Below are 110533 nucleotides of genomic sequence, written 5' to 3'. Positions count from 1 at the left end.
TATCCAAATGCCGGCAGCGTGGCTCCCCGTTCCCACAGCGTCGCGAAATCGAGCGAAAACGCGGAAAAGGTAGTGAAACCGCCAAGAATGCCGGTGGCGACGAACAGCCTGACTTCGTTCGACCCGCCACGCCGCACCAGGATGGCGATGAACAGGCCCATGGCAAAGGAGCCTACGATGTTGATGGCCATCGTGCCCCAGGGATAATTGGGGCCGACAAGACGCAGCGCGCCCATACTGGTGAGATGGCGAATGCCGGCGCCGATGCCGCCGCCGACGACCACGAGAAGCAGATTGAACATTATGGTCTACTGCCCGTGTCGAGGCGGTGGCGTCAATCCCTTCACCGTCACCATTCAGGCGCTGCCCAGTCCGGATACTTCTTCCTGAATTCAGCGTAGAGGGCGTCGACCTCGGCTTTGCTGACCGGGCGCACCTGTTCGTAGAGATAGCCGGCGACGCCGCCTGACAATTGGTACTGCGCAATGCGCCCGTACGCGGCACCGATACCCTTGCCTTCAAGAATATACTGGTTCGGGAGCGTGACGCAGATCTGCGCGCCCGGTTGCAGATGAGTAACCGGCCGGTCGGTCACGACAACGTATCTGGATTTCAATGCGTCCGGTCGGAACCGGTCACGACTGTCCACCTGGCAAATCCATCCGACATGGGCAACAAGATCCCGTTTCATGCCGAACAACAGGGCGTCGCTCATCACAGGACCCGACGCAAATACCGAAAAGCGGTCCTTCGGTTCCATCCTGTCGACGAGGTCATCGATCAGGCGGCTGTATTCGGCGAGATTGTCGAGGTGAAGGGGAAGCGTGGCTTCCCTGGCGAAGACGAAGCCAACCGGGGACAACAACTGACGGCCGGCTGGAAAAAACGTGCCCAAAAAAGCAAATCCGGCAACAGCGACCATAGCGACGGTCGGCCATCGTGATTTCAGGCCCGGCACGGAGACGATCGAAACAATTGCCTGGGCATAGGCGGGAAAGAGCCAAAGAAACATCGGCAAGGAATGATGACGTTCCGGGTCCTGCGTCCGGATGAAAGCCAGGAAGGCAAGCACCGAGGCCATGGCACAGAACACCGCAAATCTGTTGCGGCGCACAACCGAGATGTGGAGGCCCACCACAATCAACGCCCAGTTCAGATAGCTGAGCCGGGATCCGACGTCACCGAGCTGAGTGACAAAGGTCGTCTTGTATCCGCTGTAAAGGTCAGCGTAGCTGGTTTGCAGAATCTTGGCAATCAACGGCAGCTGGAAGTTCAACGCCGTCGCGGCAATAAGGAAAATCGCGCACGCGCCGCCCAGGGCCGCGTTGCGGAGGGCCGGCAAATCCCGCTCCCTTGCAATCTGCAGCAAACCCAGGAATGCCGCTGACACGGTGATCCCTATGTCCGCATAGGCGTACCAGCGGCGCAGCATGAACGCCAACCACAGGCAGGCGCCGACGGATATTCCGCTCATCACCGGTTCGCGGGTCAGGAATTTGGATTTCCAGAGAAAATAGGTTGCCGCGGTCAAGGCGAGACAGCCGGCAATGTCAGGCATTCCCCGAAGCGTCGGCGCCCAGAATGGCGTGTACAGGAAGGCCGCGATCCATACGGCGATCCAACTACGGGAGGGCGTCTCGGAGACCGCCTCCTGATAGCTTATTCTGCCTATCAAAAGAACCGCCGGAACCAGGTAGACCGCGACTATTCCGGTAACGAAGGAAAGCCTTGAACCGCCAAAAACAAGGTGAAACGGCATCAGGGGCACCAGGATCGCCACGCCGTAATCTTCCGTGGCGATGGAGGTGCCCAATTGGCTCAGCCATTCGAAAGGGCTCTCGACAAGCAGAGCGCCCTGCTGGTTGAACATGTTGAAATAGGCCGCGAAGTCCCAGTAATAGACGGGCTCTTCGAGATTTATGTACGCGGCGCTCAGAGCGGCGCCAGGTAACACGGTGCAGATGTAAGCACCCCAGAATCCGAAGATTTTTTTCCCGATCACCTGAAGCCGCCAACAAAGGAAGAGACGGGTTTGTAGCAGTCTAATTTAAGCTATTTCTAATGCACTCGAAGTGCCGTTCCACCAATCGGGATTACCAAATTCGTATCACGAATTATTGATGACTTGATAAATATGTATACTTAAACGCATGGACATCACAAGCGTCGACGACGCACAGTAATACCGCCGAAGGGACCGCTTCTTCCAAACGGCCGTTCGATATATTATACATATGTGATATACAGAAGCCGTGCGCGCGGCAGAGATAAAATGCATCGCGCCCTGACGCTGCCAGCAGAGCCGGCAGCGTCGACGTTTTCAGGTCAGGTGGTTTCGGCGTTCTTCGGCTTGGTCGAGCCGATCATCTTCCAGTTCTTGTAGAACATCGAATTGATGCGCTCGACGCTGACCGAGACAACCGCGAGCATGCCGGCAATGAGTCTCGGGAACGGGGACGGCCTGATGATGTCCATGAACACGCAGTAGCGGCGGCCGTCATATTCGTTGACCGAACGGTGCAACAGCGTGTCGTCGAAAATGAACTGCGGATTGTCGTACCAGTAGTTCTTGACGTTGCCGCATTCGACGAAGATTTCCGCTTTCACGGGGATCAGGTTGTAGAGGATACGCAGGCTGAGCCGCAGCGGGCCGAAATGCCAGGAAGTCGATTCGCGCTTGCTGAAGACCGAAACGGCGATGGTCTTGATGTATTTGAAATCCTTGTTGAACTCGGCGACGTTGTCGATCCGGTGCTTGCCGTACCACTGGTAGACATACATGCCACGCCGGCCGGCGCCGAAATTGGCGTCGATGTCGGCGATGATCTCATCCTTGCGCGCCTTGAAGATGTCCAGGACCTCATTGACCTCGCGCTGATAATCCTCCGGAAACTGCTCCAGCTTCCACACGCCGGGATTCCGGTAGCAGAGCAGATCGACCAGCAGGTTGAACGGCGACAAGAGCCAGGTGAACAGGCCGTTGCCGAGGAAGTAGCCTGAGAACAGCGCCAGATCCTTCCTGTCGTTGCGCAGCACGTCGATCAGGCCGCAGACGATGAAGATCGTCGTCAGAATGGGGATAAAGTAGAAGCCAAGGGCGAGAAGCGGGATGGCGATGGCGAATTTGCGAAGGGATTTGCGAAGGGCTTTTGTCATTTTTCCACGCGCGGAGCGCGATCCTGTTGCGAATGAGTGTGCCAAATCTCGGCAACGACCACCGCCCGGTCGTGCGCCTTGATAAGGTTTTTTGGGTCGCCGCACAACGCCACGACATCGTGGCCCGGCAGTTGCCTGGTGGAATTTACCAGCCGTCGGTCAATGCACCGCTGGCAAGCTGAGCTCGTCCCATTTCTCCCTGGCCACGGGATCGCCGACCAGGAACTCAAAGCCGATGACGCTTTCGCCGTCCCGCGCGAGCTGGCATTTGAACTTCAGACCATACCAGTTTTTGCGACTGCGGAAAGCCGCGCCGTCCGCGGTGATCGCGGTGCCGCTGATCTTCTCCTCGGCCGTTGCATAAGGCACGACGCGTTCCGGCTCAAAGTCCGCGCGCCATCGCCGGATCTGGTCCATGGCCTCGAGATTGCACAATTGCACCATGCGTTCATCGGAAGCGAAGGTCGCGAGATCTGCGCGCGCCTGCCGGCTGCGCGGATCGGCGAGCGTCTTGGCCGACAGCATTTCGGTCGGCCGAATCATGGTCGGCGCGGTGGGTGGTGTAGATCGAGGAGCGCTCGGCGTTGGCGTTGGTGCGGGCGCTTGTGCCTCGGGTGCTGAAGGCGGTGCTGGCGCCGGCGGCGGCCTTGTCGAGGCCTCGAACTGCTGGGGTGTCAGAATGTCGACCGACACCCGTTCCTCGTCCAGCCGCTTCGGCCGCTTTGGCAGCGGCATGAGCGCCAGCATCGCAGCCAGCAGGGCGTGGAGAGCAACCGAGGTTGAGATGCCCCATGGCGAGGCCTCGCTTCGAAGCGTGACGACCGCCGGGCTGCGCAATCCTATTATTCCCGTTCCTTGCGCAGCTTCGCCCAATAGTCGAGCCGCTTCCTGATGTCGCGCTCGAAACCACGCTCAGGCGGATCGTAGAAGGTCTGGCGGCCAATCTTCTCCGGAAAATAGTCCTGGCCCGAAAAGGCGTCAGGCTCATCATGATCGTAGCGATAGCCGGCGCCGTAATCCTCTTCCTTCATCAGCTTGGTCGGCGCGTTGAGGATATGCTTCGGCGGCAGCAGCGAGCCATGCTGCTTGGCTGCCTGCGTGGCCGCCCTGAAGGCGGTGTAGACGGCATTGGATTTGGGCGCGGTGGCGAGATAGACGGTGGCCTCGGCAAAGGCGAGCTCGCCTTCCGGAGAGCCCAGATAGTCGTAGGCGTCCTTGGCGGCATTGGCGACGACCAGCGCCTGCGGATCGGCTAGGCCGATGTCTTCCATCGCCATGCGCACCAGCCGGCGGCCGAGATAGAGCGGATCCTCGCCGGCGTCGAACATGCGGGCGAGATAGTAGAGTGCCGCGTCGGGATCGGAACCGCGCACCGATTTGTGCAGCGCCGAGATCAGATTGTAGTGGCCGTCCTGGCCCTTGTCGTAGATCGGCGCACGGCGCTGGACGATGCGCCGCAGCCCCTCGGGATCGAATATCTCGCCGGGCTTGGCGGCGCGCCAGACTTCCTCGGCGAGGGTCAGCGATGCGCGGCCGTCGCCGTCGCTCATGCGGATCAGCATGGCGCGGGCCTCGTCGTCGAGCGGCAGCGCCCTGCCCTCCGTCTCCTCCGCCCGCACCATCAGCTTGGCTATGCTCTCCTCGCCGAGCGAATGGAAAACCATGACGCGCGCGCGCGATAACAGAGCCGCGTTGAGCTCGAAGGACGGGTTTTCGGTCGTGGCGCCGACCAGGACCACCGTCCCATCCTCCATGACAGGAAGAAAGGAGTCCTGCTGGGCGCGGTTGAAGCGATGGATCTCGTCGACGAAAAGCAGGGTCTGGCGGCCGTTGGCGCGGCGCAGCTTGGCCGTCTCGAACACTTTCTTCAGGTCGGCAACGCCGGAAAACACCGCCGAAATCTGCTCGAACGCAAGGCTGGTCTCGCCGGCGAGCAGCCTTGCCACCGTGGTCTTGCCGGTCCCCGGCGGCCCCCAGAAGATCATCGAGCCGAGTGAGCCCGAGCCGATCAGCCGGGTCAGTGCGCCGTCGGGGCCGGTCAGATGCTCCTGGCCGACGACCTCACCAAGATTTCTCGGCCGCAGCCTGTCGGCCAGCGGCCGCCCGGGCGCCGCCTTTTCCGGTTCATCGACACTGAACAGATCGGCCATGTACTTCTTTTGGTTTGGAGCGCGATCCCTTCAGATCGAACTCAGTAACGCAACACCTGGCGCAGTATCTGCCCGCCGCGTTCGACGGTAAAGCGCCACCAGCGCGTATCCTGCTGGGCTACCTGCGCCAGCGTCGCGGCGGTATCGATGGTGGTGCCGTTGACCTCGCGCACGATGTCGCCCGGCAGGAAGCCGAAATCGGCGGCCGGCGAATCGCGGTTGATATCGATCACCGTCACGCCCTTGAGATCGGTGCGCAGGCCAAGCTTCTGGGCAAGGCGCGGCGACAGTTCCGCAACCTTGGCGCCCGAGAACGGGCTGCGGCCATGCAACGTCACTTCCGAGGCTTTCGCACCTTCCGGCGCGCGCTCCAGAGCGATGTCCATGGCTGCCTGCTGGCCCTTGGTCAGGATCGCGAAATTCGCCTTGGTGCCGATCGACAGCGTCGCCATGCGGTAGTCCAGCGCCTCGATGCTCTCGACCGGCTTGCCGTTGATCTGCAGCACGACATCGCCCGCTTTCAGCCCGGCCTTTCCGGCAGGACCGGCCGCATCGACCGAAGACACCAACGCACCGGTTGGCTTTTCCATGCCGAGCGATTCGGCGATCTGCGGCGTTACCGCCTCGAACTCGGCGCCGATATAGGGGCGTTCGAAGAAATCGAGGCCGGCCTTGGCGGCATCGGCGAAAGCCCGAACCATGTTGGCGGGAATGGCAAAGCCGATGCCGATCGAGCCGCCGCTGCGGCTGTAGATGGCGGTGTTGATGCCGACCAGCTGGCCGCCCATGTTGATCAGCGCGCCGCCGGAATTGCCGGGATTGATCGCCGCGTCGGTCTGGATGAAATAGCCCGAATCCGAGACGCCGATATGGCTGCGGGCAAGCGCCGAGACGATGCCGCTGGTGGTGGTCTGGCCGACGCCGAAGGGGTTGCCGATGGCCAGCACAAGGTCGCCGACCTCGAGCGCGTCGGAATCACCAATGGCGATGACCGGGAACGGCTTGTCGGATTCGATCTTGAGCACGGCAAGATCGAGCGTCTCGTCCTTGAGCATCACCTTGCTGGTGAATTCGCGCCCGTCGGCGGTCGCCACCTTGACCTCGTCGGCATCCTTGATGACGTGGAAATTGGTGACGATGACACCGCTCGGATCGACAAGCACGCCCGAGCCGAGCGAGGACTGCGCGCGCGGCTGGGCACGGCCGAAAAACTCCTCGAAGAACGGATCGCCTTCAAAAGGCGATGTGACCTTGGCCGTCTGCGAGGCATAGACATTGACCACGGCCGGCGCCGTCTGCTTGACCAGGGGCGCGAACGAAAGCTGCACCTCCTCGCGGCCGAACGGCACGCGCTTGTCAGGCCCCGAAGTGGCGTTCTCGCCTTCGACGCCATGCAACAGATCGGTCAACACATCGGATAGACCGGGATCGGCGGGCTTTGCGGCGTCTTCTGCCAGCGCCTGCCGGACTGCCGGTGCGGCTGCGAACACCATGAAGGCGCAGAGCAGAACAAGGGACAGTCTTTTGGCGCGCATTCGCGAATCCTCCAAGGCAAGTTCGGGCGCATTGTCCCGACGATTGTGCAAAATGAAAGGCTAAGCCGCTGAAATCCGATTATTTTCGCTCCGGCAGATCGTTTAGGTCACGCCTCGGCGCGCGCAGAACATGAAAAAGGGGCCCGCAGGCCCCTTCAATTCATTCCGGAAAGACGTGGCGTTATGCGGCCGCGGCTTCCGTGTCGGTGCCTTCGGCTTCGAGGCGAGCGCGGTCGGCGGCGCCCTTGGCATCCGTGTCGCGATCGACGAACTCGATGACGGCCATCGCGGCGTTGTCGCCGTGACGGAAGCCTGCCTTCATGATGCGCAGATAGCCACCGTTGCGGTTGGCGTAGCGCGGGGCAATGGTGTCGAACAGGCGCTTGACGACGCCTTCATTGCCGATCTGCGCGATCACCTGGCGGCGGGCGTGCAGGTCGCCGCGCTTGCCGAGCGTCACCAGTTTCTCGACGATCGGACGCAGGTCCTTCGCCTTCGGCAGGGTGGTGACGATCTGCTCGTGCTCGAGCAGCGACACGGCGAGGTTGGCGAACATCGACTTGCGATGGCTAATGCTTCGGGCGAAGCGACGGCCTTTGAAACCGTGGCGCATGGCTCAATTCCTTCTTCAGTTGTTCAAGAGGCCACGGCCTCTGATGGTTTTCCGCATGACCGTCGGATCGAGCGGCCCACGCCGCCGATCCTTGGAATTCATGCTCAATATTGATCTTCGTAACGCTTGGCGAGGTCTTCGATGTTTTCCGGCGGCCAGTCCGGCACTTCCATGCCGAGGTGCAGGCCCATCGCCGCGAGCACTTCCTTGATCTCGTTCAGCGACTTGCGGCCGAAGTTCGGGGTGCGCAGCATCTCGGCTTCGGTCTTCTGGATGAGATCGCCGATGTAGACGATGTTGTCGTTCTTCAGGCAGTTGGCCGAACGCACCGAAAGCTCGAGTTCGTCGACCTTCTTGAGCAGCGCCGGGTTGAAGGCGAGCTCGGTGACGGCTTCGGCGGCGACTTCCTTCTGCGGCTCGTCGAAGTTGACGAACAGGCCAAGCTGGTCCTGCAGGATGCGAGCGGCGAAAGCCACCGCGTCCTCGCCCGAAATCGAACCGTCGGTCTCGATGGTCATGGTCAGCTTGTCATAGTCGAGAACCTGGCCCTCGCGGGTGTTCTCGACCTTGTAGGAGACCTTCTTGACCGGCGAATAGAGGCTGTCGACCGGGATCAGGCCGATCGGCGCGTCCTCTGCGCGGTTGCGCTCCGCCGGCACGTAGCCCTTGCCGGTGTCGACGGTGAATTCCATGCGGATTTCAGCGCCCTCGTCCAGCGTGCAGATGACGTGATCGGGGTTGAGGATCTCGACGTCGCCAACCGTCTGGATGTCGCCGGCGAGAACCGCACCCGGTCCCTGCTTGCGCACGACCATGCGCTTGGGGCCATCGCCTTCCATGCGGATGGCGATTTCCTTGATGTTCAAGACGATGTCCGTCACGTCCTCGCGCACGCCGGCGATGGACGAGAATTCATGCAGAACGCCGTCGATCTGCACGGCGGTCACGGCCGCACCGCGCAGCGAAGACAGAAGCACGCGGCGCAGCGCGTTGCCGAGGGTGAGGCCAAAGCCACGCTCGAGCGGCTCGGCGACCAGCGTGGTCAGCGTCTTCTTCTTCGACGAGAACTCGATCTTGTTCGGCTTGATCAGTTCCTGCCAATTTTTCTGGATCATGATGCTTTCCTTCCGTTGACCCGCCACCATCCAATCGTGGCGGGCGACCTGGAATACCGCGGAGGAACGCCCCTGTGAGCGTTCGCGCGGCGTTCGGTAATTTCTTAGACGCGGCGCTTCTTGCGCGGGCGGCAGCCATTGTGCGGGATCGGCGTCACATCACGGATCGAGGTGATGGTGAAGCCCGCCGCCTGCAGGGCGCGCAGCGCCGATTCACGACCGGAGCCTGGTCCGCAGACCTCGACTTCGAGCATGCGCATGCCATGTTCCTGGGCCTTCTTGGCGACGTCCTCGGCAGCCATCTGGGCGGCAAACGGGGTCGACTTGCGCGAACCCTTGAAGCCCTGGGCACCGGCCGACGACCAGGCAATCGAATTGCCCTGCGCGTCGGTGATGGTGATCATCGTGTTGTTGAAGGTCGAATTGACGTGGGCAACGCCCGACGAGATATTCTTGCGTTCGCGACGGCGAACACGAGCGGCTTCCTTGGCCATGGTATTCCTTTCAGTTGATCTCTACACCGCCGTAATGCCAGCGGCTCCACCTGGAAAGCGAGTAGTGAATTGGTGAGTAGTGACGAGGCGCAGGCGTTGACGCTGCTTCTCACTACTCACCACCGACTACTCACTTCAAATTACTTCTTCTTGCCGGCGATCGACTTGGCCGGACCCTTGCGGGTGCGTGCATTGGTGTGCGTACGCTGGCCGCGGACCGGCAGCGAGCGACGGTGACGCAGGCCGCGATAGCAGCCGAGGTCCATGAGACGCTTGATGTTCATCGACACTTCGCGGCGCAGGTCGCCTTCGACCTGATAGTCACGGTCGATGGTCTCGCGGATCTGCAAGACTTCCGCGTCGGTCAGCTGGTTGACGCGACGCTCGGCCGGGATGCCGACCTTGTCGACGATCTCCTGGGCGAACTTCTTGCCAATGCCGTGAATGTACTGAAGCGCGATGACGACGCGCTTGTTGGTCGGAATGTTGACGCCGGCTATACGAGCCATGTTCTTTCCTTCTCCATGTGGGCCGACCAACCTTTCAAACAAGGCAGGCCTGGCGCTGTCAAAGTTGCCCCGCGTCCGGTGGAGGCCGGCCCTTGCGGGAGTTTCCAGTTCAAAGCGACTGCCTTGCCCTTGCGGACAAGCAAAGTTCGCACCTGATAGGAAGACGGGCCGCCATACCGCAGCGGGCCGCCCCCGTCAAGCCTAATCTTTAAATTCCCTTACAGCGCCTCGGCGGCCGCCGTGAGCAGGGCCTCGATCTCGGCGGTCACCGCGTCGATGCTGGCCATGCCGTCGACCGTCTTGAGCTTGCCTTTGGCATAATAATAGCCGGTCAGCGGAGCGGTCTTCTTGTAGTACTCGCGCAGGCGTTCCTCGAACACCGCGGGATTGTCATCCTTGCGCACCGGTTGCCCGGCGGCCTTGGCGTCCTCGGCGCGCTTGACGATGCGGCCGACCAGGGCCCTGTCGTCGACGACCAGTTCGATGACCGTGTCGAGACCGATGCCACGCTGCGAAAGCATCGATTCAACCGCATCGGCCTGCACCAGTGTGCGCGGGTAGCCGTCGAGGATGAATCCCTTGGCGCAGTCGGCCTGGTCGATCCGCTCGGCGACGATGGCGTTGACGATGGCGTCGGACACCAGTTCACCGGCATCCATCACCGCCTTGGCACGCTTGCCGACTTCCGAACCGGCCTGGACGGCGGCACGCAGCATGTCTCCCGTCGAGAGCTGGGGTATGCCGTGTTTGTCTACCAGTCTTTGTGCTTGTGTCCCCTTGCCCGCCCCTGGCGGCCCAAGCAAAATCAACCTCATCTGGCTTTCTTCCCCCCGCGCAGCTTCGACTTCTTGATCAGGCCTTCATACTGATGCGCGATCAGGTGGCCCTGAATCTGCGCAACCGTATCGAGCGTGACACTGACCACGATCAGAAGCGATGTGCCACCAAGGTAGAATGGTACGCCAGTCGCCGAGATCAGGAACTCCGGCAGCAGGCACACCAGCACCAGATAGATGGCGCCGACGACGGTGATGCGGGTGAGAACGTAATCGATGTAGTCGGCGGTGCGCTCGCCCGGACGATAGCCCGGGATGAAGCCCGAATGCTTCTTGAGCTGATCGGCTGTGTCCTTCGGGTTGAAGACAATCGCTGTGTAGAAGAAGGCGAAGAACACGATCATCGCCGCGTAGAACGCCATGTAGAGCGGCTGGCCGTGGCCGAGCGAGGCCAGGATGGTGCTCGCCCAGGCAGGCATGTTTGTGGTCTGCGAGAAGCCGGCGACTGTGGCCGGCAGCAGGAGCAGCGACGAAGCGAAGATCGGCGGGATGACGCCCGACGTGTTGAGCTTCAGCGGCAGATGCGAGGTGTCGCCCTGGAACATGCGGTTGCCGACCTGGCGCTTCGGATACTGGATCAGCAGGCGGCGCTGCGCGCGCTCGAAGAACACGATGAGCGCAATGACGACGATGGCCAGGACGATGATCGCCAGGATGAGGCCGGTCGACAGGGCGCCGGTGCGGCCAAGCTCCAGCGTGCCGGAAATGGCGCGCGGCAGGCCGGCGACAATCCCGGAGAATATGATCAGCGAAATGCCGTTGCCGATGCCGCGGGCGGTGATCTGCTCACCGAGCCACATCAGGAACATGGTGCCACCGACGAGCGTGACCACGGTCGAGATGCGGAAGAACATGCCGGGATCATTGACGATGCCGTTCCCGTTCTCAAGCCCCACCGAAATGCCATAGGCCTGCACGAGTGCCAAAAGCACGGTGCCGTAGCGCGTGTACTGGTTGATGACCTTGCGGCCCTGTTCGCCTTCCTTCTTCAGCGCTTCCAGCGACGGGATGACCGAGGTCATCAGCTGCATGATGATGGAGGCGGAGATGTAAGGCATGATGCCAAGCGCGAAGATCGCCATGCGCTGCACGGCGCCGCCGGCGAACATGTTGAACATGCCAAGCACGCCCTTGCTCTGCGAGGAGAAGGCCTGGGCGAAGGCGTCGGGGTTGATTCCGGGAAGCGGAATGTAGGTGCCGAGGCGGTAGACGAGCAACGCGCCAATGGTGAACCAGATGCGTTTCTTCAGGTCCTCCGCCTTGGCGAAGGCCGAGAAATTCAGATTCGAGGCTAGTTGTTCAGCAGCCGAAGCCATGCCTGATTCTCCGCTTGGTAACGCTTGATGGCCCGTGAGGTCAGGCGGTGCGTTTCACCGAAGCTCACGAGATAAGCTCCGGGCTCTAAACATGCAAGCGGCCGCGTTGACGCGGCCGCTTAATTGAGCAGATCAAAGCGCAATCGTGAGCAAAAACGGGATCCCACTCTTGCCGATCGCGCTTCAAATTGCCGTTACTCGGCAGCTGCCTTTTCCGGCAACTTGACCGAGCCGCCGGCCTTTTCGATCTTCTCGATCGCCGCCTTGGAAGCACCGGCGACGTCGAAGGCAAGCTTGGCCTTCAGTTCACCATCGGACAGTACGCGCACGCCATCCTTGACGCGGCGGATGACGCCGGCGGCGACAAGCGCCTCGGCCGTCACGGTTGCCTTGGCGTCGAGCTTCTTGGCGTCGACGGCTTCCTGGATGCGGGCCAGCGACACGACGACGAAGCTCTTGGCGAAGATGTTGTTGAAGCCACGCTTCGGCAGGCGTCGGTAGAGCGGCATCTGGCCACCCTCGAAGCCGTTGACGGCGACGCCGGAGCGCGCCTTCTGACCCTTGACGCCGCGACCGGCGGTCTTGCCCGAGCCGGAACCGATGCCGCGGCCGAGACGCTTCTTGGAATGCGTCGCGCCGTCCTTGTCACGCAGATCGTTGAGTTTCATCTGAGTTCTCCTGCGCTTTGGCTCAGCCCTCGTCCACGACGCGGACGAGATGCTGAACGGCGGCGATCATGCCGCGCACGGAAGGCGTATCTTCCAGCGTGCGCTGCTTGTGCATCTTGTTGAGGCCGAGGCCGACCAGCGTCGCGCGCTGCTCCTTCGGACGGCGGATCGGCGAACCGATCTGCTCAACGGTGATGGTCTTGGTTGCTTTCTTGGCCATGGTCAAAATCCCTGGTCAGATCGACTATTCTTCAGCCGCAACGGCGGTGCCGCGGCGGGCCTGAAGGGTCGAATACTTGATGCCGCGAGCGGCAGCCACATCCTTGGGATGCATCTGGCTCTTCAGCGCGTCGAACGTGGCGCGAACCATGTTGTAGGGGTTCGACGAACCCATCGACTTGGCGACCACGTCATGCATGCCGAGCGTCTCGAAAACGGCGCGCATCGGGCCGCCGGCGATGATGCCGGTACCCTGCTTGGCGGCGCGCAGCAGAACGCGTCCGGCGCCCCAGCGTCCCTCGACGTCGTGATGCAGCGTACGGCCCGAGCGCAGCGGCACGAAGATCATGTCGCGCTTGGCCGATTCGGTTGCCTTGCGGATGGCTTCCGGCACTTCGCGTGCCTTGCCGTGACCAAAGCCGACGCGGCCTTTCTGGTCGCCGACAACGACGAGTGCGGCGAAGCCGAAGCGACGGCCACCCTTGACGACCTTGGCGACGCGATTGATGTGGACCAGCTTGTCCACCATGCCGTCGTCGCGCTCTTCGCGCTCGCGGCCGCGGCCGCCTTCCCTACGTTCCTGTGCCATATCCTGTTCCTTGTTCTTTTCCGGAAGCACGGGTTGCTGATTGCCGGCGCCGCTTTGGGTCGCCGACGGTGAAAGATTAGAAGCTCAGGCCGCCTTCGCGGGCAGCTTCAGCCAGCGCCTTGACGCGGCCGTGATAGATGTACGGGCCACGGTCGAAGACGACTTCCTTGACGCCGGCCTTGGTGGCGCGCTCGGCGATCAGCTTGCCGATCGCGGCGGCGGCTGCGGTGTCGGCGCCGGTCTTGAGCGAACCCTTGAGGTCCTTCTCGAGCGTCGAAGCGGCGGCGATGGTGTGGCCCTTGGCGTCATCGATCACCTGGACGTAGATGTTCTTCGAGGTGCGGTGAACCGACAGACGCGGACGCTCGCCGGCGACCTTCCTGATCTGTCGGCGAACGCGCTGCGCACGGCGCTGCGTGGATTCCTTGGTACCCATGATGGTCTTCCTTGCCTTCAAAAAACGGGGGCCGCCCTGTGCGGTAGGCGAAAGCGCCTCCCGCGGCCGCTCCCCGCGGCGTTACACTTCCTTGGCTTGGTCCTTTCCGAAAAGCCTGCGACTTTTCAGGACCAGGTCCACTACTTCTTCTTGCCTTCCTTGCGGACGATCTTCTCGCCAGCATAGCGAACGCCCTTGCCCTTGTAGGGCTCCGGACCGCGATATTCGCGGATCTCGGCGGCGACCTGGCCAACCTGCTGCTTGTCGATGCCGGTCACGGTGATTTCCGTCGGCTTCGGCACAGCGATGGTGACACCGGCCGGCGTCTCATAGACGACGTCATGGCTGAAGCCAAGAGCCAGCTGCAGGTTCTTGCCCTGCATGGCGGCGCGATAGCCGACGCCGGTGATCTCGAGCTTCTTCTCGAAGCCGTCCTTGACGCCATGCAGGATGTTGACGATCTGCGTGCGCGACATGCCCCACTTGGAGCGGGCGGTCTTGGTCTGGTCGCGCGGCTGGACAGCGATCTCGCTGCCTTCCATCTTGACCAGGACTTCGTCGTTCACCACGAACTTCAGCTCGCCCTTGGGGCCCTTCGCCGTCACGGTCTGGCCGTTGACGGTCGCGGTCACGCCCTGCGGCAGCGAAACGGGTTTCTTTCCAATACGAGACATTTTGTTGTCCTCGTCACTTCTCTTGTTTCAGGTCTCTGTCTTCGGAACGATCCGAAGACCGGATTCCAATTTGCGGTCGCTGCCAGATCAGAAGATCTGGCAGAGGATCTCGCCGCCGACGTTCTGTTCGCGGGCTTCGTGATCGGCCATCACGCCCTTCGGCGTCGAAAGGATGGCGATGCCGAGGCCGTTGGCGACGTGCGGGATCGACTTGGCCGATACGTAAACGCGGCGGCCCGGCTTCGAGACGCGGGCGATTTCGCGCACGACCGGCGCGCCGTCGAAATACTTCAGCTCGATTTCGATCTCGGACTTGCCGTTATCGAAGTCGGTCTGGCTGTAGTCGCGGATATAGCCTTCAGCCTTCAGCACGTCGAGGACGCGGGTGCGCAGACGCGAGGCCGGCGTCGAGACGCTCGACTTCTTGCGGCCGTAGGCGTTGCGGATGCGGGTCAGCATATCGCCGAGAGGATCGCTCAATGACATGTTATGTCCTCCTTACCAGCTCGACTTGACCAGGCCCGGGATCTGGCCGTTGTTGCCGAGATCACGAAGCGCGATGCGCGATACTTTGAGCTTGCGATAGTAGGCACGCGGACGGCCGGTGACTTCGCAGCGGTTGCGGATGCGGATCTTGGCCGAGTTGCGCGGCAGGGCAGCAAGCTTGAGCTGAGCGCGGAAGCGCTCCTCCATCGGCTTGGACTGATCCATGATGATCGCCTTCAGGGCGGCGCGCTTGGGACCGTACTGGTCGGCAAGCTTGCGGCGCCTGTTGTTCTTCTCGACTGAGCTGGTCTTTGCCATTTCAGATTTTTCCTTTTCTCGCTGCCGTTACTGGCGGAAGGGGAAGTTGAAAGCCTTGAGCAATGCCCTGGCTTCGTCGTCCGTCTTCGCAGTCGTACAAACGATGACGTCCATGCCCCAGATCTGATCAACCTTGTCGTAGTTGATCTCCGGGAACACGATGTGCTCCTTGATGCCCATGGCGTAGTTGCCACGGCCATCGAAGCTCTTGGGGTTCAGTCCGCGGAAGTCGCGGACGCGCGGCAGCGCGATGTTCACGAGGCGGTCGAGGAACTCGTACATGCGTTCCTTGCGTAGCGTGACCTTGGCGCCGATCGGCATGTTCTCGCGGACCTTGAAGCCGGCGATCGAATTGCGGGCGCGGGTGACGACGGCCTTCTGGCCGGCGATCAGCGCCAGGTCTTCGGCCGCGACCGAGGGCTTCTTCGAATCGGCGGTCGCTTCGCCGACACCCATGTTCAGGACGATCTTGTCGAGGCGCGGAACCTGCATGTCGTTGTCGTAGCCGAACTGCTCCTGCAGCGCCTTGCGGATGGTCTCGTTGTAGACCTGCTTCAGACGCGGCGTGTTGGTGGCAGTCGCCTGCTTGCTTTGAGCCTTAGCCATTGATGACTTCTCCCGAGCGCTTGGCGACGCGCACCTTCTTGCCGTCCTTCTGGAAGATGAAACCGACGCGGGTCGGCTTGCCATCCTTGGGGTCGGCCAGCGCGATGTTCGACAGCTGGATCGGCGCTTCCTTGGTGATGATCCCGCCCTCTTGGGACTGGGTCTGCTTCTGGTGACGACGGATCATGTTGACGCCGCGCACCAGCGCGGTGTCATCCTTCGGCTGAACCGAGAGGACTTCGCCCGAACGGCCCTTGTCCTTGCCGGCCAGCACGACGACCTTGTCGCCTTTTCTAATCTTTTGCATTGGTCCGGCTCCTTACAGCACTTCAGGCGCGAGCGAGATGATCTTCATGTGGTTCTTGGCGCGGAGTTCGCGCGGAACCGGTCCGAAGATACGCGTGCCGATCGGCTCTTTCTTGTTGTCGACGAGAACGGCCGCGTTCTTGTCGAAACGGATCACGCTGCCGTCCGGGCGGCGGATGTCCTTGGCCGTGCGTACCACGACCGCCTTCATCACATCGCCCTTCTTAACGCGGCCGCGCGGAATGGCTTCCTTGATGGACACCACGATGATGTCGCCCACGGAAGCGTATTTCCGCTTCGAGCCGCCCAGCACCTTGATGCACATGACACGACGCGCGCCGGAATTATCCGCCACGTCGAGGTTTGTTTGCATCTGAATCATGACTGGCCGCCTTCTTCTTTTCTAACGGGACGGGCTCGAAGCCCCTCCCCGGTCTGTCCAAAATTCGTTGTTTACGCCCAGAGGTCAGGCTTGGTCCGAAGACACGACGATCCAGCGCTTGTCCTTGGAAATCGGCTTCGATTCCTGGATGAACACCTGATCGCCAACCTTGTGGGCGTTGTTCTCGTCGTGCGCCTTGTACTTCTTGGTCATGCGCACGGTCTTCTTCATCACGGGATGCGTGAAGCGCCGTTCGACCTTGACGACAACCGTCTTCTCGTTCTTGTCGCTGACGACGGTGCCCTGCAGAATGCGCTTTGGCATGGTTTTCGTCCTTAAGCCTTCTTGGCCGCGGACTTTTCCGCAGCGATGGTCTTGATACGCGCAATGTCCTTACGAACCTGCCTCACGCGCGCGGTCTTCTCGAGCTGGCCGGTGGCCTTCTGGAAGCGCAGGTTGAACTGCTCCTTCTTCAGGCTGGCCAAGTCGTCGGTCAGCTGGTCCTGGGTCTTGGTCCGGATGTCTTCGGCTTTCATGATCAGCCCGTCCTTATTCTGCGATGCGCTGTACGAAGCGCGTCCTGACCGAGAGCTTGGCCGCGCCGAGACGCAGCGCCTCACGGGCGGTTTCTTCACTGACGCCGTCGATCTCGAACATGATGCGGCCCGGCTTGACGCGCGCCGCCCAGTAGTCGACGGCACCCTTGCCCTTGCCCATGCGGACTTCGGTCGGCTTCGACGTGACCGGCAGATCCGGGAAAATACGGATCCAGACACGGCCAGCACGCTTCATTTCACGAGTGATCGCGCGGCGGGCCGCCTCGATCTCACGCGCGGTGACGCGGTTCGGCTCAAGCGCCTTCAGCCCGAAACCACCGAAATCCAGGTTGGTGCCGCCCTTTGCGGTACCATGGATACGGCCCTTGAACTGCTTGCGGAACTTTGTGCGCTTTGGCTGCAGCATCGTTCTAACTCCAAATTCCTAAATGTCTCAGGCGTTTTCGCGACGACGACCGCGTTCGCGATCACCACCACCGCCATGCGCAGCATCACCCTCGGTCGCGCGACGTTCCGAAGCCATCGGGTCGTGCTCGAGGATCTCGCCCTTGAATACCCAGACCTTGACGCCGCAGATGCCGTACGCCGTATGCGCTTCGGCCGTGCCGTAGTCGACATCGGCGCGCAGCGTGTGCAGCGGCACGCGGCCTTCGCGGTACCACTCCATGCGGGCGATTTCGGCGCCGCCGAGACGGCCCGAGCAGTTGATGCGGATGCCTTCGGCACCGAGGCGCATCGCCGACTGCACGGCGCGCTTCATGGCGCGGCGGAACGCGATGCGGCGCTCGAGCTGCTGGGCGATCGACTGGGCGACCAGGGTCGCGTCGATTTCCGGCTTGCGCACTTCGACGATGTTGAGGTGCGTCTCGGACTTCGTCATCTCCATCAGCTTCTTGCGAAGCTTCTCGATGTCGGCGCCCTTCTTGCCGATGATCAGACCCGGGCGCGCGGCATGGATGGTGACGCGGCACTTCTTGTGCGGGCGCTCGATCACGACCTTGGAGATCGCGGCCTGCTTGAGTTCCTTCTCAAGATACTTGCGGATCTTGATGTCCTCATGCAGCAGCTTGCCGTACTCGCCGGTGTTCGCGAACCAGCGCGAATCCCAGGTTCGGTTGATGCCGAGGCGAAGACCGATCGGATTGACTTTCTGGCCCATTATGCGGCCTCCCCTTTTTCTTCGACTTCACGAACGACGATCGTGAGGTGCGAGAACGGCTTCTCGATGCGGCTGGCGCGACCACGGCCACGAGCGTGGAACCGCTTCATGACGATCGACTTGCCGACATAGGCTTCCGCCACGATCAGCGCATCGACGTCGAGGTCGTGGTTGTTTTCCGCGTTGGCAATCGCCGATTCCAGCGTCTTCTTGACCGTGCCGGAAATCCGCTTGGCCGAGAATTCGAGATCGGAAAGCGCTGTCGCGACCTTCTTGCCGCGGATCAGCGCGGCAACGAGGTTCAGCTTCTGCGGGCTGATACGGATCGTGCGCAACACGGCGCGCGCTTCGTTGTCAGCAAGCCTGCGCGGAGCTTTGGCCTTGCCCATGATTATTTCCTCTTCGCCTTCTTATCCGCGCCGTGACCGTAATAGGTCCGCGTCGGAGCGAATTCACCGAACTTATGACCGACCATGTCCTCGTTCACCGAGACGGGAACATGCTTCTGGCCGTTGTAGACACCGAAGGTGAAGCCGACGAACTGCGGCAGGATGGTGGAGCGACGGCTCCACATCTTGATCACCTCATTGCGACCACCTTCACGGACCTTGTCCACCTTCTTGAGAAGGTAGCCGTCGATGAAGGGGCCTTTCCAAATAGAACGAGTCACTTGGCGTTACCTCTTCTTAGCTCTTGCGCTGATGGCGCGAGCGCAGGATGAACTTGTCGGTCGCCTTGTTGGACCGCGTCTTCTTGCCCTTGGTCGGCTTGCCCCACGGGCTGACCGGATGACGGCCACCGGAGGTACGGCCTTCACCACCGCCGTGCGGATGGTCGACCGGGTTCATGGTCACGCCGCGATTGTGCGGACGCTTGCCGCGCCAAACCGTGCGGCCGGCCTTGCCGTCGTTGATGTTGCCGTGGTCGGGGTTCGACACGGCACCGACGGTGGCCATGCAGGAGCCGTGAACGACACGCTGCTCGCCCGAGTTGAGGCGCAGGATCGCCATACCCTGGTCGCGACCGACGAGCTGGGCGTAACCGCCGGCCGAACGGGCGACCTGGGCTCCCTTGCCCGGCTTCAGCTCGATGTTGTGGACGATCGTGCCGACCGGCATCGAGGCCAGCGGCATCGCATTGCCCGGCTTCACGTCGACCGCTTCGCCAGCCACGATCTTGTCGCCGGCGGCAAGGCGCTGCGGGGCGATGATGTAGGATAGCTCACCATCGTCGTACTTGATCAGCGCGATGAAGGCGGTGCGGTTCGGATCGTATTCAATGCGCTCAACCGTGCCGACGACGTCGAACTTGCGGCGCTTGAAGTCGATGATGCGGTACGAACGCTTGTGACCACCGCCGATGAAGCGGGCGGTGATGCGGCCGTAATTGTTGCGGCCGCCCGACTTGGTCAGGCCCTCGGTCAGACCCTTGACGGGCTTGCCCTTGTAGAGGCCCGAGCGGTCGACGATGACCAGCTGGCGGGTGCTCGGCGTTACCGGGTTGAATTTTTTCAGTGCCATTGTTCTGTCCTCGCGGCCTTGCTCAGAGACCCGTCGCGACGTCGATCGACTGGCCGTCGGCCAGCGTCACAATCGCCTTCTTGACGTCGCTCTGGCGGCCGATCGTGCCGCGGAAGCGCTTGATCTTGCCCTTGCGGACAAGCGTGTTCACGGCCATCACCTTGACGCCGAACAGCGCTTCGACGGCGGCCTTGATTTCCGGCTTCGACGCCTTCTTGGCGACGTTGAAGACGACCTGGTTCTGCTCGGAAGCCATGGTCGACTTTTCGGTGATCGCCGGGCTGACGATCACGTCGTAGTGACGAAGGTCGGTCATTTAAAGCGCTCCTCGAGAGCCTCGACGGCGGCCTTGGAAAGGACCAGCGTGCCGCGGCGCAGAATGTCGTAGACGTTGATGCCCTGGATGGGCAGCACGTCGATGTTGGGAATGTTGGTCGCGGCCAGCTTGAAGTTCTTGTCAAGCTCGGCGCCACCGATCACCAGGGCGTTGCTCAGGCCCAGCGTCGCGAAATTCGCGATCAGCGCCTTGGTCTTGGCCTCGGTCAACTTCAGCTCGTCGATGACGATGATCGACGCGCTCTTGGCCTTGGCCGAGAGAGCGTGCTTCAAGCCCAGGGCGCGCACCTTCTTCGGCAGATCGTGCTCGTGGCTGCGAACGACCGGGCCGTGGGCCTTGCCGCCGCCGCGGAACTGCGGAGCGCGTGCCGAATGGTGACGGGCGCGGCCCGTACCCTTCTGCTTGTACATCTTGGCGCCGGTGCGCGCGATTTCGGCGCGGCCCTTGGCCTTGTGCGTGCCCTGCTGCTTCTTGGCAAGCTGCCAGCGCACGACGCGCTGCAGGATGTCCTCGCGCGGATCAAGGCCGAAAATCTCCTCGGAGAGTTTCACCTTGCCGGCGTCCTTGCCGCCAAGCGTTGTGATCTTGAGATCCATTATTCCGCTCCCTCTGTGGCCGGAGCCTCGTTCTTAGCAGCACTTCCTGCTGCAACTGGGCGGATCGCGGCGGGCTTCGGCGCATTGGCCGGCAGTGCCACCTTGGCCGCATCGCGGACCAGGATCCAGGCGCCCTTCGATCCGGGAACCGCTCCGCGGATCAGGATCAGGCCGCGGTCGGCATCGGTCGAGACGATCTCGACATTCTGCGTCGTCACGCGGGTATCGCCCATGTGGCCGGCCATCTTCTTGCCCTTGAACACCTTGCCGGGGTCCTGGCGCTGGCCGGTCGAACCGTGCGTACGGTGCGAGACCGAGTTACCGTGCGTCGCGCGGCCACCACCCATGTGGTGACGCTTGATGACGCCCTGGAAACCCTTGCCGATCGTCGTGCCCGTCACATCGACCTTCTGGCCGGCGACGAAGTGCTCGACGGTGATCTCGGCGCCGACATCGATCATGTTTTCGGCCGAGACGCGGAACTCGGCAACCTTCGCCTTCGGCTCGACGGAAGCGGTCGCGAAATGGCCGCGCATCGCCTTCGACGTGTTCTTCACCTTGGCGAGGCCAACGCCGAGCTGAACGGCGGTGTAGCCATTCTTCTCCTGCGTGCGCTGTGCCACGACCTGGCAGTTCTCGATCTGGAGAACGGTGACGGGAACATGTTCCCCGGCATCGTTATAGATGCGGGTCATTCCCACCTTCTTTGCAATCACACCTGAACGCATCGGTTCAATTCCTTTAGAGTTCCGGGCCAGGGGCACCGCCCCTTACCGCGCTCTCATTCCCTTAGAGCTTGATCTCGACGTCGACGCCGGCGGCCAGATCGAGCTTCATCAAAGCATCGACGGTCTGCGGGGTCGGATCGACGATGTCGAGCAGACGCTTGTGCGTGCGCATCTCGAACTGCTCGCGGCTCTTCTTGTCGACGTGGGGCGACCGGTTCACCGTGAACTTTTCGATCCGCGTCGGCAGCGGAATGGGGCCGCGGACGTTTGCGCCGGTGCGCTTGGCCGTCGACACGATTTCCTTCGTCGAGGCGTCGAGCACGCGGTGATCAAACGCCTTCAGGCGGATGCGGATATTCTGTCCGTTCATGCGTCACTTCCTTGTTCTGGCGCGGCGCGGGCAACTTCCGCGCCCGCGACAGATCGGTTTAAGTCCAAATTACTCTTTGATGGTGACGACGATGCCGGCACCGACGGTGCGGCCGCCTTCACGGATGGCGAAGCGCAGCTTCTCTTCCATGGCGATCGGCACGATCAGCTCGACATCGACCGTGATGTTGTCGCCAGGCATCACCATCTCGGTGCCGGCCGGCAGCGACACGATGCCGGTCACGTCCGTCGTGCGGAAGTAGAACTGCGGACGGTAGTTGGTGAAGAACGGCGTGTGACGGCCACCTTCGTCCTTGGTCAGGATGTAGGCTTCGGCCACGAACTTCTTGTGCGGCTTCACCGTGCCGGGCTTGGCCAGAACCTGGCCGCGCTCGACGCCTTCACGATCAACGCCGCGCAGCAGCGCGCCGATGTTGTCGCCAGCCTGGCCCTGATCGAGCAGCTTGCGGAACATTTCCACGCCCGTGCAGGTCGTCTTGGTCGTCGGACGGATGCCGATGATCTCCAGCTCCTCGCCGACCTTGACCACGCCGCGCTCGACGCGGCCGGTCACGACCGTGCCACGGCCCGAGATCGAGAACACGTCCTCGATCGGCATCAGGAACGGCTTGTCGAGCGGACGAACCGGGGTCGGGATGTAGGCGTCGACCTGAGCCATCAGCTCGCGGATCGCGTCCTCGCCGATCGTCTTGTTCGAATCCTCCAGCGCGGCCAGCGCCGAACCCTTGACGATCGGAATGTCGTCGCCGGGGAATTCGTTCTTCGACAGAAGCTCGCGAACCTCAAGCTCGACCAGTTCCAAAAGCTCGGCGTCGTCGACCTGGTCGACCTTGTTCAGGAACACCACGATCGACGGCACGCCGACCTGACGGGCAAGCAGGATGTGCTCGCGGGTCTGCGGCATCGGGCCGTCGGCGGCCGACACGACCAGGATCGCGCCGTCCATCTGCGCGGCGCCGGTGATCATGTTCTTCACATAGTCGGCGTGGCCGGGGCAGTCGACGTGGGCGTAGTGGCGGTTGGCCGTCTCGTATTCAACGTGAGCCGTCGAGATGGTGATGCCGCGCGCCTTCTCTTCCGGCGCCGCATCGATCTGGTCGTAGCGCTTGTACTCGCCAAAATACTTCGTGATCGCCGCCGTCAGCGACGTCTTGCCATGGTCAACGTGACCAATCGTGCCGATGTTCACATGAGGCTTAGTGCGCTCGAATTTACCTTTTGCCATGTGATGTCTCCATTTCCTGCTCGCCCATGCGGGCTTTGAATTGCGTTACCGCGACGGCTCTTTCGAGTTACGCGTATTTTTTCTGGACTTCCTGGGCCACCGCGGTCGGGACCGGTTCGTAGTGGTCGAACTGCATCGTGTAGGCCGCGCGGCCCTGGCTCATCGAGCGCAGGTTGTCGACGTACTTGAACATGTTGGCGAGCGGCACCATCGCGTTGATGACGACGGCCACGCCGCGTGCTTCCTGGCCCTGGATCTGGCCACGACGGCCGTTCAGGTCGCCGATGACGCTGCCGACATAGTCTTCCGGCGTCACGACTTCGACCTTCATGATCGGCTCGAGCAGCTGCACGCCAAGCTTGGGCGCGGCTTCACGGAAGCAGGCGCGGGACGCGATTTCGAAGGCCAGGACCGAGGAGTCGACGTCGTGGTAGGCGCCGTCGATCAGCGTCGCCCGGACGCCGATCATCGGGAAGCCCGCGAACGGACCAGCGCCCATGACGCTCTGGATGCCCTTCTCGACACCCGGAATGTATTCCTTCGGCACCGCGCCGCCGACGATCTTGGACTCGAAGACGAACTCTTCGCTCTCGGTGTTCGGCTCGAAGATAACCTTGACGCGGGCGAACTGGCCGGTACCGCCGGTCTGCTTCTTGTGGGTGTAGTCCTGCTCGTGCTTGCGGGTGATCGTCTCGCGATAAGCCACCTGCGGAGCGCCGACATTGGCTTCGACCTTGAACTCGCGACGCATGCGGTCGACGATGATGTCGAGGTGCAGTTCGCCCATGCCAGAGATGATGGTCTGGCCGCTTTCCTCGTCGGTCTTGACGCGGAAGGACGGATCCTCGGCAGCCAGGCGGTGAAGGGCGAGGCCCATCTTTTCCTGGTCGTTCTTGGTCTTCGGCTCGATGGCGATCTGGATGACCGGATCGGGGAATTCCATGCGCTCGAGGATGACCGGATGCAGCGGATCGCACAGCGTGTCGCCGGTGGTCGTGTCCTTGAGGCCAGCCAGAGCGACGATGTCGCCGGCGAAGGCTTCTTCGACGTCGGCGCGCGAGTTCGCATGCATCTGCAGCATGCGGCCGATGCGCTCCTTCTTGCCCTTGACGGTGTTGTCGACCGAGGTGCCCTTGGTGAGCTTGCCCGAATAGATGCGGGCGAAGGTCAGCGAACCGACGAACGGGTCGTTCATGATCTTGAAGGCGAGCATCGAGAGCGGCTCGTCGTCGACCGCATGACGCTCGATCTCGGCATCGGTCTTGGCATCGACGCCCTTGATGGCGGGAACGTCGGCCGGCGACGGCAGGTATTCGACGACGGCGTCGAGCAGCGGCTGCACGCCCTTGTTCTTGAAGGCCGAACCACAGAACATCGGGAAGAACTTGACCGCGATCGTGCCCTTGCGGATCAGCGAACGGATCTCGTCATTCGAGGGCATCTTGCCTTCGAGGTAGTTCTCGAGGGCCGTCTCGTCCATTTCGACGGCGGCTTCGATCATTTTCTCGCGGTATTCCACCGCACGAGCCTGAAGGTCGGCCGGGATCTCGACGACGTCCCAGGCAGCGCCCAGCGTCTCGTCACGCCAGACAAGCGCGTTCATCTCGACGAGGTCGACGACGCCCTTGAATTCGGTTTCGGCGCCGATCGGCAGCTGCATGACGACAGCCTGCGCACCAAGGCGCGAGCCGATCATCTCGACCGAGCGGTAGAAGTCGGCGCCGATCTTGTCCATCTTGTTGCAGAAGATCATGCGCGGCACGCGGTACTTGTCGGCCTGGCGCCAGACGGTTTCCGTCTGCGGCTCGACACCGGCGTTGGCATCGAGCAGCGCGATGGCGCCGTCGAGCACGCGCAGCGAACGCTCGACTTCAATGGTGAAGTCGACGTGTCCGGGAGTGTCGATGATGTTGAAGCGGCGCATCTTGCCGTCACGGCCCTTCCAGAAGGTCGTGGTGGCGGCGGACGTGATGGTGATGCCGCGTTCCTGCTCCTGCTCCATCCAGTCCATGGTGGCAGCGCCGTCGTGCACTTCGCCGATCTTGTGCGACTTGCCCGTGTAATAGAGGACGCGCTCGGTGGTCGTCGTCTTGCCGGCGTCAATATGCGCCATGATACCGAAATTGCGGTAGTCTTCGATTTTGTATTCGCGGGCCATCGTAGCTGCCTCTCAGTCCTGTTCGCGCTTTACCAGCGGTAGTGTGCGAAAGCGCGGTTGGCTTCAGCCATCTTGTGGGTGTCTTCGCGCTTCTTGACGGCCGTGCCGCGGTTGTTGGCCGCGTCCATCAGCTCGCCGGAGAGGCGATCGATCATGGTGGTCTCGTTGCGGTTGCGGGCAGCCGCGATCAGCCAACGAATGGCCAATGCCTGGCGGCGCTCGGGACGCACGTCGACCGGAACCTGGTAGGTGGCGCCGCCGACGCGACGCGAACGCACTTCCACATGCGGCGCGACATTGTCGAGCGCCTGATGGAAGACGGTGACCGGCTCCTGCTTGGTCTTCGACTGGACCTGGTCGAGCGCGCCATAGACGATGGTCTCGGCGACCGACTTCTTGCCGTCATACATGACGGCGTTCATGAACTTGGTGACGATCAGATCGCCGAACTTCGGATCCGGGTTGATCTCACGCTTTTCTGCACTGTGACGACGCGACATGGCTTTTGTCTCTCAATCTCGTAGCCCGACGCTTTCAAGCAGCGCCAGGGCCGGAAAATCTTACTTCGGACGCTTGGCGCCGTACTTCGAACGGCGCTGCTTGCGGTTCTTCACGCCCTGCGTGTCGAGCACGCCGCGGATGATGTGGTAGCGGACGCCCGGAAGATCCTTGACGCGGCCGCCGCGGATCATGACCACGGAGTGTTCCTGAAGGTTGTGACCTTCGCCGGGGATGTAACCGATCACTTCAAAACCATTGGTCAGGCGGATCTTGGCCACCTTGCGCAGCGCCGAGTTCGGCTTCTTCGGCGTCGTCGTGTAGACGCGCGTGCAGACGCCCCGCTTCTGCGGGTTCTGCTGCATGGCCGGGACCTTGTTGCGCTTCACCGGCGCAATGCGCGGCTTGCGGATCAGCTGGTTGACGGTAGGCATTAAACCCTCTTGTCTCTCAATTCCGTGTCTCGTGCCGGTCAAGGCTCGCTCAAAGCGTCATTTCCATACGCAAATTCGGGCCACAAACCGCGCCTCGCGGTCTTGCCCGAACAAATCGCAGAGGAAGCGGAAGCCGCTTCGTGCACGCCGGAAATGTCTTTTCGCTCGTAAAACGAACCCTGTTTGAGGCAAACTCCAAAGCGTGTCGCTTCGGAAGGGAGAGCCTCACATCGGTTCTGACTGGGCGGCTTCTACTCGTAAGCCCGCGAACCGTCAACCCCGCAGTGCCAAATATTGCATTGAAGCCGGGGCTTGGCAGCCATGCGAAAACCGCATGTAATTTTCTTTCGCCATTTTGCAAGGACGGAGAAGAAAGTGACCGGCTTTTGGCTGTCGCGCGGCCCCGCTTCATGCGAAAAGGCCGCCAGAACACTCAAAATCCCCTCGCCCGCGCTTTGCCAGGAGGAATCAGCCCGTGAACGACAATGAAGAACGCCCGGTCACCATCATCACCGGCCGGGTGTGGAAGCGCAAAGGCGGCAAGCCGGAAGGCGTCCACGTCATGCTGGTGGCGCCCGACGACGATTCGGCGGTGCGTCGCGCCCTCGAATCGCTTGCGGCGGAAGGTTACGCCGAGGCCGAGCTCGACCAGATCGGCGATATGGACGGCGTGCCGGACGACGAGCCGCATCTGTCGGCCTATCAGGGCGCGCTCGAAGGCGAAGTGTCGATCGTCACCTTCGACGCACCGATCTGAAACCAGGGCACCGATGATGGCCGGATCAAAGGCGATTGAACCTGCATCCCGAGCCTGGGCCGACCAGGCGGTCGCCGCGATCGAGGCCGACCAGCACCGTTCGGCCGATACCCACCTCTGGAAATTCGATCTGCCGGCGCTGATTGGAATCGACTTCTATCTTAAGGATGAGTCCACCCATCCGACCGGCAGCCTCAAGCACAGACTTGCGCGTTCGCTGTTTCTCTATGCGCTGTGCAATGGCCTTGTCCGTGAAGACACCCCGGTGGTCGAAGCATCATCAGGCTCGACAGCTGTGTCGGAAGCCTATTTCGCGCGCATGATCGGCGTGCCCTTCTATGCGGTGATGCCTGGGTCGACGTCGCGCGAAAAGATCGCCGCGATCGAGCACTATGGGGGCAACTGCCATTTCATCGATGACGGCAGGCGCATCTATGCCGAGTCGTCCGAACTCAGCGAACGGCTCGGCGGCCATTTCATGGACCAGTTTACCTATGCCGAACGTGCCACCGACTGGCGCGGCAACAACAACATCGCTGATTCCATCTTCGGACAGATGCGCGAGGAGCGGCACCCCATCCCAAGCTGGATCGTGATGAGTGGCGGGACGGGCGGCACCACCGCCACGATCGGCCGATACCTGCGCTACAAGCGGCACGCCACGCGGCTGTCGGTGGCGGATGTAGAGCGCTCGGCCTTCTTCGAAGGCTTTGCCACCCATGATCGCGAATGTCGCTGCGAGCAGCCGTCGCGCATCGAAGGCATTGGCCGACCGCGCATGGAGCCCTCCTTCGTCCTAGGTGTCATTGATCACATGTTGCAGGTGCCGGATGCCGTGTCGCTGGCGGCAATGCGGGTGTTGTCGCGCCGGCTCGGCCGTCGTGTCGGCGGTTCGACCGGCACCAACTTCATCGCCATGTGCTTTCAGGCGGCGCGCATGATCGAGCACGGTAAGACCGGTTCGCTGGTGACGCTGATCTGCGATTCCGGCGACCGTTACGCCAACACCTACTATTCTGATGAGTGGCTGGCGGCCAACGGCCTCGACCCCTCGCCCTTCGAACCTGCGATCGAAGCCTTTTTGGGAGGCGGAAAACTGACACTGCAATTCGAGGAAAGCTGGGGCTGACTTTTCGGCTTCCGGCTTGCCCGGGGCAAGTGTTCTGATAGAAACGCTCACCATCATCAAACAGACGGAGCGGCCGTGTCCCAGCCCATCAACATCGGCATCGTCGGCGTCGGCAAGATCGTTCGCGACCAGCATCTGCCGGCGCTGGCGAAAGACCAGAACTATCGCCTCATCGCCGCCGCCAGCCGGCATGGCAAGGTCGACGGCATCCCGAACTTTCCGACCATCGAGGCGATGCTGGACGCGGTGGCGGAACTCGAGGCTGTCTCGCTCTGTATGCCGCCGCAATTCCGCTACGATGCCGCGCGCACCGCGCTCGAGGCAAAGAAGCACGTCTTCCTGGAAAAGCCGCCGGGCGCCACGGTCAGCGAGGTCGAGGACCTGAAGGTGCTGGCCGCGAGGCAAGGCGTGTCGCTGTTCGCCAGCTGGCATTCGCGCTATGCGCCGGCTGTGGAGGCGGCGCGGACATTTTTGGCTTCGACGAAAATCAGATCCGCGGCGATCGTCTGGAAGGAGGATGTGCGCCGCTGGCATCCGAACCAGGACTGGATCTGGGCGCCGGGCGGCTTCGGGGTCTTCGATCCCGGCATCAATGCGCTGTCGATCGCGACCCACATCCTGCCGGCAATGTTCATCGCCTCGGCCGTGCTCGACTTTCCTGAAAACCGCGCCGCCCCGGTCGCGGCGCAAGTCACCTTCCGCACCTCGAACGGATTGCCGGTGACGATGGACCTCGACTGGCTGCAGACCGGCCCGCAAAGCTGGGACATCCTGGCCGACACGGATGCCGGCAAGATGGTGCTTTCCGGCGGCGGCTCGAAGCTCGCCATCGACGGCCAGATCGTACATGAGGAGCCGGAAGCGGAATATCCGATGCTCTACAGGCGTTTCGCCGAGGTCGTGCGCGCCGGTACCTCGGATGTCGATCTGGCTCCGCTCCAGCATGTCGCCGACGCCTTCATGCTCGGCAAGCGCAACGTGGTAGAGGCGTTTTTTGATTGAACTTCAACTGACGACCGCAATGGCAAAGCCGTCATATCCCTTGGCGCCGACGGTCTGGATGGCTGTGCCGTCCAGTCGTTTGTCGCCACCGATGAATGAAAAGGCCGCGCGTGCGCCTTCGACATTGGCATCGCGGCCATCTTCGTTCACGACATAGCCGTCGCGGATGACGTTGTCGCAGACGATGACCGTTCCCGGCCGCGAAAGCCGCATGGCCCAGGAGAGATAGTTCGGGTTGTTCGGCTTGTCGGCATCGATGAAGATGAGATCGAACGGCCCGGCATTTTCAGCACTTAGCGCGGCCAGCGATTCAAGGGCCGGCCCGACCCGCAGTTCCACTTGGTCCGACACGCCTGCCCGTTCGAAATTCGACCGCGCGACCTTGGCGTGATGCGGGTCCAGTTCAAGCGTGACGATCTTGCCGTCCATGGGCAAAGCGCGAGCCATCCAGATCGTCGAATAGCCGCCCAACGTGCCGATTTCGAGAACCTTTTTCGCGCCCTGGATGCGCGCCAGAAGCGAGAGCAGCTTGCCCTGCGCCGCCGAGACGTCGATCGCTGGCAGGCCATTGTCGCGGTTGGCCGCCAGAACCGCATCGAGAACGGGATCCGCCTCGAAGAGCGAGGAAACGATGTAGTTGTCGACAGCCGTCCAGGTCTTCGTGCTCATCGGCCTTCCTCGATCGTTCGCTGAAAGGAAAAAGCCGCCGGGTTGCCCCGACGGCTTCTGTTGCCTGAGATTTTTGCCGCCGCGCCTACTGCGCGGCGGTTGTCATATCGGCCAGCATCGGCTCGGCCACTTCCACCCCGGAGGCCTTGCGGCGCTCGTCGATGATGAGTTCGTCGCGCGAGGTGGCGATGCGCCGGATCTGGCTCATCGTGCCGCCCGTACCGGCCGGGATCAACCGGCCGACGATGACGTTTTCCTTCAAGCCCTGCAGCATGTCGGTCTTGCCGGCAACCGCGGCTTCCGTCAGCACCCTGGTCGTCTCCTGGAAGGAGGCGGCCGAGATGAAGGACGGCGTCTGCAGCGAGGCCTTGGTGATGCCGAGCAGCACCGGCTGGCCTTCGGCCGGCTTCTTGCCGTCCTCGATCAGCCGCTCGTTGACCTCTTCCAGTTCTATCACGTCGACGTGGTCGCCCGGGATGTAGGTCGAGTCGCCCTGCGTGGTGATCTCGACCTTCTGCAGCATCTGGCGAACGATCACCTCGATGTGCTTGTCGTTGATCGACACGCCCTGCAGGCGGTAGACTTCCTGGATCTCGTTGACGAGGTAGGAAGCAAGAGCCTCCACGCCCTTGATCGCCAGGATGTCGTGCGGCGCCGGATTGCCGTCGAGGATGTAGTCGCCCTTCTCGATGACGTCGCCGTCCTGGAGATGGAACGGCTTGCCCTTCGGGATCAGGTATTCGACCGGCTCGAGCGTCGAGTCATGCGGCTCGATGATGATGCGGCGCTTGTTCTTGTAGTCGCGGCCGAAGCGGATCGTGCCATCGATCTCGGCGATGATGGCGTGATCCTTCGGACGACGTGCCTCGAACAGCTCGGCAACACGCGGCAGACCGCCGGTGATGTCCTTGGTCTTGGCGCTTTCCATCGGGATACGCGCCAGCACGTCGCCGGGACGAACCTGCGCACCCGGCTCGACCGAGAGAATGGCCTCGACCGAGAGCAGGAAGCGGGCATCGCCACCCTTCGACAGCTTGCCGACCTTGCCCTTGCCGTCCTGAACGACGATCGCCGGCTTCAGATCGTTGCCGCGCGGCGTCGAACGCCAGTCGATGACCTCACGCTTGGTGATGCCTGTCGACTCGTCGGCCGTTTCCTGGACGGAGATGCCGTCGACCAGATCCTCGAACGCCACCTTGCCCTCGATTTCGGTGAGGATCGGGCGGGTGTAGGGATCCCACTCGGCAATACGCTGGCCGCGCTTCACCTTGTCGCCATCGTCCACGAAGATACGCGAACCATAGGTGACACGGTGCGTGGCGCGCTCCTTGCCGGCTTCGTCGAGGATCAGCACCGCCATGTTGCGGCCCATGACCATCTGCTGGCCGTCGGAGTTGCGCACCACGTTGCGGTTGCGGATTTCGACCTTGCCCTCATAGGAGGCTTCAAGGAACGAGCTATCCACCACCTGCGCGGTACCGCCCATGTGGAAGGTACGCATGGTGAGCTGGGTGCCCGGCTCGCCGATCGACTGCGCCGCGATGACGCCGACGGCTTCACCCTGGTTGACCGGGGTGCCGCGCGCCAGATCGCGTCCGTAGCAGACCGCGCACACGCCGACCCTGACCTCGCAGGTCAGTGCCGAGCGGATGCGGACCGACTGGACGCCGGCCTTTTCGATCTGCTCCACGTCGCGCTCGTCCATCAGCGTTCCGGCCTTGACCAGCAGGTCGCCGGTCACCGGATGGTTGATGTCGTCGAGTGCGGTGCGGCCCAGCACGCGCTGGCCGACCGAAGCGACGACCTGACCGGCATCGACGATCGGCTGCATGGTGAGGCCCTTGTCGGTGCCGCAATCCACGGAGTTGACGATGCAGTCCTGCGCAACGTCGACCAGACGGCGGGTGAGGTAACCCGAGTTCGCCGTCTTCAAGGCGGTATCGGCCAGACCCTTGCGGGCGCCGTGGGTCGAGTTGAAGTACTCGAGCACGGTCAGGCCTTCCTTGAAGTTCGAGATGATCGGCGTCTCGATGATTTCACCCGACGGCTTGGCCATAAGGCCGCGCATGCCGGCGAGCTGGCGCATCTGCGTGGGCGAGCCACGCGCACCGGAGTGCGACATCATGTAGATCGAGTTCATCGGCTTCTGACGGCCGTTGTCCTCGAACTCCACCGCCTTGATGCGGGCCATCATCTCGTCGGCGACCTTTTCCGAGCACTTGGCCCAGGCGTCGACGACCTTGTTGTACTTCTCGCCCTGCGTGATCAGGCCGTCATTGTACTGCTGCTCGTATTCCTTGGCCAAAGCCTCGGTGTCGGACACCAGCTTGATCTTGCTGTCCGGGATCAGCATGTCGTCCTTGCCGAACGAAATGCCGGCACGGCAGGCGTGAGCGAAACCGAGCGCCATGATGCGGTCGCAGAAAATGACCGTCTCCTTCTGACCGCAATGGCGGTAGACGGTATCGATCATCTTGGAGATGTTCTTCTTGGTCATCTCCTGGTTGGCGGTCTCGTAGGGCACATTGACGTTCTTCGGCAGAAGCTCGCCGATGATCATGCGGCCAGGCGTGGTGTCATGGATCTTCGACACGACCTTGCCTTCGGCGTCGACCGTGCGGAAGCGACCCTTGATCTTGGCGTGCAGGGTCACCGCCTTGGTCTCGAGCGCGTGCTGGAGTTCGCCCATATCGGCAAACACCATGCCCTCGCCCGGCTCGTTCTGGTTGACGATCGAGAGATAGTAGAGACCCAGAACCATGTCCTGCGACGGCACGATGATCGGCGCGCCGGAAGCCGGGTGCAGGATGTTGTTGGTCGACATCATCAGCACGCGGGCTTCAAGCTGCGCTTCCAGGGACAGCGGCACGTGGACCGCCATCTGGTCGCCGTCGAAGTCGGCGTTGAAGGCCGTGCAGACCAGCGGGTGCAGCTGGATCGCCTTGCCTTCGATCAGGATCGGCTCGAACGCCTGGATGCCGAGGCGGTGCAGCGTCGGCGCGCGGTTGAGCAGCACCGGATGCTCGCGGATGACCTCGTCGAGGATATCCCAGACTTCCGGACGCTCCTTCTCGACCAGCTTCTTGGCCTGCTTGACGGTCGAGGAGTAACCCTTGGCGTCGAGACGGGCGTAGATGAAGGGCTTGAACAGTTCGAGCGCCATCTTCTTCGGCAGGCCGCACTGGTGCAGCTTGAGCTCCGGACCGGTGACGATGACCGAGCGGCCGGAATAGTCGACGCGCTTGCCGAGCAGGTTCTGACGGAACCGGCCCTGCTTGCCCTTGAGCATATCGGAAAGCGACTTCAGCGGACGCTTGTTGGCGCCGGTGATGACGCGGCCGCGACGGCCGTTGTCGAACAGTGCGTCGACAGCTTCCTGCAGCATGCGCTTTTCATTGCGCACGATGATGCCGGGCGCACGCAATTCGATCAGCCGCTTCAGGCGGTTGTTGCGGTTGATGACGCGGCGATAGAGATCGTTCAGGTCGGACGTCGCGAAACGGCCGCCGTCCAGAGGAACCAGCGGACGCAGGTCCGGCGGGATCACCGGAACCACCTTCATGATCATCCATTCCGGACGGTTGCCGGATTCCATGAAGTTCTCGACGACCTTGAGCCGCTTCAGATACTTCTTCTGCTTCAGCTCGGAGGTGGTCGAAGCCAGTTCCGAACGCAGGTCGCCGGCGATCTTCTCCAGATCCATGCCGGCCAGAAGGTCATGAATGGCTTCGGCGCCGATCATGGCGGTGAACGAATCCTCGCCATACTCGTCGACGGCGATCATGTACTCTTCCTCGCTGAGCAGCTGGTGCTCCTTCAGCGCGGTGAGGCCGGGTTCGGTGACGATGTAGTTCTCGAAGTAAAGGACGCGCTCGATGTCCTTCAGGGTCATGTCGAGCAGCGTGCCGATGCGCGAGGGCAGCGACTTCAAGAACCAGATATGGGCGACGGGAGCGGCGAGCTCGATATGGCCCATGCGCTCGCGGCGGACGCGCGACAGCGTGACTTCGACGCCGCACTTTTCACAGATGACGCCCTTGTACTTCATGCGCTTGTACTTGCCGCACAGGCACTCATAGTCCTTGATCGGGCCAAAAATGCGCGCGCAGAACAGACCGTCACGCTCCGGCTTGAAGGTGCGGTAGTTGATGGTCTCCGGCTTCTTGATCTCGCCGAACGACCAGGACAGAATCTTCTCAGGGCTGGCCAGTGAGATCCGGATGGAATCGAACACCTGCGCAGGCGCCTGCGGATTGAAGAGATTCATGACCTCTTGGTTCATGCCGTTCTCCTTTTCGGGGTCCTCGAAAACCCCTTGCATCTAGTCGCGGGCCAAACGCCCGCCGTCTTTGTCGGCCACCGGCCGTCGAATTCCTTTGGCGCGCCGCAACTTCGTGCGGCGCGCTCTAGCCTTTACTCAGCCGCGTCGGGCAGCCGAACCGGGGCGTCGTCGAGCTTGGTGTTCTCCAGCTCGACATTGAGGCCGAGAGACCGCATTTCCTTGACGAGCACGTTGAAGCTCTCCGGAATGCCGGCCTCGAACGTGTCGTCGCCGCGCACGATCGCCTCGTAGACCTTGGTGCGGCCGGCGACGTCGTCCGACTTCACCGTCAGCATTTCCTGCAGCGTGTAGGCGGCGCCATAGGCTTCCAGCGCCCAGACCTCCATTTCACCGAAGCGCTGGCCACCGAACTGCGCCTTGCCGCCCAGCGGCTGCTGGGTGACGAGCGAGTACGGACCGATCGAACGCGCGTGGATCTTGTCGTCCACCAGGTGGTGAAGCTTGAGCATGTAGATATAGCCCATCGTCACCTTGCGATCGAACGGCTCGCCCGTGCGTCCGTCATAGAGCTGCGACTGACCGCTGGTGTGCAGGCCCGCCTGCTCCAGCATGATGTTGATGTCAGCCTCGTGCGCACCGTCGAACACCGGGGTCGCGATCGAGACGCCGCGGCGCATCTGCTCGCTGAGGCGAACAATGCTCTCGTCGTCATACTCGCGGATCGGCTCGTTGCGGTCATTGGCCGGCATGAAGCTCTCGAGCGTCTTGCGCAGCGGCTTGATGTCGCCGGCCGCCTTGTACGTGTCGATCAGTTCGCCGATCTTCCTGCCCATGCCCGCGCAGGCCCAGCCGAGATGCGTTTCCAGGATCTGGCCGACATTCATGCGGCTCGGCACACCCAGCGGGTTGAGCACGATATCGGCATGCGTGCCGTCCTCGAGGAAAGGCATGTCCTCGACCGGAACGATGCGCGACACGACACCCTTGTTGCCGTGACGGCCGGCCATCTTGTCGCCCGGCTGCATCTTGCGCTTCACCGCGACGAAGACCTTGACCATCTTCATGACGCCCGGAGGCATTTCGTCGCCGCGCTGGACCTTCTCGACCTTATCCATGAAGCGCTGCTCGAGCGCCTTCTTGGAGTCATCGTACTGGCCACGCAGGGCTTCCAGTTCGCTCTGGAGCTTTTCGTTCTCCACGGCAAACTGCCACCACTGCGAACGCGGATACTCGTCGAGCGTATCCTTCGACAGCGTCGAGCCCTTCTTGAAGCCCTTCGGTCCAGCGATCGCTTCCTTGCCGACGAGCACGTCGGAAAGACGCGCGTAGACGTTGCGGTCCAGGATGGCCTGCTCGTCGTCACGGTCCTTGGCGAGGCGTTCGATCTCCTCGCGCTCGATTGCCATGGCGCGCTCGTCCTTCTCCACACCGTGGCGATTGAACACGCGCACCTCGACGACGGTGCCGAAAGTGCCCGGAGGCATGCGCATCGAAGTGTCGCGCACGTCGGAAGCCTTTTCGCCGAAGATGGCGCGCAGAAGCTTCTCTTCGGGCGTCATCGGGCTTTCGCCCTTCGGCGTGATCTTGCCGACGAGGATGTCGCCCGGCTGCACTTCCGCGCCGATATAGACGATGCCAGCTTCGTCGAGGTTCTTCAGCGCTTCTTCCGAAACGTTGGGAATGTCACGCGTGATTTCCTCCGGACCAAGCTTGGTATCGCGCGCCATGACCTCGAACTCCTCGATGTGGATCGAGGTGAAGACGTCGTCGGCGACGATGCGCTCGGAGAGCAGGATGGAGTCCTCGTAGTTGTAGCCGTTCCACGGCATGAACGCGACCAGCACGTTGCGGCCGAGCGCCAGATCACCGAGCTCGGTCGACGGACCGTCGGCGATGATGTCGCCCTTGTTGACCCGGTCACCCATGCGCACCAGCGGACGCTGGTTGATGCAGGTGTTCTGGTTCGAACGCTGGAACTTCATCAGCCGGTAGATGTCGACGCCGGACTTGCCCGGATCGAGATCTTCCGTTGCGCGGATGACGATACGCGTCGCGTCCACCTGGTCGACAATGCCGCCGCGGCGGGCACCGATGGCGGCGCCTGAGTCACGGGCAACGACCGGCTCCATGCCGGTGCCGACGAACGGCGCCTCGGCGCGCACCAGCGGCACGGCCTGACGCTGCATGTTCGAGCCCATCAGAGCGCGATTGGCGTCGTCGTTTTCCAGGAACGGAATCAGGGCCGCGGCCACCGACACCATCTGCTTGGGCGACACGTCCATCAGGTCGACGTTTTCGCGCGGCGCCATCATCACTTCGCCGGCGCTGCGGCAAATGACGAACTCGTCGACGAAGCCGCCATTCTTGTCGAGCTCGGCGTTGGCCTGCGCGACATGGTGCTTGGCTTCTTCCATCGCCGAGAGATAGACGACGTCATTGGTGAGCTTGCCGTCGACGATCTTGCGGTACGGGCTTTCGATGAAGCCGTACTTGTTGACGCGCGCGAAGGTAGCCAGCGAGTTGATCAGACCGATATTCGGGCCTTCCGGCGTCTCGATCGGGCAGATACGGCCGTAATGCGTCGGGTGCACGTCGCGCACTTCGAAGCCGGCGCGCTCGCGGGTCAGACCGCCCGGTCCAAGCGCCGAAAGACGACGCTTGTGGGTGATCTCCGACAGCGGGTTGGTCTGATCCATGAACTGCGACAGCTGCGAGGAACCGAAGAACTCGCGCACGGCGGCGGCCGCCGGCTTGGCGTTGATCAGATCCTGCGGCATCACCGTGTCGATCTCGATCGAGGACATACGCTCCTTGATCGCGCGCTCCATGCGCAGCAGGCCGACGCGGTACTGGTTCTCCATCAACTCGCCGACGGAACGCACGCGGCGGTTGCCGAGATTGTCGATGTCGTCGATCTCGCCCTTGCCGTCGCGCAGTTCGACCAGCGTCTTGACCACGGCCAGGATGTCCTCCTTGCGCAGCACGCGCACGGTGTCCTCGGCCTTGAGTTCGAGGCGCATGTTCATCTTGACGCGGCCGACAGCCGACAAATCGTAGCGCTCGCTATCGAAGAACAGCGAGTTGAACATGGCTTCGGCGGTCTCGAGCGTCGGCGGCTCGCCCGGGCGCATGACACGATAGATGTCGAACAGCGCGTCCTGGCGGCTCTCGTTCTTGTCGACGTTGAGCGTGTTGCGGATATAGGCGCCGACATTGACGTGGTCGATGTCGAGAACCTTGATCTCCTGCTCGCCGGTGCCAAGCAGCACCTTGAGCGTCTTTTCATCGATCTCGTCGCCGGCTTCGAGGAAGATCTCGCCGGTGGCGTAATTGACGATGTCCTCGGCCAGGTAGTTGCCGAGCAAATCCTCATCGGTCGCCTTGATCGCCTTCAGGCCCTTTTCGCCGAGCTGGCGCGCCTGGCGGGCGGTGATCTTCTTGCCGGCCTCGACAACGATCTCGCCCGTATCGGCGTCGACCAGATCGCCGACGGCCTTGAGGCCGCGGAAACGCTCGACGTTGAACGGAATGCGCCAGTGGTCGCCGGCGCGCACATAGCTGATCTTGTTGTAGAAGGTCGACAGGATCTCTTCGCCATCCATGCCGAGCGCCATCAACAGCGACGTCACCGGAATCTTGCGGCGGCGGTCGATGCGGGCGTGCACCACGTCCTTGGAATCGAACTCGATGTCGAGCCACGAGCCGCGATAGGGAATGACGCGCGCGGCAAACAGAAGCTTGCCCGACGAGTGCGACTTGCCCTTGTCGTGGTCGAAGAAGACGCCCGGCGAACGGTGCATCTGCGAGACGATGACGCGCTCGGTGCCGTTGACGATGAAGGTGCCGTTCAAGGTCATGAGCGGCATGTCGCCCATGTAGACGTCCTGCTCCTTGATGTCCTTGATCGACTTGGCGCCGGTATCCTCGTCGATATCGAACACGATGAGGCGCAGCGTCACCTTCAGCGGCGCGGCATAGGTCAGGTCGCGCTGACGGCATTCGTCAACGTCGAATTTCGGTCCTTCGAACTCGTACTTCACGAACTCCAGCATCGAGGAGCCGGAAAAATCGGAGATCGGGAAGACCGACTTGAAAACAGCCTGCAGCCCCTCGTCCGGACGGCCGCCCTTGGGCTCGTCCACCATCAGGAACTGGTCATAGGATGCCTTCTGAACCTCGATCAGGTTCGGCATCTCCGCAACTTCCGGAATCTTTCCGAAGAACTTGCGTACGCGTCTGCGGCCATTGAAAGTCTGGGTCTGGGCCATCGTCGCTCCTTAGCTCTAAACTCGGGACGAACCTCGCCGCGGTCCGCCTTGCATACCGAACCGCCTGGGCGGCGGCTCTCTGTCTGTTCTCCGTCCGCCTTTCGGCGGACGGCTAAAACGGGAGAAAACCCGTTTCCTGAAGGCCGGTTCGCGGCCCTCAGGAAAGAGGTTCTCGTACATCTCGCGCTACGCGTCCTCCCTCCAGGCGAAGGGAGTGGCGGACGGCGCGAGGCCGCCCGCCGCTTTTACGCTTACTTCAGGTCGACCTTGGCGCCGGCTGCTTCCAGCTGGGCCTTGAACTTGTCAGCGTCGGCCTTGGAAACGCCTTCCTTGACCGGCTTCGGAGCCGCTTCGACCAGGTCCTTGGCTTCCTTGAGGCCAAGACCGGTGATGGCGCGGACTTCCTTGATGACGTTGATCTTCTGAGCGCCAGCGTCGGTGAGGACGACGTCGAATTCCGTCTTTTCCTCGGCCGGAGCAGCAGCAGCGGCAGCGCCGCCAGCAGCGGCAACCGCCACCGGAGCAGCAGCCGAAACGCCCCACTTTTCTTCCAGAAGCTTCGACAGCTCGGCCGCCTCGAGGACGGTCAGCTTCGAAAGGTCGTCTACGATCTTTGCGAGATCAGCCATTGTTGTATTCCTTCGTTAGGTTCGAACGTGTGTTTTTGATAGCGAGGAACGGCCTCATGCCGCCTCGTCCTTCCGGGCGTAAGCGCCGATGACGCGCGCGACCGAGGCCGCTGGCGCATTGACGATCTGGGCGATCCGGGTTGCCGGCGTGGCGATCATGCCAACCAGCCTGGCGCGCAGCTCATCGAGCGACGGAAGTGTGGCGAGTGCCTTCACACCGTCGGCATTGAGCGAGGTGGTGCCCATTGCGCCGCCGAGAATGACGAGCTTGTCATTTCCCTTGGCGAAATCGGACGCGACCTTCGGCGCCGCAATCGGATCCTCCGAATAAGCAATCAGCGTCTGTCCCTTGAACAGGTCGATGATCGATGCGGAGTCCGTGCCCTGAAGAGCGATTTTGGCGAGACGGTTCTTCGCGACTTTAACGGTGCCACCGGCGGCGCGCATTTTCGACCGAAGGTCGTTCATTTGCGCGACGGTGATACCGGCATAGTGGGCCACGACGACTGAACCTGCGTTTCCGAACGCTTCGTTCAGGCCCGTGACGAGTTCGCGTTTTTCCGCTCTGTCCACTGCCTATCTCCAGTTGACCCCAATCCCGTCAATGAGAACATCTCATTTCGAGGACAGGCGTCGGGTTGCCTTTTGCCGGCCGGGCCATCCAGTAACGGATCTCCCGAACGACGCTCGAGGATCCTGCCCCCTTTCGCCACACCGACGGCAAGGCCGGCGATGCGCAGACAAAAGGCAAACACGGTTCGAACCTTTCATTGGAGCATTCGCTCCGTTGTCGGGTCTTCACCCGTCTCATGCAGGCCCACATGAATTAAGGCTTTTGGGCCGCCTGCAATCTCGGACAGGATGTCCGGAAGCCTTTCGACTTCCGGCACCGGGCCCAGGATTAATCCAAGGCCCGGAATTCAGTCACGGATCGGCCTTCCGGCGGCCGATCCAAATGGTCTTAATCAGGACGCAGCGAGCGTCGAGACGTCGAGCTTGAGGCCCGGGCCCATCGTCGAGGTGACCGACACCTTCTTGACGTAGTTGCCCTTGGCGCCAGCCGGCTTTGCCTTGGTCACCGCATCGGCGAAGGCGCGGATGTTCTCTTCCAGCGCCTTGACGTCGAACGAGACCTTGCCGACGCCGGCATGAACGATGCCGGCCTTCTCGACGCGGAACTCGACCGCGCCGCCCTTCGATGCCTTGACGGCGGCGGCGACGTCGGTGGTGACGGTGCCGACCTTCGGGTTCGGCATCATGCCGCGCGGGCCGAGCACCTTACCGAGACGGCCGACCAGCGGCATCATGTCCGGCGTGGCGATGCAGCGATCGAAATCGATCGTGCCCTTCTGGACGATGTCGACCAGGTCTTCCGCGCCGACGATGTCGGCGCCGGCGGCCTTGGCTTCCTCGGCCTTGTCGCCACGGGCGAACACGGCGACGCGAACCGAGCGGCCGGTGCCGTTCGGCAGGTTGACCACGCCGCGGACCATCTGGTCGGCATGGCGCGGGTCGACGCCGAGGTTCATGGCGACTTCGACGGTCTCGTCGAACTTGACCGAGGAACGGTCCTTGAGCAGCTTCAGCGCTTCACCCAGGGCGTACGCCTTGTTGGGATCAATGCCTTCGCGGGTCTTCGATACACGCTTTGCAATCTTTGCCATGATCTCAGCCCACCACTTCCAGACCCATCGAGCGGGCGGAGCCCTCGACCATGCGCATGGCCGCCTCGACGTCGTTTGCGTTCAGATCCTTCATCTTGGCGGTCGCGATTTCGCGCACCTTGTCGCGCGAAACGGTGCCAGCCTTGACCTTGCCCGGCTCCTTCGAGCCCGACTTCAGGTTCGCGGCCTTCTTCAGGAAGTAGCTCACCGGCGGCGTCTTCATGACGAAGGTGAACGACTTGTCCTGATAGTAGGTGATGACGACCGGAACCGGCGATCCCTTTTCCATTTCCTGGGTCTGCGCGTTGAACGCCTTGCAGAACTCCATGATGTTGATGCCGCGCTGACCAAGCGCCGGGCCGATCGGGGGCGACGGCGTGGCCGAACCCGCGGAGACCTGAAGCTTGAGCTGGCCTGCAATTTTCTTAGCCATCTCTTTTCCTGCCTTTGTCTATGCCGGCCCCATCAGGGAAAACACCGGCGGTTGCAGTCTGGTGGTGCGGTTCACGCGGCCGGCTAAAGCCACATTCGCCTCCCACCGTTCTCAGGCCATGCGTTTCCGCACCGCCTCCCCTGATCGCCAGACCGGCATCAGGGATTTCGGATCAGCCCTTTTCGACCTGTCCGAATTCCAGATCGACAGGCACGGCGCGCCCGAAGATCGAAACTTCCACCTTGAGCCGCGCCCGCTCCTCGTCCACTTCCTGGACGAAGCCGTTGAACGACGCGAAAGGACCATCCGAGACGCGGATCGCCTCGCCGATCTCGAAAGTGACCGAGGGCTTCGGCCGCTCGACGCCTTCCTGTACCTGGTTCAGGATGCGCTGCGCTTCCGCCTCGGTGATCGGCACCGGCTTGGAGTCACCGAGAAAGCCGGTGACCTTCGGCGTGTTCTTCACCAGCGAGAACACGGCATCGGTCAAATTGGCCTTCAGGAGCACATAGCCCGGGAAGAATTTGCGCTCGGCATCGACCTTGCGGCCACGACGAACCTCGACCACCTTCTCGGTCGGCACCACGATCTGCTCGATATCGGCGGACAGGCCCTTCTGCTTGGCCTTGTTCTCGATGTCCTCGGCGACCTTCTTTTCAAAGTTCGAATAAGCGTGGACGATGTACCAGCGCGCAGCCATTTTTTTAGACTTCTCCGTAGTCGCCGGACTTAGCGTCCAATGCCCAGAATCTGTTCGATCGCGAGGCCCATCAACTGATCGGCGCTAAAGAAAAAGATCATCGCAATCACAGCGAAGGCCAGAACCATCACCGTCGAGATCATCGTTTCGCGCCGCGACGGCCAAGTCACCTTGGCGGTCTCCGAGCGAACCTGCTGGAGAAAGACGAAAGGATTTGTGGTTTTCGAAGCCATATGCCGCTCTGTCTTCAAGACCCGTTGGCCGGGTCCCCTGGATGATCCCGCTGGCCGGGACGTGCCGCCTGGGCCCAGTCTCGCGCCGAATCAGCGCAATCATTTCGCCCATGCAAATCAGACGCGTAAAGCCGGCTTCCCAGCTCCACGCGTCGCGTGTCTGTTCTGTCTACATAAAACCGATTCTTGATCCACGCAAGTGGCAAGTGTCCGCTTTATGACCAAACGCCGCCTCGGAACCATCCAGTCGTTCCGTCCCGGCTATGGCGTCCTTATGCCCCAATCGGCCTAATATGGCAAGCGTGTCGCCGATTTTCAAAGGGCGGTCCGCGGAAATATCGTTTCTGACGGCCATTTTTGAAATGGCACGGGCAGCAGGGCTCGAACCTACGACCTGCGGTTTTGGAGACCGCCGCTCTACCAACTGAGCTATGCCCGTATCGTGCGCGCTTCGGCGCAGCAGGGGCTTCCTAAAAGCTTCCGCGCTGTCTGTAAAGAGTGGTTTGCACGCAAACGCGCCTTCATCCCCTTTGCCAGAAATCGGGATAGGTGACGACCAGCCCGTCGCGGTCGATCTCAAGTTCGCGCCTGAAGTCACTGACGCGCGATTCATAGAGATATCGTCTGCCCTCCTTTGGCCGGAGCACATGACGACGGAGTCGGCAAAAACCTCCCCTGCGCGCTCACGCAGTTCACGATGCTCGATACCGGGGCCGTCCCACTCGCGCCAGCGCCCGGTCTTGAAATGGTCCGACATCAGCCCGCACTCCGAGGCGGATGGAAGCTACTTTGTTTCCGGCGGCGTGTACGGCCCGCCAGGCACGCCCCAGCCCCAGGCAGGCATCGCCTCGGTTTCCGGATCGCAGGTCTCGCCGAGATTGGAGTTCATCTTGGCCAATCGCGATCCCCATTCGATATAGCCCATGAAGGCCGAACGGAATTCGGGATCGTCCGGCAAGCCGACCTCGTCGGCTGCGTCGGCGAGCAGGTTGATCCAGCGGCGGCGCTGTTCTTCCGTCAGATGCTTGCCCAGATGATGCATGACCATCTCGCGGTGGCCGCCGAATTTCTCGCTATAGGTCTTCGGTCCGCCAAAGACCTCGCCGATGAAGGCCGCGACATGGGCGGGATGGTCCGGCGACATCGACTTGAATACCGGCCCGACAACAGGGTCCTTTGCCACCTTGTCATAGAAGGTCTGCGTCAGCCGGTTCAGGGCATCGCTGCCACCGGCCCATTCGTAGAGTGTCGGAACATCCCGGCTCATCATCGATCCTCCGCCAGCCTCGGCGCCACCGGCGGCGACGATAGCGGAAAGATCGAAGGCAGCTCAACCTGCCTCTATGGCCAGTTTCCGAAGCCGCGCGCTACAGCTTTGCGGGCGCATCGGCCGCCGCATTGGCGGGCGGCAGGCCGCGGCAATTGTCGGGCCTGGGAACAGCTTTGCAAATCGTGGCGCCGGTCAGTGCGTCGACCGATTGCGGCCCCGTTATCAGTCCCGCCCTCAGCATGATGTCCGGTTCAAGCCGGCGCTCGGCCGAGCGCTCCGCGATCGCTTTGAACAGAGCGGGACCGATCGCCATCTCCTCGAGATACGCCTTGACCATCTGCTTCTGTCCCATCGGATACAGGCTGAGCCGCGCCTCGGGACCGACAAGCCTTCTCGCGCCGCTGGCAAGCATCAGCGCGCACGCCGTATCGCATTCGACGCCCGCATCGATGCTCAAACCGGCATAGGCGCCCTCCTTGGCCAGGCAATTCCATGCCCCTGGGTCGCAATCGACGAAATCGGTCCGGCCGACGGCGACGTCGAGCTTCCTTTCGTGGATAAGCCGGCCCGCCGCAAGGGCGCCGGACAGGTCACCTCCCCGTGAGCTGATCACGACAGGCAGGCGCCGCTCGCCAAGCGTGGCGAGCAACTGGCGCAGCTTCTGCGGTGTCTGGCTCGTAATCACGCCTTCCGCCGAGATCCATTCCGGACAGTCGGGATTACACAGCGGATTGCTGCCGCGAACCACGACAAAGCGCATGTCCGCGCCGGCCTTCGCGGTTTCCATTCCAACCGGTGCGACATCCCGGGGCTTGCCCGTCGGAGCGGCCGATGGCGTCGCATCGTTTGCAGGGCTCGGTATCTCCCGGCAGTTCGCAGCCGGCTGCTGCAGTGCGCACAGGCTCGCGGAGGTCAACAGATCCGCCGCGTCTCGGCTGGTCACCAAATTCACCGTCAGCATGTCGTCGAGCGCGATCTGGCGGATGTCGCTGGCTGGCGTGGCCTTCATCATTTCCAGCACGCCGTCGCCTATCCCCATTTCCCTGAGATAGGCCGATAGCGTCTTCTCGACCGCCTTGCTCATCTCGTAGGTCTTGTAGCTGCCGGCACTTTTCCGGCTGACCACCTTGGTGTTGATGACCTTCCTCTTGCCGTTCACGATCCGGTAGGTGGTCCGGTAGAGCAGCTTCTCGCGCTTGTAGGTGGTGGTGATCTGGTGGACGCCGAGATAGGCAAAATCTCCGACCACGCGGCGGACACCGCCGGAAAACATCAGCGGACAGGCCGAATTGCACATGGCCCCGTCGTCAAAGGCCATGCCGAAATAGTCGGCACCCTTGCCCTTGTTGTCGCTGCAATTCTTCGCCTCCGGCTGGCAGCCGGAAAACACCGTCACGCCGACGGCGATATCGAGCTTGGCCTTGCGGATCATCCTGCCAAGTGCGAGCGCGGCATCGACATTGCCGCCGGGCGAGCTGACGACGACGGGCAGTTGCCGTCCCTTCAACGTTTTGAGCGTGCGTTTGAAGAGTGACGGCGTGCCCGCCGCGATCGTGCCTTCAGCCGATATCCATTCCGGACAATTGGGCTCGCAGCCCGGCGCATTGCTGCGCACGACGGCGAAGCGCATCAGTGGGATGTCAACCGACTGCTCCTGGGCCTGGGCCGGCAGGACCACAGCGACCAACAGCATGAGACGGACCAGTGCCCGCAACTGCCACCCCTTCTCGCCGAAACAGCGCCCTGGAACCACTCTTTCGCAAAACTCCCGCAATGCAACCTATACTAGTTGCCGTGATGGCGCTTGCAACAGGGCAGGCGCAGTTCCGATGTCACGCAGCGACGGAAACGAAAAAGGGCGGCCCGAAGACCGCCCTTTCCTTGTCGATCCGGCCAATGCCGGTCTCGATTATTCCTTGATGGTGACGACGATGCCGGCACCGACGGTGCGGCCGCCTTCACGGATGGCGAAGCGCAGCTTCTCTTCCATGGCGATCGGCACGATCAGCTCGACATCGACCGTGATGTTGTCGCCAGGCATCACCATCTCGGTGCCGGCCGGCAGCGACACGATGCCGGTCACGTCCGTCGTGCGGAAGTAGAACTGTGGACGGTAGTTGGTGAAGAACGGCGTGTGACGGCCACCTTCGTCCTTGGTCAGGATGTAGGCTTCGGCCACGAACTTCTTGTGCGGCTTCACCGTGCCGGGCTTGGCCAGAACCTGGCCGCGCTCGACGCCTTCACGATCAACGCCGCGCAGCAGCGCGCCGATGTTGTCGCCAGCCTGGCCCTGATCGAGCAGCTTGCGGAACATTTCCACGCCCGTGCAGGTCGTCTTGGTCGTCGGACGGATGCCGATGATCTCCAGTTCCTCGCCGACCTTGACCACGCCGCGCTCGACGCGGCCGGTCACCACCGTGCCGCGGCCCGAGATCGAGAACACGTCTTCGATCGGCATCAGGAACGGCTTGTCGAGCGGACGAACCGGGGTCGGGATGTAGGCGTCAACCTGAGCCATCAGCTCGCGGATCGCGTCCTCGCCGATCGTCTTGTTCGAATCCTCCAGCGCGGCCAGCGCCGAACCCTTGACGATCGGAATGTCGTCGCCGGGGAATTCGTTCTTCGACAGAAGCTCGCGAACCTCGAGCTCGACCAGTTCCAAAAGCTCGGCGTCGTCGACCTGGTCGACCTTGTTCAGGAACACCACGATCGACGGCACGCCGACCTGACGGGCAAGCAGGATGTGCTCGCGGGTCTGCGGCATCGGGCCGTCGGCGGCCGACACGACCAGGATCGCGCCGTCCATCTGCGCGGCGCCCGTGATCATGTTCTTCACATAGTCGGCGTGGCCGGGGCAGTCGACGTGGGCGTAGTGACGGTTGGCCGTCTCGTATTCAACGTGAGCCGTCGAGATGGTGATGCCGCGCGCCTTCTCTTCCGGCGCCGCATCGATCTGGTCGTAGCGCTTGTACTCGCCAAAATACTTCGTGATCGCCGCCGTCAGCGACGTCTTGCCATGGTCAACGTGACCAATCGTGCCGATGTTCACATGAGGCTTAGTGCGCTCGAATTTACCTTTTGCCATAGTCTCTTTCCTTGGACGGCCTTGACCTTCAGTTCAGTCGAATGCGGGGCGATTAGCGACAAAGGCCAAAAAACACAAGCGTCTTTTGGCCGGGTGCCGTCTCACTCAGTCCGAACCTGGGATCCGATTGCGGGGATATGGCGCCGATATAGGAAGGCGATGGGGGAAATGGAATGGTTGACATGCCGATCGATCGAGGCCTGCATGCCATGTTCTTGCCGGCCAATTCCTGTCTCGATCACGGCCAGTTGATGGCCCATTGCGGCGGCCATCGAGGTCTGATCTCCTGACCCCATGCAATTCATCCCTGCCTCAATCCGCGGCCCGCTGTTCATGATCATCTCGACCGGGTCGTACCTGGTCAACGATACGATGATGAAACTCGCGACCGCGGGGTTGCCGTCCTATGAGGTGCTGTTCCTGCGTGGTGCCGCCGCGACGCTCTGGGGCTTCCCGCTGTTGTTCGTGCTGGGCTACGGCAAACAGATCCCGTTGATCTTCGACGGCCATGTGCTGCGCAGGAACCTGCTCGAGCTGGCGGCGATCCTTTGCTACGTCGTGGCGCTCGCCAACATGCAGATCGCGGATTCCACGGCGCTGGGACAAATCACGCCGCTGCTGATGCTGGTCGGCTCGTCGATCCTGTTTGGCGAGCGCATCGGCGGCCAGCGCATGGCGCTGATCGGGCTCGGCTTCATCGGCGCGCTGATGGTGGCGCAGCCGACCATGCAAGGCATTTCGGTCTATGCGCTGCTGGCGCTCGGCAACGCCGCGCTGGCGGCCGCGCGCGATCTTGCCGGCAGGCATGTGCCGACGGAGGTGCCGGGAATGATCGTGGCGATTTCCGCCGTGGTGGTGGTGCTGATCGGTGCCGGCGCGGCGCATCTGGCGTCCGAGCGCTGGGTGATGCCCGAAGCTCGCCATTTGCTGCTGCTGGCCGGGGCCGGTCTTTTCCTGATCTTCGGCCATTTCTTCATCTTCATGGCCTATCGCGTCGGGCCGACCAGCGCGGTGGCGCCGTTCTATTACTGCTTCACCGTCTGGGCCGTCATTTCGGGCCTGCTGGTGTTCGGCCAGTTCCCAAACGCGCTGGCGGTCTGCGGCATCCTGCTGGTGGTGGCCAGCGGCCTGACCATCGTCTCGCTGGACCAGCGCAAGCGCCGGCTGACTGTCGTCGCCTAGCATCGGCAGCCGAGCGCCTGTCCGACGCCGAGCACAAGGCCGCTATTCGCAAGTCGCTAATCGGCTGGGCGGTGTTCCTCGCCGGAACGCTGATCTTCTTCGCCGCGGCCGATGCAGTGTTGATGCCATAGGCAAGCCGACGCTGGTCTTGCCTCGGCAGAAATTCCAAACTTCAGATCATCCAGCTGGCGCTTAGAGCGTCCGCCGTCCGCTGAACTGGTGATAGGCCCAGAGCACAACCACCGCGCCAACCACCGCGACGATCAGGCTGGAGATGTTGAGACCGGTGACACCCACGCCGAAGAGCTGGCTGCAGATCACGCCGCCGACGATGGCCCCGACAATGCCGAGCACGACATCCATGATCAGGCCTTGGCCGGTCTTGTTGACGATCTTGCTGCCGAGGAAGCCGGCGATGGCGCCGAGAATGATCCAGCTGATGATACCCATTTTTTCCTCTCCATCCCCTGCCATCGCGACATTTTCATATGATTGTCAAAAGCTCAAGCCAGCTTGAAATTCCGCCCGGATGCGCCATTGTTGACATGGGCCGGGCTTGGTCGAGATGGAGGATCCACTATGGGACTTTTTGACAACGCCGTTCCCGGCGGCAACATCACCAAACCGCTGATGATCGCGCTCGGCGCGTTGCTGGTCGGAAAAATGCTGAGCGGCAGAAGTACCGAACAGCCGGATCAGCCTCAAACGCCAGTGCCGGCCGACCCAGCCGCCAGTGACGGCGGCCTGCTCGGCGGACTGGGCGGCCTGCTCGACAAGCTCAAGAACGCTGGCCACGGCAATGTCGCCGACTCCTGGGTCGGCACCGGGCAGAACCAGTCAATCAACGCCAACGATCTCGGCTCGGCACTTGGGCCTCAGGTGATCCGCGAGATCGCGCAGCGCACCGGAATGGATGAGGGCGAACTGCTCAAGCAACTGTCGACGGCCCTGCCCGGCATCGTCGACAAGCTGACGCCGAACGGCCAGGTGCCGCAACAGCACCAGGTGGCTTCCGCGTTCAACAGCTGACGTGGCAAACACCGATGCCCTGAAGCGCTGCGCGGGTGGTCGCGCAGTGTGCAGGTTTGCCGATTGCGGGGATGACGGTCTGGAGCGGGTAGCGGGAATCGAACCCGCATATTCAGCTTGGAAGGCTGCTGCTCTACCACTGAGCTATACCCGCGCCTTGCACTGAAGTATCGGATTCACCCGAAAAGCGCCATGCACTTTTCGGCCCGATGCTTTTCTCGTTTCAGGGCTTCCGGGCCGGCAGTGGTGGAGAGGGTTGGATTCGAACCAACGTAGGCTAAGCCAACGGATTTACAGTCCGTCCCCTTTAACCACTCGGGCACCTCTCCAGTCTGCCGCCGGAGCCATGCAACGAGGCATTCTTGCCGATCCCGGAGCCCGAGTTGGATATCTTCTCCGAAATCAGCGAAGCGCCTTATGGCGGCAAGGCCAGTGGGTGTCAACCGCGCAGGAAGGGTTTTTCGATGTTGTTCGCCGGCTGCGGCGACGGGCCATATCCTTGGCCGGTGGAGACAGCTATAGAAGCCGGCCATGAGCAACAAGACCAATACCCCCAAAGACACCCATTACGCCAAGCTGCGTCGCGCGCACCGCGACGAGAAGAGCGGCGGCGCGCCGGCATTCCGGCCGCGCCAGCCCGTGCCGCCCGGCGAGAACGCCGCCGACGGCCTGGTGCGACTTTATGGCCTTCACACGGTGCGGGCAGCACTCGACAATCCGCGCCGCAAGATTCGCAAAATGCTGGTGACCCGCAACGCGGCCGAGCGCCTGGAGATAGAAGATCTCGCCGCCCTGCCCTTCAAGGCGGAGTTGGTCGAGCCCAGGGACATCGACAAGATCACCGGGTCGGACGCCGTGCACCAGGGTGTGCTGATCGAGGCGGAGCCGCTGAAGCCGAAGCGCCTCGACGCGCTCGGCGACACGAGACTGGTGCTGGTGCTCGACCAGGTCACCGATCCGCACAATGTCGGCGCCATCCTGCGCTCGGCGGTCGCCTTCGGCGCCGGCGCGCTGATCACCACCGCGCGCCACAGCCCGCAGGAATCCGGCGTGTTGGCAAAATCCGCCTCCGGCGCGCTGGAACACATCGACCAGATCGAGGTGAAGAACCTGGCCGACGCGCTCGGGCAACTGCACGAAGCCGGCTTCCAGACCATCGGGCTTGATTCCGACGGGCCGGCGGAACTCGAGACGAGCTTTGCCGGCGACAGGATCGCGCTGGTGCTCGGCGCCGAAGGCAAGGGCCTGCGCCAGAAGACGCGCGAGACGGTGACGACGCTGGCGCGGCTCGACATGCCCGGCGCCATCCGCTCGCTCAACGTGTCGAATGCAGCGGCGATCAGCCTTTATGCCGCGCGAAAATTCCTTTCGGCGGACTGAACGAGCTACAAGTATGTTCGAAGCATTCTCAGATGCGGATGAATGGCTCGCGCTTTACGCGAGCACAGTCGGCACGTTGAGAACACTCACTCCATCGGAGTTCTACGACGAGACGAACAACCGCTATCATACCGCGAGAGATGACATAATGCGGCTGGTTCACGGCCTTGAAAATCCCGCCGACTTTCGAGAATTCCTCGACGTTAACGCCGGTCGGAAGACTTGGCTGCCGGACAGCTCCGAAGCCTTGACTGCCATGGACGGTACTGAAATTCACTATCGGGTTGTCAGCAACCTAGCGGATGAAAGGTGGGTTGACGGGGCTCTCAACGAAGCTTTCGAGAACGGCACGCTTATTCCAGCCCTTGAACGGATCGCTGCCGAGATCGGCAAGTTCAAATTGAACAGCAGTCAGCAAACTCCCTGACCACTCTCGCCATTCGTGGCTCGGTCAATCTTAGCGCCATACGGGCTTTCTAAACCACGGCTGAGCGCACAAAGGTAAGAAACGGGTTCCGGCGACAGACGCAGGAACCCGTTCTCTGACAGGACAAGAGGTGGCGGCTTGGGAACGTTGCGCCGCCCTTTCCCGACCTATGCCGCTTTGCCTTTCATTTCGGTCACTTCGCCACCGACCTCAAAATTGGCCATCCGCTCCAGCGCCCTGACCAGCGCCGAGTGATCCTCCTTCGCGCCGCCATTGGCGGCGCAGGAGTTGAACAGCTGCTGGGTGGTCGAGGTGTTGGGCAGCGCCACGCCGAGCGCCTTGGCGCCCTCCAGTGCCAGGTTGAGATCCTTCTGGTGCAATTCGATGCGAAAGCCCGGCGCGAAGGTGCGTTTGACCATGCGCTCGCCATGCACTTCGAGGATGCGCGAGGCCGCCAATCCGCCCATCAAAGCCTGCCTGACCTTGGCGGGATCAGCGCCGGCTTTCGAAGCAAAAACAAGCGCTTCGGCGACGGCTTCAATGGTCAGTGCGACGACGATCTGATTTGCCACTTTGGTGGTCTGGCCGACGCCGTTAGGGCCGACCAGAGTGATGTTCTTGCCCATCTTTTCGAAGACGGGTTTAGCGCGCTCGAAGGGCTTTTCCTCGCCGCCGACCATGATGGTGAGCGACGCTGCCTTGGCGCCGACCTCGCCGCCCGAAACCGGCGCGTCGAGATAGTCGCAGCCGAGTTCGTTGATCTTGCCGGCGAAAACCTTGGTCTCGATCGGCGAAATCGAGCTCATGTCGATGACCAGCTTGCCTTTGGTCAGGCCAGACGCAACGCCATTTTCGCCGAACAGCACGTCGGCGACCTGCGGGGTATCAGGCACCACGGTGATGACGATCTCTGCCGCCTTGGCGACGGCGGCGTGGCCGGAGATTGTTTTCAGGCCCTTGGCGACGAGATCCGCCGGCGGCTTCGAGCGATGGTCGCTGGCGATGACCTTGTAGCCAGCATCGAGCAGATGCCCCGCCATCGGCGCGCCCATGATGCCGAGGCCGATGAAGCCTATGGTTTCCATTGTAGTTCTCCGTCTTTTGCTGGGCCGCGTTCCTTCGCGCCCCCCTCTGGCCTGCCGGCCATCTCCCCCACGAGGGGGGAGATTGGCAGCGTCAGCGCCGGCTCTTAAGCCGCCGCGCTGCCCTGCCCGGCCAGGTCCCGGAACCAGCCAAGCCCTGCCTCGGTGCCGGCTTTCGGCTTGTATTCGGCACCGATCCAGCCGGAATAGCCGATGCGGTCGATGTGGTCGTAGAGGAAGGGATAGTTGATCTCGCCCGTTCCCGGCTCGTGACGGCCGGGATTGTCCGCAAGCTGGATATGCGCGATGCGGCCGAGGTTGGCCTCGATTTTACGGGCGAGATCCCCCTCCATGATCTGCATGTGATAAATGTCGTATTGCAGGAACAGGTTTTTCGAGCCGACGCGGTCGATCAGCGCCAGCGCCTGGTCGGAGTAATTGAGGAAGAAGCCTGGGATGTCGCGGGTGTTGATCGGCTCGATCAGCAGCCGGATGCCGGCCTGTTCCAGCTTCTCCGCCGCGAAGGCGAGGTTTTCGGCGAAAACATCCTCGAGCACCTTGCGGTCGACGCCGGCGGGCGCGATGCCGGCCAGGCAATTGACCTGCGCGCAGCCGAGCGCCTGTGCGTAGGTGATCGCCTTGGCGATACCCTGGCGGAATTCCGGCACGCGGTCCGGCAGCACGGCGATGCCGCGTTCGCCCTTGCCCCAGTCGCCGGCCGGCAGGTTGAACAGCACCTGTGTCAGGCCATTCTTCTTCAGCCTGGCGGCGACAACATCGGGCGCGTGATCATAAGGGCCGATATATTCGACGCCCTTGAAGCCCGCACGGGCGGCTGCGTCAAAACGGTCGAGGAAATCTTGCTCGCCAAAGAGCATGGAAAGATTGGCGGAAAAACGCGGCATTCTTTTTGTCCTCTTATCAGTCGAGCATCACGATCGCGGTCGGCGCGTCTTCCTGATGTTCGGCAAGTTCCTCGAATTCGGTGATCTTGTCGATCTCGGTGCCCATCGAGATGTTGGTGACGCGCTCCAGGATAAATTCGAGCACGACCGGAACCCGGTGCTCCTTCATCATCCGTTGCGCTTGCCTAAAGGCGCTCGCGAATTCCTCGGGCTTGCGCACCCTCACCGCCTTGCAGCCCATCGCTTCGGCGACGGCGACATGGTCGACGCCATAGCCGGCCTCGGGATCGCCCGATCGGTTGATGTTCTCGAAGGCGAGGCTGACCTCATAATCCATCGAGAAGCCACGTTGCGCCTGGCGGATCAGGCCGAGATAGGCGTTGTTCACGACGACATGGATGTAGGGCAGCTTGTGCTGCGCGCCGACCGCCAGTTCCTCGATCATGAACTGGAAATCATAGTCGCCCGACAGCGCCACGATGGTGCGGTCGGGATCGGCGGCGCGCACGCCAAGGGCTGCCGGCAGTGTCCAGCCGAGCGGCCCGGCCTGGCCGCAATTGATCCAGTTGCGCGGCTTGTAGACGTGCAGGAACTGCGCGCCGGCGATCTGCGACAGGCCGATCGTGGTGACATAGGTGACGTCGCGGCCGAACGCCTTGTTCATCTCCTCGTAGACGCGCTGCGGCTTCAGCGGCACCTGGTCGAAATGCGTCTTGCGCTTCATCGTCTTCTTGCGGGCCTGGCATTCCTTGGCCCAGCCCGACCAGTCGCGCATCTTGCCCGCCGTCTTCCACTCGGTGGCGACGTCGAGCAGCACCTTCAGCGCCGAACCCGCATCCGAAACCACGCCGAGGTCCGGCGCGAAGACACGGCCGATCTGCGTGGGCTCGATGTCGACATGGATGAATTTCTTGCCCTTGGTGTAGACGTCCACCGAACCGGTGTGACGGTTGGCCCAGCGATTGCCGATGCCGAAGACGAAATCGGCTTCCAGCATCGTCGCATTGCCGTAGCGATGCGAGGTCTGCAGGCCGCACATGCCGGCCATCAGCCGGTGGTCGTCGGGGATCGCGCCCCAGCCCATCAGCGTCGGGATGACCGGCACGCCTGATATTTCCGCGAATTCAATCAGCAGGTCGGATGCGTCGGCATTGATGATGCCGCCGCCGGCGACGATCAGCGGCTTTTCCGCCGCATTGAGCATCGCCAGTGCCTTTTCGGCCTGGGCACGCGTCATCGCCGGCTTGAACGGCGCCAGCGGCTCATAGGCATCGATGTCGAACTCGATCTCGGCCAGTTGCACGTCGACCGGCAGGTCGATCAGCACCGGACCGGGCCGCGACGAGCGCATGAGATGAAACGCCTTCTGCAGCGCCATCGGCACGAGATAGGGCTCCATGACGGTGACCGCCCATTTGGCGACCGGTGCGGCGATGGCGGCGATGTCGACGGCCTGGAAATCCTCTTTGTTGAGCCGCGCACGCGGCGCCTGGCCGGTGATGCACAGGATCGGGATGGAATCGGCAGCGGCCGAGTAAAGACCGGTGATCATGTCGGTGCCGGCCGGCCCGGAGGTGCCGATGCAGAGCCCGATATTGCCCGCCTTGGCGCGGGTGAAGCCTTCCGCCATGTGGGAGGCGCCCTCGACGTGGCGGGCAAGGACATGGCGAATGCTGCCCCTCGCCTTCAGTGCCGAATAGAGCGGATTGATCGCCGCGCCCGGCACGCCGAAGGCGCAGGAGATACCTTCCTTTTCGAGAACGAGAACCGCCGCATCGACAGCGCGCATCCTGGCCATTTTCCGGCCCTCCACTTGGGTTGTCATTGTTGGATGACCGAGAATTTCAGCAAGCCGGTTATTTTTCAATTTTTTCAGAATATTTTTTCATTTCTAAAAAACGGCGACTATTTGCTGATTTTATTGGGTTTTCCGTTTTCCAGTAATTTGCGGCCTCACAGCAGTGAAAAACTTTTTCATTGTATGTTTGGAGAAATCGGCGAAACTGGCGCGATGGAAACCATCGAAAAACGCCAGCGCGGCCGGCCGCGCGCTTTCAACGGACCTGCCGAAACCAGTTCCGTGCAGTCGCTGGACCGGGCCTTGCGCATACTGGCTATTGTTGCCGAGGGCAGCGGCCTGTCGCTGAGCGAGATATCGGCACAAAGCGGCCTTGCCGCCTCCACCGCCTACCGCATGCTGACGACACTTGAAAACCACGGCATGGTCGAGTTCGACACATCAGACCAGTTGTGGTCGATCGGCGTCGAGACCTACCGCATGGGCGCCGCCTTCCTGCGCCGCCGCAAGCTGGTCGACCGCGCCCGCATTGTCATGCAGGAGCTGATGGAAAGAACCGGCGAGACCGCCAATCTCGGCGTCGCCGAGGATGATTGCGTGGTGTTCGTCAGCCAGGTCGAGACACACCAGGCGATCCGCGCCTTCTTCCGCCCGGGCACGCGCAGCCCCTTTCACGCCTCCGGCATCGGCAAGGCGGTGCTGGCGCATCTCGAGCCGGAGCGCGTCGGCACCATTCTGCGCAAGGCCGGCCTGCAGCGCTTCACTGACAAGACGCTGTCGGAGATCCCTGCCCTCGCCCACGATCTGGCCGTCATCAAGCAGCGCGGCTGGTCGGTCGACGACGAAGAGCGGCACCCCGGCATGCGCTGCGTGGCGGCCGCCATCTTCAACGAGTTCGGCGAGCCGATCGGCGGCGTTTCCGTATCGGGGCCGACCGTGCGGGTGACGCCGGAGCGGCTGGCCGAGATCGGGCCGATGGTGCGCAGTGCCGCGGCCGAGGTGACCCGGATGATCGGCGGCGCGCAAGCCGGCTGATCAGCCTGCCCCGGGCAGCGCGCTCCTGGTCGCAATATCGAAGAATTCGAGCCGTATGGCCGTGCCGACACCGCAAGCGCCGGCGGCATGGACCCTGTCTTGCCGTGGCGTTCGAATGCATGCGAAAGGGCGCGGATGAGGAAAACGGTTCAGCTTCTGCTTGTCGCTTCGCTTTGCGGATGCGTTGCGACGACACCTCGACCCGATGCAGGCGACCAGGGCGTCGATCCCATTCCGTTCTCGCTCGCGCTCGAGGAGGTCGTCATCACCGGCATTCGACAGCGCTTGCCGGATCCTGCTTCCGTCAGGCTCGGAAGGACGCTTGCCGGCGAGCGGACAGTGAACGGCCGCAAGGAGATCGTGGTCTGCGGCTTCGCCAGCGGCAAGACTGCGGCCGGCGGCGCTGGCGGCGACCAAGCCTTCATCGCCAGGATCTACCCGGATTCGGCAAGCAGCCTCGAGCTTGTCGCCATGGGCGGCGCTTCGGAAACAAGGCGCCTCGTCGACAGCACCTGCAGCGCGGCCGGATTGCCGATTTCTGATTCCGCCTGAACACGCAACTGTAAGTATTTATGAGAGAAAGAAAAAGGGCCTCGCGCGAGCCCCTTTCTCTGTTGACGATCCTCCTCTCTCAGAGCCGGCAGTAGTGGCTGTAGCCGTCGTAGCCGATGTAGGTGTCGGAGTCCGGATCGTAGCTCGAGTAGCGATCGAGGCAGCGACGCACATGCCAGGAACCGCCGTCTTCGTCGACATAGACGGTGCGCGGGGGCTGCTGGGCAAGCAGGCTGCCAAGGACGAACCCGCCCACGCCGGCGGCGATGCCGATTCCGAGGTCGTGGTGATGCGAATGAGCCGCCGAAGGCTGAACGGTGCCGACCAGCGTGGTGGCTGCGACGGTGGTGGCGATGACGCCGGAAACGAGTGTGCGCTTGAACATGATGATCTCCTTGCTTCGTTGACCGAGGCGATCCATCCGCCTCTTGATCATCTGTCGCTGCCGCACAGGAAAAGGTTCGAGGCTTTTTTGACTTTTTTTGCGCAGATGCTGCCGGGTCCCGGCCCTTGGGCCCACGGAACATGCAAAAGGGCGGCCGAGGCCGCCCTTCGAACGCAACAGGCCTTGGTATCAAAGGATGATAACCACCCTGCCGTGGTGATGATGCCGGTGATGGTGGTGGTGATGGTACCACCAGTAGTCGCCATAGTAGTCGTCGTAGTAGTAATGATGGTGATGATGCATGCCGTGAGCCGACGACGTCTGAACGGTGGCGGCCAGTGCGCCTGTGGCAAGAAAAACGGCTACGACAGCTGAAGTGAGCATGCGCTTGAACATGATGATCTCCTGGATCCTTGACCGAGGCGACCATTCGCCTCTGGAGATCAGTCGGCGCGGCCTGTCAAAAGGTTCGAAAGATCGAGGAGATTTCTTCGGCGAGGCGGAAGGAAGAGTGAGGAGTGAGGAATGAGTAGTGAGTAGTGAGTAGTGAGTAGCGAGTAGCGAGGGCAGGATCACGGGGATCCCGGCCCCACTACCCACTACTCACTAGTCGCTCCGCACGCTCATCCCATGCCGGTTATGTGGCGAAGCCAGAAGGCGAGCGCGATGAATCCGATGATCGTGGTCACGCCGGTCCAGTCGACATTGGCTTTCCTGACGTCGCTGATGAGCTTGACCAGCAGCATCCAGGCGATGACGACGAGGGGGAGAATGATGACAAGCCTGATCATGCGACACTCCAGTCCGAAGCGATTGCACCTTCATGATATGTAGGAAGTGCGCTCGTGGATTTCAGCATGGGCCGGCCCGGCGGCGGCGTCATCCACCGCCGGGGTAACCGAAAACGGAGTTTTGTCTTTACTGGCGCACGAAATATGCTACCGGAGCGCCGTGCCCTTGTAGCTCAGCTGGTAGAGCAGCGGTTTTGTAAACCGAAGGTCGCGGGTTCGATTCCTGCCGGGGGCACCAGTTCTCAAGCCGTAAGCCGTTCTTTTGCCTGCGCAATTTAGCATCCTTTGGAATCCCGCCTTCTGCCACTGACCGGGCTACCGAGCGTTTGTGTAAGATTTTGTGTAACGGAGACCGGCCTTTTCGTACGAATCTTCGGCACCGATATCTGGCCGCAGAATATCCAAACTGGGTCATTCTCCCTGTTGGCGTCTGCGGCCGTCCTGACCATTCCGGCCCAGCTGGTCCACCACCATTTCGATGAAGGTCTTCAGCTTCGGCGTTTGTCGCCGATCAGGGTGAAACAGCAGATGAATGGGACGCGGAGGCGTTTCGTAGTTCGGCAACACTCTGACGAGCTGCCCGGTCGCGAGGTGCGTGCGCACCGCCTCTTCTCCGATCAACGCCAAGCCGAAACCTGCGAGCGCCGCCTCCAGCAACGAAGCGGGGTTGTTGACCTTGAGACGGCCGTGGACCAGGGCCTTTGAGATGAGACCGTCCCGTACAAAGAGCCAATCGCTGAACGTTGGTTCGGGCCAGTTGCCGAAGAGCAGGCATTCATGATTGACCAGATCCGATACGATCGAGGGCATCCCTCGTTCTTTTAGGTATGCAGGCGACCCGCAGGCAATCGTCTGAAAGGGTGCGAGCTCTATCGCCCCTAGGTTAGACTCCCCGAGAGGACCGATCCGGAACACCGCCTCAAACCCGTCGTCGATAAGGTCGACAAAGCGGTCGTTGAGAACCAGGTCGACATCGACACTGGGGTGGCTGCTCAAATATCGTGCGACCACAGGTGTCACGCAGTGAGCTCCGAATGAAACCGGCGCATTGACGCGCAAGAGCCCTCGCGGTTTACCCCTGGCCTCATCAGCAATTGCATCCGCCCAGTCGACCTCGGCCAGCGCCACTTTGCACCGATCGTAGTAGGACTTGCCGATCACCGTCAGGCTTTGCTTTCGGGTTGTGCGGTGGAGCAGGCGTGCGCCTAAACGTGCCTCCAGATACGTGACATGCTTGGCCACCATCTGCGGTGAGATGCCGAGCGCCGATGCCGTCGCTGCAAAGGAGCCGCTTTCTGCCGCCTTTACGAATGCGGCCATGCTGGCGAGACGATCCATTCCACACTCCTGGTTGGGAGAGCCGGTTTCATGGCGCCATTTATCGATCTAATGCAAGGGGTCATATAGCTTCACAAGCAATCTCATCCCCCACACCTTCGAAAGGCATAAACATGAAAATCGGCATTGTTGGCGCTGGCAATATCGGCAGCGCACTCACCCATCTCTTCCAGGCCGCGGGGCACGAGGTCACGATCTCCAATTCGCGCGGACCAGGGTCTCTGGCGGGCCTGTCGGCGGAAACCGGCGCTCGGGCCGCTGCGATCGAAGAGGCTGTCCGCGGCCAGGACGTCGTGGTCGTCGCCGTTCCTACAATCAAAATCCCTAGTCTGCCCCGCGAACTGTTCGCGTCCACGCCAGCCGACGTCGTCGTCATCGACACGACCAACTACTATCCACGACAGCGCGACGGTCATCTGGACGGAATTGAGGACGCTAACACCGAAAGCGAATGGGTCGAGCGGCACCTTGGGCGTCCGGTGGTCAAAGCGTTCAACACGATAGAAGCGACCCATCTCCTACCGGGCGCCAAGCCGGCGGGCTCCGCGGACCGCATCGCGCTGGCGGTGGCGGGTGATGACGCTCGGGCCAAGTCCAAAGCCATGGCGCTGATCGACGGGATCGGCTTCGACGCAGTGGACGCCGGCACTATCGCGGAATCCTGGCGTCAGCAGCCGGGCTCGCCGGGCTATCTCAAGGACTATGACGTCAAGGGCGTCCGTAGCGCGCTCGCCAAGGCGAACCCTGAACGTCAGCCCGACTGGCGCGCCACGCCCAACAGCCCCGGCACATACGACTCGCCGGCGTAAACGCCTTGGTCCGGCACCATCTGCCCCGCTCACAGGCCATCAAGGATTAGCCGATGCGCTGCCCGTCAACCCATTGGGAGCTGACGGGCGGCGGCATCTGCGGTGTCCTCGGGTCTCGTGTTGAAGGCTATCGCGGCGTTCGGCGCCGCCTTGTGGATGATGTTCACCACGGTTTCGAACAACAGTAGGCTCTTAGGCGGCAGCCTGAGGCCGCCTCCAATCACCACGCAATCATACGCACCATCGCCCAGAGCTCTCTTGAGGTCAGCAAATCCGGCGGCATCGGGCGTGATCATGCAGGTATCGCCCTGCCACCCCCGTTCCTCAATCTTCGCCACGCCCAAAGCGATCCCGGCGTTGATCTTTTCGGCATTAAAGCCGGGCGGCAATGACGGGTCCGAGAAGTCAACTGTTTCAGGTTTCTGGCCGACAAATAGTATTCGCGTCATTGGAATTCTCCATAAAGTTTCGGGGTTCGGAAAGTGGGATATCGTTCGGGGGCAAGGCTTGCCGCCTCAATGCGCCGACCGTCAAGGATATCCATCCAGTCAGGGGCACGCCCTTGTGACCTTCACCAAGCGATCAGGGGCGATTTGCGCAGCCACGTATCCGCAGTGAGTTGCTGAACAACGAAATCCGCGACATCGGCTCGGGCGATCGTCCCGCCATGTACGCCTGACAGATCGGTCAACGCCTTGATGCGACCGCGCGAAGGCTTGTCGTTGAGCACCATCGGCCGGACGATGGTCCAGTCGAGCGTGCTGCCCCTGATCGCATCTTCCTGCCGATCCTTGTCTTCATAGACCTTCCGCAGCATCAGGGGCAGGAACAACCGGTCGAAGAAGAAACCGCCATGGCCGCGGCTGTCGCCGGCGCCGAGGCCAGTGATGCACACCAGCCGACGGATGTTCTGCTGCTCCATAGCGCCGACCAGCGCGCGCGTCGCCGTTGAGAGCAAGGTCACCTCCCGGAACGGGCTCATGGCGGTGCCCAATGAACTGACGACGGCGTCACAACCAGCGATGGCGCGAGTTAGCGCGGCGGTATCGCGGGCGTCGCCTTCGACGAGCTCGGCGCCGGTGAGGTCCTTGGCCTTTGCCTTGGAACGAACGAGGGCTACGACGTTGTGTCCCTCTGCGATGGCCTTAGCGACGATCAGCCGGCCGGTTGCGCCAGTGGCGCCCAATACCAGAATTTTCATTTCAAGCCCCCGAAGCTGTGCTGTTGGATGGGGAAGTATCGACGAGCCGCTGGCGGAGGAAGTCAACGATGGCGTCCACCGAGCGCTCGGCCGCGAGAAAGTGGCCGAGGGAAGACTGGAAGACATGTGGCATGCCCTGCCAGACCGACAGCGTGACCTCCACCCCTGCCGCCCTCGCCCGGTCGGCGTAGCGCACGGAATCCGCGAGCAGCAATTCGTCATCTCCGACATCGATCCGGATCGGCGGCAGGCCGTTCAGCCGAGCATAGAGCGGTGATGCCTTCGGGTTCTTCGCATCCTGGCCCTGAAGATACATGTCCGCGAAGCCCTGGAGCACGCCGCCCGTGAAGATCGGGTCCGCCTCCGCCCTGGTCTCGAGGCTGTCACCGGTGAGCGCAAGGTCAGTCCAGGGCGACATCACCGCTGCGCCGACTGGTTGCACCGTGCCGTTCGTTTTGTCGGCAGCGAGGACCGACAGCAGCGACAGCGTCAAACCGCCGCCAGCAGAGTCACCTACAACCACGATCCGTTCGGCGCCGTCCGCAACGAGACCGCGATAGACGGCGACCGCATCGTCGATGGCTGCCGGGAATGGGTATTCGGGTGCGAGCCGATAGTCAGGGACAAAGGTATCGGCGCCGACACGTGATGCGATCTGACCCGCGAAGTTGGTGAGCGCCTCGGCTGAGCCGAGCACATAGCCACCACCATGAAGATAGAGGATGTGCGCGCCCGATCGTGCACTCACCGGCCGAAGCCAGAAGCCGGCAATGCCTCCGACCGTCGCAGCCTCGACCTGGACATCCGCCGCAGCGGGTGTTGCGGCAAACATGGCGTCGAACATCGGTCGCGCCTCGGGACCGAGTTTCTCACCCTTATGGGCCGAGGCCGCCTGTCGCATCGCGGCTACCGCAGGAGCATCTTCAGGCGAGAGGGGATGGATCGTCATCATGGCAGGTCTCCTTGGTTGGGGGTAAAGTGCGGGCTCAGCCCTTCGCCCACTGGGAGGCGGCATCCCTGGCAAAAGCGGCATAGGAGCGGGGGGCGTGGCCGAGCAGTTTGGTCAAGCGCTCGATGTCGTCAGAGGTCGCCACCGCGCCTTCCGTCTGATACCGGCTGAACATCAGGCGCAGGTCGAGCGCATGCCAGGCCGGCAGCATGGTCTTCGTACGCTGCTCCATGACGACGAGATCGTCGCCGCCATGGCGGATCGCGCGGCCGAGGGCCTCGCTCCAGATGGTGGCGATGCCGTCGCCGGTCAGACTGTCCGGACCAACCAGGGCGTAGGTCTCGCGGCCGAGCGGCGTGGCGGACTGTTCACGGCGGACCAACTCGATCGCTGCGGCCTCGCCGATGTCGCGGATATCGACCATCGAGACGCCTTTCTTGCCGATCGGCGAGCCATAAATGCCGGTCTTCAGCAGTCCGTCCTTCTGGCGAAGATCGTTCTGGATGAAGTAGGCGGGACGCAGGATCGTCGCGGGCAGGTCGAGCGCATCGATCATGTGTTCGACCGTGTACTTGCCCGCAAAATGCGGCACGTCAGCATAGCCGTCGCCGCCGAAGACCGAGAGATAGACGATGCCTTTGACGCCGGCCTCTCGGGCGACCGTCAGGGTGAGCATGGCCTGGGTCAATTCATCGGCGACGTTCGGGGCGAGCAGGAACAGTGTGCTGACACCTTGCAGTGCCGCGCGCACCGAATCCGGGTCGGCGAGGTCACCGCGGACCGCGGTCACGCCCGAGGGCAGTTGCGCTGTTTCAGGAGAGCGCGTCAGCGCGCGGACCTCGACGTTTCGCCCCTGTAGGTGGGCCAGGACTTGGGACCCGATGGTCCCGGTGCTTCCGGTTACCAAAATAGCCATTGTGAAAACTCCTGTTTGTGCGTGTCGAGGGGAAAGATAAACGTTCCAATCTTGAGTGGGAGGTGGCATGATCGGAACAGGTCGTCTCAATATTGGAACATGTCATGGATCTAGAAGCCTTGGCCGATTTCAATCTCGTTGCCGCCCACGGCGGTTTCGGCCGGGCCGGTCGCATCTCCGGCCGATCCAAGGCGACATTGTCGCGCCATGTGAGCGAACTCGAACATAGCCTCGGCGTGAGGCTGATCGAGCGTGGGTCCCAGAGCCTGCGACTGACGGACGAAGGGCGAGCGCTTTACGAGCGCACGGACGGATTGATGGCGGAAATCGCGGAGGCGGGAGAGGCGATTGTCTTGGGTGCGTCGACCCCGAGAGGCAGGCTGCGGATAAGCGCTCCCGTGGTTTTCGCGCATGTGGCGCTTCCCATGATCGGCACTCGTTTCGCTCTCGCCTATCCGGAGGTCAAGCTTGAGATTGTTGCCGAGGATCGCAAGGTCGATCCGGTCGAGGATGGCTACGACCTTGTAATCCGGATCGATCCTTCACCGGATGAACGGCTCATCGGTCGCCGTTTTCTCAATGACGAGCGGCTGATTGTTGCCTTGCCGGACATGCCGCGCCCTCAGCCGGTGCCGGGCGGCAGACCGAGTCCGGTAAAGGCCGTTTTGCTGAGCGCAACGTCGCTGAACGTGGTTTGGCGCATCAAATCCGATTCTGAGGACGAAATCCTTTTGAAGCCCGAGCCAATCCTGCGCTTCTCGTCTCTGCTGATGGTGCGCGATGCCGTTCTGGCTGGTGCGGGCGCGGCATTGCTTCCGAAGCTTCTTGTCGCAGGCGATATCGAGGCGGGCCGCCTTGTTTGTTGGGGAACTGATGCCGGTCCGCCTGTCGAGATCTGGGCGCTCCAAAGTTCGCGACGGCTTATCGGTGCGAAGGTTCGCGCTTTCCTGGATGTGATGGAGAGGGCATTTCCCACCAAAACTTTCGTTCCTGCAACCTGAACAAGAACCTGTCCCGCCGGCCAGGCGCCTCCCCGTTTTAGGATGAAGACGGTTTCCCGGCACGGCCATACTGGCGTGGTGTACAGTCCATAACCTCTTAAAGGCTGTGCTGAACGCGCTTTTGGTTTGTAAACCGAAGGTCGGCGGTTCGATCCCGTCCGGGGCACTAGCAGCGCAACGCTTATGTCGGCTATAGTCGCTTCGACAGGCCGCCCCACCAAGCCTTGTTGAACGCGCTCTCGCAGCATTGCGCGCCTTCTACGAAGCGTTCGCGATCTGGGCGGATGCCCTGACCGTGGTGAACGTGTTGCGTACCCTGACGGATCTGTAGACGTAAGCCACCCAGAGTCCGGCCAGGACAAACGAGGCCATAGACGTCGCAATTGCGTTTCCGGTGACCACTTGCCCGACCGGAACCCCGAAAACCGTGGAAACCAAGGCTGCGTCCAGGATGAAGACCACCGGGATTGCAAGCCATTGGGCGAGGAACAACTGCTTGAACCAAGGGCTCCGCCTCAGCATGGCAACGACCACCACCAGTTGCAGCACCAGAAACGCCAGCAGCAGGGCACTCTCGCCATAGACCACCATGGGTCCGTTCGGCACCAGCATGAGCTGGTTGTAGCCATCGCTCGAGGACCCTATTGCGACAAGCGTGCGCAATGGCGACAAGGATTGACCGATCGCGAGAAGCATTAGCCATCCTCCGAACCCGACGGGATCCGCCGGATTCTGCGAGGGCTTGATGGCGGATCGAACCGCAAAGAAGACGGGGACGCCGATCAGCAACAGAAGGATTGCCCAATGCCAGGTGGAAAACTGCATTCACCCCTCCCCTAAAAATGCACCCAGGGGTTGTATCAGATTTCGGATTCGACTCAAGAGGGTTGAGCCGCGACTTGGTCCCAAAATCGATTCTGCTGCCTGTTCCTGACAATCACACCCCGATCGCCGCCACCAGAATCCGGTTTTGCCGGCGTACCGCCGCGCGCAGTTCCGCGATCTTCGCCTCGTCGCGCTTCACGAATTCGATGAACATCATGTTCATGTTGTTGAAGATCAGTTCTCCGAGTGCCGCGCCGTCTATGTCCTGGCGCGCCAGCCCGATTTCCTGCAGCCGGGCGATCAGCGCGCGGATCTGTTCGGTGAGCGAGCGGTCAAGCGCGGTGTAGGCCTGGCCGAACGGGCTGTCGGGAAGCTGCGTCGAGATCGCCATGGCCTGCCGCCACATCTCCTTGCTGAGATAGTGCAGCGAATGCTCGATATAGATGCCGATCAGCGTGTCCAGCGCATCGCCGACATTGGCCGGCGGCCTGGCGACGACACCGCGCCCGGCATTGAGCACCTCGTTGACCTCCAGCGAAACGATGGCGCCCAGGATGTCGCCCTTGTTCTCATAGTAATTGTAGATCGTGCCGATCGACACTTCCGCCTGCGCGGCGATCGCCTCGATCTTGGCGCCCTCGTAGCCGGCCTCGCGGAAAAGCGCCGCCGCCGCCTCGATGATGCGCCTGTGCCGGTCCGCCTTTTGCCTTGCCCGCAATCCGCTCATAGCTGCCTCTTGCCACAAAAACAGAATTGACTCAATTTTAGAATTGGTTCAATTTTTTGCAAGAAGCCACAAAGGCAAGGGAGAACACTCGATGTCCGTCAAATCCGCATCCGGGAATCCGCTTTCCATCCTGAAGCGCCATCTGCACGCCGCCTGTGCCGCCACGGCCCTGCTGCTTGGCGCGGGCACCCTCGCCGAGGCCGCCGATCTCAACGCCCTGATCTGGTGCGACCATTCCGATCCGGCCCTGCTGCAGCCCTTCGAAGAGGCCAACAACGTCAAGGTCAACGTCAAGGAGTTTGAGGGCACCGGCGCCGGCCTCGCCATCGTCGAGCAGTCGCAGCCCGGCGACTGGGACGTGATGGTGATCGACTCGATCGACGTGCCGCGCGGCGTCGAAAAGGGCCTGTTCGAGCCACTGCCCGAGGACAAGCTGCCCTTCGCCGACCTCTTCGCGCAAGTGAAAATGGACGGCTCCACCGTGGTCGGCGGCAAGCGCTACGGCATCACCGAAAAGTTCGGCTACAACACGATCGGCTTCAACAAGACCAAGGTCGATCCGGCCGACATGCAGTCCATGGCATCGCTGACCAGCGACAAATACAAGGGCAAGGTCGCCATCTACGACTATTACCTGCCGGTCATCGGCATGGCGGCACTCGCCATCGGCAAGAAGACGGCCGAGCTGACCGAAGCCGACCTGCCCGCCCTCAAGGACGAGCTTCTCAAGATGAAGGCCAACGCCAAGCTGGTCGGCGAAGTGACCGCCAGCCAGACGGCGCTTGCCACGGGCGAGGTCGACATATTGGTCGGCGGCGGCGAATGGGTGACGGCGGGGCTGGCCAAGGAGAACCCGGCGCTTGACTTCTCCATCCCCAAGGAGGGTGCGGTGCTGTGGTCGCAGTCTCTGGCCATGTTCAAGGATTCCAAGAACAAGGACATGGCGCTCAAATTCATCCAGTACATTATGAGCCCGGAAGGCCAGGCGCGCCTTGCGACCTCGTCCTGCTATTGGGGCATGCCCGCCAACGCCAAGGCGGCGCTGACCGACGATCAGAAGAAGGTGCTGCGTTTCGACGAGCAGCCGGGCTTCCTCGCCCGCGCCCAGGCCTATCCGGCGCCGAACGCCGATCTCGACAAGAAGATGCAGGACATGTGGACCGAAATGCTGCAGGCGAAGTGATCGGTTGCCGCTCGTGAGTTCAAGCGGGAACAGCAGACGTGCCCTGCCCCGGGCGGGCCGTGCCCTGCCCCGGGCAGGCCGCGCCCTGCCCCGGGCGGGCCGCGCCCTGCCCTGGGCGCTGGTGACACCGGCGCTCGGCTGGACGCTGTTGTTCTTCGTGCTGCCCTTCATCGCCATGGGGTTTTCGAGCCTCACGGCGCATGAAGGCGGCGGTTTCACGCTTTCCAACTACAGCCAGTTCTTCACCAACCCCTCCTATTGGCAGGCAATGGTGAACTCGCTGGAGGTGACGGCAATCGTCACCGTGGTTTCGGTGCTGCTCGCCTATCCCTTCGCCTGGATCCTCGCCGAACAGGTGCCGGAACGCTGGCAACGGCTGGCGCTGATGCTGGCCGTGCTGCCGTTCTGGACGTCCTATGTCGTGCGTTCCTATTCCTGGCTGCTGGTGCTGGCGCAGAACGGCGTCATCAACCGCGCGCTCACCGGTTCCGGCCTCATCACCGAGCCGCTGCAGCTCGCCAACACGCGGCTGGCCACCGTCACCGGCTTCGTGCACTTCTTCGTCATGCTGCTGACGCTGACCATTTTCGCCAACCTCAAGCAGCTCAGCCCGAGCTACCGCAAGGCCGCCGCCGATCTCGGCGCTGGGCCGGTGCGCACCTTCATGCATGTCATCCTGCCGCTGACCTTGCCGGGCATCATGGTCGGCGCCTTCCTCACCTTCGTGCTGTGCATTGGCGATTACATCACGCCGCAGATCCTGGGCGGCAACAACGAGCTTTTGATGCCGCAGCTGGTGATGATGCAGATCGGCCGGCGCGGCGACTTTCCGCTGGCCTCGGCGCTGTCGATCATCCTGATGGCGGTGGTCACCTTCGCCTACCTCGCCTGCGCCCGCTGGCTGAAGATCGAGCGGGCCTGAGATGCGCCAGCTGGTCCGCGTCGTTTCCTGGGTCTACGCGCTTGCCGTCTACGGCTTCATCTTCCTCCCGGTGGTGGTGCTGGTGCTGTTCTCGCTGCAGGCGACGTCCTTCCCCATTCCGCCCTTCACCGGCCCGTCGCTGCGCTGGTATGAGGCGGTGCTCTCGGATGTCAGGCTGACCTCGGCGCTGGTCAATTCGCTGCTGGTGGCGTCGATTTCCTCGGCCACCGCCGTCACGCTCGGCTTCCTCTGCGCCTGGGGTTTCGCACGCTTCGTGCTGCCGGGCTCCGGCCTGCTGCGCGGGCTGATCACGCTGCCGCTGACGGTCAGCTATCTCATCATCGGTATGGGGCTTTTGGTGCTGTTCAACTGGGCCGGCGTACCGAAATCGCTACTTGCCGCCGGCATCGGCCATGTCGTGATCAATCTGCCGCTGTGCTTTGCCATCATCTACAGCCAGATGGGCGACCACCAGATCAACATCGAGCGCGCCGCGCGCGATCTCGGCGCGCCGGAATGGAAGGTGCTGCTGCTCATTGCCGTACCGGTGATGGCCCCGGCCATCTTCGCCGGCTTCTTCCTGTCGATGACCTTCTCCTGGGATGAGTTCGTGATCTCCTTCCTGCTGACCCGCTTCGACACCACGCTGCCGGTGGAAATCTGGAACCTGTTGCGCTCGGGCCTCAACCCGAAAACCAACGCCGTCGGGTCGCTGGTCTTCGCCGTTTCCATCGTGCTGGTCGTGCTGTTCGAACTGACATTGCTGCGCCGGAGAAAAGCATGACCGCGCCTCTGGTCGACATCCGCGCCGTCTCGCACCGTTTCGGGCAGCTGGCCGTGCTGAAGAACGTGTCGCTGCGGATCGAGCCCGGCAGCTACACCATCCTGCTTGGGCCATCGGGCTCGGGCAAGACGACGCTGTTGTCCATCCTGGGCGGCTTCGTCATGCCCAGCGAAGGCAAGGTGTTCATTCGCGGCGAGGATTGCACCGCGGTGCCGCCGGCCAGGCGCCCGACAACGACCGTGTTCCAGGACTATGCGCTGTTCCCGCATATGAGCGTCGGCGGCAATGTCGGCTTTGGGCTGCGCATGCAGGGCGTCGACGGCACGACGCGGGCCGCAAAGGCGCGCGAGGCGCTGGCGCTGGTTGGGCTGGCCTCCGCCTTCGACAAGAAGCCGCACCAGCTCTCCGGCGGCCAGCGGCAGCGCGTGGCGCTGGCGCGGGCGCTGGTCATCGAGCCGGCGGTGCTGCTGCTCGACGAGCCGCTCGGCGCGCTTGATCTGAAATTGCGCCGGCAGATGCAGGACGAGTTGAAGGCGATCCAGAAGCGCGTCGGCACCGCCTTCATCCATGTCACGCACGACCAGGAAGAAGCGATGGCGCTGGCCGACCATTGCGTGGTGATGAATGACGGCCGCATCGAGGACGAAGGGCCGCCCGAGCGCGTCTATGCCAGGCCGGCGACGCGTTTTTCGGCGACCTTCATGGGCGAAAGCACGATCCTTGCCGGCAAAGTCACGGAAGCCGGGGACAGGACAAGCACCGTCTCGACGCCGGCCGGCCCGGTTTTGGTGCGCAGCGCCTTGCCCGTGGGCTCAGCCGTTGCACTGGCCATCCGGCCGGAGCATCTCATGCTCGGCGGAGCCGCCGGCACCGCAAGCCTCGGCATGGCGAAAGTGAGCGATGTCGTCTTCCAGGGCAGTTTCAAGCGCGTGCTTGCCGCCTCCGTCGAAGACCCCTCGCTGCAGTTCATCGCCAAGCTGCCGGCGACCGCCACCCTCCAATCCGGCGACACGGTTGCCGTTTCGTGCGATACCGACCAGATCATCGTCTTGGCGGACTGAAATGGGATCTCTTCCGGTCATCGACGCACCAGACTGGTACGAGACCATCCGCATGGCCGACGGCGTCACGCTGATCCATGAGCCATGGATCAAACCGTTCTTCCGCTGCAACATCTGGCATGTGCGCGGCCGCGACCGTGACCTTCTGTTCGACACCGGCCTCGGCCATTTCAGCCTGCGCACACATGTGCGGCTGGTCACGGAACGCAAGCTGACCTGCGTCGCCAGCCATACGCATTTCGACCATATTGGCTGCCATCACGAATTTCCCGACCGCTGCGTGCACCGGGCCGAAGCAAAAATCCTCGCCGATCCACGCAACGAATGGACGGTGGCTGACCGCTATGCGACCGACGATATGTTCGATGGATTGCCGCAGGGCTGGGAGTCGTCCCGCTACCGGATCCAGCCTGCCCCGGCCGACCGTCTCCTCGAACATGGCGACATCGTCGATCTCGGCGACCGCGCCTTCGAGGTGATCCACACACCGGGCCATTCACCCGGAGGCATCGCGCTCTACGAGAAGAAGACCGGCATACTGCTGTCTGGTGACATCATCTATGACGGCCCGCTGATCGACGACGTCTATCACTCGGATATTCCAGACTACATGGCGACGCTGCTCGCCATGCGCGAGCTCGACGTCTCGGTCGTGCATGGCGGCCATTTCCCGAGCTTCGGCAAGGTGCGCTACCGCCAGCTGATCGACGAGTATCTGGCGCAGAAACGCCAAGCCGGCTGCCATCTGCGGCCGCGGCCCTGAGAACAGCTACGGCATCAATTCGAAATGCCGCGGAAATGCCTGATGCAACAGGAGCAGCATGGTCTTGCGCAGCACATTGGTGTCGCGGCTCGAAGGGTTCAGATGATCCCAGTACCATGCGCCGTGAACCAGATAATTCAGGCTCTCCGACAAGGTGTCGATGTCGACGCCGGTGTAGCCGCCGCTGCGCGAAATCTCGATGAGCAGTTCGCGCGCTTCGGCGGTGTAGGCGAGATCGCTCGGCAGGCCGATCTCATTGTAGATCTGCATGCTCTTGCGGTCGCTTGAGAACACGACAAAGACCGACACCCATTTGGGATGCTGCCGGGCGAAACGCTGGGCACAATCGACGGCGCCCAGCAGCCTTTCGACCGGCGACAGGCCGGGCGCCCGCACCAGGCTGATCCACAGCGCATCATACTGGTCGCTGAGATACTGAAGCACGGCCCGGAACAGGTTTTCCTTGCTGCGAAAATGAAAGACGACCAGCGCGTTGGACGAGCCGACATGTTCGGCGATGCGCTGCATGGTGAGGCTCGCAAGGCCCTCCTCCGCGATGAGCTCGATGGTGGCGTCGATGATGCGCTGCACGCTGGCTTCGCCGCGCTCGCGCCGGCGGTCCTTGGGCGGCGCGGCATCGTTTGCCGCGCCCTTGGTCGTCGCGAGCTTGCGTTTCTCTGGCTTTGCGGTTGCCTTGCGTTGCGCCATTTTCGTCAGGCCTTTCGGACCCATGGCGGAGATATCCCGCCACATAGATTGCCTTGCCATATGGCACGCCGGCTCATCGCGAAATCGCTCAGAGCGATGGGCGCGTCCCGGTGCTCCCATACCATTGCCCCCGGGCCGTTTCATAGGCCAGTCCGGCCCGGAAGACATCGGCATCGCTATAGGTGCGGCCGACGATCTGGATGCCTGTCGGCACGCCGCTTGCGGCGTGGCCCGACGGTATGGACAGAACAGGGCAACGGCTCAGCATGTTGAACGGCGTCGTCATCACCCAGCCCAGCGAGGGGTTCACCTCCCTGCCGTTGATTTCGACCGTGTCCCTGGTCTGGTCGAACTCCGCCGGCACCGCGGGCAGCGCGTTTGTCGGGCAGATCAGCACATCGTGGGTCTCCAGCAGCGGGCCGAGCGTCTGGTACATCCTGGCCGCCACGTCCAGCGTCGCGACGAAGTCGGTGGCCTTGGACTTTTGCCCGTCCTCGGCAAACCGCCGGGCATAGCTGGTCATGTCGCTGGCGTGCTCGGCAAGCAGTTGCGACAGCGACGCGCCGAACAGGTGCTCGAGATAGGCCATCCCGGCCTTGAGCACCCCGTCGTCCCAGCCAAGATCGACTTCCTCGACCGTCGCGCCGAGCGAACGGAACACATCGCAGGCGGCGAGCGTATTCTTGCGCACGTCGGGGTCGACCTCGAAGGAACCGAGATCCATGGAAAAGGCTATTCTCCAGCCTTTGATCGGCTTGTAGTCGAGCGGTAGGCGCAGCTTGGGGCGCAGCGTGGCGATGTCGAGCGGGCTCGGTCCGGCCATGACGTTCTGCAGCAGGATGGCATCCCTGACATTTCGCGCCAGCGGCCCGGTGTGGCAGTAGAAATCGAGGTTGAAGGGCGGCTCGTCGGGATTGCGACCGTAAGGCGGCTTGTAGCCGACGAGACCGCAGGCCGAGGCCGGAATGCGGATCGATCCGGCAATGTCCGAACCGGTGGCGATCGATGATGTTCCGGAAGCGAGCGTTGCCGCAGCGCCGCCCGAAGAGCCGCCCGGCGTGAAATCGCGATTCCACGGATTGCGCGTCACCCCCCACCGCTTCGACCAGGTGTATCCGGCACAACTGAATTCTGGCGTCGCCGTGCGAGCATGCACGATGCCGCCGGCCCTCATGATGCGCTCGTTCATCGTCGAGGTGTGGCCGCCTATGGCGTCCCTGGACAGCAGCGAGCCATGCGAGGTCGGCTTGCCCTTGATGTAGCTCTCATCCTTGATGCCGATCGGCAGGCCTTCCAGCGCGCCGGTCCTGGCGCCCCTGGCGTATTTCGCCTCGGCCCGGGCGGCCAGCTTCATCGCTTCCTCGAAATGCGTGAAGGTGAAGCAGTTGATCGCCGATCTGGTGGCTTCGGCGCGGCGAATGGTAGCCTGCATCAGTTCGACGGGCGAGAGTTTCTTTGCCTTGAACAGCCGCAGCGCCTCGTGGGCCGGCATGTAGCAGAGGTCGAGATCGGACATCGGAAATCTCCCGCGATCGCGAGACCGCTCCTGGCATGAAGGGTGCCGGACCGCGGGTCGCGGCCCGGTGACTGTGGTTGGGTTGGTCCGGCGACGCTATTTCTGAAGGTCGGTCCAGATCTTCGTGTAGAGCGCCTGCACATCCGATGGACAGGCCGGCATGAACTGGCCCTTGGCGGCAAATTCAGCCGGAACGTCCACTTCCGGCGCCGTCTTCATGTCGTCCGGCATGAAAGCGTCGGAGCCCTTGATGGCGTTGGCGTAGCGGGCGAAAGCCGAGATCATCGCGGCGTTCTTGGGATCCATGATGAAGTTCTGGAACAGCTTGGCGTTCTCGACGTTCTTGGCGTCCTTGAGAACGGCGACATTGTCCATCCAGATCGGAAACCCTTCCTTGGGGTAGCCGTAAACGATCTTGTCGTTTTGCAGCCGCTCGCGCAGCGATATGCCGTTCCAGTTGACGCCGGCGGCGATGTCGCCTCGGCCCAGGCCGTCGACGGCCGCGTAGTCGAGCGAAAGCCATTTCGCCTTCGCCTCGACCAGCTTGTCGTGCACCTTCTTCAGCACCTGCATGTCGTTGGTGCAATATTTGCCGCCCTCATAGGCGATGGCGAGGAACATGATGTCCCCCATCTCGGGCACGACATTGATCTTGCCGACAAGCTCCGGCGGCGGGTCGAGGAAGATCGCCGAGGTGTTCGGATCGCCGGAATAGACCGACTTGTTCACCGAAATGCCTGTCGTGCCCCACTGCCACGGAACCGTGTATTTGCGGCCCGGATCGAAGGGAACATCGACCCATCGCGGATCGACATTCTTGAAATTCTCCATCTTGTTGGGGTCGGTCTCCAGGAGCAGACCTTCGCTGATCCAGACCGGCACGACGCTGGCCGACGGCACGACGATGTCATAGCCGGACGCGCCCTGGCGGACCTTGGCCAATGCGGTGTCGTTGGAATCATAGTCGGTGACCGTGACCTTGACCTTGTAGGTCTCCTCGAACTTCTTGATCAGGTCCGGGCTGGTGTAGTTGCCCCAATTGTAGATGTTGAGTTCGCCATCGGCGCGGGCAACGCCGGCTGCGGCGAGCAGCGAAAGCCCGACGGCCGCCGCGGTCAGTTTCCAGTTCATGCTAGTGCTCCCATTTTTGGGACCGGCTGCGTCGCCGCCTCGGTCCGTCTCCTGCTGATGAACAAGCGTGGCTGTGCCCTTCGGCCCAAGGCGGGCCGGCTGGCTGTCAAAATATTCCCCTTTTTTCGCGGCCATTCACCGGCGGATGCCAGCTGGCCGACTTGGTGGTCTGCGGCAGGATTAATTATAACTAACTATACAGTCAATATCTTTTCGCAGAGATCGCCGCGGTTGGCCCAGTTGTCCTGATAACGCAGCAAGCTGCGAGCCGATGGCAGGCGGCACGGGTATCTCTTTCGCGCTCGGTACGAGCGCCCGGAGTTTCGGCTTTTCAGGCGCTTGCCGCCGATCTGTCCCTAGTCACAATCCGTCGCCGGTACCACTCGAAGGTGCGCCGGATCCCTTCCTCGTAGCTGGTCGTCGCCTCCCATCCAGGAAGAACCTGCCTTGCCAGGGTCAAGTCCGGGCAGCGGTTTGTCGGATCCTGCGGAATTGGCGCATGGTGTTCGATGCGGCTGCCCTGAACAAGCGAGCAGACGAATTTCGCGATACCGAGAACCGAGACCTCGCGATTGTTGCCGATGTTCAGGGGTCCCCGGTATGTGATGCTGTCGCGCCAAAAGAAACGCTCCAGGCCGTCGACGATATCGTCCACATACCCCCAACTGCGCGATTGGGAGCCGTCGCCATGGACAGTCAGGATTCCCGTGGTCAGGGCCTGGCAGACAAAATTCGAAACCGCGCGGCCGTCATCGATGCGCGTTCGCGGCCCATAGGTGTTGAACAGCCTGACGACGCGCACATCGAGCCCGCTGACACGTTGCTCCTCGAAAAGCAGCGCCTCCGTGCAGCGCTTGCTCTCGTCATAGGAGGACCTTGGCCCGGTGCAGTCCACGGATCCCCGGTAGCTCTCCGGTTGCGGCGACATCAGGGGATCGCCATAGACCTCCGAGGTCGAGGCGAAGCAGAAGCGACCGCCGGGCCTGAGCAGCGACAGGAGATTGAGCGCGCCGCCTATATTGGCTTTGATCGTGCGCGCCGGCTCGCGCATGTACCATACGGGTGAAGCCGGTGACGCCAGATGGATGATCTCATCGAAATGCTGGCTGGTCGTGAAGCTTTCGGCATCGGCAATCCGCAGGCTGAGCCGCGGGTCCGAGATATGGGCAATGTTGTCGCGCGATCCGGTCCACAGATTGTCGACGACGACCAGCGTTTCCAGATCGTCACGCCGCAGCAGACGATCGACAAGATGGGAGCCAAGAAAGCCGCAGCCACCAGAAACCAACACGCTGCGCGGCATGCGCGCTCCCCTTTAGAAACACGGCCGGTCAACCCGCCGCAACGCTTGTTTTCCAGAACGACACGGTCCTATCCGGATACGACACGTCTTCTACCAGTGCTTTCGTCGATGCCGCAATTGCAACGATCAAACTTGCGCCAGCCAGGGCTCCGGTCGCCCAGGCATGAAACTGTCGCTAGGGATGGGCCGAGCGTCGGCGGTATCTACGGACGAGTGGCGTATTCCGGCGACCTACAGTGCCCGTTGCGGGCAAGGCATTCCGGCGGCATCGCCGCAGCGCGACGCTGTCGGCAGCGGTCTCATGCTCATATTTTCCGACTGGCGCACAAGCTCGGCGAAGACCAGCGCGAAGCTACCCAGCATGAGAAAGACGATGATCAGGCGTGCTACCGGCAATATGTCGGCCTCGTCTGGCTGGTGCGTGTCCCCGGAGGAGGCATGCGCACAAATCAAAACTGCCGCAGCGTCCTTTTGGCATCCGAAGGATAGAGCGGTGCTGCGGGCGCCCCCACGCCATTCATGCCGGCTAACATGATCGTTCCGCCTTTACGAGACTTTAAGCCCCGCCTTAACCATCACAATCGCTCGCGCCCTGTCATGAAGCGCGATCCGCAGGTTCGGTCGATGCTCGCGCGGCATGCCTAGCGTGCCGGCGCAACGGCTCTCTTTGCAGACCTGCCCGCCCCGTGCTACCCCCGGCCCGGGCGCGGCCAGACCTGCCGGCGCCAATCGGTCGCGATCGGGGAGCCATGAGCACAGCCGCCAACAGCATCGCCTTCGTCTCGTCCGACACAGCAGACGCCAAGGCGGCGCTGGAAAGTCTGTCGGCACGCTATGGCCAGTGTCCGGTCGCCGAGGCCGCGGTCGTGGTGGCCCTGGGCGGCGACGGCTTCCTGCTGCAGACCTTGCGCGACACGATGGGAACGGGAAAGAAGGTCTACGGCATGAACCGTGGCACCATCGGGTTCCTGATGAATGAGTACCGTTCCGGAGGGCTCACCGAGCGTATCGCGGCCGCGGTCGCCGAAACCATCCGGCCGCTGGAAATGCTGGCCGTCACCTCGGAAGGCGAAACCGTCTCGGCGCTGGCGATCAACGAGGTTGCGCTGTGGCGCCAATCCTACCAGACGGCCAAGATCCGCATCAGCGTCGATGACCAGATACGGCTCGAGGAACTCAGCTGCGATGGCGTCATGATCGCGACGCCGGCGGGATCCACCGCCTACAATCTTTCAGCGCATGGCCCGATCCTGCCGCTCGACGCGCCGCTCCTGGCACTGACGCCGGTCAGCCCGTTTCGCCCGCGCCGCTGGCGGGGCGCATTGCTCTCCAACAAGGCGACCGTGCGCTTCGATATTCTGGAGCCGGAAAAGCGGCCGGTAAACGCCGCGGCGGACCACACGGAGGTCAAGGCGGTGACCTCGGTAACGGTGCGGGAGTCGCCGGCGGCGACCGCAACCTTGCTGTTCGACCCCAATCACTCCTGGAACGAGCGCATCCTTGCCGAGCAGTTCCGTTACTGAGCCGACGCAGAGACAAGCGGCCGGATTAAGCATCGCGATTAAGGTTACAGCTTCACAATCGCGCCAATCCCGCCCGTTTCTGTTGACAAATCGCGGACTTGCGCCTAATCGCAATGCCAATCTTGCAAGCGCGTGGCGCTTGCCGCGACGAATAACGTTGCGCCTCCCCGAACCAGCCAAAGACAACAACACTTGTCCTCAGACACCACGATCGCTCAAGAAGCGTTGACCTTTTCAGACCTCGGCCTGTCGCCGAAGGTGCTTTCCGCAGTTACCGATGCCGGCTACACGCAGCCGACACCGATCCAGGCCGGTGCCATCCCGCACGCCTTGCTCGGCAAGGACGTGCTGGGCATAGCCCAGACCGGCACCGGCAAGACGGCCTCCTTCGTGCTGCCGATGCTGACCCGGCTGGAAAAGGGCCGTGCCCGCGCCCGTATGCCGCGCACGCTGATTCTCGAACCGACGCGCGAGCTTGCCGCGCAGGTCGAGGAAAACTTCGTCAAATACGGCAAGAATCACAAGCTCAACATCGCGCTTCTGATCGGCGGCGTGTCGTTCGACGAGCAGGACAAGAAGCTGGAGCGCGGCGCCGACGTGCTGATCGCGACGCCTGGCCGTCTGCTCGACCATCGCGAACGCGGCAAGCTTCTGCTCAACGGCGTCGAGATCCTCGTCATCGACGAGGCCGACCGGATGCTCGACATGGGCTTCATTCCCGATATCGAACGCATCTGCGAGATGATCCCGTTCACCCGGCAGACGCTGTTCTTCTCGGCGACCATGCCGCCGGAAATCACCAAGCTGACGGAAAAGTTTCTGCACGCGCCGGTGCGTGTCGAAGTTTCGAAGGCCGCGTCGGCCGCCACCAACATCACCCAGCGGCTGGTCAAATCAGGCTCGAAGCCCTGGGACAAGCGCGAGACGTTGCGCAACCTCATCAAGGCCGAAGACGCTGAGTTGAAGAACGCCATCATCTTCTGCAACCGCAAGGTCGAAGTGTCGGAGCTGTTCCGCTCGCTGCTGAAGCATGATTTCGATGCCGGCGCCCTGCATGGCGACATGGACCAGCGCGCCCGCATGCAGATGCTGGCCAATTTCCGTGACGGCAAGCTGCGCTACCTCGTGGCATCGGACGTCGCCGCGCGCGGCCTCGACATCCCCGATGTCAGCCATGTCTTCAATTACGATGTGCCGATCCATGCCGAGGACTATGTCCACCGCATCGGCCGTACCGGCCGCGCCGGTCGCTCCGGCAAGTCCTTCACCATCGCGACGAAGTCCGACACCAAATATATCGACGCCATCGAACGGCTGATCGGCAACAAGATCGAATGGCATGACGGTGACCTGTCGACGGTCGTGGCCAGCGAAGGCGGCGAGGACGACGCTCCGCGCCGTGGCAAAGGCGCGCCGCGCCGCGCCGGCCGCAAGGACGACGATCGCAAGGACAGAGGCGAGCGCAAGAAGGGCGGCGAACGCCGTGCCAGACACAGCGAGGAAGATGCCTCGACCGTGGTCGCACAGCAAGAACAGCCCGATGTGACTGGGACGGGCGTCGCCGATATCAGCGAGCGGCGCGCACGCAAGGACGCGATCCGTTCGGAAAACACCGAACGCAAATCCTCCGATCGCAACGAACAGCGCGCACCGGAACGCGGTGACACCAGGCCGCAGCGAGACAACAGCCGTCCTGCCCGCCATCGCCACCAGGAAGACAACGACACCACCGTTGGCTTCGGCGACGACATGCCTGCCTTCATGCGCATCGTCGCCAAGGTCTGACTGGGCCAAGCCTGAAATAGCCGCCAAGCGATCGGCAAACGATCACTTGGCAAATTGGCACGTCTTTCGGATATCATCGCGAAGGTCGGCAAGGCCGTTGCCTAGCAAGGCAGGCAAGATGTGCGGGAACCTTCCTGCATAGGGCACGAGAAATCGAAGATCTATACCTGCTTGCTGAAAGGCATCGCGTGAATAGAGGCTGCGTCCGCCCGGAGCATTGATGTAGCGCTGGCCGCCAAGTGCCTGAACGATGGCGATCACGCGGGCTTGTGCACGCAAGGCAGGATCGATGCCGAGGCGGGAGCTGCGTACGACGTCCGGTCTGAACTGAAGCGCATCGGCCGTTAGCCGAAGACCTTCCTCGAGAAAATCTGTCACGTCACCAAGGGACCCGGTCAGGTGGCCGTTGATCTGCTCTGCCGCTAGCGTCCGCGCTTGGCATGGCAGGCCGAAGAAAGCCAGCCGCTTGTCCAAGGTGGTTCGGGCATCGTTCGCCCAGCGCAGGTCCTTTATCAGCGCGTCGAAAGGCATCGGCGCAACCGGCAATGTCAGCCAGTGTCCCGGCGTCATTTCGCAGCGGTGCACCCTTCCCCGGCGCGCAAACTGGACATCGTCGAAAACAACGAAGATGTCGCTCGTGGCCATCAGGCGGAAATAACCCGCATAGGGGAAGAAGTATGGCTGCATGACAGCAATGGTGAGCTTGTCCGTCACTGTGTTTCCCCTTCGCCATAGAAGAGATGAGGCAGGCTTCGAACGTGCCGCTGGAAGGCTTGCAGAACCGGAGATGCGAATGACGTGTTGCAGAAGGCGTCGAATTCAGCGCGGTCGCACAGGAAGCTGTGACGGTCGAACTGCTCGCGGCGAAGGTAATGCAGCACCCTGATGTCAGCCGCGTCATGCAGCCCGTTCGCCAGCATCTCGTCCGAGTTCGGGCAGTTGTACTCCGGCCCAAGCGGCAAAGGATCGGCTTCAACCGTCAGGATCGCCAATGACAGCGCGATCTGGGCAGAAAAGAAGATGGAGGGTGTATCCTTCAAATAGTCCAATACACGCGCCGTCAGCGGGCGGATCAACGGCTGAATTGCGGTGAATGCCATCTTGTTGAAGACGACGAAACCATAGTTGAAATACGGCGGGCAGCCACCGAACGCTTCATCCGGCGACTGGGAATATCGGAAGGTCAGGGGCGTGTCTGCGAAGCCGAATGCCCCGAGAAGTCGGCGCCACGCCGCGTCATTTTCCGCGCCATTTCTCGAGAATGGCGAGAAATGCGCCGGCAGCCCGGCCACGCTAGGACGGTCGGCGTCGCGCATGCTTTGCAGAAGGCCGTCGATAGGCCGCATCAGGCAGGCGTCAGCGTCCACAAGGATGATGACGTCGCCGCGTGGCGGTTCGGCATAACGGTCGAAGCCCGAGGAAAAGCCCCGATCGCTGACAGCGTGAGGCACGGGACGCCACGTCACCGGGTAGGTCGATGACCATCGATTGACGGCACTGATTTCACTGAAGTCGGCATGCCCCCCGACGGAGACCACAATGGGAGCGGCGGCATAGGCGCCGCCGAGACTGGCTAGCGACAAGGCGGCCAGCTTGACGTTCGAAAAAAACTCCTGTTCGGGCAGGATCGGGATTCGAAATTCGAAAGTCATTCGGGCCTGCTCAGGTCAAATCGCGGGTTGCCCAGCCGATTCCGGCCTCGCCAAACCTGTCGCCATTGTAGAACATCACGTCGCCGGAGGGGCGCTGCATGATGCAGCAATAGGCCTGCATCGAGCTGTCGAATTCGCCGGCGGCCGGCGGATTGCTGAAGATCACAGGCTCGGCTCCACCGACGGTTCCGTTCCGGGCGTCCATGCCACGGGAAAACAGTCGGTAAGCTTCTTTGCCGCTGGCGCGAAAGTCCCGCCCGCGCCTGCTGTACCATAGGCGCATGCCATCAGCCTCATGTGTGATCCAGGGACGCGTCTGGCTGATACCGTCATCAAGATCGTCGCACAGGACGACGCTCGAGCCCGTTTCCCACAGCATGCCATCTGGTGAAAAACAGGTGCGAAGGACGTAGTCCGGCTCCAGCATACCCTTGGTCTCGGTCCAGCCGACACCGCTGGTGTACCACATGCGATAGCCGCCCTCGACCGCACTGACAAAGGGCGTCGAAACGAAATAGGGATCAGCCGGGCTGATGCTACGGATCGGCCCGGCAAATGCTCTCTCGAAACTCAGCCCATCATCACTGACAGCGAGCCCGATCGCTGTCTGGGAGCGGACGTCGAGACGGGGATAGATACCGGAATAGTAGAGATGCACGCGCCCGCCGATCATCAGCGCACAAGACGGCCCCAGCCCGGTGCAGTCGAAACTCCCTGGCGGGCCCCACTCCAGGAGTGGATCGAGATGCTCGTCCAACACACGCATGCCGTCTTCCGGGTCGACATCGACGGCCAGAATAGATGACCGGTTGCCGCTGCTGCGCCCGGCGAAATAGATGCGCCAAAGCCGGCGCGAAAGGGCAAGGACCGTTGGGGACTGTGCGTGACTGGCCCACCACCCTTGTCCCGCCTTTACCGACACCAGCAATCCCCGCCGGGTCCATTTCCTCTGACGGTCGGGCATCATCGGAACTTCATCGACTTGATACGGGCGCTGGAATAAGGCTTCGGCAGATCCGCGGGATGACGAACCACACTGTTGGGCGGCACATCGCGCCGGATCATGCAACGGGACTCGATGTAGCTTCCCGCGCCGATCGTGATGCCGTTGTCGACACCGACCTGGCCGCCGATCAGGCTGCACGTACCGACACGGACACCGCTCGCTAATCCCACCAGCGACGACACGAAGCAGAAGTCCTCGATGATGGAGTGATGACCCACATGGCTGCCGCTCCAGATGATGATACCCTCGCCGAGGCGAACAAACGGCTGCAGCGTGCAGTTTTCCAGAATGAAGCAGTTGTCGCCAACCGTCTCCGCCATATTGTGGGTCGAGGGATGGATAAAGCGCGCAAAGGCGTATCCGCGCGCCCTGCCCTCCCTGTGCCTGTTCTTGCGGAACTCGTTGAGATTCTGGTAGCTGAGCGGACCGAGCAGCTTGACGGCATCAGGCGGGAAGCGCTCCTCAAGCCTTTCCCAGGCGACCACGGGAAGGCCCTTGAACTCGGCTTGCGTGAGGAAGGCTTCGTCGACGGTGAACCCAACGACGCGATCATCGCCGAATCTGTCGAGATAGGCCTTGGCAACTTCGGCGAGCTGCCCTGCCCCAAAAATCACCACGTCCGCCATGCCGCCCCCCGCGCGCCCTTGCCTTGCATCCAGGTCTGTCCACCGGGGATTGTCCGGCTATGCGGCAGCCTTGTAGACGTAAACAGTGTATTCGTAGAGTCCGTAGTCGGCGCGGATAAGGTGATGGCGCGACAATTGACTGGCGACGAAGCGGCCAATCTGGTCATAGGGCACGTGAAAGAGATCCTCGCGCTCCCAGTCGACGTGTTTCGACATCAGGTTGAAGGCCATTCCCTTGCGAGCATGCGGGAACATTTTTGCCAGCAATCCAGTCATGGCATCGAACATCGTCTCGTAGGCAATGCCGCAACGCTCCGTGAAGACACCGTTCATGATGATGTAGTCGGCCTCGGGCACAGCCGCCCCGTCCTGCATCACGTCCAGGCAATCAAAGGCCACGCCGGGATACTTGCGCCGGCACAGGTCAACGAACCGCGCCGACAGATCGAGCCCCCGGTAGTGCACCTTGCGATCAGTCTGGCGCAAATAGTCGAGGAAATGACCAGCGCCGCAGCCGAAGTCGAGCAGGTCGATCGGGTCGCGCTCGCGCACCGCCTCTGCCATGACGCGATAACGCGTCGCCGCCCCTTCGGCATCGGGCCAGTCGACTCCTTTACATGTGTCTCCGTGCCGCGCCAAACACGCCTCATAGTGCGCAACAAGCGCGCTGTACGGACCAATATCAGTCAATTGTAATATCTCATGGAATTGCCGTATACGTTCGACATGGCCCTGTATACCACGCCATCAACGACGTGAAACGCTGCCCCCCAGTAACTCCGGTCAGATCGGCTCAACACGATGCGCAGTTCGCACCTCCCTTCGCCGCGCCGGCTTCGGATTTGTCTCATCAATCCGCGCTTCCATCCCTCCATCTGGACCCGCGATGAGGTTCTCGCCATTCTACCCGGCGGCAAGCGCAGTTGGATCGTGACGGGCTCCTTGCCGGCACTGGCGGCCCTTGCTCCAGAGCATTGCGATGTCGTCCTGGTCGACGAGAACGTCGAGGACATCGATTTCGAGCACCTCGGCGACTTCGACATCGTTGGCGTGACCGGCATGATCGTGCAGCGTGACCGCATGTTCGAAATCCTCGATCGGCTCCGCGATCTTCCGGTTACCGCAGTGGTGGGCGGTCCCTATGTCTCGGTATCGGAACCGGAATTTGTCGATCGTTGTGACGTGCGCTTCATCGGCGAAGCCGAGGAGACATGGCCACGCTTCCTGACGGCTTTCGCCCTGGGCGAGTCAGTGCATCGGCGTTACGAGCAAGACGCGAAAACGAACATGGAGACCGTGCCGACGCCGCGATACGACCTGCTGAAATCCGGACGCTACATGGTGGCATCGCTGCAGTTCTCGCGAGGGTGTCCCTTCCTGTGCGAATTCTGCGACATCATAACCATCTTCGGTCGCCGCCCACGCCTCAAGTTGCCCGCGCAAATGATCCTCGAATGCGAGGCGATCGTGAAAGCCGGATTCAGCACCTGCTTCCTGGTCGACGACAATTTTATCGGCAACAAGGCCAAGGCCAAGGAGTTGCTGCGCGTCCTGATCGATTGGCAGCAGGCAAACAACTATCCGCTGGTCTTCTCCACCGAGGCCAGCATCAATCTGGCCGACGATGAGGAAATGCTCGATCTGATGCGGCTGGCCAACTTCCGCCAGGTCTTTGTCGGGATCGAATCGCCCCGCGCCTCGTCATTGGCAGAAACCAGGAAGGTTCAAAACGTCCGCGGCGACTCCATGATCGAGAAGTTGCAACGCATTCGCGGCGCGGGACTGGTGATTCAGGCCGGCTTCATCGTTGGATTCGATGCCGATGACGAAGCGATCTTCGACGAGCAGTTCGCGTTCATTCAGCAAAGCGGCATCGCACCGGTTACCGTAAGCATCCTGTGCCCGATCCCGACGACTCCACTTTACGACCGGCTGAGGACCGAAGGCCGGCTGGATCTCAGTGACCCTCATGTCAGTTTTCATCCCAAGAACATGACGCGCGAAGTCCTCAAGGCCGGCTACGACAAGTTGGTGCGGCGTCTGTATGAGCCGGATGCCTATTTCGATCGCCTGGTCGACGGGTATGCCGGATCGCCGGGCTTCCGTCGCAGCCGGGCCGCCCAGGCGATGTTGGTTGGAAGAGAGCGTTCCGGCATGGGCCGGCTCGCAGAACTGGCTGCGGCCGCTCTGACGGCCACCCGTCTTCTTGGAACCCTGATTGCCAAGCGACAGGCCATATCGCTTGGCAGCGCCTATGTCAGGCATTGGCGCCGCAATCGTCGTCTCTGTGGCCGTGAGGCGATACCATTCGGCAGCTTCGTGTTTCTTTGCATCGAGCATTGGCATTGCTACGTTATCTCGCAGACCAGCATCTGGTTCCAGATCGGCAGCAGCCAGCCCGAAACGATGCGGCCATTGCCCGCCAATGAAGATCTTTACCTGCCCAAGATTGCCGACGGTCGCAAAGCTTCATGACGGGCAGACTATGGGATGCCGATCCCGATCCAGCGCCTGATGTCCCGGTCGCCCGCCCGCGCCTGCCAACGACGGACGACATCCTGCCCTATCTGCGCGAGATCGACGCGAACCGCTGGTACAGCAACAACGGTCCGCTAAATCAGCGCTTCCAGGAAGCTCTCAGGGCACGGATCGCGGTGGGTCATGTCGTGTGCCTGGCAAACGCAACGCTGGGGTTGGCGCTGGCGCTGATGGCGCAGAAACCGGCGAACGGCAGTCTCTGCATGATGCCGTCCTGGACCTTCGCCGCCAGCGCGCATGCGGCGGTCCTCGCAGGGCTCGTTCCCTGGCTTGTCGACGTCGACCTCGACACCCAGCAATTGTTGCCAGAGGCGGCGATGCAACTCCTCAGTCAGGCTCCTGGCAAGGTCGGTGCCGTCATGCCGGTCATGCCATTCGGTGGCCCGATGGATGCCGCGAACTGGGATCGGTTCAAGAGCGATACCGGTCTTGCCGTGGCAATCGACGCGGCCGCGGCCTTCGATTCACTGACGCCATCGCGGGTTCCGGCAGTCGTCAGCCTGCATGCCACCAAGGCACTCGGCGTTGGCGAAGGTTGCTTCATCGCGTCCGATGACGGCGCTCTGATCGACGAAATTGTGAAGAGGGCCAATTTTGGTTTTGCAAATTCGCGCGAGGCGGCATCGCCGGGGTTGAATGGCAAGCTCAATGAGTACAGCGCGGCCGTCGGCCTCGCCGCACTGGACGGTTGGGCACTTACGCGTGCCGCCTACCAGCGTGTTGCCAGAGGCTATTGCCGCTCGTTTGATTCGGCTTCCGGGTTGAACGTGCAGGATGGATTCGGCGAACGCTGGATATCCTCCACCGTTACCGTTGGCCTGCCGTCGGGTTCGATGGAAAGGGCGCTCATGGTGCTGACGCAAGCCGGTATCGGTGTCCGTCGATGGTGGGGCGGCGGCCTGCATCGGCACACAGCCTTCGAACATTTTCCCAGAGTACCACTGCCGGCCACCGAGGCGCTTGTTGCGACTCAACTGGGCCTGCCTTGCTGGACAGATCTTCCGGATGAAGCAATCTCGCGTATCTGCTCCATTCTCATCGACGCGCTGACAGCGGGCTGACGCAATATCTTAAGTGGGCTTACAACAAAAACGGCCCACGCGAAGGGCCGTTTTGTGGCCGGACAGACAGTTGGCGACCGCCAGCACCCGGCCCTGCGACCGATTGAAATTGTGCTGGTCGCCGCCGTCGAATCGGTATGGCCGAACACGTCGACGGTCGTCTGGCGGAACTTCTTCAGGACCAACCGCAACCGAATTCAGCGCCGACATGCATTGGCCTGGCCGGCCGCTACATCGGCCCAGGCATCATCTTGGTCGGCTTCTCCAGCATCGGAAAATCGGCCTTGTTGCATTTCACGTTCGGATTCGTCGGACTGAACATGCCGTTCGGATTGTCCCTGAACAGCCAGGCGTGAAGATCGTAGTGGACGAACTCCCTCGGGATGAGCGGGTAGTGTCCCTCCATCGGGCCCATGAATTTCTGGCCAAACAGTGTGGGAGCCTCCTTGGTGTCCGGTGTCAACGGCACCAGCCATTCCACGCCGACCAACTTCAGGCCTTTCTTGGTCGGCTCGTAGATCAGCACGTTGGGCTTCATCGGGTCGAGCTTCTGGCCGACGCTTGGGACGTTGACGAAATGGACGCCCATGGCGCCTTTTGGGTAATCCATCGAGCCCGGTATCTTTTCGCCACTGTAGAAGACGCAGCCGACCGTCGACAGATAGAGGTCGCGGACAGCTGCGGTGTAGTCTTCATACTTGGCCAAAGATTTCTTCAAGGCTTCGATGTCGGCCTTGTTGGCGTCCTCGGCCCGAGCCGTAGTGACGCCCAACCATGCGCCAAGGAGACCTGTCAAAGCGAGGACGCCGCAGCGCCCAAGGCTGGCTGTTCTTGTCATGCATTCCTCCCAGATTTCTGATCTGGCCGTGCAAGACCGAGGCGGGAAAAAATGCTGATCGCGCGGCCAGTAGTACCGCCTCATCCCCTCCGGAACAGCGACAATACTATTCCTTTCCACGGCTGCGGGGAACTTGTTATTTAGAACTAGCTAATACGCCGGCGTACCAATCCGAAAGAGCGCAGGACTTCCGCTTAAACAGAACCGGCCCCCATGTGGGGGCCGTTTCGCATTCGCTTGCCGAACAGATCGTCAGGTGAGCGGCGACAGCTGGATCTCGACGCGACGGTTCTGCTCGCGGCCGGCGGCCGTCGCATTGGATGCGATCGGCCGCGTCTTGCCGAAACCGGTGACGGCGAAGCGGCGCTGATCGACGCCCTGACCGGACAGATAGTTGGCAACCGCGAGTGCGCGGCGCTGCGACAGGTCGAAATTGTGCTGGTCGCCGCCGGTCGAATCGGTATGACCGAAAACATCGACCGTGGTCTGCTTGAATTTCTTCAGCACCAGCGCAACCGAGTTCAGCACCGGATAGAAGCCGGGCTTCACCGCATCCTGATCGACATTGAAGGTGATGTCCGACGGCATGTTGAGGATGATCTGGTCGCCGCTGCGGGTGACGCTGACACCGGTGCCCTCGAGCTGCCGGCGCAGTTCAGCTTCGTTCTGATCCATGGTGGCGCCGATGGCGCCGCCGGCCAGCGCACCGATGCCGGCGCCGATCAGCGCGTTGCGGCGGTCATTGCCCCCGGCAAGCAGACCAAGGCTGGCACCTGCAAGGGCACCGAGACCGGCACCCGCGGCCGTGTTGGAAATCTTCTGGTCGCCCGTATACGGATCGGTAGTGGTGCAGGCGCTCACCAGCAAAGCCGTCGCCACGACGACGAGCACAGTCTTCTTCATAGATGGTCCCTCTCCAAGTCGCGCCTTTTTCGACGGCGCCAAATCAGCCCTTGCCGCGACTTGTACCATGAATTGCGGCGAAAAACGGAATGGGAAAAGCGCCCGCGACGGCTTTTCCCAGGATCAGTTACCAGAGATTCTTGCCGTCAATGACCACCACTTCCACCTTGTCGAGATTGAAGTCGTCGAACAGCCGCGAGTTGACGCTGATCTTCGGATTGTCGAAATCCGGCTCGCCGGTCGACCAATCCGGCGTCTCGGTGAACGTGCCGCAGCCGCAGTTGGCGCAAAACCCATGTTTCACGGTTTTCGAGCCCCACTCATAGAAGGAGACGTTTTTCAGTGGCGTGATGAGCTTGAACTGCGACGGAGTATAATAGGCCCAGAGCGAGCCGCGTTTCGCGCAGAACGAGCAGGTGCATTGCGTCACCGTTTCCGGTGCCTCTGAAACCTCGAATGTCGTCGCCTTGCAGTGGCAGCTTCCCTTGATGGTCATCAACATCACCTCTCCATTGTCGGCCGCCCGCGCGGCAGGGCACCATAAAGAAGCGATCCTGACAACTGCCTGCAGGCTCCGCCCTGAACAGCAGGCAGCGAACTCAGTAGGACGGGGGCGGCACGAACAGGCAGATCGTCTTGCCGGCATCCAACCCGGCCTCATGCGCGCACCAATGGTATTCGCCGTCCGGCGAATCCTTGATGCGTCTGTCGCTGTAGGCCAGCACCTCCCCGGTGTCCTTGATGACATAGCCTTCCGGACGCTCGCTGATCGAGGTCTGCGACACCTCGCGGCAGTCGTAATTCGCGCAGCAGGCGAACGGATAACTCCAGCCTTGCGGCTTGGCCGCGGTCGGCTTGGCGTCGTGCGCCATCGCCGGCGCCGACAGGAGCGCGACCACCGCGCAAAAGGGAAGGACAAGCTGGCCAACCGACGGAACGGCGATGGCCGATCTGGAACTGGCAGCAAACATGGCAACGCTCCTTTTAAACGAGGTTTCAAGCGTTTCGCTTGCCCGTTCCCGGAACGTGTCTTCCCAGCGGCCAATGGTCAGCAGATATGCCGCGACCGGCCATAAATGCTTTTGTCTCCTCCTGCCGCAAATGGTGAGCCGAAAAGTGAGTCGGCGCAAGAAATTGCTGCGTGGAGGCTGCGCCCGTTGCTGGCCGCCCAAGGCCGCAAACGTGCCCTTCATGACCACGCCAAGTCGTCGGGAGTGATGGACCCGCTTGGTCCACGAAAGTGCGAGCGGGTGCTGTGGCCTAGTGGCGGACGGTGCTAGTCCAGATCCGCCACGGCCTCGCCTGCGCCGCCTTCGATGCGTTGCGACAGCGAGGCTTCCATGAAATCGTCCAGGTCGCCATCGAGCACGCTCGACGGGCTGGTGCTTTCGACGCCGGTGCGCAGATCCTTGACCAACTGGTAGGGCTGCAACACGTAGGAACGGATCTGGTGGCCCCAGCCGATGTCGCTCTTCGAGGCTTCGGTGGCGTTGGCGATGGCCTCACGCTTCTTCAGCTCTTCCTCGTAGAGGCGCGAGCGCAACATCTCCCAGGCCTTCGCCCGGTTCTTGTGCTGCGAACGCTCGGCCTGGCAGGCGACCGCGATGCCGGTGGCGATATGGGTGATGCGCACGGCCGAATCGGTGGTGTTGACGTGCTGGCCGCCCGAACCCGACGAGCGATAAGTGTCGATGCGCACGTCCGATTCGGAAACATCGATCTCGATCGTGTCATCGATGACGGGATAGACCCAGACGCTGGCGAAGGAGGTGTGCCGGCGCGCATTGCTGTCATAGGGCGAAATGCGGACCAGGCGGTGGACGCCGGATTCGGTCTTCAGCCAGCCATAGGCATTGTGGCCCTTGATCATCAGCGTCGCGGACTTGATGCCGGCTTCTTCGCCGTCATGCACTTCCAGCACCTCGACCTTGAAGCGGCGGCGTTCGGCCCAGCGCGTGTACATGCGCAAAAGCATCGAGGCCCAGTCCTGGCTTTCGGTGCCGCCGGCGCCGGCATGGATTTCGAGATAGGTGTCGTTGGCGTCGGCTTCACCCGACAGCAGCGTTTCGACCTGTCGGGCCTTGGCCTCGCCCTGCATCGAACGGATTGCCGCCTCGGCCTCGGCGATGACGCCCTCGTCGCCCTCTTCCTCGCCGAGCTCGATCAGGCCGATATTGTCTTCCAGCGCCTGGGTCAGGCCCTTGACCGCCGCAATGCCCTCCTCGAGGCCCTGGCGCTCGCGCATCAGCTTCTGGGCTTCCAGCGGTTCGTTCCAGAGGCTGGCGTCCTCGGCCCGCACATTCAGGTATTCAAGCCGCTTTATGGCCTGATCCCAGTCAAAGATGCCTCCTCAGCAGGGTTATCGCCTGCCTGATCTCGTCGACAATATTCTGCGTTTCCGCGCGCATGGCCTGGTGTTTTGTCCTGTTGCTGAAGTGACGCCTCGGTCGGCGGGATACATAGGGACGGCGCCGCCATGTGTAAAGCGAAATGGGCCGGCCCCAAGGCCAGCCCAGCGATCCGCATCCGGCCCGTCAGTAGAGCCCGCCGCCGCCGTCCTGGATGGCCTGGTTGGCCTGCGGCGACAGTGCGCCGCCCGACGCGTTGGAGCCGTCGGCGCCCATGCCGATCACCCAATAGCTGTCGGCGGGACCGGTGCCCGGCTTGAAGGCCTCGATGATGGTGCCCGGATCGCCCGACGCGGCACGCATACCCGTCTTGCGATTGATGGCGATCAGGTTCATGCCGTCCGGAACCTTGAAGTCGACATTGGGCGTGCCGTCCAGCGCCACGCGCATGAAATCCTTGAAGATCGGAGCGGCGAGACCGCCACCGGTGGCGCCATGACCAAGGCCGCGCGGCGTGTCGTAGCCCATGTAGAGGCCGACCACGAGGTTCGGCGTGAAACCGATGAACCAGGCGTCCTTTTCGTCGTTGGTGGTGCCGGTCTTGCCGGCAATGTGGCGGCCGAGTTCGCCGATGGTGGCGCCGGTGCCGCGCTGGACCACGCCTTCCATCATCGAGGTGATCTGATAGGCGGTCATCGGATCGAGCACCTGCTCGGAATTGTCGACCAGTTCCGGCTCCGGCTGGTTCTTCCATTCAGGCGCGTTGCAGCCTTCGCAGCCACGCTCATCCTGCTTGAACACGGTCTTGCCGTAGCGGTCCTGGATGCGGTCGATCAGCGACGGTTTGATCGACTTGCCGCCATTGGCCATGATCGAATAGGCCGAAACCATGCGCATGACGGTCGTCTCGCCGGAGCCCAGCGCCATCGGCAGATACGGCGCCAGATGGTCATAGACGCCGAAGCGCTCGGCATATTCGACGACCAGCTTCATGCCCATGTCGTTGGCAAGCCGCACCGTCATCAGGTTTCGCGACTTCTCGATGCCGGAGCGCAGGGTTGCCGGCCCGGCGACGGTGCCGTCATAGTTCTTCGGCGTCCAGGTCGTGTTGCCGCTCTGTATGGTGATCGGTCCGTCCATGATCACCGAGGCGGGCGTATAGCCATTGTCGAGCGCCGCCGAATAGACGATCGGCTTGAACGAGGAGCCCGGCTGACGCATCGCCTGGGTGGCGCGGTTGAATTCGGACTGCGCGTAGGAGAAACCGCCAACCATGGCCAGCACGCGGCCGGTGTGCGGATCCATGGCGATCAGGCCGCCTTCCACCTCGGGAACCTGGCGCAGGCTGTAGGCATTGTCGGAGCCTTCGTTCTTCTGCACGAAGATGACGTCGCCGGGTTTCAGCACATCGGCCGGCGACTTGGCCTTGACCGTCTTGCCGTCGACCATATGGCGCATGGCAAAGCCCATGTCGTCCTTGCTGACGGTGCCTTCGACCCGTTCCTTGACGATGTCGCCCGATGCCTGGCGCGCGGGCTGCAGGCCTATCGAGAGGCCTGATGCCGAGGAGTCGAGCACGACGGCGAGCGACCATTCAGGGACGTCCTCCAATCCCTTCACGGCGCCCAGCGGGACGCCCCAGTCGCCGGACACGTCGATTGACGTCACGGGCCCGCGATAGCCGCGCAGCGTATCGTATTTGATCAAGCCGTTCTGCATCGCCTTGCGGGCGATGAGCTGAACTTTCGGATCAAGCGTGGTGCGAACGGACAAGCCGCCTTCGTAGAGCGCGTTCTCGCCGTAGCGGCCGATGATCTGGCGACGCACCTCCTCGGTGAAGTATTCACCGGCGAACAGATAGGTGCCGGTCCGGCGCGGCGTCACGCCGAGCGGCTCGGCCTTGGCCTTGATGCCTTCCTCGCGCGTGACGTAGCCATTCTCGACCATCTGGTCGATGACCCAGTTGCGGCGCTCGATCGCGCGATCGGCATGCTTGAAAGGATGGTAGTTGTTGGGACCTTTCGGCAGCGACGCCAGGTAGGCGGCCTCGGCCACGGTCAGCTCGTTCACCGACTTGTCGAAGTAGGTGAGCGCCGCGCCGGCGACACCGTAGGCGCCGAAACCGAAGAAGATTTCGTTGAGGTAGAGCTCGAGGATACGATCCTTGGGATAGGCCTGCTCGATGCGGAAGGCCAGGATCATTTCCTTGATCTTGCGCTCGTAGGTCTGGTCCGCGGTCAACAGGAAGTTCTTGGCCACCTGCTGGGTGATCGTCGAGGCGCCGACCTGGCGCCTGCCCGAGCCGAAATTCTGCAGGTTGACGATGATGGCGCGGCCAAGGCCGGTCACGTCGATGCCGGGGTGGTTGTAGAAGTTCTTGTCTTCCGCAGACAGGAAGGCCGCCTTGACGCGATCCGGGATAGCCTGAATCGGCAGATACAGGCGCCGCTCGCGCGCATATTCGGCCATCAGCGATCCATCCGAGGCATGGATGCGCGTGGTCACCGGCGGCTCGTATTTGGCCAGCACCTCGTAGTCGGGCAGATCCTTCGACAGATGGCTGATGTAAATCGCAACGCCCGCCGCGACCAGAAGGGCCAGCGTCGTGCCGATGCCGAAAAAATAGCCAATGAGACGAATCATACCCGCTCCAGTCCTTGGTTCGGGAATTTCCTAAACGAAGCCGCCTTCCACGCAAGCTTTCGAGCCGGTCCCAATCCGTATTCGAAAACCCATGTCGCCACCATGTGGACAAAATACGGCAAGGCCCGACTTCGTGACCGCCCGCCGCAAAATAAAGGCACCGGGTGTTGTCATACAGCAACGCCGCCTCTGGTTGCAGGCGCCGCAAGACATGTCAACCTCCGGTTCCGACCCCGGCCCTGGCGGATGCGAACAGTGCAACGGCATTGGTGATGCTTTGTGCCGCCTTGCCGCGCCATTCCGCGTTAAGCAGCTGCGCCTCGTCCTTGGCATTCGAGAGATAGCCGAGTTCGACCAGAACCGATGGCACGTCCGGCGCCTTCAGCACCTTGAAGCCCGCGGAACGCTGCGGATTGTTGATGAGACCGACGCTGGTCGACAGCTGGCCGACCAGCGTGTGGGCGAAACTCATCGAGAAGGTGTGCGTCTCACGGCGGATCAGGTCGATCAGGATATCGGTCACTTCCTTATTGTCGTCCTTGATGACCATGCCGGCGAACTGATCGGAGAGATTTTCGCGGTCGGCGAGCGCCTGCGCCTCGGGATCCGACGCCTTGTCGGAGACGGTGTAGACGGTGGCGCCGCGGATGCCCTTGACGCTGATCGTATCGGCATGGATCGAAATCAGCAGGTCGGCCTCATGCTGGCGGGCGATGCGCACGCGGTCGTCCAGACGCAGATATTCATCGGTGTCACGGGTCATGAAGACATCGTATTTGCCGATGGCCGCGAGCTTGTCGCGCAGCTCCGTGGCGAAGGCCAGCGTGACGTTCTTCTCGATGGTGCCGTTCAGACCCTCGGCGCCGCCGTCGACGCCACCATGGCCGGGATCGATGACGACGGTGAAGCGGTGGCCGGGATTGGAGACCGGTCCGGTGCCAACCCGCCCGCCCTTGTCGGTCGAAACCGTCGAGCCGGTGGTCAGCGCCTGGTTGGCAAGGGCGGCGTCGAACTCCCGTTCGGAGGCGGCCGACATGTCGATGGCAATGCGGTAGCCGGTTCCGTCCTCATTCTTGAGCACATCCAGCTTGTCGACGGCGAACGGCCCCTTGCCGGTGACGATCAGCCGGGAAACGCCCTCGCCGAGCGCGCCCAGCCGCACACCCTTGACCAGGCCCCGCGGCTTCAAATCCTTGGCGTCGATGGCCAGCCTGGTGTTCGCCAGATCGATGACCAGACGATTGGGTCCGCGCAGCAGAAACCATTTGATATCAGGCTCGCGATCGAAATCCATGACGATGCGCATCTTGGTGGCATCGCCCGCCATCTTGTAGCCTTTTGCCACCAGCGGCGCATCGGCGGCGTCGGCAACGGAGAAAAAGGCTTGGGAAATCACCACCAGCAGCGACAGGCATAGAGCGGCAAGAATCCGGCTGCCAACACGACATCCCTTGTCTGTGAAGTCTGCCAGTCCCATCTCTCTTCCAGTCGCTCCCGGTTTGGCGCCAGGCGCCCGCTCGTTTCGTCGAAGTGCCGGTTAGGCCGCGAACTCGATTAACGATTGGTATCCAGAGAAGGTTAACCAAGCCTTTTCACGCAGGGTTCGGACCCAAGCTTACGTTACGGAACTGCTTTTTGCCGGCATCGGAAATCGGGGTTGCCTTCCACCCCGCCAAATCATAAAAGCGATAGTGGATCACTGCAATCCTGGAACCGCCCTCCTCCGCAGCTTCCTGCTACAGGGTCAGATGAAAGGCGGCTCCTTTCGCTTCACGCGAAAAGGCTTCAGGTGATTGCGACGAATTTCGCAGGTGTGCTCCCGTGGCGGGGGAATCACCTGCGTGAGGAAAACGGCCGGGTTTGTTCCCGTGCCGGCTCTGTATGAGCAAACAAGCTGGTCCGGTTTCCGGGCTTTGGTTCAAAAGGTTCCGCTGGTGACGATGGCTTCAAGCGCAATCATGGAAAGGTCCGCATCAAACCGCGCCAGTATGGCAGCGGGCGGCACCGCCATGACACGCGGGCACCGTCCGGCGGACATTCAATTATCCGGCACCCACTCTCCAGACACACAGCAGCGGGCTTTGCCCCGCCAGCTGCGGCTGACGGCTGCCGGGGGGAAACGAAATAATGCCCAACAAAATGCTGATAGACGCCTCCCACCCGGAGGAAACACGCGTTGTCGTCGTACGCGGTAGCCGTATCGAAGAATTCGACTTTGAATCCCAGGACAAGAAGCAGCTCAAAGGAAATATCTACCTCGCCCGCGTAACGCGCGTCGAACCCTCCCTTCAGGCAGCCTTTGTCGAATATGGCGGCAACCGTCACGGTTTTCTCGCCTTCAGTGAAATACACCCCGACTACTACCAGATCCCGGTCGCCGACCGTCAGGCATTGCTGCGCGCCGAAGCGCAGGAAGCCGAGGACGAAGAGGACGAGGATGGTGACGGCGATGACCGCCAGAGCCGCGATCGCGGACGGCGCGGACGCCGGCGCGGCGGCAAGAGCCGCGAGCGCGGTGAGCACAAGCGCGATACCGGCGAGGCAGGCGAAGGCTCCGGCGAGCCAAGCGAAGGCAACGACATCGGCGACATCGCTGTCGAGGAGATTTCACCCGAGATCATCGAACACGCAGCCGATACATCGGAACATTCAGATCCCTCGGGGCATGCCGATACATCAGGCCATGATGAAGGTTCCGCCGAGCAGGACGAAACCGAAACCCGCGAGGGTGGTCCGACATCGATCGCCGCCGCGGTCGAAGGCGATGTGATTTCCGAACCTGTCTCGCAGACGGAACAGGCCTCTGAAACCACATCCAGCGACAATGATCGCGGCATGCTGGAGGAAGTACAGTCCTCGCATCCCGACGATCACGAGGTCGAATCGGTCGGCGCCGAGGATGCTCTGGAAGAAGTGCGCAACCGTCGCAAGCCGGTGCGCCGCCAGTACAAGATCCAGGAAGTGATCAAGCGCCGGCAGATCCTGCTGGTTCAGGTCGTCAAGGAAGAGCGCGGCAACAAGGGCGCCGCACTCACCACCTATCTGTCGCTTGCCGGCCGCTATTCGGTGCTGATGCCGAACACGGCGCGCGGCGGCGGCATTTCGCGCAAGATCACCAGTGCGGTCGACCGCAAGCGCCTGAAGGAGGTCGTTGCCGATCTCGAAGTGCCGCAAGGCATGGGCGTCATCCTGCGCACCGCCGGCGAGAGCCGCACCAAGGCCGAGATCAAGCGCGACTACGAATATCTGATGCGGCTTTGGGAAAACGTCCGCAGCCTCACCTTACAATCGACGGCCCCTGCCCTGGTCTATGAGGAAGGCAGCCTGATCAAGCGCTCGGTGCGCGACCTCTACAACAAGGATATCGACGAGATCCTTGTCTCCGGCGAGGAAGGCTACCGCGAAGCCAAGGACTTCATGCGCATGCTGATGCCGAGCCACGCCAAGGTGGTTCAGCCGTTCCGCGATACGACGCCGATTTTCGTGCGCAACGGCATCGAGGCGCAGCTCGACCGCATGCTGCAGCCGCAGGTGACGTTGAAGAGCGGCGGCTACATCATCATCAACCAGACCGAGGCCCTGGTTGCCATCGACGTCAATTCGGGCCGCTCCACCAAGGAGCACTCGATCGAGGACACCGCCCTCCACACCAATCTGGAAGCGGCCGAGGAAGTAGCCCGCCAGCTCAGGCTGCGCGATCTTGCCGGCCTGATCGTCATCGACTTCATCGACATGGAGGAGAACCGCAACAACCGCTCCGTCGAGAAGCGGTTGAAGGATCACCTCAAGAACGACCGGGCCCGCATCCAGGTCGGCCGAATCTCGCATTTCGGTCTGATGGAGATGTCACGCCAGCGCATCCGCGCCAGCGTGCTGGAATCGACCATGAAGCCCTGCCCGCATTGCGGCGGCACCGGCCATGTCAGGTCCGATTCGTCCGTCGCGCTGATGGTGGTGCGGGCGATCGAGGAATTCCTGCTCAAGGATTCGCGCAGCCACATCACCGTGCGCACGCCGGCGGCGACCGCGCTCTACGTACTCAACCACAAGCGCGGCACGCTGGTGGAACTCGAAAGCCGTTTCGGCCTGACCATCACCATCGAGGCCGACGATACGGTTGGCGCGCAGCATTACGCGATCTTCCGCGGCGCGCTGGCCGAGAAGCCCGAGGGCTTCGTCGAGGTGCGCAGCCTGCCGGCCTATGTCGAGCCGGAAGAGCCCGAGGACGAGATTGCCGTCGTCGAGGAAGACGATGAGATCGTGGTCCAGGCCGAGCAGCCGCGCCAGCAGCCGCAGCAGCAGCCGCGGCCTGCCGGCAGCGAAGATGGCGAAGGCCGCGACCGCAAGCGTCGCAAGCGCCGCAGACGGCGCGGTGGGCGAGATCGCGACCGCGAGCATGGCGCCCCGACGGACGGGGCATCCACCTCCACTCCGGCCGGCGATTTCGCCGGCGCGGCAGACGTGGCAGGCGATGACGACGGCGAACAGGACGACGACGCCCCGATCGTTGCCAGCGCGTCCGACGAGGCGGTGCAGGCCGCCGATGACAGCCAGGGCAAGAAGCGCCGGCGCGGCAAGCGCGGCGGCAAGCGCAACCGTCGCGAAGACGGTGAAGGCGAGACCGAGGCAAGCGCCAATGAGGCGACCGAGGCTTCCGAAGCCGATGCCTCCGAAAGCGAGCCTGCCACGACCGAGCCGGTGGCTGTTGCTGCCGTGACGGAAGTGCCGGTGGCCGCGGTGAGCGAAGAGGTGGCGAGCACCGAGAAACCCAAGAAGCCGCGTCGCGCAGCCAAGCCGAAGAAGGCAGCCGCCGAAGCCGTGGCCGAAACGACCGTCGCCGAAGCGGCCGCCGAAACGCCGGTCGAAACACCGGTGGCGGTTGTTGAAGAGACAGCGGTTGCACCCGTTGCGGAAGAGCCTTCCAAGGCCCGTCCGTCCAGGCGCAAGCCCGCGGCAATCGATGCACCGGTGGTGCCGGTGGTGTCCTCGACCGTCGCCGATGAGCCGGAAGCCAAGACCGAAGAAAAGCCGAAGCGCGCCGGCTGGTGGCAGCGGAAGGGCTTTTTCTAGGCCTTTCAACTGGTTGAAGTGGCTTTTTAATAAGAAAATCCCGCGCCGATCGAAAGACGGCGCGGGATTTTTCACATCGGGCGTTCCAACCGTTGGCGAAACGCTGGCTAAGGCGCGAAGATCGACCAGTTCATCATCCTGGCCAGCTTTTCCAGCGCGATCGAACCCAGCTTGGAATTGCCGTTGGCGTTGAGACCGGGCGACCACACCGCAAGCGATGCCACACCCGGCACAATGCCCAATATGCCGCCGCCGACGCCGCTTTTTCCCGGAATGCCGACACGGAAGGCGAAATCGCCGGAGCCGTCATAGTGGCCGCAGGTCAGCATCATGGCGCCGATCCGGCGCGCCCGTTCGGCCGACACCACGGAATGGCCGGTCGCCGGGTTCCTGCCGCCATTGGCGAGGAAGCGGCCGGCCATCGCCAGCTGCCGGCAACTCATGGCTATGGCGCAATGGTGGAAATAGACGCCCAACGCCAGTTCCGGCGCATGATGAAGATTGCCGAAGGATTTCATGTAGTTGGCGAGCGCGAAGTTGCGATAGCCGGTGGCACGTTCGGACGCCGCGACCTCGTGGTCGATGATGATGCTCTCGTCGTCGGCAAGAAACTGGATGAAGCGCAGGATCTCCCCGATCGCCTCGCGCGGCTGGTGACCGGCAAGCAGTATGTCGGAAATGACGATGGCGCCGGCATTGATGAACGGATTGCGCGGAATGCCGTTCTCGTGCTCGAGCTGGACGATCGAGTTGAATGGGTTGCCCGAAGGCTCGCGCCCTACCCGCTTCCACAGCGCGTCGCCGACATTGCCGAGCGCCAGCGTCAAGGTGAACACCTTGGAGATGCTCTGGATCGAAAATGCCTGGTCGGCATCGCCCGCCATCAGCACGCGGCCGTCATTGGTGACGGCGGCAATGCCGAATTTCCTTGGATCGACCTTGCCCAATTGCGGAATGTAGGTGGCGACATCGCCACGATCGGTGCGTTCAGCCATTTCGGCGGCGACCTCAGCCAATGCCTGATCAAGTTTGGGGGCCCGTTCGAGTTTGGTGGCCTGTTCGAGTTCCGGCATGGCGCTACCTCAACCAGCGTTCGATGCGCGCCATCGCCTCGACCATGTCATCGTGGCTGCCGGCATAGGAAAACCGCATCGTGCGATGTCCGGCCTGGATGTCGAAGTCGCGGCCGGGCGTCGCCGCCACATGCGCCTCGGCCAGCATCTTGCGCGCGAAGGCCATGCTGTCATTGGTGTGGCGGGTGACATCGCAGAACGCATAGAAGGCGCCGTCCATGGGCGCGGCCAGCGGGAAGCCGAGTTCCGGCAGGCGTTTCATCAGCAGTTCACGGTTCCAGGCATAGCGGCCCTTGACCGCTTCCAGCTCTTCGGTCGCGGCAAAGGCTTCGATCGCGGCGATCTGCGACAGTTCCGGTGGCGAAATGTAGAGGCTCTGGGCGATGCGTTCGACCGGCCGCACCAGCGCTTCCGGCAACACCATCCAGCCGATGCGCCAGCCGGTCATGCAATAGTATTTCGAGAAGGAATTGATCACCGTGACGCTATTGCCGAAGGCAAGTGCGGTGGTGTCGGGCGCACCATAGGCCAACCGGTGGTAGATCTCGTCGGAAATGACGGCGATGCCCAGTGCCTCCGCCGTCTCGACCAGCGCCGACAGTTCGTCGGCCGGTATGACGGCTCCGGTCGGGTTGGCGGGACTCGCGAAAAGCACACCCTTCAACGGCTTCTCGCGATGCGCGGCCTCCAGGTGACCGGCATGCAGATAGGCTGCGTCGCCAAGCTCAATCTCGACCACATCGATGCCGAGTGCCGCCATGATGTTGCGATAGGCGGGATAGCCGGGTGCCGCGATGGCAACGCGATCGCCCGGATCGAACATCGCCAGGAAGGCGAGATTGAAGGCCGCCGACGAACCCGTGGTCACCGCGATCCGCGCGGGCTCGACTTCGAGCCTATAGTGATCCGCGTAATGCGCGGCGATCGCCTCGCGCAGGCCAGCCAGCCCCAGTGTGTCGGTGTAGCCGATGCGGCCGACCTGCAAGGCCTTGGCCGCGGCGGCGCGAACCCGCGCGGGCGCCGGGTCGGACGGCTGGCCGACCGCCATGGAGATCACCGGCACTCCTTGCGCCTTCAGCCGGTTCGCTTCGGCCAGCACATCCATGGCGTGGAATGGCTCGACATTGCCGCGACGTGAGAGCGAAACGACCATTTTATCCCTATCCCGACGGTTTGGCGCGCCGCGCCCCCGAATACATGCGCCGCACAAATGCCCGATTGATGTGAGGATCACAAGTTGAGGAAGTTTCCGGTGCCGACTTTTCATCTTTCGCCCGCTCGTCTACCAGTGGACACGTCATGTTGAGCCGACCCAGATCGACGATTGCCAGGATTGCGCGTGTTTTCACGACGCTTTCGCTTGGCCTTGCCGTTGGCGTGGCAAGTTCGGTCACCGCCTTCGCCCAGAGCGTTCCGGTGGTCCGCGATGCCGAGATCGAGGCTTTGGTGCGCGACTATGCGCGGCCGATCTTCAAGGCGGCAGGGCTGGCGAATGACGGCATCGACATCGTCCTGGTCAATGATTCCAGCTTCAACGCTTTCGTCACCGGGCGACGGCTGTTCATCAACACCGGCGCGCTGATGACGGCTGAAACGCCCAACGAGATCATCGGCGTCATCGCGCACGAGGCCGGCCATATCGCCGGCGGCCACCAGCAGAAACTGCGTGACCAGCTCGAGCGCGCCAAGACGATGGCCATCATTGCGACCTTGCTTGGCGCGGGTGCGATGGTCGCTGGCGCGACCACCAACAGCCGGGGCCTTGCCGGCGCCGGCATGGGCGTGGCCGCCGGCGGCGGCGAGATGGCACAGCGCAGCATCCTCGCCTACCAGCGCACCGAGGAGATAACGGCCGACCGCTCCGCCATCACCTATCTCAACGCCACCGGCCAGTCCGGCATGGGCATGCTGAAGACGTTCCGCCGCTTCCAGACCGCGCTGTCGCTTTCGGGTGCGCAAGTCGACCCCTATCGGATCAGCCACCCGATGCCGCAGGAGCGCATCGCCAATCTCGAAGTGCTGGTGAAGCAGAGCCCCAATGTCGACAAGCTCGACCCGCCGGCGCTGCAGCAGCGCCATGACATGATGCGGGTTAAGATCGCCGTCTACATGGAAGGCAAGGCCACCGCCGCGCGGCTGATGCAAAAAATGAGAGGCAGCCTCGCCGGGCAGTATGGCGACGCCCAATCGACCTACCTTTACGGCGACATCGCCGGCGCGCTCGCCAAGACCAATGCCCTGATCAAGGCGCAGCCGAAGAATGCCTATTTCCAGGAGTTGCGCGGCGACATCCTGATGAAAGCCAACAAGCCCAAGGACGCGGCGGAAGCCTACGCCAAGGCGGTCAGCCTCGATCCGGCGCGGTCGGGCTTGCTGCCTGTCTCGCTCGGCCAGGCGCTGATGGCGGTCGGCACGCCTGACTCGCTGAAGAAGGCCGTCGTGCAGATCAACAATGGCCTGGGACGCGACAAGGAAAATTCCGAAGGCTATCGCTACCTGGCGCAGGCCTATGGCGAGTTGGGTGACATACCGGGCGCCGAGCTTGCCACGGCAGAAGGTCATTTCTATTCCGGTAACTACAAGGATGCGAAGATATTCGCCATGCGGGCACAGCAGCAGATGAAGCGCGGCGAGCCGCGCTGGATACGCGCCCAGGACATCATAAACTACAAATCGTCAAACAAGATCTAGTGAACCTTCCGGTCACGCACTGCGACACAGCCGGACCAGGAAACAGGCAAAAGGAACGAGAACGATGAAAAAGGCACTGCTGCTGGGCACCACGGGGGTCGCTGTTGTCCTTGCCATGCTGGCTTTCGGTTTCGTGGCCGGCAGCCCACAGATTGCCAAGGCCGGTACGGCACAGCCCGTCCAGACGGCGGCCGATACCAAGATCGACCGCGCCGAGGTCGAAGGGATCATCCGCGACTATTTCCTGAAGAACCCGGAAGTGCTGCTCGAAGTGCAGGACGCGCTCGAAGCCAAGCAGAAGGAAGAGCAGCGCATCGCCGCGCTCGGCGTCATCAAGGACGCCAAGGACCAGATCTTCAACTCCGCCTTCGATGGCGTCGTCGGCAACCCGAACGGCAAGGTGACGATCGTCGAGTTCTACGACTACAATTGCGGCTTCTGCAAACGCGCCATCGAGGACATGCGGGCGCTGACCAAATCAGATCCGGATCTGCGCTTCGTGCTCAAGGAGTTCCCGATCCTCGGCCCGGATTCGCAGAAAGCCAGCGTGGTTTCGATGGCGTTCCACTTGATGATGCCGGAAAAGTACGGCGAGTTCCACAATGCGCTGCTCGGCGGCCAGGGGCGCGCCACCGAGGCGGCCGCGATCAAGATCGCGCTTTCGCTCGGCGCCGACGAGGCGACGCTGCGCGAGAAGATGAAGGATGCTTCGATCCCCGAGGCATTCTCCAAGACCTACGATCTTGCCAACAAGCTGGCGATCACCGGAACGCCGTCCTACGTCGTCGGCAACGAGGTCGTGTTCGGGGCTCTCGGCCAGGAGGTGTTGGCGGAAAAGATCAAGGCGGTGAAAGCCGCGCTTTGATCAGCCCGGAGTTTTCTTCACGGGCGCATTTCGGCCTGTTGTGGACAGTGAAAGAACGCACTTGCGCTCTTTTCGCGGACGACTATGCCCGGTATAGAGGCCCAGCGCGCCGGTTTGATACCGGCGCCGGAAAAGGTCGGTTTTTTTGAAAACGGTTTTCGTCCTGAACGGTCCCAATCTCAACGCACTCGGCAAGCGCGAGCCGGGCATCTATGGCGGCAAGACGCTTGCCGCGATCGCCGACGACTGCAAGCAGTTGGGCACGGCGCTCGGGCTCGAGATCGATTTCCGCCAGTCGAACCACGAGGGTGACCTTGTCGACTGGATCCAGGAAGCCGGCGACAAGGCTGCCGGCATCGTCATCAATCCAGGCGCCTACAGCCACACCTCGATCGCCATCCATGACGCCATCCGTTCAGTCGCACCGCTGCCGGTCGCCGAAGTTCACCTTTCCAACATCCATGCGCGGGAATCATTCCGCCACGTCTCCATGGTCGCGCCGGTCGCCGTCGGCATGATCTGTGGCTTTGGGCCGCTCGGCTATACGCTGGCGCTACAGGCGCTGGCCGCACGCCTATGACCGGCCAACAAACAGAAGGCTCGAAAATGTCGATAAAGAAGACCGGTGTTGACCAGCAACTGATCCGCGATCTGGCGGGCATACTGAACGACACCAATCTCACCGAGATCGAGGTCGAACTGGGCGACCTGAAGGTGCGCGTGTCGCGGCAGGCCCCTGCCGTCCATGCGATCGCGGCACCCCAGCCCAACTATGCGCCGGCAGCAGCCCAGCCCGCGGTCGCTGCCGCCCCGGCCACGGTCGACGTGGCGAAGAACGCGGTGGCCTCGCCAATGGTCGGCACCGCCTATCTGGCGCCGTCGCCCGATGCCAAGCCGTTCATCGAGGTCGGCCAGACGGTCAAGGAAGGCCAGACGCTGCTGATCATCGAGGCGATGAAGACGATGAACCAGATCCCTTCGCCGCGCGCCGGCACCGTAACGGCGATCCTGTTCGAGGATGCGACGCCGGTCGAATACGGCATGCCGCTCGTCGTGATCGAGTAGAGCGGGCCGGATGTTCCAGAAGATCCTCATCGCCAATCGCGGCGAAATCGCGCTTCGGGTGCTTCGCGCCTGCAAGGAACTCGGCATCCAGACGGTGGTGGTGCATTCGACCGCCGACGCCGACGCCATGCATGTGCGGCTTGCCGACGAGAGCGTCTGCATTGGCCCGCCGCCATCGCGCGACAGCTATCTCAACATCCATCAGATCGTCGCGGCCTGCGAGATCACCGGCGCCGATGCGGTGCATCCGGGTTATGGCTTCCTGTCCGAGAACGCCAAGTTCGCCGACATACTGGCCGCGCACAACATCACCTTTATCGGCCCGACCGGCGACCATATCCGCGTCATGGGCGACAAGATCGAGGCCAAGCGCACCGCCAAGCGCCTCGGCATCCCGGTGGTGCCAGGTTCCGACGGCGCGGTGACCGAGGAGAAGGAAGCCAAGCGCATTGCCGCCGAAATCGGCTATCCCGTGATCATCAAGGCCTCCGCCGGCGGCGGCGGACGCGGCATGAAGGTCGCGCACACCGAGGCCGACCTCGAGGTCGCTCTGCAGACGGCGCGCTCGGAAGCAGGCGCCGCTTTCGGCGACGATGCTGTCTACATCGAGAAGTATCTGCAGAAGCCGCGCCATATCGAAGTGCAGGTGTTCGGCGACGGCTTTGGCCGCGGCGTGCATTTCGGCGAGCGCGACTGTTCGCTGCAACGGCGCCACCAGAAAGTCTGGGAAGAGGCCAATTCGCCGGCACTCAACGCCGAGGAACGGGCCCGCATCGGCGGCATCTGCGCCAAGGCCATTGCCGACCTCGGCTATTCCGGTGCCGGCACGATCGAGTTCCTCTACGAGAATGGCGAGTTCTATTTCATCGAGATGAACACACGCCTGCAGGTCGAGCACCCGGTGACGGAAGCAATCACCGGCATCGATCTCGTGCATGAGCAGATCCGTGTCGCTTCCGGCGGCGGGCTTTCCGTCAGGCAGGAAGACATCAAGTTCAATGGCCACGCCATCGAATGCCGCATCAATGCCGAGGATCCGCGCACCTTCACCCCCTCGCCTGGTACCATCACGCATTTCCACACGCCAGGCGGTCTCGGCATCCGCGTCGATTCCGGCGTCTATTCCGGCTACAAGATCCCGCCCTACTACGATAGCCTGATCGGCAAGCTGATCGTGCATGGGCGCAACCGCGTCGAATGCATGATGCGGCTGCGGCGGGCGCTGGATGAATTCGTCGTCGACGGTATCAAGACGACGTTGCCGCTGTTTCGCGATCTGGTCGGCAATGCCGACATCGCCAATGGCGATTATGACATCCACTGGCTGGAAAAATACCTGGCCAAGGAAGAGTAGTTCGGGGACGCGATGACCCGTCCTTACGCGCCCGGCTATCGCATCCCCACCGACCTTCTTCTCAAGGCCTACGCTTCGGGCGTCTTCCCGATGGCCGAAAGCGCCAGCGACCCAGAGGTGTTCTGGGTGCGGCCGGAGACACGCGGCATCATCCCGCTCGAAGGGTTCCACACGCCCAAAAGCCTGAGGAAGACGATCCGCAAAAACCCGTTCGACATCCGTTTCGATTTCGATTTCGAGGCGACGATCGACGGCTGCGCGGAAAGGCGCTCGACCTGGATCAACGCGCCGATCCGCGAGGCCTATGTGCAGTTGCATCGCATGGGCCACTGCCATTCGGTCGAGGCGTGGCATGAGGACAAGTTGGTCGGCGGCCTCTATGGCGTGTCGCTCGGACGAGTGTTCTTCGGCGAAAGCATGTTTTCCAAGGAAACGGATGCGTCGAAAATCTGCCTCGTGCATCTCGTCGAGCGCTTGAAGGCACGCGGCTTCGCGCTGCTCGATACGCAATTCACCACCGAGCATCTCAAGCGCTTCGGCGCGGTCGACGTCCCGCGCGGCAAGTATGAGAAGATGCTGGCTGACGCGCTGAAGGGCGAGGCGATCTTTTTTCCGTAGCGATTGGGCTACTTCGCGGCCGCTGCCTCGATCGGCGTCTGCGAGTGGAACATCATCTTCCAGCCGTTGACGCGATGGACATAGCCGGTGCTGACCAGCGCGGCGTAAGGTTCGCCGTTCTCGCGCGTCGCATGCGCCTCGTAGGTCAGCATGACGATGTCGCTGCCCGGCTCGATTATTCCCTTGAGCTCGATATCGAGATCGCGCCAGCGATTAGGCTTGGTCGCGGTCTTGGCAAGATCGGCATTGTCCATCGCCTTTGCCATTCGCGGAAAGGCCACCAGGCATTCCGTGTCGGCATTGGCCGCGTAGTAGGCCGCATCGCCGGTCCAGAAGCCTTTTTCGAGTTCCAGCAGTTCTTTCTTGCTGGCCGTGATTCGCTTGGTGTCCGACATCGAAATATCCTCCGGGCGCGTCGATGCGCGGTCGTCCGTGATCCAACGCATGGTGGCCACGACGGTTCCCAGGGATCAGTTGGCGTCTGATGTGTCCGGTTGCGTGGGATCGGACTGTTCGGCGTCCGGGCTGGCCGCAGGCTTGGCGGCGGCTGGTTTGGTCGCGGGCGGCTTCGAAGCGTCAGCCTTGGTGGCGTCGGCCTTGGTGGCATCTGGCGCCGGCACATCGGACTTCTGTTTGCATTCCTTCAGCCAGACATCATAGACGGCATGCTCGACGGCGTTGAGACCAGGGCTTTCGGCGAACATCCAGCCGGTGAAGATGCGGCGGATCTTGCGGTCGAGCGTGATCTCGTCGACCTCGACGAAGGAATCGGTCTTCGGCTCCTCGTTCTGCGGCCGGGAATAACAGACGCGGGGCGTCACCTGCAAAGCGCCGAACTGCACCGTCTCGTCGATATAGACATCGAAGGTGATGATGCGGCCAGTGATCTTGTCGATGCCGGCGAACTCGGCAACCGGGTTGGCGATGCGATCCGATCCCGCTGGCGGTGCCGGCGCGGGGGCCGCCGGTGCCGGTGCGGGCGACGCTGCAAAGGCCGTGGCGCTGACGGCGAGGCCGGCGGCTAGCGTCAAACCGCCCGTCGATATCCGATTGAAAAAGCTCATATAGGGGTACCGGTGGTTCGCGCCCGGGTGATTCCGTCGATCGCCAAGGCTAGTCGCCGTTTTCTGATCAGCAAGCAGCTAAACACCAATTGTGGCGATAAAGGACCGGCCCGCACTTTGTGCCGTACAAGCCGGGGCCGTTACGACCCTGGCGTCCAGGCGTCATAGTCACCCGTAACCTGCGGGCGATGCTGATTGGTCAGCACCGAGCCCTTCGGGCGGTAGGCCGCTGGCGTGCCGGTCAGATTGGGCTTGTGCGGCTTCTGCCAATCGCGCGGCTTGTAGTCCTCGCTGGCCGGAGCGAGATCGACGCGGTGGTGGATCCAGCCATGCCAGCCGGGCGGAATGGCCGAAGCTTCCGAATAGTTGCGGTAGATGACCCAACGGCGGGTGCGGCCTTCCGAATCGATGCCGCCTTCGTAGTAGACATTGCCGACCTCGTCCTGGCCGACCCTCTTGCCGTACCGCCAGGTGTGCAAGCGTGTTCCCAGCGTCTGGCTGTTCCACCAAGTGAAAAACTGCGTCAGGAAAGTCTTCATCTCAGAGCCCTTTGCGCTGGCGGCGCCTGTTTCCTGCTTATGGCGTCAGGCCTTCGGGAAGGCAAGGGTTTTGCCATGGAGAGCGCGCAAATGGCGCGCCGGGGTGCCGACACATGCCTGTGCCCCCAAGAGGCGGCAGGATGCACGCTTGCCAAGCCTTTCCGCTCTTTCTAAAGCTCAGCGCGCCCATGCGGATATCCAATCCGGCCATGGGCCGAAGGAGGTGACGATTGGCCACGAAACTGCCGACCACCGACATTCGCATCGGCGCAGAGCTGATTCGCCGCCGCAAGGGCGGCATCCCGTTGGTCTGCCTGACCGCCTACACCTATCCTGTCGCCCGCCTGCTCGACCCGCATGTCGACCTGCTTCTGGTCGGCGACAGCGTCGCCATGGTCCTGCATGGCCACGAGACAACGCTCGGCGCCTCCCTGGAGATGATGATCGCGCATGGGCAAGCCGTGATGCGCGGCTCGGCCAGGGCCTGCGTGGTCGTCGACATGCCGGCCCGCAGCTACGAGGATTCGACGGAGCAGGCCGTGGCCTCGGCGCGGCGCATCGTTGACGAGATCGGCTGCCAGGCGGTGAAGCTTGAAGGCGGCGTCGACATGGCCGGGCAGATCGCGGCAATCGTCGCCTCCGGCATTCCGGTCATGGGTCATATCGGCCTGCTGCCGCAATCGGTAGAGAAGGACGGCGGCTATAAGATCAAGGGCCGCACGGACGAGACTGTCGCGGCGCTGATAGCCGACGCGCGCGCCGTCGAAAAGGCCGGCGCGTTCTCCGTGGTCATCGAAGGCACCATCGAGGCGGTCGCCGCCGACATCACACGCCGCATTGCGATTCCAACCATCGGTATCGGCGCCAGCGGCGACTGCGATGGCCAGATCCTGGTCATCGACGACATGGTCGGGCTGACCGTCGACCGCGTGCCGAAATTCGTCAAGGAATATGCCGATCTGCGCCGCGTGATCGCGAATGCCGCCGAGCGCTACGCAGCGGAGGTGCGAGACCGGACTTTCCCTGGTGCTGCCCATGTCTTTTCAAGTTCAAGAGCCTTTTCGGGCAAAGGCGGCGGGGATGGGTCATGAGTCGTCCCGAGGTCGTCGACAGCGTCGCCGCACTTCGCGCGCAGGTCAGTGACTGGCGGCGCGATGGCCTGCGCGTCGCCATGGTGCCAACCATGGGCGCGTTGCATGAGGGGCACCTCTCCCTGATCAGGATCGCCAGGGAAAAAGCCGAGCGCTGCATGGTGTCGATCTTCGTCAATCCGACGCAGTTCGCGCCGAGCGAGGATCTCGACAAGTACCCGCGCCAGTTGGCCTGTGACCTTGACCTGTTGGCGACGGTCAACGCCGATCTTGCCTTCACGCCGATGGTCGGCGCGATGTATCCCGCCGGCTTTGCCACCAGGATCTCGGTCGGCGGCCCGTCCGCCGGGCTCGAATCGGACTTTCGCCCCACTTTTTTCGAGGGCGTCGCCACCATTGTCGCCAAGCTTTTTCTTCAGGCGACGCCTGACTGTGCGGTCTTTGGCGAGAAGGACTACCAGCAGCTTTGCGTCGTCAGGCAGCTCTGCCGCGACCTCGACCTGCCTGTCGAGATCATCGGCGCCCCGACCATACGCGACGCGCATGGCCTGGCCATGTCGTCACGCAATGCCTATCTCGGCGAGGCTGAACTGGCTGTCGCCCGCCAGCTCAACGTCATCCTGCACAAGACGGCAGCGGCATTGGCGGCAGGCACACATCAAGATGACGCAACCGGGGAAGCCAGCTGCGCGCTCATTGCCGCCGGCTTCCAGAAGGTCGACTACGTCGAGGCCCGCGAAAGCCTGACGCTTGCGCCCTGGCGCCGCGACCGAGCTGGGCGCCTGCTTGCCGCGGCCTGGCTGGGCAAGACGCGGCTGATCGACAATGTGGAAGTTCCCGTTGCCTGATCGGATCGGGCTACGCCACGCCCTGTGCCCTGGCATGTCACCCGTCCGAAATTTCCGGCACGCGCTCACTCTTCCGTCGGCATATGCAGATACATCGACTGGATGCCGACACGGCCCGGACCGGTGAAGCGGTTGACGATGAAATTCATATTGGCGCCGAAGAAGCCGCTCGACAGGCGATCGATCTTGGTTTCCATCCTGACGGAGGAGTCCTTGAACAGCCAGCCGCCCGGCTCGATGTCGATGGTCTCGCCGGCGGCAAGCGTCTTTTCAAAGACGTTGCCGTAGCCGTGCAGCCAGACTATGCCGTCGCCGCTATCGCCGCGAAAACGGTCGATGAAGAAGCCGCTCTGGCCGAACAGCATCGTCGCCAGGCCGCGCACACGCTCGAATGTGTATTCGACATTGCCGGTTGCGGCGAGAAACTGGTGTTCGCGCACCTGGATCTCCTCGCCACGCCTGAGATGGATCGGCACGATGTGGCCTGGTCCATCGCGGCTGAAGGCGATGATGCCCGCTCCCGACGCCTCGGTGACGAAGATCTGCATCCCGGCCATCATGCGCTTCAGCGCGCCCTTCAGCGATTTCAGACCGATTGTGATGGTCGAGTTCTTCCACAACAGGATGTGGTGCTCGAAATAGACAGGCATCCGCGTCACATCGACCGAAAGCACGGGAACCAGTTCGCCGGCTATGTGATAGGTGACGCCACCAAAGGTCTCGTCCGACACCTGTGTCGGCATCAGTTCCGGCAGGCTTGGCATGGTTCCCCCCCAGCGCTACCCAGCGTGCCAGTCCATTCCGGCTTCCGCGCGGTCAGCACCGGCAGCTTTGGTGCGGAGCCCTCAGGCCGTCAAACGAAAACGGGCGCATCCAGCGCCGCTCGCGCGAAGGTGATCAAGCGAGGTTCACTTCGAAGGAATCAGCCGGCAAGAGACCGGCGGTAGACCAGTGTCGGCTCGCCCGGGGCACCCGCGTGCCCGCCGGCATCGCCGGATCGCACGAAGCCGTTCGCTTCATAGAAGGCGATGGCGCGGGTGTTCCGCGCCTCCACTTCCAGGCGGATGGCGCGGGCTTCCGGAAAACTCTCGATGATCTCGTCGAGCAACATCCCGCCAATGCCCCTGCCCTGCAGGCCCGGAAGCACGTAGAGCTGTTTCAGGACAACCTCTTCTCCGCCACCAATGCCCTCGGCAAAAGCCACGCCGCCAATGCGCTTGCCGTCATCGGCGACGAGGAACTCGCTGTTCGGCTTGGTCAGTCTCGTTTTCAGAGACGCAATCGAGTGCCACTCGTCGGTGATTTCGGTAACCCGCCTGGCGCCATAGATCGCGTCGTAGGTGGCGTGCCAGGTTTCAACCAGCAGCGCGCGGATGGCAGCGAGATCGCGTTCGCCGGCGGTGCGGACGAACATGGCCTTACTCGATGCCGAGCTTGGCCTTGACGAGGTCGTTGACCGCCTGCGGATTGGCCTTGCCGCCGGTCGCTTTCATCACCTGGCCGACGAACCAGCCAGCCATGGTCGGCTTGGCGCGCGCCTGTTCGACCTTGTCGGGATTGGCTGCGATCACCTCGTCGACCGCCTTCTCGATGGCGCCGGTATCCGTGACCTGTTTCATGCCACGGCTTTCGACCAGCGCACGCGGATCGCCGCCTTCGTTCCAGACGATCTCGAACAGGTCCTTGGCGATCTTGCCGGAGATGGTGCCGTCCTTGATCAGGTCGATGACCGCGCCGAGCTGGTCGGGCGAAACCGGCGCATTTTCAATGTCCTTGCCCACCTTGTTCAACTGGCCGAGCAGATCGTTGATGACCCAGTTGGCGGCGAGCTTGCCGTCGCGGCCGGCGGCCACCTTCTCGAAATAATCGGCGACCGACTTTTCCGACACCAGGATCGAAGCGTCGTAAGTCGAGAGACCCAGCGAGGAGATGAGCCGCGCCTTCTTGTCGTCGGGCAATTCCGGCAGCTCTTTGGCCAAAGCATCGACATAGGCCTGATCGAATTCCAGCGGCAGCAGGTCGGGATCGGGGAAATAGCGGTAATCGTGCGCTTCTTCCTTCGAGCGCATCGAGCGCGTCTCGCCCTTGACCGCATCATACAGCCGCGTTTCCTGATCGATCTTGCCGCCGTCCTCGATAATGGCGATCTGGCGGCGTGCCTCGAAGTCGATGGCCTGGCCGATAAAGCGGATCGAGTTCATGTTCTTGATCTCGCAGCGGGTGCCGAACTCACCACCAGGCCGGCGTACCGAGACGTTGACGTCGGCGCGCAGCGAGCCTTCATCCATGTTGCCGTCGCAGGTGCCGAGATAGCGCATGATGGTGCGCAGCTTGGTGACATAGGCCTTGGCCTCATCGCCGGAACGCAGGTCAGGCTTGGAGACGATTTCCATCAGCGCCACGCCGGAACGGTTGAGGTCGACATAGGACATGGTCGGATGCTGGTCGTGCATCGACTTGCCGGCGTCCTGTTCCAGATGCAGCCGCTCGATGCCGACCTCGATGTCCTCGAACTCGCCCTGCCGGTCCGGTCCGACCGAAACGATTACCGTGCCCTCGCCGACGATCGGCTGCTTGAACTGCGAAATCTGGTAGCCCTGCGGCAGGTCGGGATAAAAGTAATTCTTCCGGTCGAAAACCGACTTGTGGTTGATCTGCGCCTTCAGCCCGAGACCGGTGCGGATCGCCTGTTTGACGCACTCCTCGTTGATGACAGGCAGCATGCCCGGCATTGCCGCATCGACCAGGCTGACATTGGCGTTGGGGGCCGCACCGAAAGCGGTCGAAGCGCCGGAAAACAATTTTGCTTCCGAGATGACCTGCGCGTGCACCTCGAGACCGATGATGATTTCCCAGTCACCGGTGGCGCCGGGGATCAAGCGTTTTGCATCGGGCGTGCGGGTATCGATGAGGGTCATGGCGGCCTGCAAATTACGATGAGTGAACTCACGTTTGAACGTGACTTTCACGTCTGAAGTGAAAGTCATTCGCTAGTGCAAACCGCCAGAAGAGACAAGCGCAAAGCCGCCGGCTGGCCTTTTCAGCCGCTTTCGCCTATAGGACTCCCATTCCAATGGAGAGTGGATGTCCACTTACGCTCAGTCCCGGTAAGGCCCTGACCTCATAGCGAGGCAGGGCAGAAAACCTGAAACCCCGTGTCGCGAAGCTTCGCGGCGGCGGCATTTTTTGTTTTCCCGGAATGCTCCACATGGATATTTCGCGCACTGAACAGCGCATCCTGCATCTGCTTGCGCAGGGCGGACGCATTGAAATCGAAAAGAACCAGAAGAAACGGATCGCCTCCGTCAAATGCCTGACCCGCGATGGCTGGCACTATCCGGGCGTCGATCTCGACCTGTTTCGAAAGCTGAAACGCAAAAAGGCGGTTTCGTCGTCGGGCGGCGGTCCCTACCGCATCACCAGGCGCGGCCTCGAACTCGTCCGCTCCGAACTCGACAACCGATAGACTACCGTTCCGGGGGGGCGGGGGGGGGGGGG

The 110533-nt window shown here is 62.3% G+C and carries 120 protein-coding genes and 4 tRNA genes (1 of these 124 cut by a window edge); 31 read left to right on the top strand and 93 right to left on the bottom strand.

Going from position 1 to position 110533, the window contains the following annotated elements; genetic code table 11:
• The 37 genes from crcB to rpsL form a co-directional block, all read right to left on the bottom strand.
• Positions 1-302, bottom strand: partial view of a fluoride efflux transporter CrcB gene (crcB, locus tag FJV83_RS33170; protein ID WP_095775799.1) — the 5' portion only. The gene continues 73 nt to the left of window position 1, outside the view; the window shows 302 of its 375 coding nt (coding positions 1-302); its start codon is at positions 300-302; the stop codon falls past the left edge of the window.
• Between the two features lie 47 nt (positions 303-349).
• Positions 350-2002 carry a hypothetical protein gene (locus FJV83_RS33165; RefSeq protein ID WP_142884632.1) on the bottom strand — a complete coding sequence of 551 codons (1653 nt, stop codon included), beginning with the start codon at positions 2000-2002 and terminating at the stop codon, positions 350-352.
• A gap of 323 nt (positions 2003-2325) precedes the next feature.
• Positions 2326-3156 carry an aspartyl/asparaginyl beta-hydroxylase domain-containing protein gene (locus tag FJV83_RS33160; protein ID WP_095775801.1) on the bottom strand — a complete coding sequence of 277 codons (831 nt, stop codon included), beginning with the start codon at positions 3154-3156 and terminating at the stop codon, positions 2326-2328.
• A gap of 159 nt (positions 3157-3315) precedes the next feature.
• Entirely contained in the window at positions 3316-3993 is a 678-nt protein-coding gene (locus FJV83_RS37315; RefSeq protein WP_246691949.1) for a DUF930 domain-containing protein, read from the bottom strand.
• 5 nt (positions 3994-3998) lie between these two features.
• Complete coding sequence (locus FJV83_RS33150) at positions 3999-5306, bottom strand: replication-associated recombination protein A (protein WP_142884633.1); 1308 nt, start codon at positions 5304-5306, stop codon at positions 3999-4001.
• Positions 5307-5347: 41 nt separating this feature from the next.
• Positions 5348-6841: a DegQ family serine endoprotease gene (locus FJV83_RS33145; protein WP_095775803.1), complete on the bottom strand. Its 1494-nt coding sequence runs from the start codon at positions 6839-6841 to the stop codon at positions 5348-5350.
• 181 nt (positions 6842-7022) lie between these two features.
• The gene (gene rplQ / locus FJV83_RS33140) at positions 7023-7454 is read right to left on the bottom strand and encodes a 50S ribosomal protein L17 (RefSeq protein WP_095775804.1); all 432 of its coding nucleotides are present in this window, start codon (positions 7452-7454) and stop codon (positions 7023-7025) included.
• 104 nt (positions 7455-7558) lie between these two features.
• Entirely contained in the window at positions 7559-8569 is a 1011-nt protein-coding gene (locus FJV83_RS33135) for a DNA-directed RNA polymerase subunit alpha (protein WP_006205443.1), read from the bottom strand.
• Between the two features lie 104 nt (positions 8570-8673).
• Complete coding sequence (gene rpsK / locus FJV83_RS33130) at positions 8674-9063, bottom strand: 30S ribosomal protein S11 (protein ID WP_006205444.1); 390 nt, start codon at positions 9061-9063, stop codon at positions 8674-8676.
• Between the two features lie 140 nt (positions 9064-9203).
• Positions 9204-9572, bottom strand: a complete 369-nt coding sequence (rpsM, locus tag FJV83_RS33125) for a 30S ribosomal protein S13 (protein ID WP_006205445.1) — start codon at positions 9570-9572, stop codon at positions 9204-9206.
• A gap of 218 nt (positions 9573-9790) precedes the next feature.
• Complete coding sequence (locus FJV83_RS33120; protein ID WP_142884634.1) at positions 9791-10387, bottom strand: adenylate kinase; 597 nt, start codon at positions 10385-10387, stop codon at positions 9791-9793.
• A complete protein-coding gene (gene secY, locus FJV83_RS33115) occupies positions 10384-11724 on the bottom strand; it encodes a preprotein translocase subunit SecY (protein ID WP_095775806.1) in 1341 nt (446 codons plus the stop codon). The genes FJV83_RS33120 and secY overlap by 4 nt, the downstream gene beginning before the upstream one ends.
• Positions 11725-11918: 194 nt before the next feature.
• Entirely contained in the window at positions 11919-12392 is a 474-nt protein-coding gene (rplO, locus tag FJV83_RS33110; RefSeq protein WP_095775807.1) for a 50S ribosomal protein L15, read from the bottom strand.
• 22 nt (positions 12393-12414) lie between these two features.
• A complete protein-coding gene (rpmD, locus tag FJV83_RS33105) occupies positions 12415-12612 on the bottom strand; it encodes a 50S ribosomal protein L30 (protein WP_006205449.1) in 198 nt (65 codons plus the stop codon).
• A 24-nt stretch (positions 12613-12636) separates the two neighbouring features.
• Positions 12637-13200: a 30S ribosomal protein S5 gene (gene rpsE / locus FJV83_RS33100; RefSeq protein ID WP_032933400.1), complete on the bottom strand. Its 564-nt coding sequence runs from the start codon at positions 13198-13200 to the stop codon at positions 12637-12639.
• 76 nt (positions 13201-13276) lie between these two features.
• Positions 13277-13636: a 50S ribosomal protein L18 gene (gene rplR / locus FJV83_RS33095; protein ID WP_010909284.1), complete on the bottom strand. Its 360-nt coding sequence runs from the start codon at positions 13634-13636 to the stop codon at positions 13277-13279.
• Positions 13637-13776: 140 nt separating this feature from the next.
• Positions 13777-14310 (bottom strand): 50S ribosomal protein L6, encoded by a 534-nt coding sequence (gene rplF, locus FJV83_RS33090; RefSeq protein ID WP_010909283.1) that lies wholly within the window; start codon positions 14308-14310, stop codon positions 13777-13779.
• 87 nt (positions 14311-14397) lie between these two features.
• Entirely contained in the window at positions 14398-14796 is a 399-nt protein-coding gene (rpsH, locus tag FJV83_RS33085; protein WP_006205453.1) for a 30S ribosomal protein S8, read from the bottom strand.
• 12 nt (positions 14797-14808) lie between these two features.
• Entirely contained in the window at positions 14809-15114 is a 306-nt protein-coding gene (gene rpsN / locus FJV83_RS33080) for a 30S ribosomal protein S14 (protein ID WP_010909282.1), read from the bottom strand.
• Positions 15115-15141: 27 nt separating this feature from the next.
• Complete coding sequence (rplE, locus tag FJV83_RS33075) at positions 15142-15720, bottom strand: 50S ribosomal protein L5 (RefSeq protein ID WP_010909281.1); 579 nt, start codon at positions 15718-15720, stop codon at positions 15142-15144.
• Entirely contained in the window at positions 15713-16027 is a 315-nt protein-coding gene (gene rplX, locus FJV83_RS33070) for a 50S ribosomal protein L24 (protein ID WP_019857966.1), read from the bottom strand. Before rplX ends, rplE begins: the two co-directional genes overlap by 8 nt.
• A 12-nt stretch (positions 16028-16039) precedes the next feature.
• Positions 16040-16408, bottom strand: a complete 369-nt coding sequence (gene rplN, locus FJV83_RS33065) for a 50S ribosomal protein L14 (RefSeq protein WP_006205457.1) — start codon at positions 16406-16408, stop codon at positions 16040-16042.
• Between the two features lie 84 nt (positions 16409-16492).
• The gene (rpsQ, locus tag FJV83_RS33060) at positions 16493-16732 is read right to left on the bottom strand and encodes a 30S ribosomal protein S17 (protein ID WP_010909280.1); all 240 of its coding nucleotides are present in this window, start codon (positions 16730-16732) and stop codon (positions 16493-16495) included.
• Positions 16733-16743: 11 nt separating this feature from the next.
• Positions 16744-16944, bottom strand: coding sequence for a 50S ribosomal protein L29 (gene rpmC, locus FJV83_RS33055; RefSeq protein WP_006205459.1), 201 nt, complete (start codon positions 16942-16944; stop codon positions 16744-16746).
• Positions 16945-16957: 13 nt separating this feature from the next.
• On the bottom strand, positions 16958-17371 hold the full coding sequence (rplP, locus tag FJV83_RS33050; RefSeq protein ID WP_010909279.1) for a 50S ribosomal protein L16: 414 nt from the start codon (positions 17369-17371) through the stop codon (positions 16958-16960).
• A gap of 27 nt (positions 17372-17398) precedes the next feature.
• Positions 17399-18124 carry a 30S ribosomal protein S3 gene (rpsC, locus tag FJV83_RS33045; RefSeq protein WP_027028840.1) on the bottom strand — a complete coding sequence of 242 codons (726 nt, stop codon included), beginning with the start codon at positions 18122-18124 and terminating at the stop codon, positions 17399-17401.
• Entirely contained in the window at positions 18124-18513 is a 390-nt protein-coding gene (gene rplV, locus FJV83_RS33040) for a 50S ribosomal protein L22 (RefSeq protein ID WP_006205462.1), read from the bottom strand. Before rplV ends, rpsC begins: the two co-directional genes overlap by 1 nt.
• A gap of 2 nt (positions 18514-18515) precedes the next feature.
• Positions 18516-18794: a 30S ribosomal protein S19 gene (gene rpsS, locus FJV83_RS33035; protein ID WP_006205463.1), complete on the bottom strand. Its 279-nt coding sequence runs from the start codon at positions 18792-18794 to the stop codon at positions 18516-18518.
• 16 nt (positions 18795-18810) lie between these two features.
• Positions 18811-19644: a 50S ribosomal protein L2 gene (gene rplB / locus FJV83_RS33030; RefSeq protein ID WP_095775809.1), complete on the bottom strand. Its 834-nt coding sequence runs from the start codon at positions 19642-19644 to the stop codon at positions 18811-18813.
• A 22-nt stretch (positions 19645-19666) separates the two neighbouring features.
• Positions 19667-19960, bottom strand: coding sequence for a 50S ribosomal protein L23 (locus tag FJV83_RS33025; RefSeq protein WP_010909275.1), 294 nt, complete (start codon positions 19958-19960; stop codon positions 19667-19669).
• The gene (gene rplD / locus FJV83_RS33020) at positions 19957-20577 is read right to left on the bottom strand and encodes a 50S ribosomal protein L4 (RefSeq protein WP_019857964.1); all 621 of its coding nucleotides are present in this window, start codon (positions 20575-20577) and stop codon (positions 19957-19959) included. The genes FJV83_RS33025 and rplD overlap by 4 nt, the downstream gene beginning before the upstream one ends.
• Entirely contained in the window at positions 20577-21305 is a 729-nt protein-coding gene (gene rplC, locus FJV83_RS33015; protein WP_142884635.1) for a 50S ribosomal protein L3, read from the bottom strand. The genes rplD and rplC overlap by 1 nt, the downstream gene beginning before the upstream one ends.
• A gap of 61 nt (positions 21306-21366) precedes the next feature.
• Positions 21367-21675 (bottom strand): 30S ribosomal protein S10, encoded by a 309-nt coding sequence (rpsJ, locus tag FJV83_RS33010; RefSeq protein ID WP_010909272.1) that lies wholly within the window; start codon positions 21673-21675, stop codon positions 21367-21369.
• A gap of 69 nt (positions 21676-21744) precedes the next feature.
• Positions 21745-22920 carry an elongation factor Tu gene (tuf, locus tag FJV83_RS33005; RefSeq protein ID WP_010909256.1) on the bottom strand — a complete coding sequence of 392 codons (1176 nt, stop codon included), beginning with the start codon at positions 22918-22920 and terminating at the stop codon, positions 21745-21747.
• A gap of 67 nt (positions 22921-22987) precedes the next feature.
• Entirely contained in the window at positions 22988-25078 is a 2091-nt protein-coding gene (gene fusA, locus FJV83_RS33000; protein ID WP_142884636.1) for an elongation factor G, read from the bottom strand.
• Positions 25079-25107: 29 nt separating this feature from the next.
• Complete coding sequence (rpsG, locus tag FJV83_RS32995) at positions 25108-25578, bottom strand: 30S ribosomal protein S7 (protein ID WP_006202127.1); 471 nt, start codon at positions 25576-25578, stop codon at positions 25108-25110.
• Between the two features lie 60 nt (positions 25579-25638).
• Complete coding sequence (gene rpsL, locus FJV83_RS32990; RefSeq protein WP_006333356.1) at positions 25639-26010, bottom strand: 30S ribosomal protein S12; 372 nt, start codon at positions 26008-26010, stop codon at positions 25639-25641.
• 475 nt (positions 26011-26485) lie between these two features.
• Between rpsL and FJV83_RS32985 the strand changes: the two genes are divergently transcribed.
• From FJV83_RS32985 to FJV83_RS32975, 3 genes are all read left to right on the top strand, one after another.
• On the top strand, positions 26486-26767 hold the full coding sequence (locus FJV83_RS32985) for a transcriptional regulator (protein WP_095770223.1): 282 nt from the start codon (positions 26486-26488) through the stop codon (positions 26765-26767).
• Between the two features lie 13 nt (positions 26768-26780).
• On the top strand, positions 26781-27896 hold the full coding sequence (locus FJV83_RS32980) for a PLP-dependent cysteine synthase family protein (protein WP_142884637.1): 1116 nt from the start codon (positions 26781-26783) through the stop codon (positions 27894-27896).
• A gap of 75 nt (positions 27897-27971) precedes the next feature.
• On the top strand, positions 27972-28898 hold the full coding sequence (locus FJV83_RS32975; protein WP_142884638.1) for a Gfo/Idh/MocA family oxidoreductase: 927 nt from the start codon (positions 27972-27974) through the stop codon (positions 28896-28898).
• A gap of 3 nt (positions 28899-28901) precedes the next feature.
• On the opposite strand, the gene FJV83_RS32970 is transcribed toward FJV83_RS32975, so the two are convergent.
• The 15 genes from FJV83_RS32970 to FJV83_RS36655 form a co-directional block, all read right to left on the bottom strand.
• Positions 28902-29567: an O-methyltransferase gene (locus FJV83_RS32970; protein WP_142884639.1), complete on the bottom strand. Its 666-nt coding sequence runs from the start codon at positions 29565-29567 to the stop codon at positions 28902-28904.
• Between the two features lie 85 nt (positions 29568-29652).
• Complete coding sequence (gene rpoC / locus FJV83_RS32965) at positions 29653-33849, bottom strand: DNA-directed RNA polymerase subunit beta' (RefSeq protein WP_095770854.1); 4197 nt, start codon at positions 33847-33849, stop codon at positions 29653-29655.
• Between the two features lie 131 nt (positions 33850-33980).
• Complete coding sequence (gene rpoB, locus FJV83_RS32960) at positions 33981-38117, bottom strand: DNA-directed RNA polymerase subunit beta (protein ID WP_095770228.1); 4137 nt, start codon at positions 38115-38117, stop codon at positions 33981-33983.
• 251 nt (positions 38118-38368) lie between these two features.
• Entirely contained in the window at positions 38369-38746 is a 378-nt protein-coding gene (rplL, locus tag FJV83_RS32955) for a 50S ribosomal protein L7/L12 (protein ID WP_010909265.1), read from the bottom strand.
• A gap of 54 nt (positions 38747-38800) precedes the next feature.
• Positions 38801-39319: a 50S ribosomal protein L10 gene (gene rplJ, locus FJV83_RS32950; protein WP_019857958.1), complete on the bottom strand. Its 519-nt coding sequence runs from the start codon at positions 39317-39319 to the stop codon at positions 38801-38803.
• Positions 39320-39711: 392 nt separating this feature from the next.
• Complete coding sequence (gene rplA / locus FJV83_RS32945; protein WP_010909263.1) at positions 39712-40410, bottom strand: 50S ribosomal protein L1; 699 nt, start codon at positions 40408-40410, stop codon at positions 39712-39714.
• 4 nt (positions 40411-40414) lie between these two features.
• On the bottom strand, positions 40415-40843 hold the full coding sequence (gene rplK, locus FJV83_RS32940) for a 50S ribosomal protein L11 (RefSeq protein ID WP_010909262.1): 429 nt from the start codon (positions 40841-40843) through the stop codon (positions 40415-40417).
• A 172-nt stretch (positions 40844-41015) separates the two neighbouring features.
• Positions 41016-41543 (bottom strand): transcription termination/antitermination protein NusG, encoded by a 528-nt coding sequence (gene nusG, locus FJV83_RS32935; RefSeq protein ID WP_010909261.1) that lies wholly within the window; start codon positions 41541-41543, stop codon positions 41016-41018.
• Between the two features lie 29 nt (positions 41544-41572).
• The gene (secE, locus tag FJV83_RS32930) at positions 41573-41776 is read right to left on the bottom strand and encodes a preprotein translocase subunit SecE (protein WP_010909260.1); all 204 of its coding nucleotides are present in this window, start codon (positions 41774-41776) and stop codon (positions 41573-41575) included.
• 363 nt (positions 41777-42139) lie between these two features.
• Positions 42140-42215, bottom strand: a tRNA-Trp gene (locus FJV83_RS32925).
• 82 nt (positions 42216-42297) lie between these two features.
• Positions 42298-42423 (bottom strand): putative glycolipid-binding domain-containing protein, encoded by a 126-nt coding sequence (locus FJV83_RS37310; protein WP_245317925.1) that lies wholly within the window; start codon positions 42421-42423, stop codon positions 42298-42300.
• A gap of 137 nt (positions 42424-42560) precedes the next feature.
• On the bottom strand, positions 42561-43043 hold the full coding sequence (locus FJV83_RS32915; RefSeq protein WP_142884833.1) for a group II truncated hemoglobin: 483 nt from the start codon (positions 43041-43043) through the stop codon (positions 42561-42563).
• A 100-nt stretch (positions 43044-43143) separates the two neighbouring features.
• Positions 43144-44799, bottom strand: a complete 1656-nt coding sequence (locus FJV83_RS32910) for a hypothetical protein (protein ID WP_142884640.1) — start codon at positions 44797-44799, stop codon at positions 43144-43146.
• 156 nt (positions 44800-44955) lie between these two features.
• Positions 44956-46131, bottom strand: a complete 1176-nt coding sequence (tuf, locus tag FJV83_RS32905; protein WP_010909256.1) for an elongation factor Tu — start codon at positions 46129-46131, stop codon at positions 44956-44958.
• A 101-nt stretch (positions 46132-46232) separates the two neighbouring features.
• Positions 46233-46403 carry a hypothetical protein gene (locus FJV83_RS36655; RefSeq protein WP_185973279.1) on the bottom strand — a complete coding sequence of 57 codons (171 nt, stop codon included), beginning with the start codon at positions 46401-46403 and terminating at the stop codon, positions 46233-46235.
• Between the two features lie 22 nt (positions 46404-46425).
• On the opposite strand from FJV83_RS36655, the gene FJV83_RS32900 reads away from it, so the two are divergent.
• Positions 46426-47313, top strand: coding sequence for a DMT family transporter (locus tag FJV83_RS32900; protein WP_142884641.1), 888 nt, complete (start codon positions 46426-46428; stop codon positions 47311-47313).
• 192 nt (positions 47314-47505) lie between these two features.
• Here FJV83_RS32900 and FJV83_RS32895 read toward each other — a convergent pair whose 3' ends face one another.
• Positions 47506-47763: a GlsB/YeaQ/YmgE family stress response membrane protein gene (locus tag FJV83_RS32895; protein ID WP_064982869.1), complete on the bottom strand. Its 258-nt coding sequence runs from the start codon at positions 47761-47763 to the stop codon at positions 47506-47508.
• Positions 47764-47892: 129 nt separating this feature from the next.
• Here FJV83_RS32895 and FJV83_RS32890 point away from each other — a divergent pair, with 129 nt between their 5' ends.
• Positions 47893-48342 (top strand): YidB family protein, encoded by a 450-nt coding sequence (locus FJV83_RS32890; RefSeq protein ID WP_142878410.1) that lies wholly within the window; start codon positions 47893-47895, stop codon positions 48340-48342.
• A gap of 80 nt (positions 48343-48422) precedes the next feature.
• On the opposite strand, the gene FJV83_RS32885 is transcribed toward FJV83_RS32890, so the two are convergent.
• Positions 48423-48496, bottom strand: a tRNA-Gly gene (locus FJV83_RS32885).
• 90 nt (positions 48497-48586) lie between these two features.
• A tRNA-Tyr gene (locus tag FJV83_RS32880) sits at positions 48587-48671 on the bottom strand.
• 202 nt (positions 48672-48873) lie between these two features.
• Between FJV83_RS32880 and FJV83_RS32875 the strand changes: the two genes are divergently transcribed.
• Positions 48874-49722: an RNA methyltransferase gene (locus FJV83_RS32875; RefSeq protein ID WP_142884642.1), complete on the top strand. Its 849-nt coding sequence runs from the start codon at positions 48874-48876 to the stop codon at positions 49720-49722.
• Positions 49723-49735: 13 nt separating this feature from the next.
• The gene (locus FJV83_RS32870) at positions 49736-50149 is read left to right on the top strand and encodes a hypothetical protein (RefSeq protein ID WP_095788245.1); all 414 of its coding nucleotides are present in this window, start codon (positions 49736-49738) and stop codon (positions 50147-50149) included.
• A 167-nt stretch (positions 50150-50316) separates the two neighbouring features.
• Here the strand turns inward: FJV83_RS32870 and FJV83_RS32865 are convergent, their stop codons facing one another.
• The 3 genes from FJV83_RS32865 to gcl form a co-directional block, all read right to left on the bottom strand.
• A complete protein-coding gene (locus FJV83_RS32865; protein ID WP_142884643.1) occupies positions 50317-51234 on the bottom strand; it encodes a 2-hydroxy-3-oxopropionate reductase in 918 nt (305 codons plus the stop codon).
• A gap of 104 nt (positions 51235-51338) precedes the next feature.
• Positions 51339-52136: a 2-oxo-tetronate isomerase gene (otnI, locus tag FJV83_RS32860; protein ID WP_095788243.1), complete on the bottom strand. Its 798-nt coding sequence runs from the start codon at positions 52134-52136 to the stop codon at positions 51339-51341.
• Between the two features lie 16 nt (positions 52137-52152).
• On the bottom strand, positions 52153-53934 hold the full coding sequence (gene gcl, locus FJV83_RS32855) for a glyoxylate carboligase (RefSeq protein WP_142884644.1): 1782 nt from the start codon (positions 53932-53934) through the stop codon (positions 52153-52155).
• 213 nt (positions 53935-54147) lie between these two features.
• Between gcl and bhcR the strand changes: the two genes are divergently transcribed.
• Together bhcR and FJV83_RS32845 are read left to right on the top strand one after the other, a co-directional pair.
• Entirely contained in the window at positions 54148-54969 is an 822-nt protein-coding gene (gene bhcR, locus FJV83_RS32850; protein ID WP_095770238.1) for an HTH-type transcriptional regulator BhcR, read from the top strand.
• Between the two features lie 135 nt (positions 54970-55104).
• Positions 55105-55521 carry a hypothetical protein gene (locus tag FJV83_RS32845; RefSeq protein WP_142884645.1) on the top strand — a complete coding sequence of 139 codons (417 nt, stop codon included), beginning with the start codon at positions 55105-55107 and terminating at the stop codon, positions 55519-55521.
• A gap of 79 nt (positions 55522-55600) precedes the next feature.
• Here FJV83_RS32845 and FJV83_RS32840 read toward each other — a convergent pair whose 3' ends face one another.
• The 3 genes from FJV83_RS32840 to FJV83_RS32830 all read right to left on the bottom strand — a co-directional run bounded on the left by FJV83_RS32840 (position 55601) and on the right by FJV83_RS32830 (position 56697).
• Positions 55601-55906 (bottom strand): BA14K family protein, encoded by a 306-nt coding sequence (locus FJV83_RS32840; protein WP_095770856.1) that lies wholly within the window; start codon positions 55904-55906, stop codon positions 55601-55603.
• 189 nt (positions 55907-56095) lie between these two features.
• Positions 56096-56302 (bottom strand): hypothetical protein, encoded by a 207-nt coding sequence (locus FJV83_RS32835; RefSeq protein WP_142884646.1) that lies wholly within the window; start codon positions 56300-56302, stop codon positions 56096-56098.
• Positions 56303-56529: 227 nt separating this feature from the next.
• Positions 56530-56697 carry a hypothetical protein gene (locus tag FJV83_RS32830; RefSeq protein WP_095770241.1) on the bottom strand — a complete coding sequence of 56 codons (168 nt, stop codon included), beginning with the start codon at positions 56695-56697 and terminating at the stop codon, positions 56530-56532.
• 162 nt (positions 56698-56859) lie between these two features.
• On the opposite strand from FJV83_RS32830, the gene FJV83_RS32825 reads away from it, so the two are divergent.
• Positions 56860-56935 (top strand) — tRNA-Thr (locus tag FJV83_RS32825).
• A 173-nt stretch (positions 56936-57108) separates the two neighbouring features.
• Here FJV83_RS32825 and FJV83_RS32820 read toward each other — a convergent pair.
• Positions 57109-58035 carry a LysR family transcriptional regulator gene (locus tag FJV83_RS32820; RefSeq protein WP_142884647.1) on the bottom strand — a complete coding sequence of 309 codons (927 nt, stop codon included), beginning with the start codon at positions 58033-58035 and terminating at the stop codon, positions 57109-57111.
• A gap of 113 nt (positions 58036-58148) precedes the next feature.
• On the opposite strand from FJV83_RS32820, the gene FJV83_RS32815 reads away from it, so the two are divergent.
• On the top strand, positions 58149-58844 hold the full coding sequence (locus FJV83_RS32815; protein WP_142884648.1) for an NADPH-dependent F420 reductase: 696 nt from the start codon (positions 58149-58151) through the stop codon (positions 58842-58844).
• A 65-nt stretch (positions 58845-58909) separates the two neighbouring features.
• Here FJV83_RS32815 and FJV83_RS32810 read toward each other — a convergent pair whose 3' ends face one another.
• The 4 genes from FJV83_RS32810 to FJV83_RS32795 all read right to left on the bottom strand — a co-directional run bounded on the left by FJV83_RS32810 (position 58910) and on the right by FJV83_RS32795 (position 61910).
• Positions 58910-59293 carry a hypothetical protein gene (locus tag FJV83_RS32810; RefSeq protein WP_095791476.1) on the bottom strand — a complete coding sequence of 128 codons (384 nt, stop codon included), beginning with the start codon at positions 59291-59293 and terminating at the stop codon, positions 58910-58912.
• A 122-nt stretch (positions 59294-59415) separates the two neighbouring features.
• The gene (locus tag FJV83_RS32805; RefSeq protein WP_142884834.1) at positions 59416-60045 is read right to left on the bottom strand and encodes an SDR family oxidoreductase; all 630 of its coding nucleotides are present in this window, start codon (positions 60043-60045) and stop codon (positions 59416-59418) included.
• A 1-nt stretch (position 60046) separates the two neighbouring features.
• The gene (locus tag FJV83_RS32800; protein ID WP_095770246.1) at positions 60047-60997 is read right to left on the bottom strand and encodes an alpha/beta hydrolase; all 951 of its coding nucleotides are present in this window, start codon (positions 60995-60997) and stop codon (positions 60047-60049) included.
• Between the two features lie 34 nt (positions 60998-61031).
• Positions 61032-61910, bottom strand: a complete 879-nt coding sequence (locus FJV83_RS32795) for an NmrA/HSCARG family protein (protein WP_095788235.1) — start codon at positions 61908-61910, stop codon at positions 61032-61034.
• Positions 61911-62014: 104 nt separating this feature from the next.
• Here FJV83_RS32795 and FJV83_RS32790 point away from each other — a divergent pair, with 104 nt between their 5' ends.
• Positions 62015-62911 (top strand): LysR family transcriptional regulator, encoded by an 897-nt coding sequence (locus tag FJV83_RS32790; RefSeq protein ID WP_142884649.1) that lies wholly within the window; start codon positions 62015-62017, stop codon positions 62909-62911.
• Between the two features lie 258 nt (positions 62912-63169).
• Here the strand turns inward: FJV83_RS32790 and FJV83_RS32785 are convergent, their stop codons facing one another.
• Positions 63170-63736 carry a DUF2569 family protein gene (locus tag FJV83_RS32785; RefSeq protein WP_142884650.1) on the bottom strand — a complete coding sequence of 189 codons (567 nt, stop codon included), beginning with the start codon at positions 63734-63736 and terminating at the stop codon, positions 63170-63172.
• A 112-nt stretch (positions 63737-63848) separates the two neighbouring features.
• On the bottom strand, positions 63849-64463 hold the full coding sequence (locus FJV83_RS32780; protein WP_095770250.1) for a TetR/AcrR family transcriptional regulator: 615 nt from the start codon (positions 64461-64463) through the stop codon (positions 63849-63851).
• 91 nt (positions 64464-64554) lie between these two features.
• Between FJV83_RS32780 and FJV83_RS32775 the strand changes: the two genes are divergently transcribed.
• From FJV83_RS32775 to FJV83_RS32755, 5 genes are all read left to right on the top strand, one after another.
• Entirely contained in the window at positions 64555-65646 is a 1092-nt protein-coding gene (locus FJV83_RS32775; RefSeq protein ID WP_142878398.1) for a spermidine/putrescine ABC transporter substrate-binding protein, read from the top strand.
• 121 nt (positions 65647-65767) lie between these two features.
• On the top strand, positions 65768-66568 hold the full coding sequence (locus tag FJV83_RS32770; protein ID WP_210248197.1) for an ABC transporter permease: 801 nt from the start codon (positions 65768-65770) through the stop codon (positions 66566-66568).
• A gap of 1 nt (position 66569) precedes the next feature.
• Positions 66570-67352 carry an ABC transporter permease gene (locus FJV83_RS32765; protein WP_142884651.1) on the top strand — a complete coding sequence of 261 codons (783 nt, stop codon included), beginning with the start codon at positions 66570-66572 and terminating at the stop codon, positions 67350-67352.
• Positions 67349-68413 carry an ABC transporter ATP-binding protein gene (locus FJV83_RS32760; protein WP_095791484.1) on the top strand — a complete coding sequence of 355 codons (1065 nt, stop codon included), beginning with the start codon at positions 67349-67351 and terminating at the stop codon, positions 68411-68413. Before FJV83_RS32765 ends, FJV83_RS32760 begins: the two co-directional genes overlap by 4 nt.
• Position 68414: 1 nt before the next feature.
• Entirely contained in the window at positions 68415-69176 is a 762-nt protein-coding gene (locus FJV83_RS32755; protein WP_142884652.1) for an MBL fold metallo-hydrolase, read from the top strand.
• A gap of 6 nt (positions 69177-69182) precedes the next feature.
• On the opposite strand, the gene FJV83_RS32750 is transcribed toward FJV83_RS32755, so the two are convergent.
• The 5 genes from FJV83_RS32750 to FJV83_RS32730 form a co-directional block, all read right to left on the bottom strand.
• On the bottom strand, positions 69183-69908 hold the full coding sequence (locus tag FJV83_RS32750; RefSeq protein WP_245437688.1) for a TetR/AcrR family transcriptional regulator: 726 nt from the start codon (positions 69906-69908) through the stop codon (positions 69183-69185).
• 64 nt (positions 69909-69972) lie between these two features.
• Positions 69973-71400 (bottom strand): amidase, encoded by a 1428-nt coding sequence (locus FJV83_RS32745; protein WP_142884653.1) that lies wholly within the window; start codon positions 71398-71400, stop codon positions 69973-69975.
• Positions 71401-71496: 96 nt separating this feature from the next.
• The gene (locus FJV83_RS32740; protein WP_142884654.1) at positions 71497-72531 is read right to left on the bottom strand and encodes an extracellular solute-binding protein; all 1035 of its coding nucleotides are present in this window, start codon (positions 72529-72531) and stop codon (positions 71497-71499) included.
• 331 nt (positions 72532-72862) lie between these two features.
• The gene (locus FJV83_RS32735; RefSeq protein WP_142884655.1) at positions 72863-73834 is read right to left on the bottom strand and encodes an NAD-dependent epimerase/dehydratase family protein; all 972 of its coding nucleotides are present in this window, start codon (positions 73832-73834) and stop codon (positions 72863-72865) included.
• Between the two features lie 231 nt (positions 73835-74065).
• Positions 74066-74230 carry a hypothetical protein gene (locus FJV83_RS32730; protein ID WP_245317932.1) on the bottom strand — a complete coding sequence of 55 codons (165 nt, stop codon included), beginning with the start codon at positions 74228-74230 and terminating at the stop codon, positions 74066-74068.
• Positions 74231-74583: 353 nt separating this feature from the next.
• Here FJV83_RS32730 and FJV83_RS32725 point away from each other — a divergent pair, with 353 nt between their 5' ends.
• On the top strand, positions 74584-75357 hold the full coding sequence (locus FJV83_RS32725; RefSeq protein ID WP_095770259.1) for an NAD kinase: 774 nt from the start codon (positions 74584-74586) through the stop codon (positions 75355-75357).
• 192 nt (positions 75358-75549) lie between these two features.
• Positions 75550-77142, top strand: a complete 1593-nt coding sequence (locus tag FJV83_RS32720) for a DEAD/DEAH box helicase (RefSeq protein ID WP_179296303.1) — start codon at positions 75550-75552, stop codon at positions 77140-77142.
• A 42-nt stretch (positions 77143-77184) separates the two neighbouring features.
• On the opposite strand, the gene FJV83_RS32715 is transcribed toward FJV83_RS32720, so the two are convergent.
• The 5 genes from FJV83_RS32715 to FJV83_RS32695 are packed head-to-tail and all read right to left on the bottom strand — an operon-like array spanning position 77185 to position 81116.
• Complete coding sequence (locus FJV83_RS32715) at positions 77185-77856, bottom strand: WbqC family protein (protein WP_142878087.1); 672 nt, start codon at positions 77854-77856, stop codon at positions 77185-77187.
• Positions 77853-78794 carry a hypothetical protein gene (locus FJV83_RS32710; protein WP_142884656.1) on the bottom strand — a complete coding sequence of 314 codons (942 nt, stop codon included), beginning with the start codon at positions 78792-78794 and terminating at the stop codon, positions 77853-77855. Before FJV83_RS32710 ends, FJV83_RS32715 begins: the two co-directional genes overlap by 4 nt.
• A gap of 10 nt (positions 78795-78804) precedes the next feature.
• Positions 78805-79761: a hypothetical protein gene (locus FJV83_RS32705; RefSeq protein ID WP_142884657.1), complete on the bottom strand. Its 957-nt coding sequence runs from the start codon at positions 79759-79761 to the stop codon at positions 78805-78807.
• Positions 79758-80426, bottom strand: coding sequence for an acetyltransferase (locus tag FJV83_RS32700; RefSeq protein ID WP_142884658.1), 669 nt, complete (start codon positions 80424-80426; stop codon positions 79758-79760). Before FJV83_RS32700 ends, FJV83_RS32705 begins: the two co-directional genes overlap by 4 nt.
• Positions 80427-80483: 57 nt before the next feature.
• A complete protein-coding gene (locus FJV83_RS32695) occupies positions 80484-81116 on the bottom strand; it encodes a class I SAM-dependent methyltransferase (protein ID WP_210248196.1) in 633 nt (210 codons plus the stop codon).
• A 111-nt stretch (positions 81117-81227) separates the two neighbouring features.
• On the opposite strand from FJV83_RS32695, the gene FJV83_RS32690 reads away from it, so the two are divergent.
• Positions 81228-82901 carry a radical SAM protein gene (locus FJV83_RS32690; protein ID WP_142884659.1) on the top strand — a complete coding sequence of 558 codons (1674 nt, stop codon included), beginning with the start codon at positions 81228-81230 and terminating at the stop codon, positions 82899-82901.
• Positions 82898-84025: a DegT/DnrJ/EryC1/StrS family aminotransferase gene (locus tag FJV83_RS32685; RefSeq protein ID WP_095791494.1), complete on the top strand. Its 1128-nt coding sequence runs from the start codon at positions 82898-82900 to the stop codon at positions 84023-84025. The genes FJV83_RS32690 and FJV83_RS32685 overlap by 4 nt, the downstream gene beginning before the upstream one ends.
• Before the next feature lie 229 nt (positions 84026-84254).
• Here the strand turns inward: FJV83_RS32685 and FJV83_RS32675 are convergent, their stop codons facing one another.
• The 7 genes from FJV83_RS32675 to FJV83_RS32645 form a co-directional block, all read right to left on the bottom strand.
• On the bottom strand, positions 84255-84863 hold the full coding sequence (locus tag FJV83_RS32675; RefSeq protein ID WP_095770268.1) for a hypothetical protein: 609 nt from the start codon (positions 84861-84863) through the stop codon (positions 84255-84257).
• A gap of 252 nt (positions 84864-85115) precedes the next feature.
• Positions 85116-85766 carry an OmpA family protein gene (locus FJV83_RS32670; RefSeq protein WP_095204385.1) on the bottom strand — a complete coding sequence of 217 codons (651 nt, stop codon included), beginning with the start codon at positions 85764-85766 and terminating at the stop codon, positions 85116-85118.
• A gap of 127 nt (positions 85767-85893) precedes the next feature.
• On the bottom strand, positions 85894-86262 hold the full coding sequence (locus FJV83_RS32665) for a GFA family protein (RefSeq protein ID WP_142884837.1): 369 nt from the start codon (positions 86260-86262) through the stop codon (positions 85894-85896).
• 103 nt (positions 86263-86365) lie between these two features.
• Positions 86366-86737: a hypothetical protein gene (locus FJV83_RS32660; RefSeq protein ID WP_095788275.1), complete on the bottom strand. Its 372-nt coding sequence runs from the start codon at positions 86735-86737 to the stop codon at positions 86366-86368.
• 305 nt (positions 86738-87042) lie between these two features.
• Positions 87043-88174 (bottom strand): peptide chain release factor 2 gene (gene prfB / locus FJV83_RS32655; RefSeq protein ID WP_140892126.1). Its coding sequence is split into 2 segments (ribosomal slippage): positions 87043-88107 and positions 88109-88174, totalling 1131 coding nucleotides; the frame shifts between segments, so codons are not numbered across the junction.
• Between the two features lie 126 nt (positions 88175-88300).
• Complete coding sequence (locus FJV83_RS32650) at positions 88301-90757, bottom strand: penicillin-binding protein 1A (protein WP_095770271.1); 2457 nt, start codon at positions 90755-90757, stop codon at positions 88301-88303.
• 214 nt (positions 90758-90971) lie between these two features.
• Positions 90972-92234: an N-acetylmuramoyl-L-alanine amidase gene (locus FJV83_RS32645; protein WP_095791495.1), complete on the bottom strand. Its 1263-nt coding sequence runs from the start codon at positions 92232-92234 to the stop codon at positions 90972-90974.
• A gap of 650 nt (positions 92235-92884) precedes the next feature.
• Here FJV83_RS32645 and FJV83_RS32640 point away from each other — a divergent pair.
• On the top strand, positions 92885-95827 hold the full coding sequence (locus tag FJV83_RS32640) for a ribonuclease E/G (protein WP_142884660.1): 2943 nt from the start codon (positions 92885-92887) through the stop codon (positions 95825-95827).
• Between the two features lie 107 nt (positions 95828-95934).
• On the opposite strand, the gene FJV83_RS32635 is transcribed toward FJV83_RS32640, so the two are convergent.
• Positions 95935-96900 (bottom strand): glutaminase, encoded by a 966-nt coding sequence (locus FJV83_RS32635; protein ID WP_142884661.1) that lies wholly within the window; start codon positions 96898-96900, stop codon positions 95935-95937.
• A 4-nt stretch (positions 96901-96904) separates the two neighbouring features.
• On the bottom strand, positions 96905-98053 hold the full coding sequence (locus FJV83_RS32630) for an aminotransferase class I/II-fold pyridoxal phosphate-dependent enzyme (RefSeq protein WP_142884662.1): 1149 nt from the start codon (positions 98051-98053) through the stop codon (positions 96905-96907).
• Between the two features lie 146 nt (positions 98054-98199).
• Here FJV83_RS32630 and FJV83_RS32625 point away from each other — a divergent pair, with 146 nt between their 5' ends.
• The 6 genes from FJV83_RS32625 to aat all read left to right on the top strand — a co-directional run bounded on the left by FJV83_RS32625 (position 98200) and on the right by aat (position 103493).
• The gene (locus FJV83_RS32625; protein ID WP_095788220.1) at positions 98200-99591 is read left to right on the top strand and encodes a M48 family metallopeptidase; all 1392 of its coding nucleotides are present in this window, start codon (positions 98200-98202) and stop codon (positions 99589-99591) included.
• A 64-nt stretch (positions 99592-99655) separates the two neighbouring features.
• Positions 99656-100456, top strand: a complete 801-nt coding sequence (locus FJV83_RS32620) for a DsbA family protein (RefSeq protein ID WP_142884663.1) — start codon at positions 99656-99658, stop codon at positions 100454-100456.
• Between the two features lie 145 nt (positions 100457-100601).
• On the top strand, positions 100602-101036 hold the full coding sequence (gene aroQ / locus FJV83_RS32615) for a type II 3-dehydroquinate dehydratase (protein WP_095770278.1): 435 nt from the start codon (positions 100602-100604) through the stop codon (positions 101034-101036).
• Between the two features lie 26 nt (positions 101037-101062).
• Complete coding sequence (gene accB / locus FJV83_RS32610; RefSeq protein WP_142884664.1) at positions 101063-101521, top strand: acetyl-CoA carboxylase biotin carboxyl carrier protein; 459 nt, start codon at positions 101063-101065, stop codon at positions 101519-101521.
• Between the two features lie 10 nt (positions 101522-101531).
• Entirely contained in the window at positions 101532-102875 is a 1344-nt protein-coding gene (gene accC / locus FJV83_RS32605; protein ID WP_095791501.1) for an acetyl-CoA carboxylase biotin carboxylase subunit, read from the top strand.
• Positions 102876-102887: 12 nt separating this feature from the next.
• Positions 102888-103493: a leucyl/phenylalanyl-tRNA--protein transferase gene (gene aat / locus FJV83_RS32600; protein WP_142884665.1), complete on the top strand. Its 606-nt coding sequence runs from the start codon at positions 102888-102890 to the stop codon at positions 103491-103493.
• Positions 103494-103501: 8 nt separating this feature from the next.
• Here the strand turns inward: aat and FJV83_RS32595 are convergent, their stop codons facing one another.
• From FJV83_RS32595 to FJV83_RS32585, 3 genes are all read right to left on the bottom strand, one after another.
• Positions 103502-103888, bottom strand: a complete 387-nt coding sequence (locus FJV83_RS32595; protein ID WP_142884666.1) for a hypothetical protein — start codon at positions 103886-103888, stop codon at positions 103502-103504.
• A gap of 75 nt (positions 103889-103963) precedes the next feature.
• Positions 103964-104557 carry a DUF2155 domain-containing protein gene (locus FJV83_RS32590; RefSeq protein WP_142884667.1) on the bottom strand — a complete coding sequence of 198 codons (594 nt, stop codon included), beginning with the start codon at positions 104555-104557 and terminating at the stop codon, positions 103964-103966.
• A gap of 140 nt (positions 104558-104697) precedes the next feature.
• The gene (locus FJV83_RS32585) at positions 104698-105096 is read right to left on the bottom strand and encodes an NADH:ubiquinone oxidoreductase subunit NDUFA12 (RefSeq protein ID WP_095770282.1); all 399 of its coding nucleotides are present in this window, start codon (positions 105094-105096) and stop codon (positions 104698-104700) included.
• A gap of 230 nt (positions 105097-105326) precedes the next feature.
• Between FJV83_RS32585 and panB the strand changes: the two genes are divergently transcribed.
• Positions 105327-106187, top strand: a complete 861-nt coding sequence (panB, locus tag FJV83_RS32580) for a 3-methyl-2-oxobutanoate hydroxymethyltransferase (RefSeq protein ID WP_142884668.1) — start codon at positions 105327-105329, stop codon at positions 106185-106187.
• Positions 106184-107035 carry a pantoate--beta-alanine ligase gene (gene panC, locus FJV83_RS32575; protein ID WP_142884669.1) on the top strand — a complete coding sequence of 284 codons (852 nt, stop codon included), beginning with the start codon at positions 106184-106186 and terminating at the stop codon, positions 107033-107035. Before panB ends, panC begins: the two co-directional genes overlap by 4 nt.
• A gap of 65 nt (positions 107036-107100) precedes the next feature.
• Here panC and FJV83_RS32570 read toward each other — a convergent pair whose 3' ends face one another.
• The 3 genes from FJV83_RS32570 to gatB all read right to left on the bottom strand — a co-directional run bounded on the left by FJV83_RS32570 (position 107101) and on the right by gatB (position 109953).
• Entirely contained in the window at positions 107101-107799 is a 699-nt protein-coding gene (locus FJV83_RS32570) for an AIM24 family protein (RefSeq protein ID WP_142884670.1), read from the bottom strand.
• 158 nt (positions 107800-107957) lie between these two features.
• The gene (locus tag FJV83_RS32565; RefSeq protein ID WP_142884671.1) at positions 107958-108449 is read right to left on the bottom strand and encodes a GNAT family N-acetyltransferase; all 492 of its coding nucleotides are present in this window, start codon (positions 108447-108449) and stop codon (positions 107958-107960) included.
• Between the two features lie 4 nt (positions 108450-108453).
• Positions 108454-109953: an Asp-tRNA(Asn)/Glu-tRNA(Gln) amidotransferase subunit GatB gene (gene gatB, locus FJV83_RS32560; protein ID WP_095770287.1), complete on the bottom strand. Its 1500-nt coding sequence runs from the start codon at positions 109951-109953 to the stop codon at positions 108454-108456.
• A gap of 290 nt (positions 109954-110243) precedes the next feature.
• Between gatB and FJV83_RS32550 the strand changes: the two genes are divergently transcribed.
• Positions 110244-110501 carry a YjhX family toxin gene (locus tag FJV83_RS32550; RefSeq protein ID WP_013895772.1) on the top strand — a complete coding sequence of 86 codons (258 nt, stop codon included), beginning with the start codon at positions 110244-110246 and terminating at the stop codon, positions 110499-110501.
• Positions 110502-110533: the final 32 nt, after the last annotated feature.

It is taken from the genome of Mesorhizobium sp. WSM4307 (assembly GCF_007003945.1).
Taxonomy (GTDB): Bacteria; Pseudomonadota; Alphaproteobacteria; order Rhizobiales; family Rhizobiaceae; genus Mesorhizobium.
This window is presented reverse-complemented; position numbering and strand designations above follow the sequence as displayed.

Excerpts from the sequence above, each read along its gene's own strand:
- FJV83_RS33160 (WP_095775801.1), bottom strand. The coding sequence starts at position 3,156 with ATGACAAAAGCCCTTCGCAAATCCCTTCGCAAATTCGCCATCGCCATC.
- FJV83_RS33150 (WP_142884633.1), bottom strand. The coding sequence starts at position 5,306 with ATGGCCGATCTGTTCAGTGTCGATGAACCGGAAAAGGCGGCGCCCGGG.
- FJV83_RS33145 (WP_095775803.1), bottom strand. The coding sequence starts at position 6,841 with ATGCGCGCCAAAAGACTGTCCCTTGTTCTGCTCTGCGCCTTCATGGTG.
- rplQ (WP_095775804.1), bottom strand. The coding sequence starts at position 7,454 with ATGCGCCACGGTTTCAAAGGCCGTCGCTTCGCCCGAAGCATTAGCCAT.
- FJV83_RS33135 (WP_006205443.1), bottom strand. The coding sequence starts at position 8,569 with ATGATCCAGAAAAATTGGCAGGAACTGATCAAGCCGAACAAGATCGAG.
- rpsK (WP_006205444.1), bottom strand. The coding sequence starts at position 9,063 with ATGGCCAAGGAAGCCGCTCGTGTTCGCCGTCGCGAACGCAAGAATATC.
- rpsM (WP_006205445.1), bottom strand. The coding sequence starts at position 9,572 with ATGGCTCGTATAGCCGGCGTCAACATTCCGACCAACAAGCGCGTCGTC.
- FJV83_RS33120 (WP_142884634.1), bottom strand. The coding sequence starts at position 10,387 with ATGAGGTTGATTTTGCTTGGGCCGCCAGGGGCGGGCAAGGGGACACAA.
- secY (WP_095775806.1), bottom strand. The coding sequence starts at position 11,724 with ATGGCTTCGGCTGCTGAACAACTAGCCTCGAATCTGAATTTCTCGGCC.
- rplO (WP_095775807.1), bottom strand. The coding sequence starts at position 12,392 with ATGAAACTCAACGATCTGCGTGACAAGGACGGCGCGACGCATTCCAAG.
- rpmD (WP_006205449.1), bottom strand. The coding sequence starts at position 12,612 with ATGGCCAAGAAAGCAACCAAGACCATCACCGTTGAGCAGATCGGTTCG.
- rpsE (WP_032933400.1), bottom strand. The coding sequence starts at position 13,200 with ATGGCACAGGAACGTAGGGAAGGCGGCCGCGGCCGCGAGCGCGAAGAG.
- rplR (WP_010909284.1), bottom strand. The coding sequence starts at position 13,636 with ATGGGTACCAAGGAATCCACGCAGCGCCGTGCGCAGCGCGTTCGCCGA.
- rplF (WP_010909283.1), bottom strand. The coding sequence starts at position 14,310 with ATGTCTCGTATTGGAAAGAAACCCGTTTCGCTGCCGCAGGGCGTGACC.
- rpsH (WP_006205453.1), bottom strand. The coding sequence starts at position 14,796 with ATGTCATTGAGCGATCCTCTCGGCGATATGCTGACCCGCATCCGCAAC.
- rpsN (WP_010909282.1), bottom strand. The coding sequence starts at position 15,114 with ATGGCAAAGACCAGCTCAGTCGAGAAGAACAACAGGCGCCGCAAGCTT.
- rplE (WP_010909281.1), bottom strand. The coding sequence starts at position 15,720 with ATGGCTAAGGCTCAAAGCAAGCAGGCGACTGCCACCAACACGCCGCGT.
- rplX (WP_019857966.1), bottom strand. The coding sequence starts at position 16,027 with ATGCAAAAGATTAGAAAAGGCGACAAGGTCGTCGTGCTGGCCGGCAAG.
- rplN (WP_006205457.1), bottom strand. The coding sequence starts at position 16,408 with ATGATTCAGATGCAAACAAACCTCGACGTGGCGGATAATTCCGGCGCG.
- rpsQ (WP_010909280.1), bottom strand. The coding sequence starts at position 16,732 with ATGCCAAAGCGCATTCTGCAGGGCACCGTCGTCAGCGACAAGAACGAG.
- rpmC (WP_006205459.1), bottom strand. The coding sequence starts at position 16,944 with ATGAAAGCCGAAGACATCCGGACCAAGACCCAGGACCAGCTGACCGAC.
- rplP (WP_010909279.1), bottom strand. The coding sequence starts at position 17,371 with ATGCTGCAGCCAAAGCGCACAAAGTTCCGCAAGCAGTTCAAGGGCCGT.
- rpsC (WP_027028840.1), bottom strand. The coding sequence starts at position 18,124 with ATGGGCCAGAAAGTCAATCCGATCGGTCTTCGCCTCGGCATCAACCGA.
- rplV (WP_006205462.1), bottom strand. The coding sequence starts at position 18,513 with ATGGGCAAGGCCAAAGCTCCGCGCAGGCTTGCTGACAACGAAGCGCGC.
- rplB (WP_095775809.1), bottom strand. The coding sequence starts at position 19,644 with ATGGCACTGAAAAAATTCAACCCGGTAACGCCGAGCACCCGCCAGCTG.
- FJV83_RS33025 (WP_010909275.1), bottom strand. The coding sequence starts at position 19,960 with ATGACCGACCTTCGTCACTACGACGTGATCGTCAGCCCGGCGATCACC.
- rplD (WP_019857964.1), bottom strand. The coding sequence starts at position 20,577 with ATGGATCTCAAGATCACAACGCTTGGCGGCAAGGACGCCGGCAAGGTG.
- rplC (WP_142884635.1), bottom strand. The coding sequence starts at position 21,305 with ATGCGTTCAGGTGTGATTGCAAAGAAGGTGGGAATGACCCGCATCTAT.
- rpsJ (WP_010909272.1), bottom strand. The coding sequence starts at position 21,675 with ATGAACGGACAGAATATCCGCATCCGCCTGAAGGCGTTTGATCACCGC.
- tuf (WP_010909256.1), bottom strand. The coding sequence starts at position 22,920 with ATGGCAAAAGGTAAATTCGAGCGCACTAAGCCTCATGTGAACATCGGC.
- fusA (WP_142884636.1), bottom strand. The coding sequence starts at position 25,078 with ATGGCCCGCGAATACAAAATCGAAGACTACCGCAATTTCGGTATCATG.
- rpsG (WP_006202127.1), bottom strand. The coding sequence starts at position 25,578 with ATGTCGCGTCGTCACAGTGCAGAAAAGCGTGAGATCAACCCGGATCCG.
- rpsL (WP_006333356.1), bottom strand. The coding sequence starts at position 26,010 with ATGCCTACCGTCAACCAGCTGATCCGCAAGCCGCGCATTGCGCCGGTG.
- FJV83_RS32980 (WP_142884637.1), top strand. The coding sequence starts at position 26,781 with ATGATGGCCGGATCAAAGGCGATTGAACCTGCATCCCGAGCCTGGGCC.
- FJV83_RS32970 (WP_142884639.1), bottom strand. The coding sequence starts at position 29,567 with ATGAGCACGAAGACCTGGACGGCTGTCGACAACTACATCGTTTCCTCG.
- rpoC (WP_095770854.1), bottom strand. The coding sequence starts at position 33,849 with ATGAACCAAGAGGTCATGAATCTCTTCAATCCGCAGGCGCCTGCGCAG.
- rpoB (WP_095770228.1), bottom strand. The coding sequence starts at position 38,117 with ATGGCCCAGACCCAGACTTTCAATGGCCGCAGACGCGTACGCAAGTTC.
- rplL (WP_010909265.1), bottom strand. The coding sequence starts at position 38,746 with ATGGCTGATCTCGCAAAGATCGTAGACGACCTTTCGAAGCTGACCGTC.
- rplA (WP_010909263.1), bottom strand. The coding sequence starts at position 40,410 with ATGGCAAAGATTGCAAAGCGTGTATCGAAGACCCGCGAAGGCATTGAT.
- rplK (WP_010909262.1), bottom strand. The coding sequence starts at position 40,843 with ATGGCTAAGAAAATTGCAGGCCAGCTCAAGCTTCAGGTCTCCGCGGGT.
- nusG (WP_010909261.1), bottom strand. The coding sequence starts at position 41,543 with ATGGCTGCGCGCTGGTACATCGTCCACGCTTATTCGAACTTTGAAAAG.
- secE (WP_010909260.1), bottom strand. The coding sequence starts at position 41,776 with ATGGCTTCGAAAACCACAAATCCTTTCGTCTTTCTCCAGCAGGTTCGC.
- FJV83_RS32915 (WP_142884833.1), bottom strand. The coding sequence starts at position 43,043 with ATGAGCCGGGATGTTCCGACACTCTACGAATGGGCCGGTGGCAGCGAT.
- tuf (WP_010909256.1), bottom strand. The coding sequence starts at position 46,131 with ATGGCAAAAGGTAAATTCGAGCGCACTAAGCCTCATGTGAACATCGGC.
- FJV83_RS36655 (WP_185973279.1), bottom strand. The coding sequence starts at position 46,403 with ATGGCCGCCGCAATGGGCCATCAACTGGCCGTGATCGAGACAGGAATT.
- FJV83_RS32900 (WP_142884641.1), top strand. The coding sequence starts at position 46,426 with ATGCAATTCATCCCTGCCTCAATCCGCGGCCCGCTGTTCATGATCATC.
- FJV83_RS32895 (WP_064982869.1), bottom strand. The coding sequence starts at position 47,763 with ATGGGTATCATCAGCTGGATCATTCTCGGCGCCATCGCCGGCTTCCTC.
- FJV83_RS32890 (WP_142878410.1), top strand. The coding sequence starts at position 47,893 with ATGGGACTTTTTGACAACGCCGTTCCCGGCGGCAACATCACCAAACCG.
- FJV83_RS32875 (WP_142884642.1), top strand. The coding sequence starts at position 48,874 with ATGAGCAACAAGACCAATACCCCCAAAGACACCCATTACGCCAAGCTG.
- FJV83_RS32870 (WP_095788245.1), top strand. The coding sequence starts at position 49,736 with ATGTTCGAAGCATTCTCAGATGCGGATGAATGGCTCGCGCTTTACGCG.
- FJV83_RS32865 (WP_142884643.1), bottom strand. The coding sequence starts at position 51,234 with ATGGAAACCATAGGCTTCATCGGCCTCGGCATCATGGGCGCGCCGATG.
- otnI (WP_095788243.1), bottom strand. The coding sequence starts at position 52,136 with ATGCCGCGTTTTTCCGCCAATCTTTCCATGCTCTTTGGCGAGCAAGAT.
- gcl (WP_142884644.1), bottom strand. The coding sequence starts at position 53,934 with ATGGCCAGGATGCGCGCTGTCGATGCGGCGGTTCTCGTTCTCGAAAAG.
- bhcR (WP_095770238.1), top strand. The coding sequence starts at position 54,148 with ATGGAAACCATCGAAAAACGCCAGCGCGGCCGGCCGCGCGCTTTCAAC.
- FJV83_RS32845 (WP_142884645.1), top strand. The coding sequence starts at position 55,105 with ATGAGGAAAACGGTTCAGCTTCTGCTTGTCGCTTCGCTTTGCGGATGC.
- FJV83_RS32840 (WP_095770856.1), bottom strand. The coding sequence starts at position 55,906 with ATGTTCAAGCGCACACTCGTTTCCGGCGTCATCGCCACCACCGTCGCA.
- FJV83_RS32835 (WP_142884646.1), bottom strand. The coding sequence starts at position 56,302 with ATGTTCAAGCGCATGCTCACTTCAGCTGTCGTAGCCGTTTTTCTTGCC.
- FJV83_RS32830 (WP_095770241.1), bottom strand. The coding sequence starts at position 56,697 with ATGATCAGGCTTGTCATCATTCTCCCCCTCGTCGTCATCGCCTGGATG.
- FJV83_RS32820 (WP_142884647.1), bottom strand. The coding sequence starts at position 58,035 with ATGGATCGTCTCGCCAGCATGGCCGCATTCGTAAAGGCGGCAGAAAGC.
- FJV83_RS32815 (WP_142884648.1), top strand. The coding sequence starts at position 58,149 with ATGAAAATCGGCATTGTTGGCGCTGGCAATATCGGCAGCGCACTCACC.
- FJV83_RS32810 (WP_095791476.1), bottom strand. The coding sequence starts at position 59,293 with ATGACGCGAATACTATTTGTCGGCCAGAAACCTGAAACAGTTGACTTC.
- FJV83_RS32805 (WP_142884834.1), bottom strand. The coding sequence starts at position 60,045 with ATGAAAATTCTGGTATTGGGCGCCACTGGCGCAACCGGCCGGCTGATC.
- FJV83_RS32800 (WP_095770246.1), bottom strand. The coding sequence starts at position 60,997 with ATGATGACGATCCATCCCCTCTCGCCTGAAGATGCTCCTGCGGTAGCC.
- FJV83_RS32795 (WP_095788235.1), bottom strand. The coding sequence starts at position 61,910 with ATGGCTATTTTGGTAACCGGAAGCACCGGGACCATCGGGTCCCAAGTC.
- FJV83_RS32790 (WP_142884649.1), top strand. The coding sequence starts at position 62,015 with ATGGATCTAGAAGCCTTGGCCGATTTCAATCTCGTTGCCGCCCACGGC.
- FJV83_RS32785 (WP_142884650.1), bottom strand. The coding sequence starts at position 63,736 with ATGCAGTTTTCCACCTGGCATTGGGCAATCCTTCTGTTGCTGATCGGC.
- FJV83_RS32780 (WP_095770250.1), bottom strand. The coding sequence starts at position 64,463 with ATGAGCGGATTGCGGGCAAGGCAAAAGGCGGACCGGCACAGGCGCATC.
- FJV83_RS32775 (WP_142878398.1), top strand. The coding sequence starts at position 64,555 with ATGTCCGTCAAATCCGCATCCGGGAATCCGCTTTCCATCCTGAAGCGC.
- FJV83_RS32765 (WP_142884651.1), top strand. The coding sequence starts at position 66,570 with ATGCGCCAGCTGGTCCGCGTCGTTTCCTGGGTCTACGCGCTTGCCGTC.
- FJV83_RS32760 (WP_095791484.1), top strand. The coding sequence starts at position 67,349 with ATGACCGCGCCTCTGGTCGACATCCGCGCCGTCTCGCACCGTTTCGGG.
- FJV83_RS32755 (WP_142884652.1), top strand. The coding sequence starts at position 68,415 with ATGGGATCTCTTCCGGTCATCGACGCACCAGACTGGTACGAGACCATC.
- FJV83_RS32750 (WP_245437688.1), bottom strand. The coding sequence starts at position 69,908 with ATGGGTCCGAAAGGCCTGACGAAAATGGCGCAACGCAAGGCAACCGCA.
- FJV83_RS32745 (WP_142884653.1), bottom strand. The coding sequence starts at position 71,400 with ATGTCCGATCTCGACCTCTGCTACATGCCGGCCCACGAGGCGCTGCGG.
- FJV83_RS32740 (WP_142884654.1), bottom strand. The coding sequence starts at position 72,531 with ATGAACTGGAAACTGACCGCGGCGGCCGTCGGGCTTTCGCTGCTCGCC.
- FJV83_RS32735 (WP_142884655.1), bottom strand. The coding sequence starts at position 73,834 with ATGCCGCGCAGCGTGTTGGTTTCTGGTGGCTGCGGCTTTCTTGGCTCC.
- FJV83_RS32725 (WP_095770259.1), top strand. The coding sequence starts at position 74,584 with ATGAGCACAGCCGCCAACAGCATCGCCTTCGTCTCGTCCGACACAGCA.
- FJV83_RS32710 (WP_142884656.1), bottom strand. The coding sequence starts at position 78,794 with ATGACTTTCGAATTTCGAATCCCGATCCTGCCCGAACAGGAGTTTTTT.
- FJV83_RS32705 (WP_142884657.1), bottom strand. The coding sequence starts at position 79,761 with ATGATGCCCGACCGTCAGAGGAAATGGACCCGGCGGGGATTGCTGGTG.
- FJV83_RS32700 (WP_142884658.1), bottom strand. The coding sequence starts at position 80,426 with ATGGCGGACGTGGTGATTTTTGGGGCAGGGCAGCTCGCCGAAGTTGCC.
- FJV83_RS32690 (WP_142884659.1), top strand. The coding sequence starts at position 81,228 with ATGCGCAGTTCGCACCTCCCTTCGCCGCGCCGGCTTCGGATTTGTCTC.
- FJV83_RS32685 (WP_095791494.1), top strand. The coding sequence starts at position 82,898 with ATGACGGGCAGACTATGGGATGCCGATCCCGATCCAGCGCCTGATGTC.
- FJV83_RS32675 (WP_095770268.1), bottom strand. The coding sequence starts at position 84,863 with ATGACAAGAACAGCCAGCCTTGGGCGCTGCGGCGTCCTCGCTTTGACA.
- FJV83_RS32670 (WP_095204385.1), bottom strand. The coding sequence starts at position 85,766 with ATGAAGAAGACTGTGCTCGTCGTCGTGGCGACGGCTTTGCTGGTGAGC.
- FJV83_RS32665 (WP_142884837.1), bottom strand. The coding sequence starts at position 86,262 with ATGACCATCAAGGGAAGCTGCCACTGCAAGGCGACGACATTCGAGGTT.
- FJV83_RS32660 (WP_095788275.1), bottom strand. The coding sequence starts at position 86,737 with ATGTTTGCTGCCAGTTCCAGATCGGCCATCGCCGTTCCGTCGGTTGGC.
- FJV83_RS32650 (WP_095770271.1), bottom strand. The coding sequence starts at position 90,757 with ATGATTCGTCTCATTGGCTATTTTTTCGGCATCGGCACGACGCTGGCC.
- FJV83_RS32645 (WP_095791495.1), bottom strand. The coding sequence starts at position 92,234 with ATGGGACTGGCAGACTTCACAGACAAGGGATGTCGTGTTGGCAGCCGG.
- FJV83_RS32640 (WP_142884660.1), top strand. The coding sequence starts at position 92,885 with ATGCCCAACAAAATGCTGATAGACGCCTCCCACCCGGAGGAAACACGC.
- FJV83_RS32635 (WP_142884661.1), bottom strand. The coding sequence starts at position 96,900 with ATGCCGGAACTCGAACAGGCCACCAAACTCGAACGGGCCCCCAAACTT.
- FJV83_RS32630 (WP_142884662.1), bottom strand. The coding sequence starts at position 98,053 with ATGGTCGTTTCGCTCTCACGTCGCGGCAATGTCGAGCCATTCCACGCC.
- FJV83_RS32625 (WP_095788220.1), top strand. The coding sequence starts at position 98,200 with ATGTTGAGCCGACCCAGATCGACGATTGCCAGGATTGCGCGTGTTTTC.
- FJV83_RS32620 (WP_142884663.1), top strand. The coding sequence starts at position 99,656 with ATGAAAAAGGCACTGCTGCTGGGCACCACGGGGGTCGCTGTTGTCCTT.
- accB (WP_142884664.1), top strand. The coding sequence starts at position 101,063 with ATGTCGATAAAGAAGACCGGTGTTGACCAGCAACTGATCCGCGATCTG.
- accC (WP_095791501.1), top strand. The coding sequence starts at position 101,532 with ATGTTCCAGAAGATCCTCATCGCCAATCGCGGCGAAATCGCGCTTCGG.
- aat (WP_142884665.1), top strand. The coding sequence starts at position 102,888 with ATGACCCGTCCTTACGCGCCCGGCTATCGCATCCCCACCGACCTTCTT.
- FJV83_RS32595 (WP_142884666.1), bottom strand. The coding sequence starts at position 103,888 with ATGTCGGACACCAAGCGAATCACGGCCAGCAAGAAAGAACTGCTGGAA.
- FJV83_RS32590 (WP_142884667.1), bottom strand. The coding sequence starts at position 104,557 with ATGAGCTTTTTCAATCGGATATCGACGGGCGGTTTGACGCTAGCCGCC.
- FJV83_RS32585 (WP_095770282.1), bottom strand. The coding sequence starts at position 105,096 with ATGAAGACTTTCCTGACGCAGTTTTTCACTTGGTGGAACAGCCAGACG.
- panC (WP_142884669.1), top strand. The coding sequence starts at position 106,184 with ATGAGTCGTCCCGAGGTCGTCGACAGCGTCGCCGCACTTCGCGCGCAG.
- FJV83_RS32570 (WP_142884670.1), bottom strand. The coding sequence starts at position 107,799 with ATGCCAAGCCTGCCGGAACTGATGCCGACACAGGTGTCGGACGAGACC.
- FJV83_RS32565 (WP_142884671.1), bottom strand. The coding sequence starts at position 108,449 with ATGTTCGTCCGCACCGCCGGCGAACGCGATCTCGCTGCCATCCGCGCG.
- gatB (WP_095770287.1), bottom strand. The coding sequence starts at position 109,953 with ATGACCCTCATCGATACCCGCACGCCCGATGCAAAACGCTTGATCCCC.
- FJV83_RS32550 (WP_013895772.1), top strand. The coding sequence starts at position 110,244 with ATGGATATTTCGCGCACTGAACAGCGCATCCTGCATCTGCTTGCGCAG.